General features: G+C 62.0%; 108 protein-coding genes, 4 tRNA genes, 2 pseudogenes and 1 other annotated feature (2 of these 115 cut by a window edge). Of the genes and pseudogenes, 66 read left to right on the top strand and 48 right to left on the bottom strand.

Annotation, left to right across the window (positions count from 1 at the left end):
- The 18 genes from ACPW74_RS02660 to ACPW74_RS02575 all read left to right on the top strand — a co-directional run.
- Positions 1-26, top strand: the 3' portion of a protein-coding gene (locus ACPW74_RS02660) for a hypothetical protein (RefSeq protein WP_113994394.1). The gene continues 274 nt to the left of window position 1, outside the view; 26 of the gene's 300 nt are visible here — the last part of the coding sequence; the start codon falls outside the window, past its left edge; it ends in the stop codon at positions 24-26.
- A gap of 139 nt (positions 27-165) precedes the next feature.
- Positions 166-1,179, top strand: coding sequence for an IS110-like element ISAeca3 family transposase (locus ACPW74_RS02655; RefSeq protein ID WP_052815087.1), 1,014 nt, complete (start codon positions 166-168; stop codon positions 1,177-1,179).
- Positions 1,180-1,456: 277 nt separating this feature from the next.
- A complete protein-coding gene (radC, locus tag ACPW74_RS02650; protein WP_113994393.1) occupies positions 1,457-1,954 on the top strand; it encodes a RadC family protein in 498 nt (165 codons plus the stop codon).
- Complete coding sequence (locus ACPW74_RS02645; RefSeq protein ID WP_113994392.1) at positions 1,951-2,142, top strand: hypothetical protein; 192 nt, start codon at positions 1,951-1,953, stop codon at positions 2,140-2,142. The genes radC and ACPW74_RS02645 overlap by 4 nt, the downstream gene beginning before the upstream one ends.
- Positions 2,143-2,166: 24 nt before the next feature.
- Positions 2,167-2,505 carry a hypothetical protein gene (locus ACPW74_RS02640; RefSeq protein ID WP_425858541.1) on the top strand — a complete coding sequence of 113 codons (339 nt, stop codon included), beginning with the start codon at positions 2,167-2,169 and terminating at the stop codon, positions 2,503-2,505.
- A 175-nt stretch (positions 2,506-2,680) separates the two neighbouring features.
- Entirely contained in the window at positions 2,681-3,190 is a 510-nt protein-coding gene (locus ACPW74_RS02635) for a hypothetical protein (protein WP_113736280.1), read from the top strand.
- The gene (locus ACPW74_RS02630) at positions 3,187-3,402 is read left to right on the top strand and encodes a hypothetical protein (RefSeq protein WP_113736281.1); all 216 of its coding nucleotides are present in this window, start codon (positions 3,187-3,189) and stop codon (positions 3,400-3,402) included. The genes ACPW74_RS02635 and ACPW74_RS02630 overlap by 4 nt, the downstream gene beginning before the upstream one ends.
- Positions 3,399-3,761, top strand: coding sequence for a hypothetical protein (locus ACPW74_RS02625; protein WP_042060655.1), 363 nt, complete (start codon positions 3,399-3,401; stop codon positions 3,759-3,761). The genes ACPW74_RS02630 and ACPW74_RS02625 overlap by 4 nt, the downstream gene beginning before the upstream one ends.
- Positions 3,762-3,846: 85 nt before the next feature.
- On the top strand, positions 3,847-4,389 hold the full coding sequence (locus ACPW74_RS02620) for a hypothetical protein (protein WP_113736282.1): 543 nt from the start codon (positions 3,847-3,849) through the stop codon (positions 4,387-4,389).
- Between the two features lies 1 nt (position 4,390).
- The gene (locus ACPW74_RS02615; RefSeq protein ID WP_113736283.1) at positions 4,391-4,747 is read left to right on the top strand and encodes a hypothetical protein; all 357 of its coding nucleotides are present in this window, start codon (positions 4,391-4,393) and stop codon (positions 4,745-4,747) included.
- 85 nt (positions 4,748-4,832) lie between these two features.
- Positions 4,833-5,147 (top strand): hypothetical protein, encoded by a 315-nt coding sequence (locus ACPW74_RS02610; RefSeq protein ID WP_113994475.1) that lies wholly within the window; start codon positions 4,833-4,835, stop codon positions 5,145-5,147.
- Positions 5,148-5,149: 2 nt separating this feature from the next.
- Positions 5,150-5,554, top strand: a complete 405-nt coding sequence (locus ACPW74_RS02605) for a type IV toxin-antitoxin system YeeU family antitoxin (protein WP_113994391.1) — start codon at positions 5,150-5,152, stop codon at positions 5,552-5,554.
- 369 nt (positions 5,555-5,923) lie between these two features.
- On the top strand, positions 5,924-8,317 hold the full coding sequence (locus tag ACPW74_RS02600; RefSeq protein WP_113994390.1) for a type I restriction-modification system subunit M: 2,394 nt from the start codon (positions 5,924-5,926) through the stop codon (positions 8,315-8,317).
- 16 nt (positions 8,318-8,333) lie between these two features.
- Positions 8,334-9,656 (top strand): restriction endonuclease subunit S, encoded by a 1,323-nt coding sequence (locus tag ACPW74_RS02595; protein ID WP_204511125.1) that lies wholly within the window; start codon positions 8,334-8,336, stop codon positions 9,654-9,656.
- A gap of 141 nt (positions 9,657-9,797) precedes the next feature.
- On the top strand, positions 9,798-12,830 hold the full coding sequence (locus ACPW74_RS02590; protein ID WP_425858540.1) for a type I restriction endonuclease subunit R: 3,033 nt from the start codon (positions 9,798-9,800) through the stop codon (positions 12,828-12,830).
- Positions 12,831-12,937: 107 nt separating this feature from the next.
- A complete protein-coding gene (locus ACPW74_RS02585) occupies positions 12,938-15,556 on the top strand; it encodes a hypothetical protein (RefSeq protein ID WP_133295822.1) in 2,619 nt (872 codons plus the stop codon).
- On the top strand, positions 15,553-18,066 hold the full coding sequence (locus ACPW74_RS02580) for a hypothetical protein (protein WP_113994388.1): 2,514 nt from the start codon (positions 15,553-15,555) through the stop codon (positions 18,064-18,066). Before ACPW74_RS02585 ends, ACPW74_RS02580 begins: the two co-directional genes overlap by 4 nt.
- Before the next feature lie 73 nt (positions 18,067-18,139).
- Positions 18,140-18,220 (top strand): SEC-C metal-binding domain-containing protein, encoded by an 81-nt coding sequence (locus tag ACPW74_RS02575; RefSeq protein WP_272939935.1) that lies wholly within the window; start codon positions 18,140-18,142, stop codon positions 18,218-18,220.
- A 196-nt stretch (positions 18,221-18,416) separates the two neighbouring features.
- Here ACPW74_RS02575 and ACPW74_RS02570 read toward each other — a convergent pair.
- Positions 18,417-18,504, bottom strand: a tRNA-Ser gene (locus ACPW74_RS02570).
- A gap of 198 nt (positions 18,505-18,702) precedes the next feature.
- Here ACPW74_RS02570 and ACPW74_RS02565 point away from each other — a divergent pair.
- Positions 18,703-19,452, top strand: a complete 750-nt coding sequence (locus tag ACPW74_RS02565; protein ID WP_104451745.1) for a DsbA family protein — start codon at positions 18,703-18,705, stop codon at positions 19,450-19,452.
- A 130-nt stretch (positions 19,453-19,582) separates the two neighbouring features.
- On the opposite strand, the gene galE is transcribed toward ACPW74_RS02565, so the two are convergent.
- From galE to ACPW74_RS02465, 20 genes are all read right to left on the bottom strand, one after another.
- Positions 19,583-20,608 carry a UDP-glucose 4-epimerase GalE gene (galE, locus tag ACPW74_RS02560; RefSeq protein ID WP_425858539.1) on the bottom strand — a complete coding sequence of 342 codons (1,026 nt, stop codon included), beginning with the start codon at positions 20,606-20,608 and terminating at the stop codon, positions 19,583-19,585.
- 84 nt (positions 20,609-20,692) lie between these two features.
- Positions 20,693-21,712, bottom strand: coding sequence for a hybrid-cluster NAD(P)-dependent oxidoreductase (locus ACPW74_RS02555; RefSeq protein ID WP_049637026.1), 1,020 nt, complete (start codon positions 21,710-21,712; stop codon positions 20,693-20,695).
- 100 nt (positions 21,713-21,812) lie between these two features.
- On the bottom strand, positions 21,813-23,462 hold the full coding sequence (gene hcp, locus ACPW74_RS02550) for a hydroxylamine reductase (RefSeq protein ID WP_279982296.1): 1,650 nt from the start codon (positions 23,460-23,462) through the stop codon (positions 21,813-21,815).
- Between the two features lie 236 nt (positions 23,463-23,698).
- Positions 23,699-24,166 (bottom strand): Dps family protein, encoded by a 468-nt coding sequence (locus ACPW74_RS02545; RefSeq protein WP_010673329.1) that lies wholly within the window; start codon positions 24,164-24,166, stop codon positions 23,699-23,701.
- A 129-nt stretch (positions 24,167-24,295) separates the two neighbouring features.
- Entirely contained in the window at positions 24,296-24,838 is a 543-nt protein-coding gene (locus ACPW74_RS02540) for a DUF3833 domain-containing protein (RefSeq protein ID WP_279981725.1), read from the bottom strand.
- Between the two features lie 11 nt (positions 24,839-24,849).
- The gene (locus ACPW74_RS02535; protein WP_029313899.1) at positions 24,850-25,392 is read right to left on the bottom strand and encodes a chalcone isomerase family protein; all 543 of its coding nucleotides are present in this window, start codon (positions 25,390-25,392) and stop codon (positions 24,850-24,852) included.
- Entirely contained in the window at positions 25,349-25,567 is a 219-nt protein-coding gene (locus ACPW74_RS02530; protein WP_010673326.1) for a TIGR02450 family Trp-rich protein, read from the bottom strand. The genes ACPW74_RS02535 and ACPW74_RS02530 overlap by 44 nt, the downstream gene beginning before the upstream one ends.
- Positions 25,564-26,043, bottom strand: coding sequence for a DUF2878 domain-containing protein (locus tag ACPW74_RS02525; protein ID WP_167825333.1), 480 nt, complete (start codon positions 26,041-26,043; stop codon positions 25,564-25,566). The genes ACPW74_RS02530 and ACPW74_RS02525 overlap by 4 nt, the downstream gene beginning before the upstream one ends.
- 2 nt (positions 26,044-26,045) lie before the next feature.
- Positions 26,046-27,302, bottom strand: a complete 1,257-nt coding sequence (locus tag ACPW74_RS02520) for an SAM-dependent methyltransferase (protein WP_039041352.1) — start codon at positions 27,300-27,302, stop codon at positions 26,046-26,048.
- Between the two features lie 106 nt (positions 27,303-27,408).
- Positions 27,409-28,188, bottom strand: coding sequence for a DUF1365 domain-containing protein (locus ACPW74_RS02515; protein ID WP_039041353.1), 780 nt, complete (start codon positions 28,186-28,188; stop codon positions 27,409-27,411).
- The gene (locus ACPW74_RS02510; RefSeq protein WP_279981726.1) at positions 28,185-29,444 is read right to left on the bottom strand and encodes an NAD(P)/FAD-dependent oxidoreductase; all 1,260 of its coding nucleotides are present in this window, start codon (positions 29,442-29,444) and stop codon (positions 28,185-28,187) included. Before ACPW74_RS02510 ends, ACPW74_RS02515 begins: the two co-directional genes overlap by 4 nt.
- Positions 29,441-30,175, bottom strand: coding sequence for an SDR family NAD(P)-dependent oxidoreductase (locus ACPW74_RS02505; RefSeq protein ID WP_279981727.1), 735 nt, complete (start codon positions 30,173-30,175; stop codon positions 29,441-29,443). The genes ACPW74_RS02510 and ACPW74_RS02505 overlap by 4 nt, the downstream gene beginning before the upstream one ends.
- A complete protein-coding gene (locus ACPW74_RS02500) occupies positions 30,172-30,600 on the bottom strand; it encodes a nuclear transport factor 2 family protein (protein ID WP_010673320.1) in 429 nt (142 codons plus the stop codon). The genes ACPW74_RS02505 and ACPW74_RS02500 overlap by 4 nt, the downstream gene beginning before the upstream one ends.
- Before the next feature lies 1 nt (position 30,601).
- The gene (gene phrB / locus ACPW74_RS02495; protein WP_201932745.1) at positions 30,602-32,026 is read right to left on the bottom strand and encodes a deoxyribodipyrimidine photo-lyase; all 1,425 of its coding nucleotides are present in this window, start codon (positions 32,024-32,026) and stop codon (positions 30,602-30,604) included.
- Positions 32,023-32,910, bottom strand: coding sequence for a MerR family transcriptional regulator (locus tag ACPW74_RS02490; protein ID WP_425858538.1), 888 nt, complete (start codon positions 32,908-32,910; stop codon positions 32,023-32,025). The genes phrB and ACPW74_RS02490 overlap by 4 nt, the downstream gene beginning before the upstream one ends.
- A 139-nt stretch (positions 32,911-33,049) precedes the next feature.
- On the bottom strand, positions 33,050-33,994 hold the full coding sequence (locus tag ACPW74_RS02485) for a YbgA family protein (protein ID WP_010673317.1): 945 nt from the start codon (positions 33,992-33,994) through the stop codon (positions 33,050-33,052).
- A gap of 173 nt (positions 33,995-34,167) precedes the next feature.
- Positions 34,168-34,797: an outer membrane beta-barrel protein gene (locus ACPW74_RS02480; RefSeq protein WP_279981728.1), complete on the bottom strand. Its 630-nt coding sequence runs from the start codon at positions 34,795-34,797 to the stop codon at positions 34,168-34,170.
- A gap of 178 nt (positions 34,798-34,975) precedes the next feature.
- On the bottom strand, positions 34,976-35,530 hold the full coding sequence (locus ACPW74_RS02475; protein WP_049637018.1) for a DUF3157 family protein: 555 nt from the start codon (positions 35,528-35,530) through the stop codon (positions 34,976-34,978).
- A gap of 88 nt (positions 35,531-35,618) precedes the next feature.
- Positions 35,619-36,449: a hypothetical protein gene (locus ACPW74_RS02470; RefSeq protein ID WP_424930778.1), complete on the bottom strand. Its 831-nt coding sequence runs from the start codon at positions 36,447-36,449 to the stop codon at positions 35,619-35,621.
- 147 nt (positions 36,450-36,596) lie between these two features.
- Positions 36,597-37,196 (bottom strand): HAD family hydrolase, encoded by a 600-nt coding sequence (locus tag ACPW74_RS02465; protein WP_143238388.1) that lies wholly within the window; start codon positions 37,194-37,196, stop codon positions 36,597-36,599.
- A gap of 191 nt (positions 37,197-37,387) precedes the next feature.
- Positions 37,388-37,521 (top strand) — a sequence feature (Phe leader region).
- Positions 37,522-37,559: 38 nt separating this feature from the next.
- Between ACPW74_RS02465 and pheA the strand changes: the two genes are divergently transcribed.
- Positions 37,560-38,732 carry a prephenate dehydratase gene (pheA, locus tag ACPW74_RS02460; protein ID WP_010673312.1) on the top strand — a complete coding sequence of 391 codons (1,173 nt, stop codon included), beginning with the start codon at positions 37,560-37,562 and terminating at the stop codon, positions 38,730-38,732.
- A 537-nt stretch (positions 38,733-39,269) separates the two neighbouring features.
- Here the strand turns inward: pheA and ACPW74_RS02455 are convergent.
- Both ACPW74_RS02455 and ACPW74_RS02450 read right to left on the bottom strand, forming a co-directional pair.
- Positions 39,270-39,695 carry an LPP20 family lipoprotein gene (locus tag ACPW74_RS02455; protein WP_010673311.1) on the bottom strand — a complete coding sequence of 142 codons (426 nt, stop codon included), beginning with the start codon at positions 39,693-39,695 and terminating at the stop codon, positions 39,270-39,272.
- Positions 39,696-39,783: 88 nt separating this feature from the next.
- Complete coding sequence (locus ACPW74_RS02450; RefSeq protein ID WP_010673310.1) at positions 39,784-40,404, bottom strand: FlgO family outer membrane protein; 621 nt, start codon at positions 40,402-40,404, stop codon at positions 39,784-39,786.
- A gap of 265 nt (positions 40,405-40,669) precedes the next feature.
- Between ACPW74_RS02450 and ACPW74_RS02445 the strand changes: the two genes are divergently transcribed.
- The 5 genes from ACPW74_RS02445 (at position 40,670) to ACPW74_RS02425 (ending at position 44,424) form a co-directional block, all read left to right on the top strand.
- Positions 40,670-41,821 (top strand): flagellar assembly protein FlgT, encoded by a 1,152-nt coding sequence (locus tag ACPW74_RS02445; protein WP_039041370.1) that lies wholly within the window; start codon positions 40,670-40,672, stop codon positions 41,819-41,821.
- Positions 41,822-41,871: 50 nt separating this feature from the next.
- A tRNA-Arg gene (locus tag ACPW74_RS02440) sits at positions 41,872-41,948 on the top strand.
- Positions 41,949-42,209: 261 nt separating this feature from the next.
- The gene (gene ppk2 / locus ACPW74_RS02435; RefSeq protein WP_279981775.1) at positions 42,210-43,034 is read left to right on the top strand and encodes a polyphosphate kinase 2; all 825 of its coding nucleotides are present in this window, start codon (positions 42,210-42,212) and stop codon (positions 43,032-43,034) included.
- Between the two features lie 159 nt (positions 43,035-43,193).
- Complete coding sequence (locus ACPW74_RS02430; RefSeq protein ID WP_279981776.1) at positions 43,194-44,252, top strand: PQQ-dependent sugar dehydrogenase; 1,059 nt, start codon at positions 43,194-43,196, stop codon at positions 44,250-44,252.
- A gap of 16 nt (positions 44,253-44,268) precedes the next feature.
- Positions 44,269-44,424, top strand: coding sequence for an entericidin A/B family lipoprotein (locus tag ACPW74_RS02425; protein WP_010673301.1), 156 nt, complete (start codon positions 44,269-44,271; stop codon positions 44,422-44,424).
- Positions 44,425-44,469: 45 nt separating this feature from the next.
- Here ACPW74_RS02425 and ACPW74_RS02420 read toward each other — a convergent pair whose 3' ends face one another.
- Entirely contained in the window at positions 44,470-45,264 is a 795-nt protein-coding gene (locus tag ACPW74_RS02420; protein ID WP_010673300.1) for a DeoR/GlpR family DNA-binding transcription regulator, read from the bottom strand.
- A 256-nt stretch (positions 45,265-45,520) separates the two neighbouring features.
- On the opposite strand from ACPW74_RS02420, the gene ltnD reads away from it, so the two are divergent.
- The 10 genes from ltnD (at position 45,521) to ACPW74_RS02370 (ending at position 57,563) form a co-directional block, all read left to right on the top strand.
- On the top strand, positions 45,521-46,429 hold the full coding sequence (ltnD, locus tag ACPW74_RS02415) for an L-threonate dehydrogenase (RefSeq protein ID WP_151028305.1): 909 nt from the start codon (positions 45,521-45,523) through the stop codon (positions 46,427-46,429).
- Positions 46,426-47,676: a 3-oxo-tetronate kinase gene (gene otnK, locus ACPW74_RS02410; RefSeq protein ID WP_279981777.1), complete on the top strand. Its 1,251-nt coding sequence runs from the start codon at positions 46,426-46,428 to the stop codon at positions 47,674-47,676. Before ltnD ends, otnK begins: the two co-directional genes overlap by 4 nt.
- Positions 47,669-48,301 carry an aldolase gene (locus tag ACPW74_RS02405; protein ID WP_041214644.1) on the top strand — a complete coding sequence of 211 codons (633 nt, stop codon included), beginning with the start codon at positions 47,669-47,671 and terminating at the stop codon, positions 48,299-48,301. The genes otnK and ACPW74_RS02405 overlap by 8 nt, the downstream gene beginning before the upstream one ends.
- Positions 48,298-49,071, top strand: a complete 774-nt coding sequence (gene otnI / locus ACPW74_RS02400) for a 2-oxo-tetronate isomerase (protein ID WP_279981778.1) — start codon at positions 48,298-48,300, stop codon at positions 49,069-49,071. The genes ACPW74_RS02405 and otnI overlap by 4 nt, the downstream gene beginning before the upstream one ends.
- 11 nt (positions 49,072-49,082) lie before the next feature.
- Positions 49,083-50,057 (top strand): D-erythronate dehydrogenase, encoded by a 975-nt coding sequence (denD, locus tag ACPW74_RS02395; protein WP_223942894.1) that lies wholly within the window; start codon positions 49,083-49,085, stop codon positions 50,055-50,057.
- Positions 50,054-51,559: a GntP family permease gene (locus tag ACPW74_RS02390; RefSeq protein ID WP_010673294.1), complete on the top strand. Its 1,506-nt coding sequence runs from the start codon at positions 50,054-50,056 to the stop codon at positions 51,557-51,559. The genes denD and ACPW74_RS02390 overlap by 4 nt, the downstream gene beginning before the upstream one ends.
- A gap of 90 nt (positions 51,560-51,649) precedes the next feature.
- Positions 51,650-52,540 carry a DMT family transporter gene (locus ACPW74_RS02385; protein WP_279981779.1) on the top strand — a complete coding sequence of 297 codons (891 nt, stop codon included), beginning with the start codon at positions 51,650-51,652 and terminating at the stop codon, positions 52,538-52,540.
- 59 nt (positions 52,541-52,599) lie between these two features.
- Positions 52,600-54,537 carry a methyl-accepting chemotaxis protein gene (locus ACPW74_RS02380; protein ID WP_279981780.1) on the top strand — a complete coding sequence of 646 codons (1,938 nt, stop codon included), beginning with the start codon at positions 52,600-52,602 and terminating at the stop codon, positions 54,535-54,537.
- 680 nt (positions 54,538-55,217) lie between these two features.
- Positions 55,218-56,618, top strand: a complete 1,401-nt coding sequence (locus ACPW74_RS02375) for an OprD family outer membrane porin (protein WP_128273569.1) — start codon at positions 55,218-55,220, stop codon at positions 56,616-56,618.
- 114 nt (positions 56,619-56,732) lie between these two features.
- On the top strand, positions 56,733-57,563 hold the full coding sequence (locus tag ACPW74_RS02370; RefSeq protein WP_279981782.1) for an SDR family oxidoreductase: 831 nt from the start codon (positions 56,733-56,735) through the stop codon (positions 57,561-57,563).
- Positions 57,564-57,622: 59 nt separating this feature from the next.
- Here the strand turns inward: ACPW74_RS02370 and ACPW74_RS02365 are convergent, their stop codons facing one another.
- Positions 57,623-57,955 (bottom strand): DUF1904 family protein, encoded by a 333-nt coding sequence (locus tag ACPW74_RS02365; RefSeq protein ID WP_041214640.1) that lies wholly within the window; start codon positions 57,953-57,955, stop codon positions 57,623-57,625.
- A 70-nt stretch (positions 57,956-58,025) separates the two neighbouring features.
- Between ACPW74_RS02365 and ACPW74_RS02360 the strand changes: the two genes are divergently transcribed.
- The 6 genes from ACPW74_RS02360 (at position 58,026) to ACPW74_RS02335 (ending at position 63,744) form a co-directional block, all read left to right on the top strand.
- Complete coding sequence (locus ACPW74_RS02360) at positions 58,026-58,913, top strand: TraB/GumN family protein (RefSeq protein WP_279981783.1); 888 nt, start codon at positions 58,026-58,028, stop codon at positions 58,911-58,913.
- Between the two features lie 155 nt (positions 58,914-59,068).
- A complete protein-coding gene (locus ACPW74_RS02355) occupies positions 59,069-59,218 on the top strand; it encodes a DUF3149 domain-containing protein (RefSeq protein WP_010673287.1) in 150 nt (49 codons plus the stop codon).
- A gap of 116 nt (positions 59,219-59,334) precedes the next feature.
- Positions 59,335-59,916, top strand: coding sequence for a DNA endonuclease SmrA (gene smrA / locus ACPW74_RS02350; RefSeq protein ID WP_279981784.1), 582 nt, complete (start codon positions 59,335-59,337; stop codon positions 59,914-59,916).
- A 106-nt stretch (positions 59,917-60,022) separates the two neighbouring features.
- On the top strand, positions 60,023-61,501 hold the full coding sequence (locus tag ACPW74_RS02345; RefSeq protein ID WP_279981785.1) for a carboxypeptidase M32: 1,479 nt from the start codon (positions 60,023-60,025) through the stop codon (positions 61,499-61,501).
- Positions 61,502-61,762: 261 nt separating this feature from the next.
- Complete coding sequence (locus tag ACPW74_RS02340) at positions 61,763-63,271, top strand: AlkA N-terminal domain-containing protein (protein WP_244073256.1); 1,509 nt, start codon at positions 61,763-61,765, stop codon at positions 63,269-63,271.
- Complete coding sequence (locus ACPW74_RS02335) at positions 63,268-63,744, top strand: methylated-DNA--[protein]-cysteine S-methyltransferase (RefSeq protein ID WP_239054003.1); 477 nt, start codon at positions 63,268-63,270, stop codon at positions 63,742-63,744. Before ACPW74_RS02340 ends, ACPW74_RS02335 begins: the two co-directional genes overlap by 4 nt.
- A 22-nt stretch (positions 63,745-63,766) precedes the next feature.
- On the opposite strand, the gene ACPW74_RS02330 is transcribed toward ACPW74_RS02335, so the two are convergent.
- The 6 genes from ACPW74_RS02330 to ACPW74_RS02305 all read right to left on the bottom strand — a co-directional run bounded on the left by ACPW74_RS02330 (position 63,767) and on the right by ACPW74_RS02305 (position 69,027).
- Positions 63,767-64,432 carry a class I SAM-dependent methyltransferase gene (locus tag ACPW74_RS02330; protein ID WP_134997538.1) on the bottom strand — a complete coding sequence of 222 codons (666 nt, stop codon included), beginning with the start codon at positions 64,430-64,432 and terminating at the stop codon, positions 63,767-63,769.
- Positions 64,433-64,543: 111 nt separating this feature from the next.
- The gene (locus tag ACPW74_RS02325) at positions 64,544-64,801 is read right to left on the bottom strand and encodes a DUF1272 domain-containing protein (RefSeq protein ID WP_010673281.1); all 258 of its coding nucleotides are present in this window, start codon (positions 64,799-64,801) and stop codon (positions 64,544-64,546) included.
- 44 nt (positions 64,802-64,845) lie between these two features.
- The gene (locus tag ACPW74_RS02320) at positions 64,846-65,175 is read right to left on the bottom strand and encodes a DHCW motif cupin fold protein (RefSeq protein ID WP_041214635.1); all 330 of its coding nucleotides are present in this window, start codon (positions 65,173-65,175) and stop codon (positions 64,846-64,848) included.
- A gap of 117 nt (positions 65,176-65,292) precedes the next feature.
- Positions 65,293-67,155 carry a peptidase U32 family protein gene (locus ACPW74_RS02315; protein WP_216987956.1) on the bottom strand — a complete coding sequence of 621 codons (1,863 nt, stop codon included), beginning with the start codon at positions 67,153-67,155 and terminating at the stop codon, positions 65,293-65,295.
- Between the two features lie 178 nt (positions 67,156-67,333).
- Positions 67,334-67,945 (bottom strand): LysE family translocator, encoded by a 612-nt coding sequence (locus tag ACPW74_RS02310; protein WP_042017735.1) that lies wholly within the window; start codon positions 67,943-67,945, stop codon positions 67,334-67,336.
- A gap of 128 nt (positions 67,946-68,073) precedes the next feature.
- On the bottom strand, positions 68,074-69,027 hold the full coding sequence (locus tag ACPW74_RS02305; protein ID WP_041211218.1) for a LysR family transcriptional regulator: 954 nt from the start codon (positions 69,025-69,027) through the stop codon (positions 68,074-68,076).
- Positions 69,028-69,227: 200 nt separating this feature from the next.
- On the opposite strand from ACPW74_RS02305, the gene ACPW74_RS02300 reads away from it, so the two are divergent.
- The 6 genes and pseudogenes from ACPW74_RS02300 (at position 69,228) to ACPW74_RS02275 (ending at position 73,368) form a co-directional block, all read left to right on the top strand.
- Complete coding sequence (locus ACPW74_RS02300) at positions 69,228-70,316, top strand: ketoacyl-ACP synthase III (RefSeq protein WP_201890683.1); 1,089 nt, start codon at positions 69,228-69,230, stop codon at positions 70,314-70,316.
- Positions 70,317-70,537: 221 nt separating this feature from the next.
- Positions 70,538-70,622: transfer RNA gene (locus tag ACPW74_RS02295), tRNA-Tyr, on the top strand.
- A 31-nt stretch (positions 70,623-70,653) separates the two neighbouring features.
- A tRNA-Tyr gene (locus tag ACPW74_RS02290) sits at positions 70,654-70,738 on the top strand.
- 136 nt (positions 70,739-70,874) lie between these two features.
- Positions 70,875-71,147 (top strand): hypothetical protein, encoded by a 273-nt coding sequence (locus ACPW74_RS02285; RefSeq protein ID WP_010673275.1) that lies wholly within the window; start codon positions 70,875-70,877, stop codon positions 71,145-71,147.
- Between the two features lie 101 nt (positions 71,148-71,248).
- Positions 71,249-71,980: pseudogene (locus ACPW74_RS02280) on the top strand (EAL domain-containing protein).
- 82 nt (positions 71,981-72,062) lie between these two features.
- A pseudogene (locus tag ACPW74_RS02275) lies at positions 72,063-73,368 on the top strand (endonuclease/exonuclease/phosphatase family protein).
- Positions 73,369-73,424: 56 nt separating this feature from the next.
- On the opposite strand, the gene ACPW74_RS02270 reads toward ACPW74_RS02275, so the two are convergent.
- The 3 genes from ACPW74_RS02270 to dsrO are packed head-to-tail and all read right to left on the bottom strand — an operon-like array spanning position 73,425 to position 78,416.
- Positions 73,425-76,532, bottom strand: a complete 3,108-nt coding sequence (locus tag ACPW74_RS02270) for a tetrathionate reductase subunit A (RefSeq protein WP_201890680.1) — start codon at positions 76,530-76,532, stop codon at positions 73,425-73,427.
- A complete protein-coding gene (nrfD, locus tag ACPW74_RS02265; RefSeq protein WP_254231710.1) occupies positions 76,532-77,638 on the bottom strand; it encodes an NrfD/PsrC family molybdoenzyme membrane anchor subunit in 1,107 nt (368 codons plus the stop codon). Before nrfD ends, ACPW74_RS02270 begins: the two co-directional genes overlap by 1 nt.
- Complete coding sequence (dsrO, locus tag ACPW74_RS02260) at positions 77,628-78,416, bottom strand: sulfate reduction electron transfer complex DsrMKJOP subunit DsrO (RefSeq protein WP_266140119.1); 789 nt, start codon at positions 78,414-78,416, stop codon at positions 77,628-77,630. Before dsrO ends, nrfD begins: the two co-directional genes overlap by 11 nt.
- Before the next feature lie 259 nt (positions 78,417-78,675).
- Between dsrO and ACPW74_RS02255 the strand changes: the two genes are divergently transcribed.
- From ACPW74_RS02255 to pepE, 3 genes are all read left to right on the top strand, one after another.
- Positions 78,676-80,595: a sensor histidine kinase gene (locus ACPW74_RS02255; protein WP_425859173.1), complete on the top strand. Its 1,920-nt coding sequence runs from the start codon at positions 78,676-78,678 to the stop codon at positions 80,593-80,595.
- Between the two features lie 51 nt (positions 80,596-80,646).
- Positions 80,647-81,207 carry a response regulator transcription factor gene (locus ACPW74_RS02250; protein ID WP_425858537.1) on the top strand — a complete coding sequence of 187 codons (561 nt, stop codon included), beginning with the start codon at positions 80,647-80,649 and terminating at the stop codon, positions 81,205-81,207.
- Positions 81,208-81,327: 120 nt separating this feature from the next.
- Positions 81,328-82,056: a dipeptidase PepE gene (gene pepE / locus ACPW74_RS02245; RefSeq protein ID WP_048208247.1), complete on the top strand. Its 729-nt coding sequence runs from the start codon at positions 81,328-81,330 to the stop codon at positions 82,054-82,056.
- Positions 82,057-82,122: 66 nt separating this feature from the next.
- Here the strand turns inward: pepE and ACPW74_RS02240 are convergent, their stop codons facing one another.
- The 3 genes from ACPW74_RS02240 to ACPW74_RS02230 are packed head-to-tail and all read right to left on the bottom strand — an operon-like array spanning position 82,123 to position 85,195.
- Entirely contained in the window at positions 82,123-83,661 is a 1,539-nt protein-coding gene (locus ACPW74_RS02240) for a DHA2 family efflux MFS transporter permease subunit (protein ID WP_103858720.1), read from the bottom strand.
- 1 nt (position 83,662) lies between these two features.
- Positions 83,663-84,730 carry an efflux RND transporter periplasmic adaptor subunit gene (locus ACPW74_RS02235; protein ID WP_425858536.1) on the bottom strand — a complete coding sequence of 356 codons (1,068 nt, stop codon included), beginning with the start codon at positions 84,728-84,730 and terminating at the stop codon, positions 83,663-83,665.
- 36 nt (positions 84,731-84,766) lie between these two features.
- Positions 84,767-85,195 carry a MarR family winged helix-turn-helix transcriptional regulator gene (locus ACPW74_RS02230; protein WP_039040059.1) on the bottom strand — a complete coding sequence of 143 codons (429 nt, stop codon included), beginning with the start codon at positions 85,193-85,195 and terminating at the stop codon, positions 84,767-84,769.
- A gap of 121 nt (positions 85,196-85,316) precedes the next feature.
- Here ACPW74_RS02230 and fumC point away from each other — a divergent pair, with 121 nt between their 5' ends.
- Positions 85,317-86,708, top strand: a complete 1,392-nt coding sequence (fumC, locus tag ACPW74_RS02225; RefSeq protein WP_425858535.1) for a class II fumarate hydratase — start codon at positions 85,317-85,319, stop codon at positions 86,706-86,708.
- Between the two features lie 132 nt (positions 86,709-86,840).
- Here the strand turns inward: fumC and ACPW74_RS02220 are convergent, their stop codons facing one another.
- Positions 86,841-87,278 (bottom strand): VOC family protein, encoded by a 438-nt coding sequence (locus ACPW74_RS02220; protein ID WP_425858534.1) that lies wholly within the window; start codon positions 87,276-87,278, stop codon positions 86,841-86,843.
- A 398-nt stretch (positions 87,279-87,676) separates the two neighbouring features.
- Between ACPW74_RS02220 and putA the strand changes: the two genes are divergently transcribed.
- Positions 87,677-91,624 (top strand): trifunctional transcriptional regulator/proline dehydrogenase/L-glutamate gamma-semialdehyde dehydrogenase, encoded by a 3,948-nt coding sequence (putA, locus tag ACPW74_RS02215; RefSeq protein ID WP_425858533.1) that lies wholly within the window; start codon positions 87,677-87,679, stop codon positions 91,622-91,624.
- 157 nt (positions 91,625-91,781) lie between these two features.
- Here putA and alr read toward each other — a convergent pair whose 3' ends face one another.
- Both alr and dnaB read right to left on the bottom strand, forming a co-directional pair.
- Positions 91,782-92,855 carry an alanine racemase gene (gene alr, locus ACPW74_RS02210; RefSeq protein ID WP_408827697.1) on the bottom strand — a complete coding sequence of 358 codons (1,074 nt, stop codon included), beginning with the start codon at positions 92,853-92,855 and terminating at the stop codon, positions 91,782-91,784.
- Positions 92,856-92,993: 138 nt separating this feature from the next.
- A complete protein-coding gene (dnaB, locus tag ACPW74_RS02205) occupies positions 92,994-94,388 on the bottom strand; it encodes a replicative DNA helicase (protein WP_039040054.1) in 1,395 nt (464 codons plus the stop codon).
- 421 nt (positions 94,389-94,809) lie between these two features.
- On the opposite strand from dnaB, the gene ACPW74_RS02200 reads away from it, so the two are divergent.
- Positions 94,810-95,664, top strand: coding sequence for a Tim44 domain-containing protein (locus ACPW74_RS02200; RefSeq protein ID WP_113724977.1), 855 nt, complete (start codon positions 94,810-94,812; stop codon positions 95,662-95,664).
- Positions 95,665-95,857: 193 nt separating this feature from the next.
- Here the strand turns inward: ACPW74_RS02200 and ushA are convergent, their stop codons facing one another.
- On the bottom strand, positions 95,858-97,528 hold the full coding sequence (gene ushA, locus ACPW74_RS02195; RefSeq protein ID WP_041211202.1) for a bifunctional UDP-sugar hydrolase/5'-nucleotidase UshA: 1,671 nt from the start codon (positions 97,526-97,528) through the stop codon (positions 95,858-95,860).
- Positions 97,529-97,776: 248 nt separating this feature from the next.
- Here ushA and ACPW74_RS02190 point away from each other — a divergent pair, with 248 nt between their 5' ends.
- From ACPW74_RS02190 to ACPW74_RS02180, 3 genes are all read left to right on the top strand, one after another.
- Positions 97,777-98,115, top strand: a complete 339-nt coding sequence (locus tag ACPW74_RS02190) for a DUF2956 domain-containing protein (RefSeq protein WP_041211201.1) — start codon at positions 97,777-97,779, stop codon at positions 98,113-98,115.
- A 115-nt stretch (positions 98,116-98,230) separates the two neighbouring features.
- A complete protein-coding gene (locus ACPW74_RS02185; RefSeq protein ID WP_103260735.1) occupies positions 98,231-98,566 on the top strand; it encodes a hypothetical protein in 336 nt (111 codons plus the stop codon).
- Positions 98,567-98,664: 98 nt separating this feature from the next.
- Positions 98,665-99,531 (top strand): tetratricopeptide repeat protein, encoded by an 867-nt coding sequence (locus ACPW74_RS02180; RefSeq protein WP_425858532.1) that lies wholly within the window; start codon positions 98,665-98,667, stop codon positions 99,529-99,531.
- 69 nt (positions 99,532-99,600) lie between these two features.
- Here ACPW74_RS02180 and ACPW74_RS02175 read toward each other — a convergent pair whose 3' ends face one another.
- The gene (locus ACPW74_RS02175) at positions 99,601-101,004 is read right to left on the bottom strand and encodes a sigma-54-dependent transcriptional regulator (RefSeq protein WP_039040075.1); all 1,404 of its coding nucleotides are present in this window, start codon (positions 101,002-101,004) and stop codon (positions 99,601-99,603) included.
- Positions 101,005-101,152: 148 nt separating this feature from the next.
- On the bottom strand, positions 101,153-101,962 hold the full coding sequence (gene fkpA / locus ACPW74_RS02170) for an FKBP-type peptidyl-prolyl cis-trans isomerase (RefSeq protein WP_029313875.1): 810 nt from the start codon (positions 101,960-101,962) through the stop codon (positions 101,153-101,155).
- Positions 101,963-102,081: 119 nt separating this feature from the next.
- Here fkpA and ACPW74_RS02165 point away from each other — a divergent pair, with 119 nt between their 5' ends.
- Together ACPW74_RS02165 and ACPW74_RS02160 are read left to right on the top strand one after the other, a co-directional pair.
- Positions 102,082-103,050 (top strand): WD40 repeat domain-containing protein, encoded by a 969-nt coding sequence (locus ACPW74_RS02165; protein ID WP_104454674.1) that lies wholly within the window; start codon positions 102,082-102,084, stop codon positions 103,048-103,050.
- Between the two features lie 14 nt (positions 103,051-103,064).
- Entirely contained in the window at positions 103,065-103,280 is a 216-nt protein-coding gene (locus ACPW74_RS02160; protein WP_010673249.1) for a SlyX family protein, read from the top strand.
- Positions 103,281-103,344: 64 nt separating this feature from the next.
- Here the strand turns inward: ACPW74_RS02160 and slyD are convergent, their stop codons facing one another.
- Both slyD and ACPW74_RS02150 read right to left on the bottom strand, forming a co-directional pair.
- Positions 103,345-103,971, bottom strand: coding sequence for a peptidylprolyl isomerase (gene slyD / locus ACPW74_RS02155; RefSeq protein ID WP_052815183.1), 627 nt, complete (start codon positions 103,969-103,971; stop codon positions 103,345-103,347).
- Between the two features lie 146 nt (positions 103,972-104,117).
- Positions 104,118-104,324 (bottom strand): YheV family putative zinc ribbon protein, encoded by a 207-nt coding sequence (locus tag ACPW74_RS02150; RefSeq protein WP_010673247.1) that lies wholly within the window; start codon positions 104,322-104,324, stop codon positions 104,118-104,120.
- 39 nt (positions 104,325-104,363) lie between these two features.
- Here ACPW74_RS02150 and ACPW74_RS02145 point away from each other — a divergent pair, with 39 nt between their 5' ends.
- The 3 genes from ACPW74_RS02145 (at position 104,364) to ACPW74_RS02135 (ending at position 107,132) form a co-directional block, all read left to right on the top strand.
- Positions 104,364-105,050 carry a hypothetical protein gene (locus ACPW74_RS02145; protein WP_279981793.1) on the top strand — a complete coding sequence of 229 codons (687 nt, stop codon included), beginning with the start codon at positions 104,364-104,366 and terminating at the stop codon, positions 105,048-105,050.
- A 138-nt stretch (positions 105,051-105,188) separates the two neighbouring features.
- The gene (locus tag ACPW74_RS02140; protein ID WP_069651814.1) at positions 105,189-106,088 is read left to right on the top strand and encodes a chemotaxis protein; all 900 of its coding nucleotides are present in this window, start codon (positions 105,189-105,191) and stop codon (positions 106,086-106,088) included.
- 60 nt (positions 106,089-106,148) lie between these two features.
- Complete coding sequence (locus ACPW74_RS02135; protein ID WP_042881268.1) at positions 106,149-107,132, top strand: hydrolase; 984 nt, start codon at positions 106,149-106,151, stop codon at positions 107,130-107,132.
- Here ACPW74_RS02135 and ACPW74_RS02130 read toward each other — a convergent pair.
- Positions 107,114-108,265 (bottom strand): GGDEF domain-containing protein, encoded by a 1,152-nt coding sequence (locus ACPW74_RS02130; protein ID WP_279981795.1) that lies wholly within the window; start codon positions 108,263-108,265, stop codon positions 107,114-107,116. The genes ACPW74_RS02135 and ACPW74_RS02130 overlap by 19 nt on opposite strands.
- 89 nt (positions 108,266-108,354) lie before the next feature.
- Between ACPW74_RS02130 and ACPW74_RS02125 the strand changes: the two genes are divergently transcribed.
- The 3 genes from ACPW74_RS02125 (at position 108,355) to ACPW74_RS02115 (ending at position 110,255) form a co-directional block, all read left to right on the top strand.
- Entirely contained in the window at positions 108,355-108,600 is a 246-nt protein-coding gene (locus ACPW74_RS02125) for a YheU family protein (RefSeq protein WP_010673242.1), read from the top strand.
- 235 nt (positions 108,601-108,835) lie between these two features.
- On the top strand, positions 108,836-109,705 hold the full coding sequence (locus ACPW74_RS02120; RefSeq protein ID WP_010673241.1) for a phosphoribulokinase: 870 nt from the start codon (positions 108,836-108,838) through the stop codon (positions 109,703-109,705).
- A 16-nt stretch (positions 109,706-109,721) separates the two neighbouring features.
- On the top strand, positions 109,722-110,255 hold the full coding sequence (locus tag ACPW74_RS02115; RefSeq protein ID WP_324062762.1) for a hypothetical protein: 534 nt from the start codon (positions 109,722-109,724) through the stop codon (positions 110,253-110,255).
- Between the two features lie 69 nt (positions 110,256-110,324).
- Here ACPW74_RS02115 and ACPW74_RS02110 read toward each other — a convergent pair whose 3' ends face one another.
- On the bottom strand, positions 110,325-110,624 hold the full coding sequence (locus ACPW74_RS02110) for a hypothetical protein (protein WP_010673239.1): 300 nt from the start codon (positions 110,622-110,624) through the stop codon (positions 110,325-110,327).
- A gap of 48 nt (positions 110,625-110,672) precedes the next feature.
- Positions 110,673-111,077: an OsmC family protein gene (locus ACPW74_RS02105; protein WP_010673238.1), complete on the bottom strand. Its 405-nt coding sequence runs from the start codon at positions 111,075-111,077 to the stop codon at positions 110,673-110,675.
- Between the two features lie 374 nt (positions 111,078-111,451).
- Between ACPW74_RS02105 and crp the strand changes: the two genes are divergently transcribed.
- Both crp and ACPW74_RS02095 read left to right on the top strand, forming a co-directional pair.
- Positions 111,452-112,090, top strand: a complete 639-nt coding sequence (gene crp, locus ACPW74_RS02100) for a cAMP-activated global transcriptional regulator CRP (protein ID WP_010673237.1) — start codon at positions 111,452-111,454, stop codon at positions 112,088-112,090.
- A 127-nt stretch (positions 112,091-112,217) separates the two neighbouring features.
- Positions 112,218-112,363 carry the beginning of a putative RNA methyltransferase gene (locus tag ACPW74_RS02095; protein WP_041211190.1) on the top strand. Its footprint extends 655 nt past the window's final position, so 146 of the gene's 801 nt are visible here — the first part of the coding sequence; the start codon lies at positions 112,218-112,220; the stop codon falls past the right edge of the window.

Here is a 112,363-nt window from a genome sequence, read left to right as displayed (position 1 = left end):
CGACAGGCCCCTCCACGGCCAACTGAAAACCCCTTTCGAGCGAACCAACAACCTATCTACCTTTGACCCCGCCATGCTTCATGCGTGCCGGGGTCTAATGAGATGGTCACCCCCACCCTGTGAGCGGTACGCTGACAGGGTGTTTTTCTTTCAGGAGAGGCCATCATGGAAAACGTTGCGCTTATTGGTATTGATCTCGGTAAACACTCTTTTCACATTCACTGTCAAGACCGGTTCGGCAAGGCTCTTCTTCGCAAGAAGTTCAACCGGACAAAGCTCATCGAATCCCTCGCAACTTTTCCTGTATGCACCATCGTCATGGAGGCATGTGCCGGAGCCCATTACATGGCTCGTCGGCTGGCTGAATTTGGGCATGAGAGTAAGCTCATTTCGCCTCAATTCGTGCGCCCATTCGTCAAGAGCAACAAGAACGACTTCATCGATGCTGAAGCTATTTGCGAGGCCGCCTGCCGTCCCTCCATGCGGTTTGTAACGCCCAAGACCGAAAGCCAGCAAACGTTGGGAGCACTGCATCGTGTGCGCGAATCGTTTGTGCGCGATCGGGTTAAGGCATCGAACCAGATACACGGCTTTTTACTCGAATTTGGCATCAGTCTGCCCGTCGGTCATGCCGCCATCAAGCGCCTGCCTTCTGTGATGGCTGAACACGAGTTACCAGCGCGACTGATTACCATGTTGGAGAGGCTGCATGCCCATTTCAAGTATCTGGAGCAGCAAATTGCCGAGATCGACAAGGAACTGGCCAGCCAGCTTGGCGATGACGATCTTGGTCAGCGTCTGATGACAATCCCTGGTGTCGGCCCGATCACTGCCAGCGTGTTGGCCGCCGAGCTCGGTGACGGAAAACACTATCGATGTAGTCGTGATTTCGCGGCGTCAGTCGGATTGGTGCCACGCCAGTACAGTACTGGGGGCCGGGCAAACCTGAAGGGTATCAGCAAGCGTGGCGACAAAAATCTTAGACGATTGTTGGTGCAATGTGCACGAGCCTATATGCAACGGCTAGAGCGGCAAACGGGACGATTGGCTGATTGGGTCAGGTCTATGTTGACTCGGCGACATTCGAATGTTGTGGCTTGTGCACTAGCCAACAAGTTGGCCCGCACGGCTTGGGCGCTGGCGGCACGGCATACCGAATTTCGGGCAATGCCAACCTGACGCGCCCCTATTTACTTTTGTACTGACACACCCACCTGGTTTTGCGACTGTGATATTGGATGACGTGAACGGCATACCGGCCTGACTGATAACCTGGCAAAAGAATAGGCTTTCTAGGCCGAGGGTCTTTTTAGGACAGTCAGGCGCGATTCTCATCGTGGCGCGGAGAACATTCTCCATCAAGACGCCGGATAGATTTAAGCAAGCCAACCACAACACCCGAAATCAAGGTTGCAAAAAAGGGGGTGACCATAGATTTCTTTTTCTGGAGACAATTATGCGTTACCACAAACTCAAAGCCGGGGAATGCCCCGGCACGTATGTCGTCACCGAACCCGTGACAGAGCAAGACCTGCTGCGCATCGCCAACCAGATTGCTCGCAAGCGACTGGCCAAAGGCACTGCCATCACCAGCACCGCCGAGGCCGCCGAGCGATTACAAACCCTGCTGCAAGAGCGGGAGCATGAAGTGTTTGGCGCACTGTTCCTTGACTCACAGCATCGCGTACTGGCTTTTGAGGAGCTGTTTCGCGGCACCCTCGATAGCGCCAACATCTACCCACGGGAAGTGGTTAAGCGGGCCCTGATACTCAACAGTGGCGCCATCATTGCAGTGCACAATCACCCCAGCGGTGACCCGGAACCCAGTCTCTCTGACCGGGTCTTTACCCAGGCCCTCAAAGAGGCCTTGGCACTGGTCGATGTGCGATTACTTGACCATCTGGTGGTCGGTGCTGAGGGCGTAGTCTCGATGGCCGAAAGAGGTCAGCTATGAACCAGCCCCAAGGCAAAACCCACCTCACCGCCCTCGACATCCTCATCGAGTTGCGCTGTTGGCTGGCAGACAACGTCGAGATGCAGGCCGAGCCCGCCATCGTGGCTCACCTGCCTAACGGCTATCAGCTCACCCAGAGCGATTGTGTCGAGGCCATCGATGCACTGCTGCATCAGCTACGCCCTTAGCCGTGCCAAGAAGAGACAAACACCATGCAATTACCCAATCCCTATTCCCTTGAGGAAACGGTCGAGAAGCTGCGCCATAGCCTGACAGCCGTCAGCAACGAAGATGCGCTGACGTTGCTGGAAAAGGCCGTCACCAAGGCTCGTGATGACGAGGCCTATGCCAAGCAGTTTGAAGAGACCTTGCTGCAAGGCTCCACCATCGAGATACGCGAGTGTCTCAGCTGCTTTGGCGACTACTTCGAACGCTCCAGAGACACACCGCCCTATTACCCGCACCACGATGCCGTCAATGGTATTGATTGTGCGCTCTACGCCATCCTGTTTGAGGCTGCTCACCCCGACACACGCCAAGATCACCAATAACGAACCGTCGATCGCCCAATAACATGCATGCCGATCACGTTTCCACCCAATAACCCGGATCATCAAACCAGGATCATCAGGTCCAACATCATGATCCGGATACTCCGATCCCCCGATCCCCCCAACAAGGCCACCTCACTACAGGTGGCCTTTTGCATTTCAAGGAGCTACTCCCATGTCTGCCTTCATGATCGACCGCAAGGACTACCTTGCCTTTGCCGTACAGTTACACCGCTTTTGCAATGCCCCCATGCCACCGCACTACACCCTTGAGCTGCTGCGCTCCCTCTGGTGGAACCCGCCAATGGATGTCACAAGCACCTGGACGTGGCGGGTAGACCGGTTAGCACGGCTGATGATGCTCGCCAACCGGCGGGCAGTCTGGCATCGCTATCAGCTAGGGCGTCCACAGGACCGCAAGGAACCACGTCAGCACTGCTCGACCAAGCTGGGACCGCTTAAACCAGCCCACCGTTACCACCAGGCACCACTCACCGATGCCGAACTGGTAGCCCTCTACAAATTCACCTGCTGCGCCCTGTACCAGTCGAGTGAATGGAGCGGGAGCCCTGAGCAGGCTCCCCGGTTGGTAAAGGTGATACAACAGTTGCAGCAGGCGCTGGCGCAAGACGTGCTGACTCGGTTGTCACTGTGGGAGCAAACCCCTTGGGGAGAGATGCGATGAATATCTCCATCACTCTGACAGTGACAAGCTCACCTCCGAGCTCAACTGCCCATATAGCCCAGCGTATCGCCGATGACATGGCACACCTGCATCATCGTCTGGGTGATGGGGTCAGTGATGAATTGGGCATCAGCATCAGTTACCTGGTCGAGCAGTTTGCGCTGCTGGCAGCGGCTTACCGTTCACCTGCAGAAAGGGAGAAACACCCATGATCGAGTTCAACGATAGCTTCACTCAGGTCGCAGTCGCTCAGGCAATGAGCGCACATGGCGATTTGCATAGGCTCATTACCTATCAGCTCACCTTCCCGAAGTGGGCACACGACTATGACGAGACCGGCAAGCGCACTGGCCCCGACAAGATCAAGCCCGTGCCAACGATGCACAAGACCTCGCTGTTCGTGAGTCCACTGGACATGGTGGACAACCTGCCCCGCGAGATTAACTTTGCGTGGTGGGAGCGTGAGTGCAACGACCTCGGCTATCCCGTTGGGGAGTGGCGACGCACCATTGTGGGTGCCTACGTCAACCACGGCAGTAATGACAAGCCGGATTGGAGTAGTCACACCTGAACCTGAACCACTGCCACCAGCACACACAAGACCTCCAGCAGCCCCTCACCCCGAGGGGCTGTTTGCATTTGAAGGAACCCCAACCATGCATGACCTACGTGATTACAACACCCTGTCTGCTCGGCAGCTCACCGCCGCCATCGGTCAGCTCAACCACAACACCGCGCCGAAGATAATGACCCACCTCGCATTGCGGGCCAGACAGCCGCACCCGCTCGGTCATGGCCGCAGCAGAGCCAAGGCCCTCAAGCTGCTGCGTCGAGTCAAGAAGGTTCACGAGACTGGCCGTATCCCGCTGGAGCTCACCGTAACCGGCTGCCGCATCGACCGTGGCAGCCATCAGGCTGACCGTTACTACTACGACCGGACGCTGCTGGCCAAGGGCTGGCAGCAGTACGACACCGAAGAAGATGCCTGGTATTTCGGCATCTGGATTAACACCGAGAAGCTGGAGACCTTTACCTACGCCGAAGGGGATACCAGCCATGTGATTGCGCCGAACGTTGAGGCGTTTCGTACCGAGCTGACGCGGCTCTATCAGTACCACCCACAAGCCCCGGCGTTTATCAGCATCGACCCAGAGGCTGGCGTTGTGACCCACCACTTTGAAGCCAAACCGGAGGTGTGAAATGGCGAAAAACATCACCATCAAGGTGCCCGGCAAACATCCGCAAACCGGCGAGCTCACTACTTTCGAGCTCAAAGGGCAACGCATGGATATCAACATCGGCGGGCAGGCCGTGCCTTTCCTCATCCACGGGAGGGGGATAGGAACGTCGCTCACCCATATCCCGAGCGGCTATCGCATAGCCCTGCTCGGCGGCTGGCTCACCGCTCGTTACGCAATTCCTGAGAATAAGCCCAGCAGAACGGCCTGCGCCCAGATGGCCATAGACCGACTGGTGGCTCAATACGGCTCGCTGCACCTGCTGGACCGACTCAACTGCAAGCCGGTTATCAATGAGACGGCTGACAGCACTCGTTGACATCCCGCCGTCTCGCTCATCCACAGGCAGCATAAAGAGCCCCCCCCCCACTGGCTGGCCCTTGGCATCATTGGAATCACTGAACATGACCCGTCTTATCACTGGGCTCGAGGTGCATCGCTATGCCCCCGAGCTTAACAAGCTGCATCTGCGCAACCGCCTGACGTTACCCGCTCCCGGCATCACCACCATCAAAGAGGCCAAAGCACGCCTGTTTAGCCGATGGCAGCCAGGGCATCAGGTGACCATCACCGTGAGCCATCCCGACTACGTCAATCTCTCCCGGCTTTATCGGGGGAGGCTAGCCAGCCTAGCCGAACTTCCAGAGCACCTGACCAGATTGCGACAGCGCCACAACGTGCCCGGCACCATCATCCACACCCAATTGAGGTATCGCTAATCATGACCACGACAACCACCAACACCAACGAACAACACCCCGTAGCGCCAGACCAGCCCACTCGGATTTTTGCGCAGTGGGGCTTGCCCCATACAGTTACACCGAGCTTTGGGGCCCGCCTTATTCAAGAACATCATCGCCTACACTTTCTGTCAGATCGGGCCTCACTGGTTGGCAAATGGGAAGAGGAGGCAATAGACCAGCTGGAAGCTGTTTTCCCAACCATCATCAAGGAACTGGAGAGCAAACTGCTGAACGGCGAGCTCGATGCCCGCCGTCAGCAACGTATCACCCTTCAGCACGGCGGCTTTACCTGCGAAGCCGATACCCTTGGTAGCTACGGCTATGTCTACTTAGCCATTTACCCTGCGACCAACATGGACGCCAATCCTGACCGCAAGGCGTGACCACAAATCCGCTTGTGGTAACATTTTGGCTCCTATTCGTCCGTGATAAGTGGTAGGTCTTGGGGAAGGCCAATTCATGGCCTTCCCTTTGTTTTTGTCCCGCATTTCCCTGTTAATTAAAACAGCAGCTTGCCTGCAATCGGTCAGCCATTCTGGTAAACTGGCGGCCATTTTGAGGCTGTGCCAACCCGCTCGAACGATCACGAAAAAACATCCATTTGAACCTCGTGATAAACGGTGGCGCTACTCCTCCACCTGACATCCGCTATCGCTTCCCATCATCCGGCGACACAAGAGCCATGCGTATGCGGTTAATTCCTCAGGCCACACTTTTTGCATTCCGGGGTAACCCGGAGACAGGAAAACAACATGGATCACAGTGTTCATAACAAACTCGTCTCTTTTATCTGGAACATCGCCGACGACTGCCTGCGCGACGTTTACGTCCGTGGCAAATACCGCGATGTGATCTTGCCGATGGTGGTATTGCGCCGCCTGGATACCCTGCTCGAACCCACCAAGGAAGCAGTCCTGGAAGAGGTCCGCTTCCAGAAGCAGGAGATGAACGCAGTCGAGCTGGACGAAGAGCCGCTCAAGGCAGCTTCTGGTTATGTCTTCTACAACATCTCCAAGTGGACGCTCAAATCCCTGTTGAACGCAGCCACCAACAACCAGCAGATCCTGCTGACAAACGTCAATGAATACCTCAATGGCTTCAGCGATAACGTCAAGGAGATCGTCAACTGCTTTAACCTCAAGGCGCAGATCCGCCATATGGCTGACAAGCAGGTGCTGCTCGATGTGATTGAGAAGTTCGTCTCCCCCTATATCAACCTCACCCCTAACGATATTGAAGATCCTGAAGGTAACAAACTGCCTGCCCTCAGCAACCTCGGGATGGGTTATGTGTTTGAAGAGTTGATCCGCAAATTCAACGAAGAGAACAACGAAGAGGCCGGGGAACACTTCACCCCGCGCGAGGTGATCGAGCTGATGACCCACCTGGTGTTTGATCCCATCAAGGATCAACTGCCGCTCACCATGACGATCTATGACCCTGCCTGTGGTAGCGGTGGCATGCTGACCGAATCTCAGGGCTTTATCGAAGAGAAATACCCGGCTACTGGTGTCAGCCGTGATATTCACCTCTATGGCAAGGAGATCAACGACGAGACTTACGCGATTTGTAAGTCCGACATGATGATCCGGGGCAATGACCCGGCCAACATCAAGGTAGGCTCCACCCTGTCGACCGATGAATTCTCCCATATGCGCTTTGACTTTATGCTCTCCAACCCGCCCTACGGCAAAAGCTGGGCGTCAGAGCAAAAGCACATCAAAGATGGCAGTGACGTGATCGACAGCCGCTTCAAGGTAAAACTGGCCGATTACTGGGACGTGGTCGATCCCAAAGGCTGTGATGCCACCCCGCGCTCCAGCGATGGTCAGTTGCTGTTCCTGATGGAGATGGTCAGCAAGATGAAATCCCCATCGGTAAGCCCGCTGGGTAGCCGTATCGCCTCGGTGCACAACGGCTCCAGCCTGTTTACCGGCGATGCGGGCAGTGGCGAGAGCAATATCCGTCGCTACCTTATCGAAAATGACATGCTCGAAGCCATTGTCCAGCTACCGAACAACCTGTTCTACAACACCGGCATCACCACCTATATCTGGCTGCTCAACAACAACAAGCCTGCCCATCGGCAAGGCAAGGTGCAGCTTATTGATGCCAGCCTGCTCTATCGCAAACTGCGCAAGAACCTGGGTGACAAAAATTGCGAATTCTCTCCCGAACATATCGAGGAGATCACCAACACCTATCTCGCCTGTGCCGATGTAGAACACCAGCTGGATAGCAATGACGATCCAATCGGCATCGCCAGCAAGGTGTTTAAAAACGAGGACTTTGGTTACTACAAGGTGACGGTGGAGCGCCCGGACCGTCGCAAGGCCCAGTTCAGCCGCGAGCGTCTCAACGCTCTGCATTTTGACAAATCCTTAAACGAGGTGATGGAGTACTGCTTTGCCGAGTATGGCGAGCAGGTCTATCAGGATGGGTTCCTGACCGAGCACAGCAAGCAGATCCTCGAGTGGTGCGAGAAAAACGAGATAAGTCTGAACAACAAGGCCAAAGAGAAGCTGCTGAGCACCGATTTCTGGTGCGCAGCCCGCTCTCTGTTCGATACGGCTCATACCCTGATGCAGGAGATCGGTGAAGCCGAGTTTAACGACTTCAACCTGTTTAAGGCCCAGGTCGAGGCGACGCTCAAGGCCCATAAGCTCAAACTCTCCGTCACAGAGAAAAATGCCCTGTTCAATGCCGTGAGCTGGTATGACGAGACTGCCGCCAAGGTAGTGAAAAAGGTGGTGAAGCTCAGTGCCGACAAACTGGGTGAACTGCTGGAGATCTACAGCTGTGAAGAGGCCGATCTGCCCGACTTTGGTTACTACCCCACAGGTAAGAAAGGTGAGTTCGTCACCTATGAGAGCAGCAGCGATCTGCGTGATAGCGAGTCAGTGCCACTTACCCAGAGCATCTACCAGTACTTTATCGACGAGGTGCAGCCCCATGTGGCAGAGGCCTGGCTCAATATGGAATCGGTGAAAATCGGCTATGAGATCAGCTTTAACAAATATTTCTACCGCCATAAACCGCTGCGTTCACTCGAAACAGTCGCCCAAGAGATCCTGACGCTGGAACAGCAGGCCGATGGCTTGATTGCCCAGATCCTGGGGCTTACTACCCCCAATACCCAGGCATAAGCAGGAGACGATAGAGATGATGCTAACTGCCATGCCGAAATATGATACCTATAAAGACTCTGGAGTTGAGTGGCTGGGGGATATTCCTCATGACTGGAAGTTAATTTCGCTAAAACGAACAATTGTTGGTTGTGTTAATGGCTTGTGGGGCAAAGACCCTAATAGCACGAATGATATCATCGTTCTTCGGGTTGCTGACTTTGAGCGAAATAAATTAAAAATTAACGACAAGAAATTAACTGTTAGGTCTATTCCCCTGAAGGATAGATGTTGGCGGTTGTTAAAAAAAGGGGACCTACTCATTGAGAAATCTGGTGGCGGTGATAAAACGCTAGTTGGCTGTGTAGTTCTCTTTGATAAAGACTACGATGCAATAACATCAAATTTTGTCGCTAAGATGACACCTAAAGATAAATTTGATGCTCGTTTTCTTTGCTATTTATTCTCAGCGCTTTATTCTTCTGATGTTAATTATCGTTCGATTAAACAAACTACGGGAATACAAAATTTAGACTCTGATGCCTACTTATCAGAGGTCGCTGCATTTCCTCTATGGCGAACTCAAGTGGCCATCGCCAATTTTCTTGATCAGAAAACCACCCAGATTGACGAAGCGATTGCCATTAAAGAACAGCAGATCGCACTGCTTAACGAGCGTAAGCAAATTCTGATCCAGCAGGCTGTCACCCAAGGCCTCGACCCTACTGTACCGATGAAAGATTCCGGTGTTGCATGGATTGGCAAGATCCCAGATCATTGGAAGATAGAGAAAAGCCGATGGTTATTTAAACAAAGAAAGTCTCTGGCAAACAAAAACGATGAACAACTGACCGCATCCCAGAAGTATGGTGTCATATCACAAAAAAAATTCATGGAGCTCGAAGGACGCAGGGTGACCCAGGTGGAACTAAACCATGAAATACTAAAACATGTTGAGGCTAATGACTTTGTGATTAGCATGAGAAGTTTTCAAGGTGGAATAGAATATAGTCCATATAGTGGGTGTGTGAGTTCTGCCTATGTCCCATTAATACCAAGTGATGCAGTCTACGCTCCGTACTTTAAATATTTGTTGAAATCGAACAGATATATAGAAGCGCTTCAGTCCACCTCAAACTTGGTTCGTGATGGACAGGCATTAAGATATGAGAATTTTTGCATGGTGGATTTGCTCGTTGTTCCAATGGAAGAACAAATAGCAATAGCTGAGTTTATTAACAATCAGCTCGATGTATGTGAACAATCCATTATTTTAATGGAAGCCCAAATTGACGGGCTTAAAGAGTATAAAACTACCCTGATTAATAGCGCTGTTACCGGCAAGATTAAGGTGATGTAGTTATGGCCAGCCAGACGCGGCAGTCACAGCGCCTGGCTGGTATAGCTCGATATGAGCAAAGCACAATGGGTGTGGTTTTATCAGTGCCAAGTCAAGATGGCCACGGGCAGGTAAACGAGAACAAGAGAGCAGGGAGTATTGATGGTCAGCAACACCAAAGAACAGGTCCTTGAAGCGGCCATTGAGCAGGCCCTGACCGGCCAGTGTTTGGAAACGCTCGGCAATGGCATTGGCGAGGGTGCCGCCGTTTACGCCAAGCCACACCATGGTTTTGTGTTAGGGCAGGCCTGTGATTTTGACAAGCAGTACGCCATCGATAAGCGGCTGTTCTGGCAATTTCTCGAAACCACTCAGGCCATGGAGCTGGCCAAACTTCAGCAGCATCACCCCCACGACTGGCAGCGCAAGGTGCTCGAGCGCTTCGATCGCATCATTAAAAAGCAGGGGGTGCTGCATCTGCTGAAAAAGGGCCTGAGCGTTGATGATGCTCACCTGACCTTGATGTATCCGGCACCGCTGGCCAGCAGCAGCGCGGTGGTGAGCCAGGATTTTGCTGCCAACCTCTTTAGCTGTACCCGGCAGGTGGCCTACTCAGCGCAAAACCCCAAGCAAGAGATCGACATGGTGCTGTTTATCAACGGCATCCCGCTGATAACCCTTGAGCTGAAAAACCACTGGACCGGCCAGAATGCCTGCTATCACGGCCAGAAGCAGTACCGGGAGGATCGCGATATAAGCCAACCCCTGCTGCACTTTGGTCGTTGTCTGGTGCATATGGCGGTAGATACCGACGAGGTCTATATGACCACCAAGCTGGCGGGCAAGGCGACCTTCTTTCTGCCCTTTAACAAGGGGCATCGCCATGGCAAGGGTAATCCGCCCAACCCCTACGGCCATAAGAGCGCCTACTTGTGGCAAGAGGTCTTTAGCAAGGAGAGTCTGGCCAATATCATCCAGCACTTTGTGCGTCTGGATGGGTCTGCCAAAGAGTTGCTGAGCAAGCGCACCCTGTTCTTCCCCCGTTACCATCAGCTGGATGTGGTGCGCAAGCTGGTGGACCATGCAGCTCATCACGGTGTCGGTCAGACCTATCTTATTCAGCACTCGGCGGGCTCTGGCAAATCCAACTCCATCACCTGGGCGGCATATCAGCTGATCGAGGTTTACCCACAGAGCACTGATGTGCATGGCGCCAAGGCCGTCGATCAGCCGTTGTTTGATTCGATCATTGTGGTTACCGACCGGCGACTGCTGGACAAGCAGCTGCGTGAGAACATCAAGGAGTTTTCCGAGGTCAAGAACATCATTGCGCCAGCCAACAAGTCATCCGAGCTCAAGTCGGCCCTTGAGAACGGCAAGAAGATCATCATCACCACCATCCAGAAGTTCCCGTTTATCGTCGATGGCATCAGCGATCTGAGCGACAAGCGTTTTGCGGTGATTATCGATGAGGCGCACAGTTCACAATCCGGTGATGCCCACGGCAAGATGAACGCGGCGATGGGCAAGCTGCAGGACGAGGAGATGGAGGACACCCAGGATCTAATCCTGCAGGCCATGCGCTCACGCAAGATGCGTGGCAACGCCTCTTATTTCGCCTTTACCGCCACGCCGAAGAACACCACGTTGGAGAAGTTCGGCCAGTTGCAGCCGGATGGCACCTTCCAGCCGTTTCACCTCTATTCGATGAAGCAGGCCATCGAGGAGGGCTTTATCCTCGATGTGGTGGCCAACTACACCACCTATCGCAGCTACTACGAGATCAGCAAGTCTATCGAAGATAACCCGCTGTTTGACAGTAAAAAGGCGCAGAAGAAGTTGCGGGCTTATGTGGAAGGCAGCCAGGAGACGATCGACGTCAAGGCCGAGATCATGCTCGAACACTTCATCCCCCATGTGGTGAATGCCAAGAAGCTCAAGGGTAAAGGCAAGGGGATGGTGGTGACGCAGAACATCGTCTCTGCTATCCGCTATTACAAGGCCATCACCCACCAGCTGGAGGCGATGGGGAACCCGTTCAAGGTGCTGATTGCTTTCTCCGGCAGCAAGGAAGTGGATGGTGTTGAGTACACCGAGGCTAATCTCAACGGCTTTGCCGAGGGCGATACTCGCGACCAGTTTGATACCGACGAATATCGCCTGCTGATCGTGGCCAACAAATACCTGACCGGTTTCGATCAGCCCAAGCTGTGTGCCATGTATGTCGACAAAAAGCTGAACGGTGTGCTGTGTGTGCAAGCGCTATCCCGCCTTAACCGCGCTGCGCCCAAATGGGGCAAGAAGACTGAAGACCTCTTTATTCTCGATTTCTTCAACCCGGTTGAAGAAATCAAGGCATCATTCGATCCCTTCTACACCGCGACCTCACTCTCTGGCGCCACCGACATCAATGTGCTGCACGAGCTCAAGGATGCGCTGGACGATACCGGTGTTTATGAATGGTTCGAGGTCGAGGAGTTTGTTGCACGTTACTTCAATAACGAAGATGCTCAACTGCTCAGCGCCATCATCGATGTGGCCGCAGACCGTTTCAACCATGAGCTGGAGCTGAGTAACAAAGAGAAGGCCGATATCAAGATCAAGGCCAAGCAGTTCGTGAAGATCTACGGCCAGATGGCCGCCATCATGCCTTACGACATGCTGACCTGGGAGAAGCTGTTCTGGTTCCTCAAATTCCTGATCCCCAAACTCAAAGTACAGGACCCGGATGCCGACCTGCTTGATGAGTTGCTCGAGTCAGTGGATCTCTCCTCCTACGGCCTGCAGCGCGTGAAGCTCAACCATGCCATCAGCCTGGATGACGAAGAATCTGAGCTGGAGCCACAAAACCCCAATCCACGCGGTGCCCACGGCACGGAGAAAGAGACCGACCCGCTGGATGAGATCATCAAGAGCTTTAACGAGAAGTGGTTCCAGGGCTGGAGCTCGACACCGGAAGAGCAGCGGGTGAAGTTCGTGAATATCCTCGATAGTGTGAAGAAGCACCCGGACTTTGAATCAAAATATCAAAACAATACTGATCCAATTAACCGCGAGCTGGCCTTCGAGAAGATCATGAGAGAAGTCATGCTGGCACGAAGAAAAGACGAGCTGGAGCTATATAAGCTGTTCGCTAATGATCCTGCCTTCAAGGCATCCTGGATGCAAAGCGCACAGAGAATGGTGGGGATGTGATCTGGGGAGCAGATTTAACCACCAACGAGTACGGTAAACAATAACTAAAATGTGCAGCCGGACGGCACCCAGCTGCGTTGTAGGAAAAGGGATAAAGGAGAGTTAACTTGAGCCAGGCTACACCGACCACAAAAAGCTATGATGTTCTGATCCAATTGGAGCAAGAAGACAGCTCTAAGTCTTTTTCGACCAATGAACTTATCCAGCGTCGCCACTACGATTCAATCCGAAGTGAAATTAATGCACATCTCGGGAAATGGGCGACTCCAAATCCATGCAAACAGGATGACGAACCGTATGGCAACGGGTGGACATATTTCATTGATGGCTCCCGGGGCGCGGGTAAGTCAACCTTTTTGAGTTCAGTAGAGGCTGCGCTCCAAAATGATGCAGACTTGAAAACACAGATGGCCTTCATCGCTGTAATTGACCCTAGCCGTATCGAACAAAGCGAGATAATTCTGCTTGTTATTCTGCAGCAACTTAGTAAACAAGTTAACGACGCACTGAAAGGGCTGCGCCAAACTCACAATGAACCACTACGAGAGGAATGGCGACGGGTATTCAAAGGGGTTGCAGGCGGCCTAAGCCTATTCTCAAAAGAGTACCACCCACTCAACGATCTTGATCCTGAACTATTCCTTGAATGGGGTCTAGAGCGGACAAGCGATAGCACAAGCTTAAGAACAAAACTTCATCATCTATTTGAAACTGCCTGCCGAATACTCGGCGTTAAGGGGATAATGTTCGGATTTGATGATGCAGACACAGGTACTGTTCACGCCATCAAATTACTCGAATGTATCCGAAAATATCTGGATACCCCCCGAGTCATGGTGCTAGTGACTGGAGACATGGAGCTCTATTCACTGCTCGTGCGTCAACATTTTGCAACGACCTTGGCTGGTAAGCCCGACGCAGCTTTAGATCTGCAACGCAGGTCTAGACAAAGGGATAGATCTGACCAGTATCTACGCATGATTGACCACATGGAAGATCAGTATCTGCTCAAACTTTTCCCCATTCACCGACGTATACAATTGAAGTCACTATGGGGCATGAATCCTACTGATAAATACAACGTCAAACATCATTCTTGGGGAAGAAAGAGCTACCCTCTCAAGGACGTTACCAAGGCAATCGTGGGGCAAGGTCTAAGGGTAAAAAGTCATGCGGATGTTGACGTTTATACCGAGTTTCTGCTTAAACAGCCTCTTCGCTCGGTTCTACAAGTCCTAACCAGTTGTGCTCCACATCTTACTATATCCACACCTAAGAATGTTATTTCAGCGGCTTGGTCTCCGGACCTAACCAGAGAGCTCAGCCGCTCCTTACAAGCTCTGGCACTAACCAGCCTATACAAGCTCTCGATCGATACAGATGCTATCGCATCGCAGGAGTTACCTGCGTTAACACAAGCTATTTTTGATCTGTCACTGGAAGATGGGGATATGGATACTGCACCATATCTCCGTCCAATGTCAGCGGAACAAGATATCAAGGCTTGTTTTGCTGCATTAGCTGCGGAAATACCTAATTTTTGCACACAAAACCCAGGTGCGGCACTTCGCTATCTTTTACGAGGACCAGGTAGTGTATCGCTATACAATCTGGCTCAATCACAGCCCTGTAATACCCTTGAATTCAAATCTTATATGGGAATCGGCCGCGGGGAAGACAGCCTTGACTGGGCTCGACGTGCGACTGCCGTGATCGCGCTCCCCTACAGCTCAAACTATAAGCCAAGAGTTGTACTACCTGGAATTATTGGTCTTCGTCGAAATTTAAAAGGAAGAAAAGGTGAGCTAACAGCGCAGACCGTGATCAACAAGGCAATTGAGAATAGTTTAATACAATATTTACCCGTATTTTCACTAAGTTTAGTTACTGTAACGAATGCAACCAGTCCGCGCACATATGGGTCCATCCTTACACTTGTCGGCTTGATTGAAAAACTTCTTTCCGCATATGTAAAAAGCGAGGAGGAAGCTCACACAGCATTTGAACGAGCATACCCATCTTTAACCATTTCTAGTCCTAATTGGTCGCGTCGTGGTGACCCTAACAAGGAAGAAGATAACGACCAACCTGGCGAGGTCCCAAGTGATGTGAAAAATAAAAAGGAAGCACTGTGGGGCACAATAAAAATATGGCTTGAAAGCATAAGTAATTTGTCTAAAAATACTACGCCCTCTGGTATTTTCCTTGGCAAGGTCTGGACTCGACTATTTTTTAGTTTACAAAATGCCTCTGACGAACTGAAAGCCCATGGGAACTTCAGCTCCGTGATGGAAATTTATACACTATGTGTCATAAATTCCTTTTTGGTTGAAGAAGCTGAACATCACCTTATAAATTCGCAACACAAAACAATCGTTAATTCAATAGTTGATCGAACAAACCCCAGAACTAAAGCAGACTGGTTTGTAGATAAACTCAAGTCAACAAAACTGACAAGAGATGATTTTCCATTTACCGCTATAGTAGCAACATGCCCACTACTATTAGGACTGCTAGATTCCGAATTAGATTATATCACCGCTCTGAAACCCCTATTTCCCACTAGCATGAATGATGATGCAATTAAGGCACTACTGTGTCCGAAAGAACTTAAAGAACTAATGCAGCTGATATCAGTGGCTGGTGAATCTCGGGTCAAAATCAGTGCAGCAGCTGCCGAGGTAGTGATTGCGCCTGATGGAAAAGATAAGGCTAGTGACGAATGAGCTCTCAAGCCGCATCCATAAGTTCTCTCCTTTCGACACTACTGCTGTCGGACTATCGGATCCTACAGCTCTCATGGGATACACCCTTCGCACAGCAGCTAAATTGGCATGTGTTAAAAGAGCCAACCTATCTAGCCTATCAACCTTGGGCTGCGCGCTATCCAGACCATGTCTTTGACTCAACATGGCGTTACCTAGCAGCACTGCAGCCTGAACAGGGTGTTCTTATCAATACACTCAAAGCATTAACCCAGGAGTTCTTAACCTTCCGGCACGGCGAGTTGCGCGTGCACCGCGATCTCTTCGGTGCATGGCAGCAGGGCGTGATTAGCCGCCTCTCGGCTCTGCCAGTCCATGCTGCCGCCAACATTCTCCATAGCGATGCGCCATTATCCTTACGTAATAACATGGACTTATTTAGTGAGGATGTTGCGCCATGGAAAATGCAAATGGTGCCGCTACTTCGCCCTGAAGAAGCTCCGGTTGCAGACTACATAGAACGAGAAGGCTTGCATGAAACACATCTTCATCTAAACGGCAGCACACACGCAGAGATCTGTTGGCTACGGGCACTCCAAAACACACGTATTGAAACACGAGATTTCGTGGCCGCATGGAAAAAGGAGAAACAGAGTGGTCGAATTCGCGAGTTAATTGGACAGGTCAACCCTGAACTAACACCAACGCGCTTTCACCAACAACTTGTGACTGCAAATCGACTTCGGTATTGGTTAATTGGCGCGGCTAATGATCAGATCTCTCCAGATGCAAGACTGCCATTCTCTTGCCAAAGCTTGTACGAATCAGACAGCACCAAATGGTCTGAAGGAGTTATTACTCCTGACTTATCGTGGCGAGATGAACCTGATATTAGTGAGGAACTATCTTGGATGTCGGCTCTAATTGCCAAACTTCATCAACATCCGATGAGTATCCAGCTATCGCGGATGTTTCACGCTTACTTGCTGCTTTTAAATCAACATTATCGCTTACTAGTTCAAAGTGAAACCCAGTATGGATTTGACCAGTTCCAGAAATTTACCTTGACGGAATTGCGTGAACCATCTGAAAAAGAATATAAAGCAAGATTTCACGCGATACATGGCTCCAGATTAGCCAATAGTAAAATCGGGTATCTTGAAGGCCGTTTCGCTCCAAAGCAAACACAGGTCAAATCCTATAAACTGTTTAAAGCAATCCTAGGTGGATATCTGAGTTATTTAGGTGATGTTACTACTACAGATAAGCTATCTACCAAAAAAACACATTCGCTATCTGCATTACTGGCTGAGCTAGATGATTTTTTTAAACGATTTCATGCTCCTCACCGTAGTATTCATCGGCTCACACTAGTCACACATTTTATTAAAAAAGACTGGTCGCCACAAAAAAATGGAAGTTCTGGCCCCTACAAGCACTACCCACTGATCAATGAGTTGCGTCGCGCTACCAATGTGTTACTTAACGATCTGACTCGCTGGCCACGACTGACAAGCTGGGTTAGGGGCATAGATGCTGCGGCAAATGAACTTGATGCCCCGCCAGATGTCTTTTCACCAGTATTTCGAGTATGTCATCGAGCTGGTTTGAGCAGACGCACCTTCCACGCAGGCGAAGACTTCAGGCATATATTGTCGGGTATCGCTACCATGAGGGAAGCGCTCGAACTGCTAAATCTTCGAGACGGCGATCGAATAGGTCATGGAACAGCCATGGGCATAAGACCACAACTCTGGCTTGATCGTATGCCCCGGAAAATCATTCTTCCCCAAGGTGAGTGGCTTGTAGGCGTTCTAACCGCATGGTGCTTATTACGGGATATCCCAGATATGCAGGCATATGTTAACCACCTACAACGCGAACTGGAGTCAGTAGCACTTCATATTTTCGGTCGATCCATTACTGTACTAGAAATAGAACAAGCAATGGCCCTTCGTGGTTTGAGTCGTTTTGATTTAATGCGCCAAATAACCGGCCAAGTTGATCAATATCACGAGCCACTAAATGACCTTTGGCGAGAAGAAGCTAAAAGAGTGAAGGCAGCATACCAAGAACAGCGCCAAGCGGTGGAACTACTCTGGGAATGGCTAAGCAATCCCGATGTTCTCCAGCGCGCGAACGAACTAGTAGAGAAACCGGCCAACTTTTTGGATACACCCTGCTACATCCGATTGCAGCAAGCGCTAATGCAAGAAGTTGCTGAGCGTGGAGTGCTCATAGAAACGCTGCCATCTAGTAATGTGCGGATCAGTCAATATCAACATATCGGTGAACACCATGTGCTGCGCTGGATGAGAGTTCCTGGTTACATTGAAGAAGGGGATCCAGAAATTATGGTAAGTCTCGGTTCCGATGATCCTGGAATCTTCGCGAGCAATCTCGAAACAGAGTTTTACCTTTTATATTCAACACTCAGAAAAGCAGGTTTGAGCGATACAGATGCATTACACCGCCTGAGCATACTGAATGAACGAGGAAGAATTTATCGCTTTCATCACCCAATGATATGATTGCTGAACTGCTGGAGACCATGCCCACTTCCTGGCGAAACGTAGTGAACGACCGATACGTTCTCAACCAGTAGTGGCGCCCATCAAGATTGGCCGCAACGAGCCGTGCCCCTGTGGCAGCGGTAAGAAGTACAAGCAATGCTGTTTGCACTGACCAACAAAATAGATAGCAAGAGAGGGCCATTGGCCCTCTCTTGCTTTGGGTAACTTGAGGAAGTCGTGGCAATGACCTGTCCAAGGGAGTGCTATCAAGGGGTAGGACAGCCAACACCTAATGGCATACTCACTGGCATACCAAAAACCACATATACAAAAAAGCCCAACCGAATCAATCAGTTGGGCTATATATATGGCGGAGGAGGTGGGATTTGAACCCACGGATGGTCGCCCATCGCCGGTTTTCAAGACCGGTGCATTCAGCCGCTCTGCCACCCCTCCGCAGCAGTGCGACGCATATTACCCATGCCCCCAGCCCTTGTAAATCCCCACTCCGTTTGTTTGCCCATTTATTGGGCTATCTGGCGCACAAAACCGGCAAAACCGCTGCAAACCGTGCTTTTTCAAGCGGATGGCTTGACTTGAAAACAGACTCACCCACTATAGGGGCCACTACCACATCCCCAGCAAGATGGACTTATGAGAATCAAACATGCCCTGTTCGCCGCCCTGACCGGCGCGACCCTGCTTGCGGCGCCCGTGCAGGCGAGCGAGCTGACCAAGAGCGATGTCGAGCAGATCGTGCGCGACTATCTGGTCAAGAATCCGGAGATCCTGGTCGAGATGTCCAACGCCCTGCGTGCCAAGCAGGAGAGCCAGCAGGCCGAGAACGACAAGACGCTGATAGAAGCCCATGCCAAGCAGCTCTTCGCCAACCAGGATCCCGAGAGCGGCAATCCCAAGGGCAGCCTGACGGTGGTGGAGTTCTTCGACTACAACTGCGGCTACTGCAAGCGCGCTCATCCCCTCATTCAGCAACTGCTCTCTGAGGACAAGGAAATCCGCTACATCTACAAGCAGTTCCCCATCCTGAGCGAAACCTCCTACTACGCCGCCCGCGCGGCGCTGGCGGTGAAGCTCGGCCAGCCCGACAAATACCAGACCTTCCACGACAAGCTGTACGCCCATCAGGGACCCCTCTCCGACGAAGCCCAGGTGAAAGACGTCGCCAGAGCCGCCGGCGTGGACTGGAGCAAGGTCGAGGCGAAGATCAAGGACGGCAGCATCGATCAGAATCTGGGTACCAACCGGGCGCTGGCAGAAGCCATGGCCATTTCCGGCACCCCGGCCTTCATCATCGGCGATCAGATCCTGCGCGGCGCACCGCGGGATCTGGCCAGCCTCAAGGCCATCATCAAGGATGTCCGCGCCGGCAAGAGCATTCAGTAACCCGCGCGTTGTGCATGAAAAAACGCCCCGGCATGCCGGGGCGTTTTGCTATTCAGGCTGCAAACCATCAGGCCTGATGGGTCGTCGCGAGAAGCTGTCAGCAAGGCGAAGAGCAGCCCATGACCCGTGATCACGGCTTCGCAGCAGGGCCATAACCGTTCGGATTCTGGCTTTGCCAGCGCCAGGTATCGATCATCATCTGCTCCAGACCCCGCTCAGCCTGCCAGCCCAGCTCGTCACGGGCCAGAGCCGGTTCAGCCCAGCACTCGGCAATATCGCCGGGGCGACGGGGCTTGATCTGGTAGGGAATGGCACGGCCACTGGCTGCCTCGAACGCCTTGACCATCTCCAGCACGGAATAGCCCTGACCGGTGCCGAGGTTATAGGTGAAGACGCCGGTATCACTCTTGATGCGGGCCAACGCTTTGAGGTGACCGATGGCGAGATCCACCACGTGGATATAGTCGCGCACCCCGGTGCCGTCCGGGGTCGGATAGTCGTTGCCAAAGACCCCCAGCTCCTTGAGCTTGCCCACGCCGACCTGACTGATGTAAGGCAGCAGGTTGTTGGGGATGCCGTTGGGATCTTCACCGATGAGGCCGCTCTCGTGAGCCCCCACCGGGTTGAAGTAGCGCAGCAGCACGATGGCCCAGCGAGGATCGGATTTGGAGAGGTCACGCAGGATCTCTTCGACCATCAGCTTGGAGCGGCCATAGGGGTTGGTGGCGCTGGTGGGGAAATCTTCCCGCAGGGGTACCGAGGCCGGATCCCCATAGACGGTGGCCGAGGAGCTGAACACCAGCCGGAACACGCCGGCCCTGGCCATCTCTTCGCACAGCACCAGGGTGCCGGTCACGTTGTTCTGATAGTAGGTGAGCGGGATCTGGCCGGATTCCCCCACCGCCTTGAGGCCGGCGAAGTGGATCACCGACTCAATCTTGTGGGTGGCAAACAGCCGTTGCAGGCAGGCTCTGTCCAGAATGTCCCCTTCCACGAAGGTGACCGGCTTGCCGGTGATCCGCTCGACCCGCTTGAGAGACTCGGGGGAAGCGTTGGAGAGGTTGTCCAGTACTACGACCTGCTGCCCGACGTTCAAGAGTTCAACCAGGGTATGGGAGCCGATATAGCCGGCGCCCCCTGTGACCAGAATTGTCATTTTGTATCCCGTGTTCGACTGAAACTGGAGCTGAGTCTACCCGCCCGGCCCCGTTGCGAAAAGAGCGGGATGCTCATGGCCCCCTCAATAGTCGACGCTGACATCCCCGCTGGCGGTGCAGGAACAGGCCAGCGCCACCCCGTTCTCGAGATCTTGCGCGCTCAAGGTCATCACGCTCTGGCGCTCGATTTCGCCTTCCGTGGTGCAGCGACAGGCGCCGCACACCCCGGCGCGGCAAGCGGCCATCATGGTTTCCCCCGCCCCCTCCAGTGCCGCCAGCAGGGTCTGGCCAGGCAGTATCTTCACCTTCTTGCCGCTCTTTTTGAGGGTCAGCCAGAAGTGGTCGCTATCGGCCGCAACTGGCGCCGCACCCGATGTAACAGCAGGCAGGCCGAACGACTCCTGATGCAACTGCGCTGCCGGCAATCCCAGCTCCGCCAGCATGGTGCAGACTGCGGTCATGTAGGGGGCAGGCCCGCACAGATAGACATGGCGGCTCAAGAGATCCGGCGCCAATTCCTTGAGCATCCCCGGTGTGAGCCGGCCAACCCAGGGATGAGCCGTTGGCGCCTCTTCCCCTACTTTCTCCAGCACTAAAGCATGGCGCACACCGGCATGAGCCTCAGCCAGCGAAGCCAGTTCCCTTGCGAAGATCACATCCCCGGGGGTTCTGGCGCTGTGAATAAAGCGGATGTCTGCATCCGGCCGTTCGGCCAGCTCGTCCCGCAGCATGGCCCACATGGGGGTGATGCCGGAGCCGGCGCTGAGCAGCAGCGGCCGCTCGCAGGGGAGCGCGGTCAGGTGAAAATCGCCGAAGGGGCCGTCTACCCGGATCTCGTCCCCCACTTGCAGGCTCTGGTGCAGATGGTGAGAGACCAGCCCCACATCCTTGATGGTGACCTGCCAGAAAGGATCCTGCGGGCTGGAGGAGAGGGTGTAGGCGCGGCAGTGGGGCTGGCCGTCAATCATCGTGTGCAGGGTGACGCACTGGCCAGCCAGCACGGAGGGCAGGTCGCCAGCCAGGGGTTCAAATTGCCAGCTCGCCACGTCGTGGGTCTCTGCCCGGCGGGCTATACAGCGCAGGCTCAAAGAGGTGGAGGTCATCGCAAGGCTCCTCTTGCTCGGAAATAGCGTTGAAAAAAGGCGAGCCATCAGGCTCGCCAAAGGCTTACAACATGCTGAGCGTGTAAGGCTGTATCTTTGCTCAGGCCGCCAGGATCTCGGCGAGATCCGCGTCTGCCGTGGTGGTTCCTTTCAGGCCGAACTGCTCCTCCAGCACCTTGAGCAGGGCCGGGGTGAGGAAGGCCGGGGCGGTCGGGCCGGTGCGGATGTCCTTCACACCGAGCGCCAGCAGGGTGAGCAAAATGACGATGGCTTTTTGCTCGAACCAGGAGAGCACCAGGGTCAGGGGCAGATCGTTGACGCCGCACTCGAACGCGTCGGCGAGCGCCAGCGCCAGCTGGATGGCGGAGTAGGCATCGTTGCACTGACCCACGTCCAGCAGACGGGGAATGCCGCCGATGTCGCCGAAGTCGAGCTTGTTGAACTTGTACTTGCCGCAGCCCAGGGTCAGCAGCAGGCTGTCCTGCGGGATCGCCTTGGCAAACTCGGTGTAGTAGGCGCGCTCGGCACGGTCACCGTCACATCCCCCCACCAAGAAGAAGTGGCTGATTTCGCCAGCCTTGACCTTGTCGATCACCGCAGGAGCGGCCTGCATCAGGGCGTTGCGGGCAAAACCGATGGTGATGAAGTGCTCGAGCTCAACGTGCTTGAAGCCTTCCAGCGCTTGCGCCTTGGCGATCACGGCGGAGAAATCGTCCCCTTCCAGGTGGGTCACGCCCGGCCAGCCGACGATGGAGCGGGTGAAGATGCGATCGCTGTAGTTGCCCACGTTCGGGTCGATGATGCAGTTGGAGGTCATCACCACGGCGCCCGGGAAGTTGGCAAACTCCTTCTGCTGGTTCTGCCAGGCAGAGCCGTAGTTGCCCACCAGGTGCGGGTACTGCTTGAAGAAGGGGTAGGCCAGCGCCGGCAGCATCTCGCCATGGGTGTAGACATTGATGCCGGTGCCCCTGGTCTGCTCCAGGATGAGCTTGAGATCCACCATGTCGTGACCGGAGACCAGAATGCACTTGCCCGGTACCGGAGTGACGCGAACCTGGGTCGGCTCGGGGTGGCCGAAGGCGGTGGTTTCACCGAGATCCAGCATCTCCATGATCTTGAAGTTGAGCAGGCCAATGTCCATGGCGCACTTGAACAGCGGATCCAGATCGCTCGGATCCGTACCGAGCCAGCTCATGATGCGATGGAATTCGGCGGCGACCCCGGCATCCTGCTGATCCAGCACCCGGGCGTGTTCCATGTAGGCGGCAGCGCCCTTGAGGCCGTAGAGGCAGAGCAGGCGCAGCCCCATGATGTCTTCGTTGACCTCGTTTTTGCCCCGGTTGACCGCGGTCTGCGGCGCCTGGGCAAGCTGGGCCAGCAGATCGGCACCCGGCTCGAAGCGGGCGGCAGCGGGCAGTGTGTCGGCCTGCACCGCCAGCGGTGCCAGCTTGGCGGCCAGCTGCTGACGATAGCTCAGCGCCTGGTTGACGTAGGCGACGATGCGAGCGGAGTCGAAGTTGACGTTGGTGAGGGTGGCAAAGAACGCCTTGGGCACGAAAGCGTCTATTTCGCTGTCGACGATGCCGTGCTCGCGGGCCGCCAGGGCCCAGGCGCTGAGCCCTTGCAGGGTATAGATCAGCACATCCTGCAGATCAGAAGTTTCAGCCGTCTTGCCGCACATGCCTTGTGCATAGGCGCAGCCGTTGCCTGCCGGGGTACGAATTGTCTGTTCACATTGCACACAAAACATCATGCCTCTCCTAATTGGACATTTCAGTTGTCTGTTTTGTGGCGATTCTATTCCCCTCCTGGAAAACTTAATAGGCATTCAATTTACCAATTAACATTTCATTGATGCAGATCAAATAGAAAAAAGCCGCCCAAATCGGGCGGCAAGCGGGTGGGAAATCAAGGAGAGACAACTCGGGTTTGCAACAACAGGGGCAATGATACGGGCCGGGGCATGGGCAGCCGGCCCCAGGTTTATCAGGCCAGATAGGCGCGCAGCATCCAGACCAGTTTCTCCTGCTGCTGCACATAGTCGGAGAGGATGGACGCAGTCCCTTCATCACCGGCATCGGCGGCCTGACCCAAGATGCGGCGCTGGGCAACCAGCAGTTCGCGGAAGCTCGCCAGCAGGGATTCCACGCAGGCACGACCGTCATGCAACCCCTTCTGCTCGGGGATGGCGGACACCTGGATGTAGTCGCTGAAGCTGTGCAGGGGCACCCCATCCAGGGTCAGAATGCGTTCGGCCAGGGCATCGACTTTCAGCAGCAGGTCGTTGTAGATCTCTTCGAATTTCAGGTGCAGCTCGAAGAACTGGTTGCCGCGGATGTTCCAGTGGAAGCCACGGACGTTCATGTAGAGGATCTGGTAGCTGGCCAGCAGCTTGTTGAGCTCGGCGGCCAGGGCTTGTGATTGAACGGTATCAAGACCAATGGGGCTCTTCATGATTCACCTCCAGGTGGTAAGCATTATCGGGAACGGAGTCAGCTTATCCAGAAGCAGACTCAAAGGACAATCGTCTGTGCCTTGCCGATCCATAGCCAATAGCTATTGTCGGCAAAAATGCACCGGCTTTCATTGCTCAAGCCGTTCGATATAGAGGATCACCTCGCCGAGGTGAATGCCGAACTTGCTGATCTTCGCGCGGTTGATCAGGCGATCGTCGTCCAGCAGATACATCCAGTCATCAAAGCTCACCCTCACCACGCTCTCATCCGGCAGTGCCAGATCGAGTTGATAACGCCAATTGAGGGCAAAGCCCTCTGTCTTGCCTACCGCCTCCCCCACCACGTCTGAAGCCGTGCCGCGCCAGTAGCCATCCGCCCCCTTGCTCAAAAACCAGGTGCGGGTCTGCCGACGGCCATCATCGAAGTAAAACTGCTCGAACAGCTCCCCCTTGCCCTCTCGCCAGTGCCCCTGCATCTCGACCCGAAAGCGACTGGTCACTTCGCCGCTGCGGTCCGTCACCAGGCCGTGGGCCACCAGCTTGCCATTGAAGAAACGGGCGAGATCCCAGCCCGGCCGGGAGCCGCGATAATCGTCAAGACCCGCGCCGCAACCAGAGAGCCACAGCAGGGGCAGCAACCAGGCAAGACGCCACCAGGAAGAGAACTTCATGGAATACTCCATCAGGATTGGCCGCGCAGGCGGCGTGTCAGGGCGGGATCCCGGCTGTCGTCAGTCAGCCAGATAGCAAGAAACGCGGGGGCGAAGGCGGGATCATCAAGAGAGCCAAGGAGGCGATCTCGCAACCAGAAGTGGCCCGTGCCTTGCTCGTCCACATAAAAAACCAGCTTGTCGCCGGGGGCGACATCCGGCCAGAGCGTGGCCAGTCGAGCCAGCCAGCGTTGGCGCTCACTCTCGCTACCAAGGCCGAGCCGCTGCCACTCGGCGGCGGTCGCCTCCAGCAGATCCTGGCGCTCGATGGCCCTCGCGTAGGTAATGCTGAGGGCCTGCGGGTAGCGCCCCGGCTGATAGCGACCGCTCTCGCTGTAGAGGGTGGCGTCATAGAGCTTGAACCAGAGCCAGCGCATCTCCCCCTGTCCCACGGTACGCAGCCCCTGCCAGGGGGCGGCAACGCTCTGGGCGGTCGCAAACAGTGGCAGGCTCAAGGCCGCCAGCAGCAGACTAGTTCCACCCCATGTGCCAACGGGCGGGATCCTCCAGTTCATGCCAGTCCATCTCCTGTTCCTGCAGGGTGTTGATATCCTGCATCACCACGCTCGCCAGATGCCCCTGGGCATCGCGCTGGCAGGCCACCACCAGATAGAAACGCTCGGCCAGCTCGCACTGGCCATCCCTGGTCCACTTGGAAAACAACAAGGTGTCGGTCGAAAAGGTGTTCATCTCGTCTCACCCTCCAGCTTGACCGTTACCCACAGGAGTACGGGTAACCACCACATCCAGATCACCGCCAGCAGCACTGCGCTTGTCCAGATGCCCCAGGGTAAGTTTACTGCCCCCATGGCGGCCCCCGCCATATAGGAGGAGGCCCCCCCCACCATGCCGAACAGCCCCTGTTGCCAGCGCGGCAAGGGGCGAAGCCAGGGAAGGCCGTGGGAGAGGGTCAGGGCGAAACCGCACCAGAGCAGCAACAGCCAGAGCGGAAAACCGAACGGAAAGTGAAACAGGCCGAGGCGCCAGAGCAGGATGTCGAGCAGGCAGCCTGCCAGGGCGACCGGGATGAGGCGCCAGTCATGCCCACGGCGTGGGGAGAAGATGAAATGGAGCAGCAGCATCCCGAGCAGCGGGCCCGGTTGCTGCCATGTCACCGCCAGCAACCAGTAGAGGTTGAATCCCAGCAGGTGGGCCCACTGCCACATGATCAGCGACCGTGTGCCGGCAAGTCCCCGGACCAGCCATGGGGCCCCGGCTTGGCGGCCTCCAGTTGCACCAGGCTGATGGCCCGCTCCCAGAATCCCCCTTCACAGTAGGCGAAATAGAAGTGCCAGAGCCGGATGAAATCCTGGCTGTAACCGAGCTTGGGCAGCTCCGGGGCCAGCGCCAGGAAGCGTTCGCACCAGTGGGCCAGGGTACGGGCATAGTGGTGGCCGTGATCGTGCAGCCGTACCAGCTGCATGTCGGTCTCCCGCGCCAGCAGACCCGCCATCTGGGAGACGCAGGGCAGGCAGCCTCCCGGGAAGATGTAGCGCTGGATGAAGTCCACCCCGCGCAGATACTGGGCGTGGCGCTGATCGGCGATGGTGATGGCCTGGATCAGCAGGCGTCCGCCGGGCTTGAGCAGGCGCGACAACTGGCGGAAATAGTCGGGCAGGAAGGCGTGCCCCACCGCCTCGATCATCTCGATGGAGACCAGCTTGTCATAGCGTCCCTCCAGCTTGCGGTAATCCTCCAGCAGCAAGGTGATGCGATCCCCCAGCCCCTCCCGCTCGATCCACGCCTTGGCATAGTCGTGCTGGGCCCGGGAGATGGTAGTGGTGGTGACCCGGCAGCCGTAGTGACGGGCCGCATAGACGGCGAGACCGCCCCAGCCGGTGCCTATCTCCAGCAGGTGGTCGTCCGGCCCAAGCTCAAGCCGCTCGCAGATGGTGCGCAGCTTGGCCTGCTGCCCCTCCTCCAGGGTGGCGTCCGGGTGGGGATAGATGGCGCTCGAATACTGCATGTGATCGTCGAGAAAGCCCTGATAGAGGGTGTTGCCAAGGTCATAGTGGGCGGCGATGTTGGCGCGCGAACCGGTCAGGGTATTGCGATTGAACCAGTGGCGCACCTTGTTGAACGGGAAGCTGAGCCAGCCGAGGCGCCGTTCCAGGGCGTCGAGCAACGGCAGATTGCGGGCCAGCAGGCGCACCAGTGCCACCGGCTCCGGGCTGGTCCAGAGACCCTCCACCCAGGTCTCTCCTGCGGCGATGCTGCCCCCCAGCAGCAGGCGGCGATAAAACGCCGGATCCTGCACCACCAGCTCGGCATGCAGGTCGCTGCCCGCCTTGCCGAAACGGTGGCACTCGCTGCCGTCGTGGAGTACCAGCTGGCCCTGCTCAAGGCGCGCCAGCAATTTGAGCAGCAGTTGCTTGGCCCCCTTGTCGATGAAAGAGGCAGAGAGGGTTGATTGAGCAAGTTCCATTAGCGGCTCTCCGAATGGGTCAAGAGTGAGGTCGTTCGGTTGGGATGAACCCGCACCATGGGCTGCTGACAACACCAGGAAGCGGAATTAAACGGGTGTGTCAGCGTCACGGGCGGCTCTCCGGATGGGTGAAGACGGGGGTGCGTTTGATAAAAAGGCGCAGGGCCTGCCAGTAGATCCCGAGCAGCACCTTCAGGGTCATCCAGGGCCAGCGAACCAGCAGCGCCGCCAGCCCCTTGCGCGACAGCGGCGCGCGGCGCAGGGCCAGGGTGGCGTCAAACAGCTTGCTCTCACCGGATACGGGGTGGCTCTCGATATGGATCAGCGCCTCCTCTTTCGGCGCCCGGATGCGCCAGTGGTAGCGCATCCCCAGTCCCATGAAGGGGGAGACATGAAAATCCTTGTCATGGGGGGAGAGCGCCGCCAGATCCAGCAGGTAGTAGTGGCGCTCGTTCCAGGGGGTATTGGAGACCTCCGCCAGCAGGTAGCGGGTCTCCCCCGCCCGATCGCAGAAGTAGAAATTGACCGGGCTGAAATAAAACCCGAGGCAGCGCACGTTGCCAAGGAGCAGCACCCGCCCGCCGGGCTCCGCATCCCCCCCAAGGGCCGCCACCTTGTCCCAGACCGCCTGCTTGAGGGGCCCTTCGCTGCCCCGCAGATAGTCCTCGCGGCGAAACGAGAGCAGTCCGGCCCGCTCCACGGCAAACCAGCGCCCCTGCTCAAGCCCGGGCAGTTCGTCCAGATCCAGCCCCAGCATGAAGAGGCTGTATGAAAAAGCGTGGGCCCTGGGGGCGAAGCGGCGATGGCGCACCGAGCCTTGCCAGATGGCGCTGATCCCCTCCCCCATTCCCTCGTCCCCCTGCGTCAAGGCCGCGGCGCCGCTCATAGCTCGGCCCCGAAGCGTCTGGCCACGTCCAGGGCGCTGCGCACCCCGTCCTCGTGAAAACCGTTGTACCAGTAAGCCCCGCAGAAGTGGGTATGCTGATGGCCACAGATCTCGCCACGTCGCTGCTGGGCGGCGATGGAGCCCTGATTGAATACCGGATGATGATAGACGAAACGGCGCAACACCTTGCTCTCGTCCACCCGTCCACGGGGATTGAGGCTGACGCAGAAGGGCGCTGGGGAGCTCACCCCCTGCAGGATGTTCATGTTGTAGCTCACCAGGGGGCGCGCCCCGTCATCCTCACCGAGCTGGTAGTTCCAGCTCGCCCACGCCTTGCGGCGCATCGGCAGGCAGGAAGCGTCGGTGTGCAGCCAGACGTCGTTGGCCTGATAGGGCATGTTCCCGAGGATGGCCCTCTCTCCCTCGCTCGCATCCGCCAGCAGGGCCAGGGCCTGATCGCTGTGGCAGGCGAAGATCACCTCGTCAAAATGGGCCTCCTGCCCCTGGCTGGTGACCACGACGCCATCCGCCACCCGGCGCACCGCCTCCACCGGGGTAGCGAGGCGGATGTGCGACTGCCAGCCCGCCGTGAGCGGCCCTATGTACTCTCGCGAGCCACCCGGGATCACATACCACTGGGGCCGGTTCGCCACCTCCAGCAGCCCGTGGTTGGCGAAAAACCGCAGGAAGAAGCTCAAGGGGAAGGCACGCATGTCCGCCAGGGTGGAGGACCAGATGGCCGCTCCCATGGGCAGGATGTAGTGGCGGGCGAAATAGTCGCTGAATTTCCCCGCCTGCAGGAAGTCCCCCAGGGTCAGCTCGGGGGTCAGCTCCCGCTGGCGATGCGCGTCCAGCCAGGCCCGCGCCTCCCGGTTGAAGCGCAGTATCTCGGCGACGAAGCGATAGAAGCGCGGGCTCAGCAGATTGCGGCGCCGGGCGAACAGGGTATCGAGGTTGTGACCGTTGTACTCCATCCCCTCGGGACTCTTGACCGAGAAGCTCATCTCGGCGGGTTGGCGCCCCACCCCGATGCGCTCCAGCAATTTGAGGAAGTTGGGATAGGTGCGGTCATTGAAGACGATGAAGCCGGTGTCGATGGCATAGTGGCACCCAGCCTGTTCCACCTCCACGGTGGCGGTGTGGCCTCCCAGGGTCGGCGCCGCCTCGAACAGGGTGATGTCATGCAGCTTGTGGAGCAGAAAACCGGCGGTGAGACCGGAGATACCGGAGCCGACGATGGCGATCTTTTTCTTCATGAAGGGCGTCCTTTCGAAACGAGTGTGCGGCCAAGGCGCAGCCAGAGCCCCGTCGGCAGGGCGCCGAGCAGGCGCAGCAGCCAGATGAAGCGACGGGGAAAATGGATCTGGTGGCGACCGGCGGCAAGCCCCGTCATGATGGCGCGGGAAGCCTCTTCCACCGTCACCAGGCAGGGCATGGGAAAATCATTCTTGTCGGTGAGCGGCGTCTGCACGAAGCCCGGGCGGATCAGGGTCACCCCGATGCCCTTGCTGGCCAGATCCAGGCGCAGCGTATTCGCCAGATAATCGAGGGCCGCCTTGGAGGCGCCATAGGCCTCCGCCCGTGGCAGGGGCAGCCAGCTCACCGAGGAGCTGACGATGGCAAGCCGTCCACCCGCCCCCAGCCGCGGCAGCAAGGCGGCCAGGGCGTTGCCGGTGGCGATGAGGTTGGTCTCGATGACCCGGGCAAACAAGGCGCCGTCAAAGCCTTCTGCCGGATCCATGTATTCACAGTTGCCCGCATTGAGGATGAGCAGGTCGAGGACGGGCAGGCTCGCGGCCACCCCGGCCATGGCGGCGCTGTCGCGCGCATCGAATCGCAAAGGAATGATCCCCAGGTCGGCCAGTGCCTGCAAGCGCACCTCGTCCCGGCCACAACCCCACACCTGCCAGCCGGCGCGCCGATAATCCAGCGCCAGCTGGCGGCCGATGCCCGAGGTGGCCCCGGTGATCAGCACCCGACCGCTCATGTCCCCAGCCTCCCCTTGATGGCACGTACCACGGGCCCCAGCAGCGGCAACTGCTCGTAGAGCATGGCCCCGAGATCGAAGTAGTCCCGGTGCAGGCACACCTTGCCCCAGGAGTCGAACGTCAGCCGGGTGGCACCCTCGACCCTGACAGCCCGGCCACCGGCAATCCTGGGGTGGGAGAAGGTCATGACCCAGGCGAGCCAGGCTTCGTTGCCCGACTGCTGCTGACTCGTTATCTCGAAACTGCACTGGGCAAGGCGCTCATAAAGGGAGGAAAAGTAGCGGGTGAGCGCGGCCAGCCCCTCTATCCGGTGCGCAGGATCGATGAAGAGCACCTCATCGGCATAGACCTCCGGCAAGCGGTGCAACTGATGCTTGTCCAATTGCAGGTAGAGGATGACAAAGCGGGCCAGCGCGTCATTCATGCTAGTTTTTCTCCAGTTCGCGGAACATCTCGATGGCCCTCACCCGTGCAACGGCATGATCCACCATGGGGGCCGGATAATCCTGCCGCCCCTTGAGCCGCAACCAGTCGTGGGGCTCGTGGAGATAGGCAGCAGGCACATCCGCCAGCTCAGTGACCCAGGTACGAATGAACTCCCCTTGTGGATCAAATCGTTGCCCCTGGGTGGTGGGGTTGAAGACCCGGAAATAGGGCGCCGCATCGGCCCCGGTCCCCGCCGCCCACTGCCAGCCGCCATTGTTGGCCGCCAGATCCCCGTCGATGAGCCGACTCATGAAGTAGTCCTCCCCGAGCCGCCAGTGGATGTGGAGATCCTTGGTGAGGAAGCTCGCCACTATCATCCGCAGCCGGTTGTGCATCCAGCCAGTGGCGTTGAGGCAGCGCATGGCCGCATCGACCACGGGGTAGCCGGTGCGCCCTTCGCACCAGGCGGCGAAGGCATCCGGATCCCAGCTCCACGGCAGGGCCGCCGTCTCCGGCTTGAAGGGGCGGTTCATGGAGAGGCTCGGGATCAGCACCAGCAAGTGGCGGTAGAACTCGCGCCAGATGAGCTCGTTGAGCCAGACGAAACCGGGTTGGGCCTTCGACTGGGGCCGGTAGCCGAGACGCTGCTGCAGCGCCCCCACGCACTGGCGGGCACTGATGATGCCCGCCGCCAGATAGGGGGAGAGCACGGAGGTGCCCGCCAGCGCCGGAAAGTCCCGGGTCTCGCCGTAATCGAGCACAGCCTGATCCAGAAAAGCGTGCAACCGGCGGCTCGCCTCGGCCTCCCCCACCGGCCAGCGGGTGTCCGGCGTCAGATCCCCCAGCCCGTCGTCCACCCACTCCCGCTCGGCCAATGGCAGCCACGGCAACGGCTCGCCGCGTGGTGCGGGGGCACGGTGAATGACGAAGCCATCCTCCTCGAGAGCCTTGAGCCAGGCGCGGCTGAAGGGGGTGAAGACCTTGAACATCTCCCCCGACCCGGTCAGCACCCGACCGGGCGGCAGCACGCAGCAGCCGTTGAACCAGTGGCTGGTCATGCCCTGCTCCCCCAGCGCGGCGCTGACGGCGTGGTCGCGGCGCAGCTCGTCAATCTCGGTGGCCTGGTTGGCGTAGAGCTGGCTCACCCCGAGCTCCCGGCAGAGCGCCGTCAGCGCCGTCGGCACCTCGGCAAAGGTCTCGACCCGCAGCAGATGAAGCGGAATGCCGAGGGCCGCCAGCTCGCGGCCCATGGCATCCGCCTGTGCCAGCATGAAGCGCTGGCGGACCGGGGCCAGCTTGTGCGCCTGCCACTGGGTCGGCGAGACGATGAAGAGTGCGGCGACCGGTTCATCTCCGGCGCAGGCGTGGCGCAGGGCCGGGTTGTCGGCCAGACGCAGATCGTTGCGAAACCAGACCAGCCTCATGACGGTGTTCTCCCGCCCTTGCCCTTCGCCTTGGCAGTGCGGGTCGTCGCACTGACCTCTGCCAGGGTGGCGTGCCAGTTGCGGGCACGCCGCCACGGCTCATCGTAGAGGCGTCCCAGCTCGCCAAAGAAGCGGGTGCCCGCTGGCCATTCGGCGGCCTGGTCCTGCTTGCCGAGCCCGGCCCCCAGCAGGATCAGCCAGGGGGGAGTGGCGCGCCCCTCCAGCAGGGTGGCATGGCGGGGCTCCACCGCCCCCAGCAGTTGCACCTCATAACCCTGACCGATGAGCTCATACGCAGCCCAGACCAGATCCAGCGGCCCCACCTGCCCCCAGCTTGCCAGGGTGACGGGGATGCCCTTCTCCTGCTCGATGAGGTGGCGGGCGAAGCGGGTATGCAGCCAGCCGAGCCACACCTGTTGCAGCAGCTCGCCACCGGGACGCTCGCGCCACAGCCCCAGCAGCCGCTCCACCAGGGGCTGCAGTACCCGGCTGCGCACCAGCTCGAAGGGGTAGCTCGCCAGCAGATCGCCAAGCTCGGCCTCCGCCTTGCGCTGGTTGAAGGCGAGCAGCGCCTGGCTGAACTGCTCCAGGGTCTGCTGCCAGTGATCGCTCACCGGCGCACTCTGGGGCTCGCTCAGCAGCCCCTTCACCTGACCTATGCTCACCCCCCGCTCCAGCCAGCTCAGGATCTCGCCTATCTGGCGGATATCCTGCTCGCTGTAGAGGCGATGGCCCTTCTCGGTTCGGGCCGGTTGCACCAGCCCGTAGCGGCGCTGCCAGGCGCGCAGGGTGACGGCGTTGACGCCGGTGAGGCGGGAGACCTCGCGAATGGGGTAGACGCCCTCGTCGGGGAGAGGTGCGGCTGCTTGTGATTCATCAGACATGAGAGAGTCCATCAGACGTTGGGAAGAGGCCCCGGTCATCCACCAGGGCCTGCACAGAGGGTTCAGAGCCCGTAGCGCAGCTTGAGCGTGTCGGGATGAAGGTCGAGGTAGGCCTGATCGGCCAAATCCAGCCACACCTTCACAGCCCGTAACGCAATTTCAGCGTGTCGGGATGGGGATTGAGGTACACCTGCTCGGCGAGATAGGGGTTCGGGTACTCGCGCAGGTAGTGGCGGATCAGGGTAAGGGGCACCAGCAACGGGAAGACCCCGGTGCGGTACTTGTCGATGGTGTCGCACAGCTCCTGCTTCTGGGCCGGGGTCAGCACCCGCTTGAAGTAGCCCTGCAGGTGCATCAGCACATTGGTGTGGCTGCGGCGGTTGGCCCGCAGGGTCAGCGCCGCCATCAACCCCTGGATGTAGCTGTCGGCCACCTCCTGCAGGTTGGCCTTGCCAAGGTTGGCGAGCAGGCGCCCCAGCGCCCGGTAGTGGGTGGTGGCGTGGGAGAGCACCAGGTACTTGTAGCGTGAATGGAAGCGGATCAGGGCTGAGGCGGTGATCCCCCGGGCGCAGAGCTGCTGCCAGTCGTGGTAGGCGAAGACCCGCAGCACGAAGTTCTCCCGCAGGATGGGGTCGCACAGGCGGCCATCTTCCTCCACCGGCAGCAGGGGGTTGGCCTCCATCAGCGCCTTGGCGAAGAGGCCGACCCCCTCCTTGGCGCTCCCCTCGTTGTTGGCGCCATAGATACGCACCCGCTCCATGCCGCAGCTGGGGGACTTGGCGCAGAGGATGTAGCCGGAGAGGAAGTCGAGCTGTCGTGCCTTCTGCTCGCTGAAGGCAATCAGCTTGTCGGTGACGTCGAAGCTGCCGTTGCTTGCCTCGGCCCGCACCTCGCCCTGGCGCTTCACCAGCCGGATGGCGGCGCGGGGTGCGCCCAGGCCAATGGCCATCTCGGGGCAGACGGGGTGATAGTCGAAATGGGCGCCCAGATCCCGTTCGCAGAAACTGGATCGTTTGTGGCCCCCGTCGAAGCGCACTTCCTGGCCGAGCAGACAGGCACTGATACCGACCTTGATCTTGTACATGATGAAGCCCCTTGTATAAGCCTTGAGTAAGTTATAGCAGTTATACAAAAAATTGGAAGCTGTATAACTATTGCGAACTGATACGGCCAGGGGGCGGCGGGCGGATCAGCCCCCATAAAAAAAACCCATGACCGAAGTCATGGGTAAAGGTGAAGACCCTGCAGGAAGGATGATCAGAAGCTGTATTTCACACCCAGGCTGGAGATGGAGCCTTTTTGCAGATCCCAGTTGCGATAGGTGTAGTCGGCGGTGAGGGCCAGGTTCTGGGTCAGCTTGTAGGCCGCCCCCGCCTTGAAGTCGTGCATGTCGTCGGTCATGTTGGCGTAGCGATAGCCGGTGGAGAGCTCGACGGCGCCGATGTCGTAGCGCAGGCCCACTTCTCCGTAGAGGCTGCCGCTCTTCTTGCGGGCCAGGGTATCCCAACCGGAGTGGTTCACGTCGGAGGCCAGCTCCCGTTCCAGGCTGTAGCCCATCAGGCCGGTTTCACCGTAGAGGTTCAGGCCGGTGCTGAGGGTGGTGTAGACACCCATCCCCAGGCTGGAGATGGCCATGCTGTCGTTGCCGCTGCTGCGGGAGGTGTATTCGCTGCCGATCCGGCCATAGACATTGCTGGTGAAGCTCTTGGAGAGATCCAGGCTCAGGCCGCCGAAGTCGCGGTTCTCCCCATCCTTGCCACCGATGTAGTCAGACTTGGTGTGGGCCCAGGTGGCAGATCCCTTGGCATAGCTGAAGGCATCTTGCGCCAGGACGGAGGTGGAAGAGAGACCGGCCAGAACCAGAACAGACAGTGCGATCTTTTGCATTTTGTTGACTCCATGGGTTGAGTTAGGCGCACCTAACTGGAATGGAGCCATTGTGACGGGCAAAGGGGGCAACGCCGAGGAGCAAGCTGTTGCCAAACCATGTCAGATGTAAGCGGATATTGCTGGTGGTTACCGGTGCAACACTCTGCGGGGGAGCGAGGGCTCCCCCGCCGTCATCCTAGCGGAACTCCACCTCGTCGATCTGCACCCGCACCAGCGGCTTGCCGGTGAGGCCAGCGGGTCGTGCCAGCTCGATGGCCCGGGAAGCGCGAGCCTCCCCCTTGCGCAGGTAGGAGTCAGGCAGGCGGTTCTCCCCGACCCAGAAGCGCACGGGCTCGCTCGAGAGCTGCACCCCGTCGGCGCTGAACAGGGTCAGGCTGCCGTTGACGCGCACCACGTTGCGACTGCCGGTGTTGCTCACCACGAACTGCAGGCTGAGGGGATCGTCCCCCGCCACCTGGTCCAGCTTCACCGTGATGCCGTCCCGGGTCGCCTGGGAGAGCAAGTCGGGATGGGCCATGGCCTGCTCGGTCAGCACCGGGGCCACGACACTCGCCGTCACTGCCTGACCGGCTACCGTGGCTGCCGGCTTGACCAGCAGGTATTCCCAGGTGAAATCGTCATTGAGTTGCACCTGGCGACCATCCGGCAAGGTGATCTGGTGCAGGGGAGCCGCCTCGGCCAGCAGAGGGCACAGACAGAGGGCGACCAGCAGTCGGGAGAGGGGTTTCATGGGCAGGCACTCGATAAAGGATGCGAAGGGGGCAGTATAAAGAGTCGCGCCCTCCTTGCCTATGACCCCCCTCACGTTACGCCCCGGCTCAGATGACCAGGGGGTGGGGATCCTCCAGCGTGGCCAGATCCAGGGTCACCAGATCGAACTGGGCACTCCTGAGGGCCTTCTGGATGGTGGGCTGCATGTCGAACACCAGGGCCCGCAGCCGTTCGGGCACCCGGATCCTCGCAAGGGTGGTGACCCTGTCACCCAGGGTATGGAAGAAGACCTGGGCTCCCCCCAGCCCCATGTCCACCAGCATCTGCTCGGCCATGTCGACCATCCGCAGGTGCCGCCTGTCCAGGGAGGCCATATCGACAAACCGCCGGCTCAGGCAGGCCTCCCCCACGTCTCCCCAGAGCGCCAGTTGCCGCTGGTGAAAGCCGTAGCGAAAATCCCGGTTGGTCATCCCCTGCTCGGCAAAGATCCAGAGGGTGTTGGCGGGCAGGCTGTGGAATCGGCGCAGGTATTCCCGTTTCTCCTCCACCGAGGCCGACATCAGCAGCGGCGGGCCCTCTTCATGTTCGAGCTGCTGGCAGAGGTAGCGCACCGGGTCGGTCACCTCGGCGAGGTGGCCCAGATGGGCGCTGAAGATCATCTCGTCGGTCTTGAGCACCTGATGGGGGATGCCGTAGTGCCGGCAGTAGCGCTCTGCCCTGGCCACCGACTGGCGGCTGAGGGTGGGGTTGTCCAGGGTGATGGCGCGAAATCGCACCCCGCTGGCCCGGCACAGATCCATGCTGTAGCAAGATTCCAGTCGGCCGGAGAAGGAGACAAGCAGTTCGCTGTAACCGGCCAGGGTGTTGATGAGCCTCTGTTCCCTGGCTTGAAAGGTCTGATCGTATCCCCGATGCAGCGCAACGACATTGGCATCCATAACAACAACTCCGGATGATGAACTGGATACCATTTTGCCCACACCAAGCTGAATATACACTTAAAGAGCATGGATAAAGCTGTACGTTATTTGCCCTCAATCAAGGTTTTGCCCACTTTTTTCGCTGCGAAGCGAAACTGGCTCTCCTCAGGCAGGCAGCAGCCCCTGAGCGATCAGATGCGCCCGGCACCGGGCCGGATCGGTGAAGATCAGCCCCCGCAGACCGAGCGCCTCGGCCGCCGCCACGTTGGCCGGGCTGTCGTCGATAAAGAGGCACTCCCCAGCCTTGAGGTCGAACGACACTAGCAGATAGCGGTAGATGTCGGGCTCAGGTTTGAGCATCCGCACCCGGGCCGACACCACCTTGCCGCTGAAGAAGCGCCAGAAGGACTGATGCTGCTCCAGCCAGTCGATGCTGGCGTGCCCCATGTTGGAGAGGGCATAGAGGGTGTGGCCTGCACCGTGCAATTCTTCGATGAGCGCCACCATGGCAGGATCCGGCACAAGGGAGGACGGCACCGCCTGCAAGATGGCCAGATTCTCCGCCATCGACAGGCCGGTGCGCCCCTGCGCCTGACGGGCCATGGTGTGCAGGGAGAGGGTCCCCCTGTCCACCTCCAGCCAGTCCGGGTGGTTGAACAGCTGCTCCGCGATCCCAGTCGCCCCCTCGGGTCCGCGCACCCCACTCACTATGGCCACCGGATCCCAGCGCACCACCACCCTGCCCAGATCGAAGATCACCGCCATCGTCTCGTCCCCTCTATGTGTTGTTGCCACGGATGTGGTCACGGCGGTTGCCACAAACAGGGACCAGAACGACGCTCACTCCCCCTCGGCAACCCGAGCCACCACCCTGCCCCGTTCAACGCCCCCGGGCAAGTTTTACTTGCATCGCACCGCCAAATCCCTTAATGGTTATGGCGTTACATTCAGGACACGCCCATGAACACACCATTCTTCTTTGTTTTCTCGTTTACCCGGCCCACATGAGGGAAGGCCCGTCGTCACGTGAACCATTCGCGTAAACAGAAACCAAAGACGAATCGAGCCTCCCCAGCGGAGGCTTTTTTTTGCACCACACACCACAGAATCACTGGATAGGGAACCACCATGGCAACGCTCGACGAGATCAGACACGACATCACCCAGTTGGATCAGGAGCTGCTCGCCCTGCTGGCCAAACGCAAGACCCTCAGCATCGAGGTCGCCCGCGCCAAGCAGGCCAATCCCCGTCCCATCCGTGACCACCAGCGCGAGCAGGACTTGCTGGTCGCCCTGATCCAGAAAGGGCGCGCCCTCGGACTGGATGCCCAGTACATCACCCGCATCTACCACACCATCATCGAAGACTCCGTGCTCTCCCAGCAGGCCTACCTGCAGAGCCTGCTCAACCCCCAGCAGCAGGAGCCCATGACCAGCGTTGCCTACCTGGGACCGCGCGGCTCCTACTCGAGCCTGGCCGCCCGCAAGTACCTGGCCCGCTACAAGGATCAGGTGATCGAGGTGAACTGCCAGAACTTCCGCGAGGTGCTGGACACCGTGGAGTCGGGCCGCGCCGCCTTCGGGGTGCTGCCCATCGAGAACACCAGCTCGGGCTCCATCAACGAGGTGTATGACGTGATGCAGCACACCACCCTCTCCATCGTGGGTGAGCTCACCTATCCCATCGAGCACTGCATCCTCACCGCCGTGCCCACTGAGATCGAACGCATCAAGACCTTCTACGCCCATCCCCAGGTGTTCCAGCAGTGCTCCCATTACCTCAGCAAGCTGGAAGGGGCGCGCCACGAGATCTGCGACTCCTCCTCCAGCGCCATGATGAAGGTCAAGGAGCTGGCAAGCCCGGAAGCGGCGGCCATCGGCAGCGCCGCCGGCGGCGAGCTCTATGGCCTGGACGTGCTGGCCGAGCAGCTCGCCAACCAGAAGGAGAACTACAGCCGCTTCATCGTGGTGGCGCGCAAGCCCATCGACGTTGCGCCCCAGATCCCGGCCAAGACCACCCTCATCATGTCCACCTCCCAGAAGCCGGGCTCCCTGGTGGAGGCGCTGCTGGTGCTGCGCAGCCACGAGATCAACATGACCAAGCTGGAATCCCGTCCGGTGCAGGGCAACCCCTGGGAGGAGATGTTCTACCTGGATGTCTCCGCCAACCTGCAGACCCCGGCCATGCAGGCCGCCCTGCTGGAGCTGACCAAGATCACCCGCTACATCAAGGTGCTGGGCTGCTACCCGAGCGAAGACGTCAAGCCGACCGCCGTGCCGCCCGTCTTGATGGGCAGCTGATGGGGAGCGGATCCCGCCCCTGCCGCACAAAGGCGAGCCCCGGCTCGCCTTTGTGCTCTGTGCTCCCTCCCCGTGAGACGCGGCCCAGTCCCGCCCTTCCCTTCCGGCGTTAAACCGCCCTCCACCCCCTTCCTCGTGGACCCGGGATCCTGGCGCGGCTGTCTTTCCACTCACCATCAGGCCATCTTCCTCCCGTTGCGGCCCCCTTTTGCCGCCTGCCGGGCCTCTCTATCGTTTGGCTTTATTTAACGACATGACTATATCGTTAGATTTCCCTAAACAAAAAAGGCCGCCATTCCGGCGCCCGGGCGCCTCTTGTACTACCTCAGCCCCCTTTTTCCTCGCCACAGGCCGGATCCCGACCGGCCATCAACTCCGTTTCTCCTGCCGAAGACCAGCTACCCCCCAAGACGCTAACCCCGGTTATTCCCCGCAGATCCGAGCCCCTTCCCGACCAAACAAAAAGGCGAGCCTGCGCTCGCCTTTGTCTGTGCCGTGATGATCGCCGGGCTCATGCCGGCGCCCCCCGGACCCGCCCTAGAACTGGCCCGCCATCAGCTGGTTCAGGTGATAGAGGTTGCGGGTATCGAGCTCCAGCTCGGTGGCATAGGTGTTGCCACGGGGATAGGTCGCCACCACCCGGGCACCGCGCACCATGCCCGCCACCGACACATCCAGGGAGTTGGAGGTCTGGGTCAGGTCCTTGTAGCTGCTCTGGCCGCGCACCTGCTGGCCGTTGAGCTGCTCCGCCAGCTCCCGGTAGGCGTCCATCTTGGAGGCGCGGATCGCCTGCAACATCTTCTCGGACTGGGAGGGACCGGGCTGGATGTCGATCACCGCATACCCCACCGCCTTGAGCACCGGGAAGTCATCGGGCTTCTCGCCCACGTCATAGTTCACCACCCGGTTGCCACTGCACGCCGTCAGCAACATGGCCATCAGGCAACCCAACAAGATTTTCATCGCTGTTTCCCCGTTTTCCTGTTCACCACACCCGATGTTTCACGGCTCAATGTCAGCCAGCCCGCTTCACGCTTCATGACGCGCCACCTCAAGGGGTCAGGTTGACCAGATGGCCGGACGGGCTCTGGCCCCCCCGCATCAGGTAACCGCGATTGATGGAGGCCCGGCCAAAGGAGTTGCTGGCACCGGACAAATATTGTTTCGGGATCAGGCTCTGGGCCGTGGTCTCGACCATCTTGGTGCGCAGATCGATGATGCGGGCGTTGACCAGGATCCCCTGCTGATTGCGGCTGAAGGTGCCGGTCAGAATGCGGGAGATGGGCAGCCGGGACGAGAGATCCTTGTAGTTGCGGCTCATCACGAAGTCCCCCTGCGGGGTCACCTGGATGTTGCCCGTGGTCTTGAAGTCCACCACCACCTCACCGCGCCGGTTCAGCTCGTAGATGAAGCTCTCCTCGATCTGCTGTCCCATCCAGTTGGTGTCCTTCAGGGTGTCGAGATCGACAAAGGAGGCGACCGCAATGGGCTCGGTCAGGGTCGTGAGAGACTTGCGCTCCATCAGCTGATCCGTCATGCGGGCCACCAGCCAGTTGAGCTCCATCCCCTTCGCCGCCTGGCGGGGGTCTCCCAGCTCCCGATTGATGGGGTCGGCCGACCCGCAACCGACCAATGCCAGCGCCACCGCCAGCACCGTGATAACTCTCTTCATGGATACCTTTCCTGTATCTGCACCTGACCTGTTATCGGTCGCAACCGCCAACACTTGAGGCGGGAATGCGCGCAGGATCCTCGATGATCCCCAAGCAAAGGCGTGTACTGTGCCACCGGAGCCCGCCGTACGGGCTCCGGCCAGGGAAGAAGGCATGGTTCTTGCTTTTATTTGGTCACCCGCTCCGGTGCAGACCGGATCTGTGTCCAGGATCCCTGACCCGCCCCACCGGCGGCAGCGGGGTCGCCCACTCAAGGTGTTTGTTATGAAAGTTTCGCTGCTGTTCACCCTGCTGCTGGCCAGCCTGTCGGCCAGGGCCGAACTTATCGAGGCCCAGGGCAGTGCCGCCATTCTGGGGGGCGACGAGGTCTACGCCCGCGAGCAGGCGACCCGGGATGCCCTGCGCCAGGCGCTGCTGGCCAGCGGTGCCTCCGTCTCCAGCATCCAGCGCCTGGAAAACGGCAGCCTGCGCTCCGAGCAGATCCAGATCCGCTCCGGCGGCGACATCCGCCAGTACCGCCTCAAGCGCGAAGAGGTGCGCAACGGCCGCATGTACATCACCCTCGTGGCCGACATCCAGGCGGAGCGGCAGATCTGCCAGACCCAGCACTACGCCAAGGATTTGACGCTGGTGCGCCTGCGCATGCGCTACCCGGACCAGGCAAGCACCGGTGCCCTGGACGACATGCCCGCCGATCTCTCCCGCCGGCTGTTTGAAACCCTGGCGACGACACCCCAGGTGGTCGCTCGCCAGTGGCTGGACGAGAACCTGCGCATCGACCCTCTCCATCTGCAACAGGGGGATCGCAGCGCCCTCGAGGAGATCAAGGCCCTGAGCCTGCGCACCGACAGCCAGTATCTGGTGCTCGGCAGCATCGACGATCTCTCCCTCGAGCCCCAGGGCAACGCCCTCACCAGCTGGTATGAGGATCCTGTGCGCAACTTCTCCATGCAGCTCTACCTGTTCGACGGCATCAACGGCAGCCTGCTCGGTCGCAAGGAGTACAAAGGCCGCGCCAACTGGACCTTCTCCAAGCGGGAGCAGGTGGGCAGCAGCGGCGGCCAGTTCTGGCAGTCGAGCTTTGGCCAGGAGGTGGGCTACCAGTTGAAGGAGGCGGCCCAGGACATCGCCGCCGAACTCGCCTGTGCCCCCGTCACCGCCCGGATCGTGGCCCAGCACGAGCGCGGCCCCCACATCAACCTGGGCCGTCGCAACGGGGTCAAGCTCGGGGACCAGTTCCGGGTCCAGCACAGCGCCGACTTCGTCGACCCCTATGGCAAGTCCCGCGTGATGCGCAACCCCGCTGACGGTCTGTTCGAGGTGGTGCAGGTGTTTGAGGATGGCGCCATCATCAGCAGTCAGAACAAATATTCGCCGTTCAATGTCCAAATCGGTGACCTGGCCGTATTGGAATAGGAATCAAGGGTTTAAAAGCACAATGCTTCTTGTATAATGCCCGCCACAAGGTTCCCGTAGCTCAGCAGGATAGAGCGGTCCCCTCCTAAGGGACAGGCCACTGGTTCGACTCCAGTCGGGAACACCATACACAGCAAGGGGCTGGCATCGTCATGATGCCAGCCCCTTGTGCGTTTCTGCGCCATTTCCCCTGCATCCATGGCGGCCAGGTCCCGCCCCCCCTCTTCAATGTCTCACTGCCACCAACAACCCCGCGAGCCCCACCAAAGATGATCCCAGCCATCCCCCTGTAGTTGCCACTCCCGGTGGCGGCACACCGTCATCTACCCTTGAAGGGCGCCGTCCGGCAGGACGGCCCTCCATTCGCCGAGACACAGAGAAGGACATCATGGGCAGCAAACGAAAATCCAGAACGGAAGAACCGGTCGTGGCCGAGGCGCAAAAGCCCCTTGGCAACAAGGCATACGAAAAGGCGCTGCGCCTCTTGCACGTGGAGCTGGTCAGGCTGCAGCAGTGGGTGGTGCACAAGGGGCTCAAGGTCTGCATCGTCTTCGAGGGGCGTGACGGGGCCGGCAAGGGGGGCACCATCAAGGCGATCACCGAGCGGGTCAGCCCCCGGGTCTTTCGGGTCGTCGCACTGCCCGCCCCCACGGAGCGGGAGAAGAGCCAGCTCTACTTCCAGCGCTACATCCCCCATCTGCCGGCGGCGGGGGAGATCGTCATCTTCGATCGCAGCTGGTACAACCGGGCCGGGGTGGAGCGCATCATGGGTTTTTGCAGCGAGGAGGCGAGCGACAAATTCCTGGCTGGCACCCCCATGGTGGAAAAAACCCTGGTGGACTCTGGCATCATTCTGCTGAAGTACTGGCTGGAGGTGACCCCACAAGAGCAGGAGCGGCGGCTGCGGGATCGCATCGACGATGGCCGCAAGATCTGGAAGCTCTCCCCCATGGACATCAAGTCCTTCGATCGCTGGGATGATTACACCCGGGCGCGGGATGCCATGTTCATCGCCACCGACACCGCCTGGGCCCCCTGGTTCGTGGCCCACTCCGAGGACAAGAAACGGGTGCGCCTCAACATCATCTCCCACCTGCTGGCGCACATCCCCTACGAGGCGCTGCCGACGGAGCCGGTGAAGCTGCCCAAGCGCAAGATAGGCAAAGTCAAACCATCGGAGCACCCGCTTCGCATCGTGCCAGCCCTCTTCTAGCCAGAGGGGGTGAGCCCTGGCTCACCCCCTTTCCCTTCCTGCCCCAAGGGACAACCGGCGCTGCCGGTATCATCCAATGGCTTGTTGTTGCTCACGTTTTCCCGTTTGCCTCCCCTATACTTCAGCGACATTCAGGTCTGGCCGAGCGAGGAGGCCCCCATGTTGCGACTGTTTGCCCTGCTGCTTGTCTGCCTGGTGCTCCCGGTGCGGGCGCTGACCCTGACCCCGGTGGCGGGGGAGCTACGCCACCCCTGGGGACTGGCCTTGCTGCCGGATGGCGGCTACCTCGTCAGCGAGCGCCCTGGGCGCCTGCTGCGCATCGACGCGGGTGGCAACCGCCATGTGGTCTCCGGCCTGCCGCCCCTCGCCGCCACGGGCCAGGGGGGTCTGCTCGATCTCGCCCTGGACAGCGATGGCTGGCTCTATCTCAGCTACAGCGAGCCGGGGGACGGGGGCGCCGGCACCGCCGTGGCCCGGGCCCGGCTGCAAAAAGACGCCCTCGTCGACTGGCAACTGCTGTTTCGCCAAGAGCCCAAGGTGGCTGGCGGCGCCCATTTCGGCTCTCGCCTGGTGCTGACGGATGACCACCTCTTCATCACCCTGGGGGATCGCTACACCGAGCGGGAGCGGGCCCAGACGCTGGACAACCACCTCGGCAAGACAGTACGCCTGCACAAGGATGGCCGGGTCCCCGCCGACAACCCCTTCGTCAAGACGCCGGGGGCCCTGCCGGAGATCTGGAGCCTGGGCCATCGCAACATGCAGGGGGCGGCCCTGCGTCCGGGCAGCCAGCAGTTCTGGGCTCACGAGCACGGTCCCCAGGGCGGGGACGAGGTCAACCTCATCCTGCCAGGCCACAACTACGGCTGGCCCAGAGTGACCTTTGGCGAGGAGTACGGGGGCGGCAAGATTGGCGTGGGCCAGAGCGCGCCGGGTATGACGGCACCGCGCTGGATCTGGGTGCCCTCCATCGCCCCCTCGGGCATGGCCTTTTATCAGGGGGACCTGTTCAGGGAGTGGCAGGGGGATCTGTTCGTCGGCGCCCTGCGCGGTCAGGCCTTGTTGCGCCTGCACCTCGACGGAGACAAGATAGTGTCGGCGGAGCGGCTGCTGACCGATCTGGGGGAGCGGATCCGTACCGTCAAGGAGGGCCCCGACGGCGCCCTCTACCTGTTGACGGATTCAGGCCAGGGGCGCCTGCTCAAACTGACCCCATAGCATGAAAGGAGCAAGGATGAAGACGAATCGCATGCTGCTGGTGCTGTGCACCAGCCTCTGGTTGCTGGGCTGCAACACCATCCACGGGATGGGGCGGGATATCGAGAAGGCGGGGGAGGTGATCCAGGGCTCCGCCAAGCTGACGGACGCACCGGCCGCAGAGGGTCGCTGATCCCGGCCGGGTGGCGCAGTGGTTCGCCCCCTGTCGCCCCTTTCCTTACCCCTGTTCGGCGCTGGCCACCAGACTGGCCAGCGGCGCCATGGTCACCCTGACCCCGTGCTGTGCCAATGCCTCGCGGGCGCTCTGGGGCAGTTGCTCGTCGGTGATCACCTGATCGATCGCATCCCAGCTCACCACGTTGAAGGTCCCCACCTTGCCATATTTGGACGAATCGCAGATGAGGATGCGGGTCGCCGCCGACTCCACCACGGCCCGCTTCACCGGCACCTTCTGTTCGCTCGGGGTGGAGATCCCCTGACTGTCCCAGGAGGAGGCTGACAGGAAGGCGATGTCCAGATGGAGGTTGCGCAGGAAGTGGGCGGTGGCCTCCCCGGCACAGGACTGGTTCTCGCGAATGACCTGACCCCCGGTGTGATAGAGGCGGCAGCGGCCGTGCTCGATGAGGTAGGCGCAGACCATGAAGTCGTTGGTCACTATCATCAGGTCTTCCCGAAGCGCCAGCTCCCGGGCCAGCTCCAGGGAGGTGGTACCGGCATCCAGATAGACGGTGCTCCCCTCGCTCACCTGGGCGGCGGCGAGCCGGGCAATGGCCAGCTTGGCCCCCTGCATCAGGCTGCGCTTGGCGGCGTGAGAGGGCTCGCTCTTGATCCGCTGGGAGAGGCTGACCCCGCCGGAGACGGAGAGTACCCTCCCCTGCTCCTCCAACTTCTGGATGTCGCGCCTGATGGTCATGTGGGAGACCTGCAGCCAGTCGGTCAGCTCCACTATGCTGACCACGCCGCGCTCTGCCAGCAGTTGCAGGATACGTTGCTGTCGCTCTACGGGAATCATCTTGCCTCGCGCCTCGGGAAAAGGAAGGTGCCATTCTACCCCAGCGACCTGGGAAAAAATGATAAATAACCTGAAACGGGCTCACGGATCACATTTATTCACACAAAAAACGCCAAAATTTGACTCTAAAGAATCTCAACCCTCATAAATAACAAAAATTAACACCAATTAAGTTATTTTTTGTGACGACTGCCTGATATTTCATCGCCGCAAGCCTCTACTATCTGCTCATCAGTCGTAATCGAGGAATCACGAGATGAGCACTCCCTATCATGTTGCGGTCATCGGCCTGGGCGCCATGGGCATGGGCGCCGCCCGTTCCTGCCTGCGGGCCGGGCTCACCACCTATGGCATCGACCTCAGCGAACAGGCCCGCGGCCAGTTGCAGCAGGCCGGTGCCGCCGCCGTCATGGCCGATGCCAGGCCTCTGGCCGAGACGCTCGATGCCGTGCTGTTGCTGGTGGTCAACGCCACCCAGGTGCGCCGCATCCTGCTCGGCGAAGCGGGGCTGGCTCGCCACCTCAAACCGGGCACCGCCATCATGGTCTCTTCCACCATCGCTGCCGAAGAGGCGAGCGCCCTGGCCGCCGAGCTGGCGCAGATGGGACTGCCGATGCTGGATGCGCCGGTTTCCGGTGGTGCCATCAAGGCCGATGCCGGCGAAATGACGGTGATGGCCGCAGGCTCCGACGCCGCCTTCGACAAGCTGGCCCCGGTGCTGGATGCGGTGGCCGGCAAGGTCTACCGGGTCGGCAGCGAGCCGGGCCAGGGCAGCACGGTCAAGATCATCCACCAGCTGCTGGCCGGGGTGCACATCGCGGTGGCCGCCGAGGCGATGGCGCTGGCCAGCCGGGCAGGGGTGTCCCTGGATCTCATGTATGACGTGGTGACCCATGCCGCCGGCAACTCCTGGATGTTTGAAAACCGCATGCCCCGGGTGCTGGCCGGTGACTACCAGGCCCGCTCCGCAGTGGACATCTTCGTCAAGGATCTCACTCTGGTAGCGGACACCGCCAAGGCGCTGCGCTTCCCGCTGCCGCTCGCGAGCACGGCGCTGAACATGTTCCTCGGTGCCAGCAACGCGGGCCACGGCCAGGAAGATGACAGCGCCGTCATCAAGATCTTCTCAGGCATCACCCTGCCGGGTCAGGAGGAGCAAGCATGAAACTCGGAGTCATCGCAGACGACTTCACCGGCGCCACCGACATCGCCGGTTTCCTGGTGGAGAACGGCCTCTCCACCATCCAGTTTGCCGGCATCCCGGCTGAGGCGGATCTGACCGGGGTCGACGCCGTGGTGATCAGCCTCAAGAGCCGCTCCTGCCCGGCCGATGAGGCAGTACGCGACTCCCTGGCGGCCCTAGACTGGCTCAAGGCCCGCGGCTGCCCGCGCATCTACCAGAAATACTGCTCCACCTTCGACAGCACGGCGGCGGGCAACATCGGTCCCGTCACCGACGCCCTGCTGGCGGCGCTTGAGAGCACGTTCACCCTGATCTGCCCGGCCCTGCCGGTGAACGGTCGCACCGTCTATCAGGGCAACCTCTTCGTCGGCGCCCAGCCGCTCGCCGAGTCCGGCATGCGCCATCACCCCATCACCCCCATGACCGACAGCAACCTGCTGCGGCTGATGGAGGGGCAGGCCCAGGGCCGTGCCGGTCTGGTGCCGTTCAATACCATCGCACAGGGTCCCGGCGCCATTGCCGACGCCTTTGAGCAGCTAACGCAAGCTGGTGTGCGCTACGCCGTGGTCGACACCCTGACCGAGCAGCACCTGCTGGACATCGCCACCGCAGCCCTCGACATGCCTCTGGTGACCGGCGGATCCGGCCTCGCCATCGGCCTCGCCCGCCAGCTTGGCCGCGGCGATCTGCAGGGTGCCCGCGAGGCGGGCTGGCCCAGAGGCACCCGCGCCGCGGTGCTGTCGGGCTCCTGCTCCGAGATGACCAACCGTCAGGTGGCCCGCTATCGCCAGCACGCTCCTGCCCTGGCACTGGATGTGGTGCGCTGCCTCGAGGATGCCGACTACCCGGCCGAACTGGCGCGCTGGGTACTGGACCAGCCCCGGACCCCGGCCCCGCTGGTCTACGCCACCACCAGCCCGGTTGAGCTGGCCCGCATTCAGGAAACCCACGGCCAGCAGGCGGCCAGCGACGCGGTGGAACACTGCTTTGCCCGCCTCGCCCAACTGCTGCAAGGCGCCGGTGTGGACCGCTTCATCATCGCCGGTGGCGAGACCTCGAGCCGGGTCACCCAGGCCCTCGGCGTCAAGGCGTTCCACATAGGCCCGCAGATCGCCCCCGGTGTGCCCTGGGTGCGGGCCATCGACGCCCCCCTGTCGCTGGCCCTCAAATCCGGCAATTTCGGGAGCGACGACTTCTTCGACAAGGCTCAGGAGTACTTCCATGACTGAACAGGCACTGCGCGACACCATGGTGATGCTGGGGGCTTCCCTCTTCCAGCGCGGTTATGCCACCGGGGGCGCCGGCAACCTCTCCGCCCTGCTGCCGGACGGTACCCTGATCGCCACCCCGACCGGCTCCTGTCTGGGACGTCTGAGCGCCGACAGGCTCTCCCACGTCAACCTGCAGGGGGAACACCTGGGAGGTGATCGCCCCTCCAAGGAGGTGGCCTTCCACCTCGCCATCTACCACAACAATCCGGACTGCCGGGCCGTGGTGCACCTGCACTGCACCCACCTGACCGCCCTCTCCTGTCTGGAGGGGCTGGATCCGGCCAACGTCATCCGCCCCTTCACCCCCTACTACGTGATGCGGGTCGGCCAGTTGCCGCTCATCCCCTACTACAAACCGGGGGATGCCCGCATCGCCGAGGAGCTGGGGCGCCGCGCTCCCGAAGGCAACGCCTTCCTGCTTGCCAACCACGGCCCCGTGGTGACGGGCAAGGATCTGGTGGATGCGGTCAACAACATGGAAGAGCTGGAGGAGACGGCGCGCCTGGCACTGATGCTCCATGGCCACTCCATCCGCTACCTGAGCGAACCCGAAATTGATGAATTGAGGAGGATGAAACCATGAGCAAGTTTGCAGCCAATCTCACCATGCTGTTTACCGAGGTGCCGTTCCTGGAGCGCTTCGCCGCCGCCCGCGACGCAGGCTTCGAGGCGGTGGAGTTCCTCTTCCCCTACGAGTGGCCGGCCGCCGAGCTGGGCCGCCGCTTGCGCGAGCAGGGGCTCTCCCAGGCCCTGTTCAACATGCCGCCGGGCAACTGGGCGGCAGGGGAGCGCGGCATGGCTGCCATCCCGGGACGGGAAGCGGAGTTTCGCGGCCACCTGTCAAGCGTGCGTGACTATGCCCTGGCGCTCGGCTGCACCAAGGTACACGCCATGAGCGGCATCGTGGACCCTGCTCATAGCCTCTCGGCCCACAGCCAGACCCTGATCGACAACATCCGCTTCGCCGCCGACTTCCTGGCCGAAGACGGCATCAAGGTGCTGCTGGAGCCGCTCAACGATAGAGATGTGCCCGGCTACTTCCTGGCCCACCAGCTCGACGCCCTGGCCCTGGTGCAGGAGATAGACAGGCCTAACGTGGGGGTGCAGCTTGACCTCTACCACGCCCAGATCATGGACGGGGATCTCACCCGTCTCATCGGCAAGCTGGGCCCGGCCATCGGCCATGTCCAGATCGCCTCGGTGCCGGATCGCCACGAGCCGGACGAGGGGGAGATCGCCTACCCCCACCTGTTCAAGGCGCTGGCGCAGGCGGGCTACCACGACTGGATAGGCTGCGAGTACAACCCCAGAGCCGGCACCCGGGAAGGGCTGGGCTGGCTGACACAACAATAACGACCCTGAACATGAACGAGTCTGAGGATAACAAGATGCAGATCATCATCACCGGCGGCGGTGGCTTCCTGGGCCAGAAATTGGCCCGGGCTCTGCTGCAAGGCCCCCACCCTTTCACCGAGCTGCTGCTGGTGGACATCCAGCAGCCGCAATCCCCCCTGCCGGACCCCAGGGTTCGCTGCCTGCGGGCCGACCTCACCGAACCCGGTGTCGCCGAGTCCCTCATCAGCGAGCGGACCGCCGTGGTCTACCACCTGGCCGCCATCGTCAGCAGCCACGCGGAGCAGGACTTCGATCTGGGCTGGCAGGTCAACCTGGACACCACCCGCACCCTGCTGGAGGCGTGCCGCCATGCCCGGCCCGGCATCCGCTTCGTCTTCACCAGCTCGCTCGCCGTCTATGGCGGCCCGCTGCCGGAGCTGGTGAATGACGGCACGGCGCTCACCCCCACCTCCTCCTACGGCGCCCAGAAGGCCATGGGAGAGCTGCTGGTCAACGACTACAGCCGCAAGGGCTTCGTCGACGGTCTGGTATTGCGCCTGCCCACCATCTGCGTGCGGCCGGGCAAACCGAACCGCGCCGCCTCCTCCTTTGTCAGCAGCATCATCCGCGAGCCGCTGCAAGGGGAGAGCGCCATCTGCCCGGTGAGCCCGGATCTGCGCCTCTGGCTCTCCAGCCCCGCCACCGTGGTCGCGAACTTCCTGCTGGCGGCCAGGCTTCCCGCCACCGGTGACGCCCGCAGCATCAACCTGCCCGGCATCAGCGTGACCGTCGGCGAAATGCTGGAGGCCCTCGCACGGGCCGGTGGCCAGGCGGCCCGGGATCGGGTGCAGTTTGCCGCCGATCCGGCCATCGAGCGCATCGTCGCGAGCTGGCCGGGACGCATCGACAACCAGCGGGCCAGCACCCTCGGCTTCGCGGCAGACAGGACGTTTGCCGACATCATCGACAGTTTCATCACCCATGACATGCAGGAGGCATCATGAGCGACATCCCAACCCCCATCATCGGTCTCATCATCGCGGTCTTCGTGCTGGTGTTCCTGGTCATCCGTACCCGGGTGCACGCCCTGATCGCCATGCTGGCGGCGGCCTGCATCGCCGGGATCACCGGCGGCATGAGCATCGACAAGACCCTCACCGTGATCACCCAGGGCTTTGGCTCCACCCTCGGCAGCATCGGCATCGTCATCGGCCTCGGGGTCATGATGGGTCGCCTGCTTGAGGTCTCCGGCGCCGCCGAACAGATCGCCTACAGCTTCATCAAGTGGCTCGGCAAGCGCCGCGAGGAGTGGGCCCTGGCCATCACGGGCTACATCGTCAGCATCCCCATCTTCGTGGATTCCGCCTTCGTCATCCTCTATCCGGTGGCCAAGGCGCTGGCGAAAAGCGGCAAGCGCTCCCTGCTCACCCTGGGGGTGGCGCTCGCGGGCGGCCTGGTGGTGACCCACCATACCGTGCCGCCGACCCCGGGCCCGCTGGGGGTTGCAGGCCTGTTTGGCGTGGACATCGGCGCCATGCTGCTGACCGGCATGGCCCTGGCCATCCCCTGCGTGCTCGGCATCGTCTTCTACGCCCAGTGGCTCGACAAGAAGTACCCCGAGTTCGGTGCCCAGGCCGCCCAGACCCCGGACGAGCTGCAAGCCACCTATGAGCAGTACCTCAAGGAGAAGGAGGGCAAGACCCTGCCGAGCCTGACCCTGTCGCTGCTGCCGATCCTGGTGCCCATCGTGCTCATCTTCGTCAAGGCCATCTTCACCACTCTGGCCACCCTGGAGGGCATGGATGGCCTGATGGCGAACCCTCTGGTGCAGGGCATCAACTTCATCGGCACCCCCATCATCGCGCTGGCCATCAGCGTGCTGCTGGCGGTCTATACCCTGGTCCCGCACATGGACAGGCACGCCACCGCCGCCCGCCTGGAAGAGGGGTTGCAATCCGCCGGCATCATCCTGCTGGTGACCGGTGCCGGTGGGGCGCTGGGGGCCGTGCTGCGCGACAGTGGCGCGGGTCAGCAACTGGCCGAGCAGATCGCCCAATTGCCCATCTCCCCCATCCTGATCCCCTTCATCGTGGCGACTCTGGTGCGCCTCATCCAGGGGTCCGGCACCGTGGCCATGGTGACGGCGGCCTCCATCTCCGCCCCCATCCTGGCGCAGATCCCCGGGGTCAACATGCTGCTGGCCGCCCAGGCCGCCACCATGGGGTCGCTCTTCTTCGGCTACTTCAACGACAGCCTGTTCTGGGTGGTCAACCGCATGATGGGGATCTCCGACGTCAAGCAGCAGATGATCGTCTGGTCCATCCCGACCACCATCGCCTGGGCCATCGGCGGCACCGGCGTCGCCCTGCTGAACCTGCTGTTCGGCTCCGGCGGCACCTGGTTCGACCCCGTGCTGCCGCTGCTGGTGCTGGCCCTCATCGTCTGGTACGTCAAGGGGCAGTCCCTGGCCCCGGCGGCAGGGGCCGTCCCGAGCCGGGAGTCATAACCCGCACCGTCACGGCAACGCTGTGTGACGAGGGCCAGTCTGCTAGACTGGCCCTCTTTTTCGTTCATTCATCTTGCAAAGGAGTGTTGGATGCCTGCGTCTTCCTGGTGGGACAAGTCCACCGGTTTTGCCCTGCTCACCATCTTGTTGTGGGCCTCCCTCGCCGCACTCACTTCCCGGATCACCAGCGTCTCGCCGCTGGTGCTGGTGGGGCTGGTGCTGCTGTTCTGCGGGGCGGGCACCCTGCCATTCTGGCGCCAGTGGCGCGCCAGCCCCCTCACCTGGCTGGTGACCATCACCACCCTGCTGCTCTATCACCTGCTGCTGTTCACAAGCTTTCGCCACGCCCCCGTGCTGGAGGCAAACCTCATCAACTACCTCTGGCCGCTGTGCATCATCCTGTTCACCCCCTTGCTGCTGCCGGGTCATCCCCTGAGCCTGCACCATCTGCTGGCCGGGGCCTTGGGTCTCGCGGGATCGGTACTGGTGATGGTCGATGGTCACCTGCAACTGCAACAGGCCCATCTGCCCGGCTACCTGCTGGCCCTCGGCGCCGCCATCGTCTGGGGCGCCTACTCCGTGCTCTCCCGCCGCCTGCCTCCCGCTCCTGCCGTGGTCACGGCCGCCGCCTGCCTGCCCGCGGGCCTCCTGGCCCTGCTGCTGGCATGGATGCTGGAAGGCCCCTTGCCATTCGCCCGGATCCCCCTGGGGGACTGGCTGCTCATCGCCGGGCTCGCCCTCGGCCCCATGGGGGCGGCCTTCGTCACCTGGTATCTGGCGCTGCGGGACGGGGATCCGCGCCGCATCGGCGCGCTCGCCTACCTCACTCCCTTGCTGAGCACCCTGCTGCTGGTCTGGCTCAACGGCGAGGCGCTCACCCCGCGCCATCTGCTGGCGGGGGGGCTCATCATGGGCGGCGCCCTGCTCGGCCTGCTGGTGAAGAGCCCAAGTCAACGGGAGCTGGCACGGCCACTGTCATAAAAACGCCATCAGACCTGATTAAGCTCGCGCCCATTGCGTGATTCAAGCAGGAATCTGATGTGAAAATTGCCCATTTTGCCTCCCTCTCTTCCCTCGTCTTGCTGCTGGTGGCCGGTGTCCAGGCCACCGCGCTCTATCATGGCTGGCAACAATTCAACCACTCGGCCCAGGCCCAGCGTCTGCAGGAGCGCCTGCAACAGCAACTGAGCGGTCCGTTGCAGGGGGCGCTTCGCGACTATCTCGGCAGCGGGGATCCCCTGCTGCTGGCCCAGGCACAGGGAGTGCGCCAGCAGGCGCTGGCGCTGTTGTCCCGCCTGGAGGATCCCCAGACCCAGCAGCTAAACGCCCGGCTTGAGCAGATGAAAACCCGCATTGACGGCGACTATCTGGCGGCGGGCAAGCTCTCCGGCAACAGCCAGTGGTTGCTGCAAAATGCCGAGAACGAGTTGACCACCCAGGCCAAAGCCTTGCTCCGTTACGGCCAGCAGGGAGCAGCCGCCGGGCGGGATCCGGCCCTTGCCGAGCAGTATCGCCAGGGGGCGGCCGACATCCTGACCGCCCTCCCCTCCCTCGCCCACCAGCGCCAGAACTACATGGAGCAGGCGAGTGCCAAGCGTCTCGAAGGGCTGCAATTCGAGCTGGCTGCCCTGCAAAAGCAGGCGGACGCCCTGGCCGCCCTGCCGAGCATGGAGCTTTTCGAGGAGGCACCGGCCGACGAATTCACCCTGGGAGAGCCGATACGCAAGGAGCTCGGGGATCAGCCCAAAGCCGAGCTGACCTCCCTGCTCAAGCGCTATCCCCAGGAGCTGGAAAACAGCCGCAAGACGCTGCAACAGCAGCAGGCCGCTCGTCAGATGGTGCAGCAGGACATCACCCAGCTGCTGCAAGCGGGGGAGCAATTGGGTGAACAACTCGCCGCCGCCCGTCAGACCATGAACCGGGAGCTGGCCACCGTGCTCGGCGTGCTGGCGCTCTGCCTGGTCGTGGTGGCCCTGCTGTTCGCCCTGGTGCAGCGTCGCTGGCTGGTCAGGCCCCTGCTGCAACTGCGGGCAGCCTTCCTGCAGCTCGACGCCACGGGTCAGGCCCAGCTGCTGACCCCGGGGCGCGAGCGCAACGAGCTGGCGGACATCGTCGCGAGCTACAACCGCCTGATACAGCGCCTGCAACAGGATCAGCAGCAGAAAGAGGGCCAGCTATCGGCGGTGTCGCAAAGTCTGCAAGGGATGGTCAACCAGGTGCAGGAGATCCATCACAGCACCCGCACCACGGAGCAGGCGGTGGACGAGAGTGACACCATGATGCAGGAGCTCAACCAGCTCGCCAGCGAGGTGCACCAGGTCGCCGCCGAAATCGCCCAGCACGCCCAGCACAATGAACACTCCATGAGCCAGAGCGAGCGGCTGGTCGGGGGCATGCTGACGGCTACCGCCCAGACCGGGCTCGCCATCGACGAGAGCAGCGGCGCCCTGGCCCAGCTGACCCGCTCGGTGGAGGACGTGACCGCCATCGTCGACGTCATCGGCCATATCTCCCAGCAGACCAACCTGCTGGCCCTCAACGCCGCCATCGAGGCGGCCAGGGCCGGGGAGCAGGGACGCGGCTTCGCGGTGGTAGCCGACGAGGTGCGCCACCTCTCCGCCGACACCCAGCGCTCCCTCGGCCAGATCACCGAGATCCTGGCGAGCCTCACCCAGGCGGGGGATCAGCTCGCCACCGTGCTGGCCCGCATCACCGCAGAGGCCGCCGAGCAGCGCCAGCAGGCGGAGCAGCTGCGCCAGACCACCCTGACGGTGCGGGAGATGGCGCGCAGCACCGCCGTCATCGCCCTACAGGGCGCCGACAATGCCAAGAGCCAGGAACACAGGCTGGCGAGCTTCGCCGCCCTCATCGGTCGCATCAGCCAGCACGCCCGCCAGGGCAGTCGTCTCTCGGTACAGGTCTCGGAGCACATACACCACCAGGCCCAGCAGATCCCCCGGATCCTGAGCCAGGCCTGATAACCCCCGGGTCTGGAACGCACCAGACCCGGGGCGCGTTCCCTGTCTACTTGCCCGCGGCCCGGCCTTGCCGCAACCCTTCCCCTGATACTCCCGTCACATCCTCACGGGCGATGACGGGTTGCCTCATCCATTCAGTCACAGGCCCTCTCACCCCTTTCACATCTCTGGTCCCCCTGTCTGTCGGGGCGACGGCTCACGCTCACGACAGTGGGCATCCGGCCGGGCCCATCTTTTTTTGTGATACAAAATTATATGTTGCCACCGGGTTAACAAAGAAAGTTCTGCCTTGACAGCAAGATCTGCGCAGGAGAACGGTGAAATCACCATGAAAGCGCTGTCATTGCCGACATGAGTGGCCTGGGAGTGCCCACACCAAGAATCATGATTATTTGCACTCGGTCATATTTTTGAAACTTGGCGGGAACTTTACATTGATATTTCGCACCGCGAACGTACTCTTGGTGATGTCAGATCGCCAAGGATCGACAGCCAAAAATAACGACTGTAACGATGCAGATAGCCCCGACCGATGCGCCAAGGCATCAGGCACAAGGGCACGACAGAGAACCATTTTTTTGCCCTTCGGGGTGTTGATTGCAATGCCAATACCGAGCGGCGGGTGCCTACCCGGCTGCCGGATAAAAAAGCTAAGTCCATAAAATCAGGAGCAATAACAAATGGAAAAAGTGATCTTCAAGCGCGCCGCGTTGAGTGCTGCCGTGGTCGTGGCACTGGTCGCACCCGGCATGGCGTTCGCCGCTCAAGACATGATGAGCCCGGAATACGGCAAGTCCTACAGCGCCTTCATCGACGAAGGCAAGCTCACCGGTGGCCTGTTCTACTTCCAGCGTGAGCGTGATCGCGTCCAGGCCGGTCCGGGTCAGGATGGCAAATACCACTCCAACCTGAGCCATGCCACCACCCAGGCAGCCCTGAACTTCAACTCCGGCTATGCATGGGGTGTGGTCGGCGTCGACGTGGGCGGCTTCGGTGCCTACGACCTGGCCGTTGACGAGAGCAATGGCGTCAACGAAGAGAACGAGTTCTCCTTCTGGGGCGACAAGTGGGGTTCAGGTGGTGACGGTGTTCCCGAGAACGGCTTCAGCCTCTCCAACGCCGCCCTGAAATTCAAGTTCGGTGACGCCGTCACCGCCAAGGGTGGTTACACCCAGCTCTATGTCCCCGGCATCCTCGGCGTCAACTGGTCCTATCAACCCGGTACCTACCGTGGTGGCCAGATCGAAGGCACCTTCGGCGGCCTCTACCTGACCTACGCCATCGCCGACGAGTACAAGGCTCCCTGGTTCAAGAACACCACCGGCTTCTCCAAGAGCAGCCCCTATGCCAGCGATCCCTTCACCGATGCGAACAAGATCGACTACATCCACGGTCTGGCCGCTCGCTACACCTTCGAGAACGGCACTGCCGTCACAGCCGGCTTCGGTCAGTCCGAAGGCTACATGGACAGCTACCACTTCAAGCTGGCCCACAAGTTCGACGTACTGGGTGGCCTGAACACCAGCTACCAGTTCTACGGTTCCGACACCGAGAACAGCGACTATGACGGCCTGGCCTGGCAACAAGCCCTGACCGCCAGCTGGGCAGCCGGTCCCTATGGCTTCCGTCTGGAAGGCCTGTGGACCAAGGCTGAAGGGGATCTGGGCAACTACCTGCCCCGTCTGACCCGCGGCTACGGCAACTCCCAGGGCGCGAACGAAATCTGGTGGGATTCCCGCTCCGACTGGAACCACAACGACGAGAAGGCCCTGTTCTTCGGCGTGACTCGTTCCCTGGATGATCTGGTGGGTGCACCGGGCTGGGGCGTGGGTGTCTCCGGTGCCTACGGCTGGGATGCCAACAACGGCGACAAGTCCCTGGAAGGTGGCAAAGAGTGGGCAGCCAACTTCGACGTCATGTACACAGTGCAGGACGGCAAGCTGAAGGGCACCCTGTTCAAGCTGCACTACACCGACTACAACAACGAACAGGACGACAAGGGCAGCTGGTACTACCCGAACATGTTCAGCTCCGAGCATGACGTCAAGTTCCACATCATCATGCCGTTCACCATCATGTAATCAGGCATCTGACGTGACCGAAAACCGGGCCTCTGGCCCGGTTTTGTTTTTGGTGGCACCACGCTACCATGCCAACTTCGGGCCACCTGCCGGCCGTCAATCAGGACCATGCTCATGCCCCATCCCTTCGTGCTCGTCACCGGCTGCTCCAGCGGCATCGGCCTCGCCGCCGCAAGAAAGCTCGGCGCCCGGGGCTTCACCGTCATCGCTTCCGCCCGCAAGGGCGAGGATGTGGCCCTGCTGCAGCAACAGGGTCTGTTGGCGGTGCAACTGGATCTGGCGGACAGCGCCAGCATAGAGCGAGGGGCGGCAGAGGCGCTGGCCCTGGCCGAGGGGCGCCTCTACGGGCTGTTCAACAACGGCGCCTACGGCCAGCCCGGTGCGCTGGAAGATCTGCCCACCGAGGCGCTGCGCGAGCAGTTCGAGACCAACCTCTTTGGCTGGCATCACCTCATTCGCCAGGTATTGCCCCCCATGCTGGCGGCAGGCGAGGGGCGCATCGTGCAGAACAGCTCGGTGCTTGGCCTGGTGGCCATGAAGTATCGTGGCGCCTACAACGCCAGCAAGTTCGCGCTGGAAGGCTATACCGACACCCTGCGCCTGGAACTCGCGGGCAGCGGCGTGCACATCAGCCTGATCGAACCCGGCCCCATCGACACCCGGTTTCGCGCCAATGCCCGGGAGGCCTTCCTGCGCCACATAGACCCGAGCGCGAGCCGCCATCAGGACGCCTATGCCCAGACGCTGGCCAGGCTGGAGCGTGAAGGGGGTGCCCGGGGCTACCCCCTGCCAAGCGAGGCCTGCATCCCGCCGTTAGTGCATGCGCTCACGAGCAAGCGTCCCAGGCACCGCTACCCGGTCACCTTCCCGACCAAATTGTTTACCGTGCTGCGCCGCCTGCTGCCAAGCCGCTGGCTTGACAAGCTGCTGATCAAATCCGCCTGATAAAGGTGCCCTCGGCGGGCCTCCTCTTGACATGCACCTGTCTTAGCAACGATGCCCGCTCAATAGTGCTGGCCGTTGCTGTAGTAGTGACTCTTGACGATGGGCAGCACCTGCACCACCACATAGGTCTGCTCCCCCAGCACCCCTTTCAGGTGGCGGGTGATGAGGGCGGCGGCGGCATCCTGCATCTCCTGCGGTCGCTCGAACCAGACCAGCTCCACGAAGGGAAAACCGGCTTCGGGCTGGCCATCTCGTACCCACTGGCTCGGCACGCACTCCAGGGTGACGAACTCCGGCTTGCCACCGGTCAGGGCGCAGAGGTCCGCCATCAGGGGGGCGCTTATCCGCTGCAGGGTGTCGACAGAAACTGCCCGAAAACGAAGGTGGGGCATGGGAAACCTCTTGGCTGTGACAAATGAGGACTTATCATAGAGCACTCATCCCGCTCACATAAGGTGCCTCATGAGATTCCATCCCACGCTGCTCTCCTTCCTGCTCTGCCTGCTGCTGCCGCTCCATGCCATGGCCGATCCGGCCTTCTACCGCATCAACAAGGACAACGAACAGCACTGGCTGCTGGGGTCCATCCACGCGGGCAAACCCTCTCTCTATCCCCTGCCGGATCCGGTGGAACGCGCCTGGCAGCAGAGCCGCGCCCTGGTGATGGAGGTGGACATGACCCACATCAGCCAGGAGCAGTGGCAGGAGATGGGCGCCATCACCCGGCTCGTCGACGGCAAGACCCTCAAGGATCACCTGCCCATCGACCTCTACCGTCGCACCCTCATCGCCGCGGGCCAGAACGGTCTGAACGAGAGCATGCTGGCCCCGCTGCGTCCCTGGTTTGCGGCCATTACCCTGACCCAGGCTGCCCTGGAGCGCACCGGCTATCGCGGTGAATACGGTGTCGACCAGCACTTCGCCAAGCGGGCGAACGACGGCGGCAAGCCCATCGTCGGGCTGGAGACCCTGCTGGAGCAGCTCGGCTATCTCGCGAGCGTCGGCGACAACCAGACCTTGATGCTGGAGAGCACCCTGGACGAGCTGCCCGACATCCAGCAGGGGTTCGACGCCGTGATGACCGCCTGGCAGAACGGGGACGAGGCCACCCTCATCAATCTGCTCAGGGAGGAGATGGCGCCGCCCAAGCTGCAAGCCTGGCTGGAACAGACCCTGCTGGCAGAGCGCAACCGCAACTGGGTCAAGAAGTGGCCCAGCCTGCCGAACGAGAGCTTTATCGTGGTAGGGGCCCTGCATCTTTACGGCGAGCACGGGCTGCTCGCCCTGCTGGAGCAGCAGGGCTGGCGCATCACGCCCCTCACCGAACCGACCCTGGAGAAAGCAAAATAGCGTCCAGTCCGGCGACCTGACGCACCGGATGCGCGTCGGCTCACAGAATTTGCTGCCGATTAAATAACCAGAGAGGGAGTTGATCGAGATCATCCCCTCCCTCCTGAAGAGGTATCTATCATGCCTGTCACCGCCCAGTGACAGGAGTGAACGAGATGGAATTCTGGATGAACCTGATGTTCGGCAACAGCGTGGGGCTGATGTCCATGCTGGTGATTTTCGGCACCTTCCTGCTCATCAGCGCCTATGCGGTCTATTTCATCTACAAGGTGATGCACGCAGAGCCGCCCAAAGAGGGGCAATAACCAGGCTCGCTCAGACCGCCCTCCCCGGCAGGGCCGGGGCCCGCGAGCGTAGCCATTCTAAGGCCCACCAAGGCCCGCTATACTGGCTCCCTCATTTTTCATGCGGGGAGCCTGCCGTGTCTCATAACGACGAACTCTCACTGTTCCTGCAGGAAGTGGCCGACGTGCGGCCCCTTCGCAGCGACCATATCGCCCCCGTTGCGGGCAACAGCCAGCCCACCGAGGCGCAACTCGCGCGCCGGGAAGCCGCCACCGCCGAACAACTCACCCTGGATCACCTTGGCACGGAAGCAGTCGAGATGCTGGACCCCCACGCCATCGTCGGCTTCAAGCGTGACGGCGTGCAGGAGGGGGTCTACAAGAAGCTGCGCCTTGGCAAGTACGAGCTGCAAGGCTCCCTCGACCTGCACCACAAGACGCTCAACGAGGCCCGTATCGCCCTGGTGCAGTTCATTGCCGAATGCGAAGTGCGGGATATCCGCTGCCTGCTGATCCTGCACGGCAAGGGGGAGCTCAGCACCCCGCGTGCCCTGCTCAAGAGCCATGTCAGCGCCTGGCTGCCACAGTTGCCTTCGGTGATGGCCATGCACAGCGCCGAGCGCCGCCACGGCGGCAGCGGTGCGCTCTACGTATTGCTGCGCAAGAGCGAGCGCAAGAAGGCGGAAAACCGCGAACGACACCAGAAGCGCCTCGGCTGACTGCCTGAGGGTGGCACCAGGGTGGATGGCAGTGCTAGCATCGGGCGGCCCCGATCATGCCAGGTACGGGGTGCATACCATCAGGGACGATAACAAGGACAATCCCATGTCATACCAGAAACTCGAACAACATCAGCAACAACTGCACCGCCTCTCCCACCTCTCCGCCATCTGCGGCTGGGATCAGGCCGCCATGATGCCGGAGGGGGGCAACGAGGCCCGCGCCGAGGCGATGGCGGAGCTTGGCGTGCTGATCCACGGCAAGCGCACCGCCCCCGAGCTTGGGGAGTGGATAGCCAAGGCAGAGAGCGAGCCGCTGGACGAGCACCAACGTGCGAACCTGCGGGAGATCAAGCGCCAGTGGCAGGATGCAAGCCTGCTGCCGGGGGCGCTGGTGGAGGCGCTTTCCCTGGCCGGCAGCAAATGCGAGCACGCCTGGCGTCGCCAGCGCAAGGAGAACGACTGGGCAGGTTTTGCCCCGAACCTCGAGGAGGTGGTGCGCCTGTCGCGGGAGGTGGCTCGCCTGCGCGCCGACGCGCTCGGGGTGCGCCCCTATGACGCCATGCTGGCGCTGTACGAGCCCGGCATGACGAGCGCGAGGCTGGATCAGATCTTCGGCGATCTGACGAGCTGGCTGCCCGGCCTCATCCAGACCGTGAGCGAGCGGCAGAAAATCGAGACCCTCCTCACCCCGCAAGGCCCGTTCCCGGTTGCGACGCAGCAGGCGCTCGGCCAGGAGGTGATGGGGCTGCTCGGCTTTGATTTCGCCCACGGCAGGCTCGATGTGAGCAGCCACCCGTTCTGCGGCGGCGTGCCGACGGACGTGCGCATCACCACGCGCTACAACGAGCAGGAGTTCGTCTCCAGCCTGATGGGCATCGTCCACGAGACGGGCCACGCACGCTACGAGCAGGGGCTACCGCGCGCACTGCTCGGCCAGCCGGTGGCCGAGGCGCGTTCCATGGGCATTCACGAGAGCCAGAGCCTGTTCTGCGAGATGCAGCTCGGCCATCACCCCGCGTTCCTCACGCTGATTGCGCCGCGCATTCGCGCGCACTTCGGGGCAGAGGATGCGCTCGCACCCGCGAACCTCGAGAAGCTGTACAACAGGGTCGAGCCCGGCTTTATCCGCGTCGATGCGGACGAGGTCACCTACCCGGCCCACGTCATCCTGCGCTACGAGCTGGAGCGGGACCTGATGGAAGGGCGCATCGAGGTCGCGGACATCCCCGAGCTGTGGGATGCCAAGATGCAGCAGTGGCTCGGCTTGTCCACGAAGGGCAATTTCCAGAATGGCTGCATGCAGGACATCCACTGGACGGACGGCTCGTTTGGCTACTTCCCGAGCTACACGCTCGGCGCCATGTACGCGGCGCAGCTGCGCTTTGCACTCGAGCGTGAGCTCGGCGACATGGGCACGCTCGTAGAGTCCGGCCGCCTGCCGGAGATCTTTGGCTGGCTCGGTCGCCATATCTGGTCCCAGGGCAGCCTGCACGGCACGGACGAGCTCATTCGCCGCGCGACCGGTGAGGCACTGAACCCGCAGTGGCTGCGCAAACACCTCGAACAGCGCTATCTGAAATAAGCGAGGTTGAACCCCCTCCCAGCCTCCCCCTTCACAAGGGGGAGGAGCTAACCCCGCCCCCGTTCACAGAGGGGAGCTGTTTGTCCCCTCCCCTTACGAAGGGGAGGGTTAGGGTGGGGTCCTGCCCCCCTTACCTTACAAAGGGAGGACTGGGATTCCTCGGATCGCACTATTTTTGCTATTCCTGTCCGTTTTTGGCTAGTCACCCCTCTCGCCCCCGCTTAGTCTCTGGGACATGCCCACAGCAACCCGAGCCATGCCATGACCACAGCGCCCCCGCATTCATCCCAACGGGACGAGATTATCCCGGGTCTCACCCGGGAGCAGTGCCACGCCGCACGCCTCGCGCGAGACGCGCGTTTCGATGGTCGCTTCTTCACCGGGGTGCTCTCCACCGGCATCTATTGCCGCCCCGTGTGTCCGGCGCGAGCACCGCACGAGCACAATGTGCGCTATTTTCGCTTCGCGGCGGCGGCGGAGCAGCACGGGCTGCGCCCCTGTCTGCGCTGTCGCCCCGAGCTCGCACCGGCTCAGAGCGGCGATCTGCCACCGCTCGTCGCCCAGGTGCTGGCGCGCATCGAGCGCGGCGAGCTGGCGGAGCACAGCCTGGGTTCCCTTGCAACGCAGGCCGGGATCACGGAGCGCACCCTGAGGCGCCAGTTCGAGCAACATCTCGGCGCCTCGCCGAAACAGGTGGAGCAGACGCGCCGCCTGCTGCTTGCGAAACGGCTGCTGACGGAGACGCGCCTGCCCATCACGGACGTGGCGTTTGCCGCAGGCTTTGCGAGCATTCGTCGCTTCAACGACGCCTGGCTGCAGGCGTATGGCATGACGCCGGGCGCCTTGCGCAAGCAGGAGCGCGGTGCGCCAGCCGAGACGCCGCAAACGAGCCTGCAACTGCACCTGCAATATCGCCCGCCATTCGATGCGCAGGCCATGCTCGCGTTCTACCGGTTGCGCGCCATTCCGGGGCTGGAGCGGGTGGATGAGCACGGTTACGAACGCCGTCACCGGGTCGGCGAGCAGGAGGGGCTCATCCGCATCGAGCCCGTCGAGGGGGAGAGGCTCAGGCTGACGGTGCAGGATCTGCCGCCGGGCGCGCTGCCGGACATCCTGTACCGCGTGCGCCGCATGTGGGATCTCGACGCCGACATGGGCCGCATCGGCGAACACCTGGGGCAGGATCCGCTGCTCGCCGGCATCCAGGGGCGCTGGCCCGGGGTGCGGCTGCCGGGGGGGTGGGATGAATACGAGGTGATGCTGCGCGCCATCGTCGGCCAGCAGGTGTCGGTCAAGGGTGCCATCACCATCATGGGGCGCCTGGTGGCGCGCACCCAGGCTCAGTTCGGCACCGCGCAGCTGCCCACCCCGACCCAGCTGTGCGAGCTGGATCTCGACGGCATCGGCATGCCGGGCAGCCGCATCCGCACCCTGCAAGGGCTGGCCTCGGCGCTCGCAAGCGGCGCACTCACCCTCGCCACGGCAAGCGACGAGCAACTGCTCGCGCTGCCGGGCATAGGCCCCTGGACGGTCGCTTACTGGCGGCTGCGCTGCGGGCTCGACACGAATGCCTTCCCCGCCTCGGATCTCGTGCTGCAAAAGGCGCTGGGAGGCGGTGACAAGCTGCCGGTGAAAGAGGTGACAGCGCGCAGCGCCCCCTGGCAGCCGTGGCGCGCCTATGCCGCGAGCTGGCTGTGGCACGCCATGAGTGAACAACCAGAGCTGCTCACCCGGCCAACACAGACACAAGACGAGGAGAAGAGCCCATGATCCGCTATGACATGATGCCCACCAACCAGGGCGAACTGCTGGTCGCCATCGACGAGCGCGGTCTGGTCCATGTGGACTTCGTGGCCGGCCTGCGGCCACTGCCCGACATGCGGGACTGGCTACAGGACGGCGAGGCGCTAGCCCCCTTCCTCGCCGAGTTTCGGGACTACTTCGCGGGCCGGTTGCAGCGCTTCACCCTGCCGCTCGCCCCCAGGGGCACGGCGTTTCAGCAAGCGGTGTGGCAGGCGCTGTGCGACATCCCCTACGGGGAGACCCGCAGCTACGGCGACATCGCCCGCGCCATCGGCAAGCCAAACGCGGTGCGGGCGGTGGGTGCCGCGAACGGCCGCAATCCGCTCTCCATCATCATCCCCTGCCACCGGGTGATCGGCCAGAATGGCAGCCTCACCGGCTATGCGGGAGGCCTGCCCATCAAGCAGGCACTGCTGACGCTGGAGAGGGCCTCTCGTTGATCCGGCGCCACCCGGCCAGGGCTCACTGCCGCTGCGCCAGCCAGCCGTGAAACCCCAACGCCTGAAAGAAGCGGTGCGCCGCCGCGAAACCGGCCCCTTGCAAGAGGCGCCGGGTCTGTCCCTCGTCCAGGGAGGTGAAGTCCTCTCCGAGGCGGCGCACCATCTGCTCGCAGGCAGGAAGCGGCAAACCGGCGAGGGCGGCTTGCAACCCCATGGCCTTGCGCTCGAGCGGGTCCGTTGGCGCCATCAGATCCGCCAGCAGCAGGGGAGCGCCAGGATTGAGCTGGCGATAAATATCACCCAATAGCGCGGCTTTGGCATCTTGCGCCAGAAAATGCAGCACCAGCAGACAGAGTGCACCATCGCAAGGCTTATTCACCACAGGCAATGCGCCCAGGTGCCAGCACACCCTCTCCCCCATGCCCGCCTGCTCGGCCCGCATCCTGGCCTGGGCCAGCATGTCCGCCGAGATATCCTGGGCCACAAAGGTCCAGCGGGGGCAGAGACGGCCAAGCAGCAGCAACTCGCTGCCCGTGCCCACCCCCACCAGCAGCACCCGGGCCTGCTGGCCCAGCGCGGCCATCAGCCGGGAGGCACAAAGCTGGTGCAGCAGCTCGTAGCCTGGCACCAGCAGGGGGATGCGGCTGTCATAGGCCTTCGCCCCTTCTCCTTCGAATCGCTCCGTCATCTTTTGCTCCTTTGGTGTGAGCCCCCTTGATAGGGGCTTCCGCCGGGAGAAGGTCAAGAGCCACAGGGGCGAGCCAGTTGCCAGCCCAGCCCTTCCCATGAAGGGAGGGCCCTAGCCCCCCTTGCCCAGCGCCGCTTTCAGAGCCGGATTGAAGACACGCTGGAGGGAGGCGGGGTTGTTCACCAGCTTGGCCGCCGGGCGGCGCGGGCGCCTGACCAGCTCGCCGCCACAGTTGGGGCAGGTCAGGTGCAGATACTGATCGTTGCACTCGGCGCAGAAGGTGCACTCGAAGGAGCAGATGTAGGCCGTCGCCGTGTCGGCGGGCAGATCCCGGTCACAGCACTCGCAGTTGGGTCTGAGTTCAAGCATGGCAAGTTCCTGAAGCGCAAAGGGAAAGCGGGAAAGAGGGCAGCTCAGTCGACGATAAAGAGGCGAGCGCCCAGTTCGGTATAGGAGCGATGGGGTTCGGCGTTGTCCGCCACCTGGTAGCTCATGCCCGGCGTCAGGGTGAAGACGCGGCCATCCTGCAACTCGGTGTGCAGCTCCCCTTCGAGGCAGAGCAGCACATGGCCCTTGCTGCACCAGTGATCCGCCAGATACCCGGGGGAGTACTCCACCATTCGCACCCGCAGCTCCCCGAACTGCCGGGTGTGCCAGCGGGCGACGCCGCGCTCTCCCTTGTGTTCGGTCGGCGGGACCTCGGCCCAGTTCGTGGTGCAAAACGGCAGTGCATGGATGTTCATGACGGATCCTTTGTCAGAAGAAGGCTGGGGGAAGGTGCCTCACCACGGGATATCCGTGACAAGGCCGCACCCCATACTGCCATCAAATCCGCTCCAGCCCCATGCCCACTCGGGCAATCATCCTCTCTTCAGGCTGCCCATCACCTGCATCTCGCAGCGATGGCAGTCAAAGCGCAGGCGGAAACTCTCCTTGCCCATCTTGAGCTCCAGGGGCTCGGCCTTGAGACCGGGCACCTCCTTGGGGCAGAGCTGCTGGCTGTAGCGGATGCAGTGCTTCGTTGTCATCAGCACCACTTCCCGCTCCTCCTTGTTCGCCTCATACGCGGGGGCGATGCTCCCCACCCCGTGTTCGCGAAAGAACTGCTCCGCCGCGCTGTTCAGCACGTTGCCGAGGTAGGAGAGCCGATGCTGGGGATAAACGGCGCCTCGCAGGGGAATGCGCCGCTCGGGTCGCCGGTAGGCTGCCAGACGGGCCGCCTCCAAGGCGGCAATGCCGTCCCGGCGCAAGCCGTTAAGCTGTGAAGCCGCAATAAATAGCGGGCGAGTGAATGCCAACTCAATCTGGCGCGCCACAAACAGGGTGTTGCCGAGTTTGCCGAGCTGATCCCTGGCCTGTTGCAGCGCCCGTTCCGGGTTGTCGGCCGGCTGCTGGTCGCAGGGGAGCGTGACGGCGGCGCCAATGCCCTGCTCGTCCACAAGTTCAAGCCGCAGTCCCTCGTCGCACTCCGATAGCCGCATATCGACCCGGATGCGGCGATCCGCGCTCCCCTTTTCGAGCTGCTTGCTGAAGGCCTGATCGTGGTTGCGAAAGATCTCGGTGCCCACCTTGAGACCGGGCATGGGTTCCGACAGGAGTAACCGCTTGCTCTGTGCCTTCTCCTCCACTTTATTGAGGCGCATCCCCACCAGCTCGCCCCCCGGCTTGAAGAAGCCGAGGCCATCGCCGTTGTTGAGGGCAACGGCCTGGCCGTCGATCTCGATGCCATCGCGGGTCACGCTGGTGACGCGCCCGAGCGGCTCCCCTACGTATTTCGGGCTGCGCGGCGAATCGATGCCTGGCTGTCGGCCATGGAGGAAGTAGTCGGTGCTGCCCCGGTTGAAACTCTTCTTGGGATCCGGCGTAAAGGTGTAGCTGCAACGACCGGCGGAAGCGGCCACCAGATCGGGGCGGCTCGCCAGGATGGTGTCCAGCTTCTGGCGATACCAGGCGGTGACGTTCTTGACGTAGTCGAGCCCCTTGAGGCGCCCTTCAATCTTGAAGGAGCGGATCCCTGCGGCGATCAGCGCCTCCAGGTTGTCGGTCTGATCCATGTCTTTCAAGGAAAGCAGGTGGCTGTTTTCCACCAGCACCTCCCCCCCTGGCGTTTGCAGGGAACAGGGCAGCCGACAGAGCTGGGCGCACTCGCCGCGATTCGCGCTGCGCCCGGTGCGGGCGTGGCTGATGTTGCACTGGCCGCTGTAGGAGACACACAGGGCGCCGTGGATGAAGAACTCCAGCTGCACGCTCGTGGCGGCGCTTATCTCGCGGATCTGCGCAAGGGAGAGCTCGCGGGCCAGCACCACCTGGGAGAAGCCCACGTCCTGCAGAAACGTCACCTTTTCCGGGGTGCGGTTGTCGGTCTGGGTGCTGGCGTGCAGCGCGATGGGGGGCAAATCGAGCGCTAGCAGCCCCATGTCCTGCACGATCAGCGCATCGGCGCCCGCCTGGTAGATCTGGTGGGTCAGGCGCCGGGCCTGCTCCAGCTCGTGGTCGTGCAGCAGGGTATTGAAGGCGACGAAGACCTGGGCGCCGAAGCGGTGAGCATGGCGGGCAAGAGCCTCGATATCCTCAAGGCTGTTGCCCGCTGCGCTGCGGGCACCGAAGGCGGGCCCCCCCATGTAGACGGCATCGGCGCCGTGGTTGATGGCCTCGATGCCATAGGCGAGGTTCTTGGCCGGGGCCAGCAACTCCAGGCGGTTGTGATGGTTCTGATCGCGCATAACGTCCGGTTCAAAGGGCTGCAAATGGCCGCCACTCTAGCCAGACTCCCCGCCCCCCGCCTTGATCCCGCTTAAGATCACCGCAGAATGCAGGATTGACCAGGTACAAGGACATCTGGCGGCCCCCTTATTCCCCGGCCCTGACAGAATGCCGACTACGCAGGCACCCGACGCGGAGCTAGATCACGACCTTGAGGGCCAGCCCCAGCAGCACCAGGCCGCTCACCTTGTCGATCACGGTGGATTTGGCCTTGAGCCAGGCGAGTACGGGCCCGCGAGAGAGCACCAGGGCCACCAGCACATACCAGAGCGCATCGATGCCGCCTGCGGTCAGCATCATGATGCCCCCCTCACGCCAGCCGGTGTCGGCGTGCACGAACTGGCTGAACAGGGCGATAAAGAAGATGGCGAGCTGGGGGTTCAAGAAGGCCACCATAAAGCCCTCGAACGCCCCCTGACGTCCCCGTGGCGGGTGCCCATCCTCCTTGCCTGCCTCACCCCCTGCGGGCCTGGCCAGCAACGCCTTGATCCCGAGCCAGGCGAGGAACGCCGCGCCGCCGTAGCGGATGAGATCGAACAGCAGCGGGGTCTGGGTGATCAGGATGGCGAGGCCGAGGGCCGTGATCAGCGCATAGATGCCGACTCCCAGGCCATGTCCCAGCGCCGTGGCAACCCCGTGGCCCTGCCCTCCCTGCACCGTATTGCGGATGATCAGTGCCAGGCTCGGCCCCGGGCTGATGGCCCCCATCACGCAAATGGCGGCCAGCGCCAGCCAACTCGTCAGCTCCATACCTTCTCTTCCTTCGTGTCGATTGTTGTCACCCGGGATCAGGGTAGGGGGTGGCTCGCTATGCCAGAAGTGAAAGTTATGAATAGAGTCCATAGCCAGTGGCTATAGAGTGGCACAACCCGCTGCCATCAGCGGCTCGCCTGCGACCCTCCTGCCAACTGCTTGCGACTCTCCCCCAAGGTGAATTGCAGGTGATCCCGCAGGAAGGGATAGGCCAGCTCGCGAAACCAGCGGTGAGCCGGATCCAGGTGGTGGCGCTGGTGCCACAGCAGATGATACTGCTGGACCCGGGTGGCGAAGGGGAGATCGCAAAAACTCAGGGCATGTTCCCGGGAGAGCTGCCAGGCGATATGGGCCGGGGTGGTCATCAGACAGTCTGTGCGCAGCAGCACCTCCACCGCTGCCTGGAAGAAGGGCACCCGGGCAAACCAGCGGCGGGAGAGCCCGCGGGGGGCCAGCACCTGCTCCACCGGGCTGTCCTTGTCCCCGCCCCCGCTCACCTGCAGGTGGGGCCAGGCGAGGTAATCCTCCAGGCTGAGCGCCATGCCAGAGAGCGGGTGATGGCGCCCCATCAGCACCACCAGCCTGTCCTCCCCCTGATGCAGGCCACGGATCTGGTCCGGCACCAGCTCCGTGATGGTGGAGACCATGTCCAGCTCCGATTGCCAGAGCTGGGGCAACTGGCGCTTGTCCCACAGGCTGTACTCCAGCGCCGCCCGGGGGGCGGCCCTCGCCAGGGCCGCACAGATGTCCGGCAGGATGTGCTGGGCCACGTAGTCGGAGGAGGCGAGCCGAAACACCCGCTCGCAGCGCTCGGGGGCAAATTCAGGCGCCTCGTAGAGCCGCTCCAGGGCACCGAGGGAATCGGCAAGCTGGGCCGCCAGGGCCTCGGCTCGCGGGGTCAGCAGCCAGCGCTGCCCTTCCCGCACCAGCAGCTCGTCGCCAAACTCGCTGCGAAGCTGGCCGAGCTGCTTGCTGATGGAGGGCTGGCTAAGGTTCAGCAGCTCCGCCGCCCGGCTGATATTGCGGGTCTCCAGCAGCACCTTGAGGGTGGGCAAGAGATTGAGATTCGCTTTGTGCACAGGAGTCACCTCGGGAAGGGGTCGCCGGGATCGGGCCTTCATCTTACGGCAAGGAGAAGCGGAAATTTAAGCAAAATCACGGTCTTGCTCCCGCCACTCCCCTTACACTGGGAGGACCGCAGGATGACAGTGAACGCCCCGTGCGGCATAATTTCGCCACTTTCCGCCCCAGGGCGGCCATCACGACAAGCGACGACAAGATGACATACGCCACTATCACCGGGTGGGGAAAATGCCTGCCCCCCGCCTCGCTGACCAACGATGACCTCGGCACCATCATGGATACCTCGGACGAGTGGATCTACCCGCGCACCGGCATCAAGGCCCGCCGGGTCTCCCATGTCAGCACCCAGGCGCTCGCCACCCTGGCCGCCCGTCGCGCCCTGGCGTGCGCAGGTCTGGACGCCGCCGCCCTCGATGGCATTATCCTCGCGACCGCCACACCGGGCACGCTGGTCCCCAATGGCGCCTCCGCCGTGCAGCAGGCCCTCGGCGCCCACAAGGCGGCGGTGTTCGACCTCAACGCCGCCTGCACCGGCTTCGTCTATGCCCTCTCCGTCGCCACCTCCCTGGTGCAGACCGGCATGATGCAAAGGGTGCTGGTGATCGGCGCCGAGCGGCTGACCCAGTTGCTGGACTGGGCCAAGCGCGACACCGCCGTGCTGTTTGGCGACGGCGCCGGTGCCGTCATCATAGAGGCGAGCGAGCAGGAGAGCGGCCTGATTGCCAGCAAGCTCGGTTGTGACAGCGAGGCGCGGGAGATACTGCACGTGCCGAACTTCGGCACCGATCGGGTGCGCTTTGCCGACATCGACGGCCTCTTCACCTTCAACTTCGAGGGGCAGGAGATCTTCAAGCGTGCCGTGCGCGGCATGGGCGAGGCCACCGGCGCCGTGCTGGCCCAGGCCGGCATCGCCCCCGAGCAGGTCGATCTCATCGTGCCGCACCAGGCGAACGTGCGCATCATCGAGACCCTGGCCAAGCGGATGAACGCCCCCATGGAGAAGGTGATGGTCAACATAGAGCAGTACGGCAACACCTCCGCCGCCACTGTGCCCATCGCCCTGTGCGAGGCGCTGGAGCAGGGTCGGGTCAAGCCGAACAGCTACCTGCTGACCGCCGCCTTCGGGGCCGGGCTAACCTGGGGCGCCGCCCTCATCAAATGGGGAGATCGCGTCACCCCGATCGCGAGTTGCGACGAGGTGCTGCCCCCCTGCGAGCAGAGCGCCCTCGAACTCATCGCCCATGCGGTGCAGGGTTGCCAGCAGGCCCGCCCCGCCGACGCCTGAGCGAGCGCCCGCTCCCCATGATCCGCCAGGAGCCCGAGGCTCCTGGCTGCCAGCCCCCTACGCCCCCTCGCCGTTTCGGCAGCGACATAAAAGTCATTGAAAAGTGTGAATTTTGAGCGAAACATATCAAAAAATGACCACTTGACACTTTTTTGTCGTCAGAATGCGGCCAAGGGGTTCACAACCTTGCCGGATCTGGTAGTATGCGGCCTCGCACTTGGGGAGGGGTTCCCGAGCGGCCAAAGGGATCAGACTGTAAATCTGACGGCTCTGCCTTCGAAGGTTCGAATCCTTCTCCCTCCACCATCTTCCTGAACACAATATGCAATGCCCCTGTGGAGGGGTTCCCGAGCGGCCAAAGGGATCAGACTGTAAATCTGACGGCTCTGCCTTCGAAGGTTCGAATCCTTCTCCCTCCACCATCCTTCAGACAACCCGGCCTCGCGCCGGGTTTTCGCTTTTCTGGATAGAATCCACATGGCGCTGTCAGATCTGACAATTGCCCTTCCCGCACTTTTTAGAAACAGTAGAGCCTCATGTCGCAAGGAGTGCACACAGATGTTTGAAATCTGGGATGAAACGGGTCGCGAGCACGGGCTAACACTGCCCGAGCTGCAACTGCGGCTGCGGGATTACCAGGGAGACGTGATGGTGCGCTACCTCAACCGCCTCGGCCTGCCGAGCACCCTCTTCCTGACCATCCGTCAGGGATGCGCCTATCAGCGCTTCAAGGCGGGCTCCCCCATGCTCGACTGGTCCTGGCTTGCCCAGGCCATGCACGCAGCCCCCCTGGCTGGCGCCGCACCTGCACAGGGCCATGCCCTTCCCTGACCCCCTCCTTCCTGCCCACGCCCATTATCAGACTCTTCCTACAGCCTCCCTTTAGACCCTCCCTGTATGATGCGCAGCCATGTTCCCGTCAGGTGAGAGCCATGTTTGCGTTCAAAGAAGAGTATCCCGTGAGTGCCATGGTCAGCATGGCGGATATCGTCGTCCCCTTTTACCAGCCCATCATCGGCCAGGATCGTCAGGTCAAGGGGTATGAGGTGCTGGCCAGACGCAGGGATGCCGGCAGCTAGGGTTATCAGAGCATCGATTTTGCCGCCCTCGGCGAGGATGATGCCCTGCACCTGGATATCGTCATGCTCAGGGCCATCATGCGCGATCTGCCCGTGCTCGCCCAAAAAGGCCCCTATGCACTCTCCATCAACCTCAATCCGGCGCTCTCCAGCCCCACCTACCGCAATCTGCTGTTGCTGGTGCTGCTCCAGGCCCGCAAGCTGGGGATAGACATCTGGTTCGAGGTGCTGGAACACGTCAGGATCAAACACCAGCACAGGGAGATGATCGAGGTGTTGCGGGCCCATGGCGCCCACATCGCCTGTGATGACTTCGGCTCCCTGGCGTGCAATTTCCAGCGCCTGATGATGCTTCCCTACGAGATCGTCAAGCTGGATCGCTCCCTGCTGCTTCAGGCTGCGCGCAGCACCCACGCCCTCAACATGCTGACGGGTCTGGTGAAATACCTGCAACGACTCGGCATGTCCGTGGTGTGCGAGGGGGTGGAGACCCAGGCCCATATCGAGGTGGCGAACCGGCTGGGCTGCGACTATCAGCAGGGCTACGCCTACGCCATTCCCTCCCCTCTCTCCCGCTGGGCCTGAGCCGAGCGCTTGCGTGTCACGGGGGAAACCCGGGCACCTTTCCCATGAAATCCGGCAAGGTGCTGCCATTTTCCTGCCAAAGATGGCAGGCTGTCCCGGCCACACTGACGCCGAGGTCCGCCATGGTTCGCTTTGCCACCTTCAATCTCGCCTTCGACCGTACCGCCGCCGGCATGCTCGCCGGTGAACTGGCCCTCAGTCGTACCGAGCAGGATGCCCTGCTGGCCCGCCTCGCCGACGGCACCTTGAGCGGCGCCGAGAAGACCAGGGCCCTCGACGTGCAGCAGATCCGCAACATCGCCGAAATCATCCAGCGCACCCGGCCGGACGTGTTGCTGCTGAGCGAATTCGACAATGACGGCAAGGGCCGCGACACCACGGACCTCAAAGCCTTCAACGACAACTACCTGGCCCACGCCCAGCACGACGAGGTGGCCGCCATCAGCTACCCGGTGCTGCAGAACTTCGCCACCAACACCGGTCTGATGAGCGGCCATGACCTCAACCTGGACGGCAAGGTCAACAACGGGCCGGACGACGCCTGGGGCTTTGGCAGCTATCACGGTCAGTACGCCTTCGCCGTGATGTCCCAGTACCCCATCGATACCAAGCAGATCCGCACCTTCCAGAGATTCAAGTGGAAGGAGATGCCGGGCGAAGTGAATCCCGTCATCGACGACTGCAACAATGCCAAGGCGCCGATCCCGGCCGGCCGCCAATGCGGCGATGCCTGGTATGACGACGCCGCCTGGCAGGCCTTCCCGCTCTCGTCCAAGAACCACGCCGACGTGCCGGTGCGCATCAAGCGTGGCAACAAGGAGGAGGTGATCCACTTCCTCATCTCCCACCCGACTCCGCCCATCTTCGGCAACGCGGCGCGCCACAACGTCAAGCACAACCGGGCCGAAGTCGCCTTCTGGCAGGACTATGTAGAGACCGCCAGCTACATGGTGGATGACGCCGGCAAGGCCGGTGGCCTGCCCGCGGGCGCCAGGTTCGTCATCGCCGGCGATCTCAACGCCGACCCCCAGATTGGCGATGGGGATCTCACCGCCATTCAGGATCTGCACAACCATGTGCTGGTCAACCAGACCGTCACCAACGGCGCCCTGATCCCGATCAGCCAGGGCGGCCCCGAGTGCCTCGCCAGCCAGCCGGATCAGTGCAAGCGCAACAACAACCGCCCCACCCCGGAGCGCATTACCAGCAGCAGCGGCCTGCAGCTCGACCACGTGCTCCCCTCCGCCAACCTGAACGCGGTCGCCTCCGGCGTGTTCTGGCCGGCCAGCTTCGAACCTGGCTACCACCTGGTGTATGACCCCAAGCTGGGCATCGCCAAGGGAGTCAGCTCGGATCACCGCCTGGTGTGGGTCGACGTCACACTGTGACAGTGACGCAGAGCAGACAAGCAACGGGGCCCGCAGGCCCCGTTTTCATTGGTTTGTCATACCAGCTTCTCCACCCGGGCCGGCAACCCCTGGCGGGCCGACGAGCCGATGGCCCAGTCCACCAGGGGATAGCGGCCATGGCGGCTGGGATCCAGCACCGCCAGATCGTTGAGGTTGACCCCGGCTCCGCGCAGCGGATTGGCGACCACTTTCTGGCCGTCTATCCAGTGTTCCCGCGCCCCCAGCTCCTTGTGGCCGAAACCGTGCTCGATGGCGATGGCATCGGCCTGCACCCCGGCCACGCACTCGGCCACCCCGATCACGCTGCCATCCGGGGTGCTGACCCGTACCCTGTCCCCGCTCTCGATGCCCAGCTGCGCCGCCGTCTGCACATTGAGCCGCACCCGGTTGCTGGGGTTCACCTGGCGCAGGCGATCCGAGCCGATGCTCATGGAGCTCATGGTGTGGGACTTGTAGCTGGTGAGCAGCAGCGGCCACTGGGCCGGCTTGAACGCCTCATTGAGCGGCGTGCCGTCCGCCAGCTGGGGGCGGAAGAAGCGCGGGGTACCACTCAGGAACTGCCCGCTCTGGCTGTGGCGGCGGCTGCCCACCTCGGGGTTCCACACCATCAGCGGCTTGGGCCAGCGCTTGCTCGGTTGACCCGCTTCGTCGCGCCCCTTGGCCGCCGGCTCGAAGCGCCCGCCACGGGCGAAGAGATAGGCGGCGCGGCCCGCCTCCTCCGCACTCAGGGTGGCATTCAGCACCGGCAGGATCCGTTCCACCCCGGACCAGGCGAGATCCTCAGGCCCGATAGGAGGCACCGGCTCGCCGAGATAGGCGACGTTGGCCGCCCCGTAGAGGGAGAAGTCCGCCGCCTTATGCAGGGCATGCAGCTTGCCATCCGCCCCTTTGAGCGCCCCCTCGCCAAAACCCGGCAGCCCCAGCCGTTTGGCCACCGCGATAAAGAAAGACTCCATGCAGACCGGATCTCCCTCGGCGGTCTTGGCGACACGGGGCTCCACGATAGGCCAGCGGCCTGTGGAGACCTTGGTCATCACCCCGTGCCAGGCGGTGGCCCAACCCCAGGACTCGTAGGTGAGGGTGTCCGGCACCAGGTAGTCCGACAGCGCCGACGACTCGTTGATGAAGCTGTCGATGCTGACCACAAGGGGCAGCACGGCAGGGTCCTTGAGCTCTTCGCCTATGGCCTTGCTGAGCCCGGCTTGGCCGTAGAGGGGGTTGCCCATGTGATTGATCCAGGCCTTGAGCCGGTAGGGGTAACCGTTCACCGCCGCGGTCAGGTGTTCGCCGAGCAGAGGGCCGGAGATGGGGAACCAGGGCTCCCGCGCCGGATAGGGGTTCTGGCCCGCCTCGCGCTTGCGCCGATATTCGGAAGTTTTCTCGTAGGGGAACTTGGATCGCGACAGGAAGACCCCGGCGGGCTTGACCATGCCGGGGAAGCTCGCCAGATCGTAGCGCGGCCCCGCCCCGAAGGGATCGAACTTGCCGCCGCTCGCCACGGCGCCGCCCCGGGCGTTCAAGTTCCCAATCATGACGTTGAGCATCATGATGGCCCAGGCCGAGTAGAAGCCGTTGGCGCTCATGGTGCCGCCGTGGGAGACCACTGCCGCCCGGGTGCCGTGGCTGGTGAACTCCCGCGCCAGCGCCTCGATATCGCTCACCGGCACGGCGCACTCTGCGCTGTATTGCGCGAGAGTGTGCTCCCGGCACGCCTCGGCCAGCAGCTGGAAGCTGCTCTTGACCATGAACTTCCCCTTGGGGCCCTGAATGGTGCGATCCACCCAGAGGTTGGCCCGCTCACACTGGCCGGCGGGTCTCGGCTCGCCGCTGCTCGCCTCCTCTACCAGCATGGCGTCCCCCTCCCCGTAGGCTTCCCCCTCAAAGGGCAAACCGAGATCGCTGGCCCGCAGCATCTGACCGAAGCGCGGGTGGGACTCGTCGCAGAGCACCAGGTGGCTGGCGTTGCAAAAACCGCGATAGCCGACCCGCTCGGCGGCAGCGGCATGGGGGGCTGCCAGAAAGGACTCGGCGAAACGCTGGTTGTCGATGATCCAGCGCAGCATGGCCATGGCCAGCGCCGAGTCGGTGGCGGGGCGGATGGGCAGCCAGCGGTTGGCCGGGGCGGAGGGCATGTTCACCGTGTTCGGCAGGCTGGGGGCCACCACCACGTAGGAGAACGGCTTGCCCGGTCGCGCCCGGTTTGCCGCCAGCTGACGGGACTGGCGCTTGAAGGGGTTGCCCGATTGCTGGGGCGAGGTGCCCATGAACAGCAGGAAGTCGCTCTCGTCCCAGTCCGGTTTGAGGTGGGCGTTCTTCTCCAGATCGTCCAGCAGGGCGCCGGCCCCGACCCGGAACGACAGGCCGCAATAAGCGCCGTGATTGGCAAAGTTGCGGGTGCCGAAGCTGTTGAAGGTGAAGCGCTTGATGAAGTGATCCCGCCCCTCGTCCGAGGCGTTGCTCACCAGTAGCTGGTTGGCCCTGGGGCCGTACTCCGGGTTGGCCGGGTCGAGCGGCTCGACGAGGTTGCGAATGGCCCGCAGCCCCTCAACCTGGCCCTCGCCGAACAGATCACCCCCCTCCACCACCTCGGCCACCAGCTGCTCGAAGGGGATGCTCTGCCAGCGACCGCTGCCACGGGGCCCCACCCGCTTGAGACAACGGGTGACCCGCTGCGGGCTGTCGAGCTGCTCCAGCATGGCGTTGCCCCGGGCGCAGGCGGTGGAGCGCCCGTCCAGCCCCCCTTCCTGGTAGCCACTGGTTGCGAGCAGCGCCTGCTTGACCGGGGTCTTGAAGTCGATGTGGTGGCGGGCGGAGAGGGGGTGATAGGGGTTGCCCAGGATCCGCACTATCTGGTCGCGCTCGTTGTCGATGCGGGCCCGCACTCCGCACAGGGTCCAGCAGCCGAGGCACATGGTGTTGGCAACCCGCTGGGCCGGGTTGGGGTGCAGCTCCCCCCGCTCGTCAACCCGGTACTCCACGGCCAGCGAGTTGCCATGGATGGGATCCCGGGTCGGGTGGCCCGAGCTGCCGGTGGCAATGCCACTCGCCACCTGCTTGAGGGTGTCGCTGTAACCGGCGACAAACAATCCGGTGCCACCGGCGATGGCGGCGCCCTTGAGAAACGTGCGTTTGCTGTGATCCATCAGAGTGCCTCGCGTGCAAAAAGAGTGGGTGCCTTGATGGCAGAGGAAACAGAGGGGCGCACCAGCTCCGAGAGGGCCACCAGCAGGGCCAGCAGCAGACTGAAGGTGCCGAGAATGCCGAGCACACCGGCCGGGCCCCAGGCGATTTCATAGAGGTAGACGCCGGCACCGTATTTGGGTGCGAGCTGCCCCTGGATCAGCACCAGCCAACGCAGGCCCCACACCAGGTGCAGCCCCAGCAGCGCCAGCCCCCAGAGTGCCAGGCGGGCAGAGATCCTTCGCCGCAACAGCATCAGCAGGCCGGCCAGCCCCAGGGTCAGCAACAACCAGTGGGCCGCCAGCCGCCAGCTCGGGTCGAGCCGATAGAGGGCTGCAGCCTCTGCCGCCGAGGCACCGCCCAACAGGGCCCAGCCCAGCAGGGAGAGCGCCAGCAGGCCTAACGTCCAGCCACTCTGGCGCAGCAGGGTCGACTCGGTCTGGGCATGCCAACCCGCCAGCAAGCGGTTGAGCAGCAGCAGGGCACTCTGGGCCCCCAGCACCGCGCTCAGGGTCAGCAGCCAGGGCAACCAGGGGGTATGCCAGAGCGGGCGCGCCGCCACCGCCATGGTCTCGAGCCCGGTGTAGAGGGCGATGCTGAGCCCGCTCAGGGCCGCCAGCAGGGAGAGGGGCCTCTGCCAGGATTTCCCTGACCAGTCTCCCAGGCAGAGCAGCCGGGCAAGGCGAGCTATCTTGCCCCCTTCTGCGCCGCGCCGGGCCAGGGCAGGCCTTAGCAGCAGCCAGCCGAGCAGCATGGAGAACAGGCTGAACAGCGGCAGCAGATAGGCGCCATACCACATGACGGAGCCAAAGCGCGTCTGGGCGTAGAAGTGCCAGGCCCGGGCCGGCTGGTGCAGATCCGCGGTCAGGGCAATGGGGGCCACCAGGCCGGCCGCCACCATCAGCACCGCCGCCAGGGTCTGCAGCCGCGGGTCCGGCGCTTTGCGCCACAGCTCAAACGCGCCGAGCCAGAGGGCTCCGTAGGCGAGGCCGATGAGGAAGAAATATTGCACCGCCCAGGGCAGCCAGGTGATGGGCTGAGCCGGGGCCAGCAGTTCGTTAATGACCATGGGCTATCTCCTTGCCATCGTCGGTGAGCAGGGTGCGCAGGGCCGGATTGCCGTCGACCTTGCTGACGAAGGCCTCATCCATGCCGAGATAAAAGACCCGCGGCTGGGTATTGGCCTCGGGCTTGAGCACCTTGAGCGCCGGCTCGTGTTGGCGCAGCAAGCGGCTTATCCGGCTCTTGGGGTCGTTCAAATCCCCTATGATGCGCGCCTCGCCGACACAGCTCTCCACGCAGGCGGGCAAGAGCCCCGCCTCCAGCCGATGGGCGCAGAAGATGCACTTGTCGGCGGTGTTGGTCTCGTGGTTGATGAAGCGGGCATCATAGGGGCAGGCCTGCACGCAGTAGCCGCAGCCGACGCACCAGTCGTTGTTGACCACGACGATGCCGTCATCGCGCTGGAAGGTGGCGCCGGTGGGGCAGACATCGAGGCAGGCGGGCTCGGCGCAGTGGTTGCACAGCCTCGGCAGCATCAAGAGGGAGGCGGGAGCCTCGAGGGCGGCCACGTCGCTCACCTCGTACTGGCTCACCGTGGTGCGAAACTGGCCGAGTGGAGGCTGGTTTTCGATGGTGCAGGCCACGGTGCAGGCCTGACAGCCGACGCAGCGGCGCAGGTCGATCAGCATGCCGTAACGCTTGCGGCCATCCCCCCGGCTGATGGCCGCCCGCCCGTTGCGGGGAGCGGGAACGGACTGTGCCTGAACCTGGGTGACGGGGATCAGGGCCGCCCCTGCGGTGAGGGCGGCGATCCCGGATAACAATCGGCGCTTGCTGGGCTCCATGGCGTCTTTCCTTCTGCTGAGCTGGCTTGAAAGGGGTTGGGCCGATTGTCCTCAACGCGGGAAGTCGCCTCTATTGTGGTTTTCCACATACCGGGAGCCGGGTTGATCCAGCGCAATAAAAAATGCCCCAGCCCTGCTGAACTGTGACCGGGGCGGCGTTTGCCGCCCCTCCCGGCCCCCGTTCGCATGCAAGCGCACGTCCCGGTGATAGACTGCCCCTTTGCATAGAGAGGAGATCCCCCTGCACGCCCCAGTCCCCTTGCCCCTGCTCAGCCTGCTGCTCTGGCTCGCCCTGTCAGCCCTGCCGCTGCGGGTGCAGGCCGCCCCAACCCCCTCTGTGCCAGCGCTGGCCCAACAGCAGCCCACACCATCCCAGGCCACGCCGGTGCAGACCATGGCAGAGCCGATACGCATCGGCGTGCTGGCCACCCGCGGCCCGGCACTGGCCAGAGCCCAGTGGCAACCGCTGCTGCACTGGCTGGCACAGCGCGTGCCCGGCCATCGCTTCTTGCTGCATCCGCTGGGGCTCGATGAACTGGCCGAGGCCGTCGCCCGCGAGCACCTCGATTTCGTCATCACCAACCCGGGCCAGTCGGTGAGCCTGGCGCGCCAGTACCCACTGGCCTGGCTCGCCACCCTCAAGAGTCCGGCCGGGGGGGACAACCTAGCCATCGGCGCCGCCCTGGTGGTGCCTGCCCAGACCCCCTACCGACACTGGCGTGACCTCGAGGGACAAGCGGTCGCCGCCGTCTCGGAGAACGCCTTCGGCGGCTACCTCGCCTATCGCTTCGAGGCGGGCGAACAGGGAGTTCGGCTGGAGCGCTTCTTCTCCACCGTGCAGTTCACCGGCTTTCCGCTGGACCGGCTCATCGAGCGGCTGGCGGCTGGCGAGGTGGCCGCCGCCATCGTGCCGGTGTGTCAGCTGGAGCGCATGGAGCGGGAAGGCAAGGTCGCCAGGGGAGCGTTTCGGGTGCTGGACGATCAGGCGCCGGCCGGCTTTGGTTGCCAGAGCTCTACCCGGCTCTACCCCAACTGGTCCTTCGCCAAGACAGAGCGGGCCTCCCCCGCGCTGGCGCTGGCGGTGACCCGTGCACTGTTTGACCTGCCCGCTGATAGCGAGGCGGCCATCGCCGCCGATTCGGCGGGCTGGACAGTGCCCACCAGCGAGCTCGCCATCGACCGCCTGCTCAAGGCGCTGGATCGCCACCCGCTGCAGGGCCCCTGGTGGCAAGCGGCCTGGCACTGGCTGCGCCAGCATCAACAGTGGGGCTGGGGCGCCCTGGCGCTGGTACTGCTGCTGGGGGGCCACCACCTGCTGCTGCAACGTCTGTTCAACCGCAGCCAGCGCCGGCTGCTCAAAGCCCGCCACCAGCTCGAGCAGAAGGGACGCCAGCTGGCACAGGCCAGACGGCTCGCCGAACTGGGCGAGCTGGGCGCCAACGTGGCCCACGAGATCAATCAGCCCCTCAGCGCCATCGCCAACTACAGCCAGGGGGCCTTGTTGCGACTGGACAAATTGGCACAGGATCCGGCCCAGGCTGCCGCCCAGGCCTCCCTGCGTCAGGCCCTGGAGCAGATAGGACTCCAGGTCCAGCGCATCACCCAGACCGTCAACCGGCTCAGAGCCAGGCTGCAAAAGCGCCCTCCCCGCGTCGAGCCTTGCGACCTGCCCACCCTGGTGGCGGAGTTGCACCCCCTGCTGGAGCAGATGCTGGCGCCCCTCGACGTTGCCTTCACCCTGCACTGGCGGGGCCAGCCACGCCCGTTACCTCTGGACGGCACCGGGATGGAGCAGTTGCTGGTCAACCTCATCAAGAATGGCGCCGAGAGTGCGGCGCAGAGGGCTCGCCTTCCTACGCCAGCAGCGGCACAGGAGCCTGCCCGGGTTGAGCTGCTGATCGCCTTCGAGGCGCAGAGATTGTTGCTGGAGATCTGTGACAACGGTGCCGGCCTGAAGGTCCCCACGACCGAACTTCAGCAGGCGTTTTACAGCGACAAGCCCGATGGCATGGGGCTGGGGCTGGCCATCTGCCGGGAGGTGGTCGAGAGCCATCGCGGCCAGTTCAGCCTGGAGAACCTGAGCCCCCACGGCTGCCTGGCCCGGGTCATCCTGCCCGTGCCGCCACCCGAGGATCACACCTCAGCCACCCCCACCCACCAGCCAACACCGAGGAACTGAGATGCCGCCCCCTGCCCGCCCCCGCTCTATCTGGTCGACGACGACGAGGCCGTGCTCGACTCCCTGCGCTTCATGCTGGAGAGTTGCGACGAGCGGCAGCTGTTCAGCTTTGCCGATGGCGAGCGCTTTCTGGCCGAGGTCGACCTGCACCAGCCCGCCTGCCTCATTCTCGACTGCCGCATGCCAGGGCTCTCTGGCCCCGAGGTGCAGCAGCGGCTGAAGGCGGCCCAGAGCCCCATCGCCATCCTGTTTCTCACCGGCCACGGCGAGGTGCCGCTGGCGGTGGAGTCCCTCAAGCTGGGGGCGGTGGATTTCTTGCAAAAGCCGGTGCAGCTGGCCCCCCTGCTCGCCGCCATCGAGCGGGCCGAGCAGGCGACGCAGGCGGCGGCCACCCGCCTCGCCCAACTGGCCGCCTTTGAGCGCCTCACCCCGCGCGAACGCCAGTTGTTGCAGCTCATCGCCCGGGGCCACAAGAACCAGCAGATAGCGCAGGATCTCTGCATTTCGGTGCGCACCGTCGAGGTGTGCCGCGCCAGCCTGATGAAACGCCTGGCGGTGAACTCCCTCGCCGAGATGCTGCTGCGCTACGCGCAGGTGAGCGAACACCCCTGAGTGGCCTGCAACCGTACAAAACGGGCAGGGATCACACATTTGGCGCTTCGATGGCGGTAGAGTGCCCTCTTCTCTTCACCAGGATCGCCCGGGTCCTGCGCCTTGTTTCGAGGACACATCATGGAACTGCTTCTGCTCAGCAACGGTAAAACCACAGAACACCCCGGCCTGCTCGGCTGGGCCCGCGACCGGGTGCAAACCCTGCTCGCTCGCAACCAGGTCAAGCGCATCCTGCTCATCCCCTACGCGGTGATCCGCAGCGACTGGGATGCCCGCGCCCGGGAGCTCACCGAGAGTCTGGGGGTGGACGCCATCAGCATCCATCACTTCGACGATCCGGTGGATGCCATCAACCGGGCCGACGCCATCTTCATCAGCGGCGGCAATACCTGGCTCCTGAACCAGCGGCTGCACGAGTATGGTCTGGTGGTCCCCATCCAGCGTGCGGTGCGCGAGCGGGGCGTGCCCTATGTGGGCTGGAGCGCCGGCTGCAACGTGGCCACCCCCAGCATCCGCACCACCAACGACATGCCTGTGTGCAGCGCCGTCGTGCTGCCTGCGCTGGGGCTCTTCCCCGTGCAGATCAATCCACACTATCTGGACGCCAGCATCAGCGGCCACATGGGGGAGACCCGGGACGAGCGTCTGGCCGAGTTCTGCGCCATCAACCCGAGCGAATCCGTGGTGGCCCTGCGCGAGGCGAGCCTGTTGCAGATCGGCGGCGATCACATCGAGTACTGGAGCGCCCGGGGCGAGACCTTCAAGATCTTCAAGCACGGCGAACCCATCCGGGAATACGGGGACGCTGCGCCTCTGGCAGCGCTCACCCCCTTCACGCCGGCACGCTGATCCTGCCAAACGACAGAGGGATGGCCTGCGCCATCCCTCTTTCTTTGTTGCTCGCCCCTTCGTGATTCACTCCAGAATGGCCATCTCCTCCCGAGAGCCGCTGCGCCCGGGAGCCCTCAGCAACACCACCAGCGGCACGGCGCACAGGCTGACCCACATCATCAGGCGAAAATCCTGCAGGTAGGCGAGCAGGCTGGCCTGCCGGGTCACCTCGCCGTTGATCATGGCCAGCCCCTTCGGCGTCATCAGCTCCGCCATGCCCCCGCCCTGATGCAGGTTGACATTGAACGGGGTGATGTAGGCGGCGAACGCCTCGTGGTTCATCTGGGATCGCTGGGCCAGATAGGTGATCACTACCGAGATGCCGATGCTGCTGCCGATGTTGCGCACCAGGCTGAACAGCGCTGTCCCCTCGTTGCGATAGCGCGGCGCCAGGGTCGCAAAGGTGATGGTGGAGAGGGGCACGAAGATGAAGCCGAGTCCCAGCCCCTGGATGATGCCGGTGCGCACTATGTCCCAGCTGCCGATGTCCGTGTTGAACAGGGTCATCTCCCACATGGAGAAGCTGGTGAGCAGCAGCCCTGACAGGATGAGGTAACGGGCATCCACCCGGCCCGACAGCCTGCCCACCAGCATCATGGCAACCATGGTGCCCACCCCGCGCGGGGCGAGCAGGTAACCCACGTCGATCACCGGGTAACCCATCAGCCCCTGCATGAAGGGAGGCAGCAGCGTCATGGTCGCCAGCAAGATGATGCCGACGATGAAGATGAAGAGCAGACCGACGCTGAAGTTGCGATCCCGGAACAGGGCCGGTTCTATGTAGGGGTGCGGGTGGGTGAAGATATGCACCACGAAGAGGTAGAACGCCATCACCATCAGGGCGGTCTCGATGACGATCTCCCGGCTGGCGAACCAGTTCTGGGACTCTCCCCTGTCCAGCGCCATCTGCAACGCCCCGATGCCGAGACTCAGCAGGGCGAACCCCAGCAGATCGAAGCGGCGGCTGGCATCGATCTTCGTCTCCTCGATGAAGGCGGCAAGCCCGAACCAGGCCAGCAGGCCGAACGGCAGATTGATGTAGAAGACCCAGCGCCAGTTGTAGTACTCGGTGAGCCAGCCCCCCAGCGACGGCCCCAGAATGGGACCCACCATGACCCCTATCCCCCAGAGCGCCATGGCGGAGCCGTGCTTCTCCGGCGGGTAGGTGTCCAGCAGCACCGCCTGTGAGAGGGGCACCAGGCTGGCACCGAAGATCCCCTGAAGCAGGCGGAACAGCACTATCTGATCCAGGCTCTGGGCCGCGCCGCACAGCATGGAGGCAACGGTAAAGCCCGCCACCGACCACATGAACAGCCTTTTTCGGCCAATTCTTGCCGAGATGAAACCGGTCAGCGGCATGAAGATGGCGGCCGCCACTATGTAGGAGGTGAGCACCCAGGAGATCTGATCCTGGGTCGCCCCCATGGCTCCCTGCATGTGGGGGAGGGCGACGTTGGCGATGGTGGTGTCCAGCGCCTGCATGATGGTTGCCACCATCACCGACAGGGTGATGAAGGTGCGACGGGAAGCCTGGTCGGCCTGCCCTGTGGCTGCGCTCGTCATATCAACCTCGACCTGACAGGCCAGGCAGGGTGCGCTGATGGCCGGTGTCTATCTCGGCAGTGGCACTCAGACCCGCCCTCAGGGTGGGCTGATCCGCTCCCGAATCCAGCTTGATCCGCACCGCCACCCGCTGGGCGATCTTGACCCAGTTGCCGGTGGCGTTCTGGGCCGGGATCACCGAAAACTCGGAGCCTGTGGCCGGGCTAAGGCTCTCCACCACCCCGGTCCAGTGCGCATCGGGGTAGGTATCCACACTGATGTCCACCTTTTGACCGGGCTGCACATGGGTCAGCTCCGTCTCGGTGAAGTTCGCCTCCACCCAGGGGGTGTCGGTCTCCACCAGCATCATGGCGGTCATGCCCACCAGACTGTACTGGCCGGGCTTGGGCAGCTGGCTGGCGATGCCGTTGGCGGGGGCATAGATGGTGGTACGAGCCAGATCCAGCCTGGCCTTGGCCAACTCGGCCGCGGCCTCCTGATAGGCGGGCTGCTGCTCCACCGGCAGGTTCACGTCCCCGCTGAGGGAGGCTTCAATCTTCTTGAGCCCCTCCTCCAGCGCCACCTGCTGCTGGGCGGTCTGTATGGTGAGCTGGCGGGCATCGTCGTAATTGGCGGTGGAGGTGAAGTGCCTGGTCACCAGATCCGCCTGGCGACGCTCCTCCTTCAGGGCATAGGCATGGCGGGTGCGTGCCACGGCGATCTCCGCCTGCTGGCCGCGATAACTGGTCTGCAGCGCCACCAGATCGGTGCGCACCTTCGCGAGCTCCGCCTCGGCCTTGGCCACGGCGACCCGGAAGGACTCCTGATCCAGCTCGAACAGCGGCTGGCCGGCCCGGACCTGCTGGTTTTCCTCGACGAACACCTTGGCCACCCGGCCCAGCACCTCGGTGCTGATGGGGACCTTGTCTGCCTTCACATAGGCGTTGTCGGTCTCGACATAACGGCCACCCAGCATGTAGATGGCACCTATGCCGAGCAGGGCCAGTGCCGGTACCACCACCAGCAGAAGCAGACGGGTCCGGCGGCGGTTCGTCACCGGCGTTTGGGGAGGGGAAGATTCGGCATTCATAGAAACACTCCACATTCAATGCTGATAAAGATGAGATCAATACTTCGATAGATTGTCGCGCAGGGTCTTGAGGGCGTCGCAGAGGGCGCGGGTGCCCGCCTCCCCCAGCTCACCGATGGCGTGCTGATGCACCACAGCGGAGGCCTGCTTGATCTTCTCGAGATAGGGTTCCGCCCCCTCGGTCAGGAACAGCTGATGGGCACGCCTGTCGTTGGGGTCGTTGCGCCGCTCCACCAGACCGTTGTCGGCCATCTGATCGAGCTGGCGCGCCAGCGTGATGGGCTGGATGTCCAGCCGCTCGGCGAGATCCACCTGGCGTATGCCCTCGCTGCGTGCAATGTGCACCAGGGCTCTTGCCTGGGCCAGGGTGAGGCAGCTTCCCTCCAGCTGCTGCTGGAACTGGCGGCGCATCAGGCGCTGGACGTCGCCGATAAGAAAGCCAAGGGTGTCCGGTTGTTTGTTCATGATATGCAACCCATATAGTAAGCTTTACTTATTATATGCAAAGCGTATCCATGTGCAACTGGCTCCGGCAGCCGTTTGGGTTCATGCTGGGTGCCACCACCTCAACGGCAGGAGACACGTCATGGATATCAGGATGGAGCGGGACAGCCTGGGGGAGATAGCCGTCCCGGCGGACAGGCTCTGGGGAGCCCAGACCCAGCGCTCCCTGCATCACTTCAACATCTCGGGGGAGCGCCAACCCATGGAGATCATCCATGCCCTGGCCCGCATCAAGTCCGCCTGCGCCCGGGTCAACCACGCCCTGGGGCTGCTCCCCGCCCGCAAGGCCCAGGCCATCATGGCCGCTGCCGACGAGATCCTGCGCGGCCTGCACGACGCCGAGTTTCCCCTGATGGTGTGGCAGACCGGCTCCGGCACCCAGACCAACATGAACCTCAACGAGGTGCTGGCAAACCGGGCCAGCGAACTGCTCGGCGGCCCCCGGGGGGAAGCGCGGCTGGTGCATCCCAACGACGAGGTAAACAAGAGCCAGTCCAGCAACGATGTCTTCCCGAGCGCCATGAACCTGGCGGCGGTCACCGCCATCACGCAGCGGTTGCTGCCGGCCCTCGCGGCCCTGAAGCAGACCCTGGCAGGCAAGGCCGCCGCCTTCGACCACATCGTCAAGATTGGCCGCACCCATTTGCAGGATGCCACTCCCCTCACCCTGGGCCAGGAGATCTCTGGCTGGGTCGCCCAGCTCGAACAGGGGGAGCGTCATCTACGGGCCGCCCTGCCCCATCTGTGCGAGCTGGCGCTCGGCGGCACCGCCGTGGGCACCGGCCTCAACTGCCCTCCCGGCTTTGCCGAGGCGGTGGCCAGGACCCTGGCCGAGCAGACCAGCCTGCCGCTGGTGAGCGCCCCCAACAAGTTCGAGGCCCTGGCGGCGAGTGACGCCCAGGTTCACGCCCACGGTGCCCTCAAGACGCTGGCAGCCTCCCTCATGAAGATCGCCAACGACGTGCGCTGGCTGGCGAGCGGCCCCCGCAGCGGGCTGGGGGAGCTGCTCATCCCCGAGAATGAGCCCGGATCCTCCATCATGCCCGGCAAGGTCAACCCGACCCAGAGCGAGGCCCTCACCATGCTCTGCGCCCAGGTGATGGGCAACGATGTGGCCATCAACATCGGCGGTGCCAGCGGCAACTTCGAGCTCAACGTGTTCAGGCCGATGATCGCCTACAACGTCCTGCAGAGCGTGCGGCTGCTGGCGGACGGCATGCAGAGCTTCCACGACCACTGCGCCGTCGGCATCACCCCGAACCAGGCCAGGATCGACGATCTGCTCTCCCGCTCCCTGATGCTGGTGACGGCCCTCAACCCCCATATCGGCTATGACAAGGCGGCCGAGATCGCCAAACGGGCCTACCATCAGGGGCTCAGCCTGCGGGAGGCGGCCATTGCCTCTGGCCACCTCAGCGCGGAGCAATTCGATGCCTGGGTGATCCCCGCTGACATGGTGGGTCACACGCCATAAAGCAGCGCACTGCACTGCAATCCCATGCCCGGGGCATACCAGCGCAGGTGGCGGGCCACAGCAAATCGGGACAGTGATGGGCAACAAAGATGAAAAGGGCGCCATGGCGCCCTTTTCATTGCGGATCTGCCGTCAGGTCTTGCTCTGGCAGTTGAACATCCAGTGGGTGCCGAATTTGTCCACCAGGGATCCGAAATAGTCACCCCAGAACATCTCCGCCAGCGGCATCTCCACCTGGCCTCCCTCAGCCAGGGCTGCGAACAGGCGATCGGTCTCGTCCCGGCTGTCCGGCTCCAGGTTGAGGTAGCTGTTGTTGCCCTGCACCAGGGTGAACCCCATGCTGGCCGGAGCATCCGTGCCCATCAGCACGTGACCCCCAAGGATGGGCAGGGCCACATGCATCACCAGCTCCCCGTCTTCCTCCGACAAAGGGGGCTGGCCCGGGCAACCCGGGGACTCCTTGAACCTGTGGATGGGGCCGCTGAAGTCACCGCCGAACACTTCGCGATAGAAGAGGAAGGCAGCCTCCGTCTCCCGGGCAAAATTGAGATAGGTACTGACACGCGCCATGGGTTTCTCCTTGTCACCGATAGCTGGCCCCTGTGGCCAGCTAACAGCATAGAAGAGCACGGGGCTCTGTCAGGTGGCGCTCCGCCCCCTTCTGCGCACGGGGGAGCCGCGCTCACAGCCCAGGCTCGGTCGAACACGCAAAAGCGCAACCCGATTCACAGTGGGTTGCACCTCATATAGGCATTCATAAGATGCATTGCCAACCCATTAATAATGCTGTGAAAAGCGGACAAGCGGCGGGCTTGAAAGGAGCCTGATGGAGACCGGATTCATGGAAGAATTCAACAATGTAACCAATACATTAAAATTTCTTGCTTGAAGGTTGCACCTGGTTGCACCATCATCGGCGAAATTTAACCGCCCGGTAATATTGTTACCTTCTAGACACAGGAAGTCCCATGGCCACTACCACCCTCGGCGTCAAACTCGATGAAGCGACCCGCGACCGCCTCAAACAGGCTGCGCAGACCCTGGATCGCACTCCCCACTGGCTGATCAAGCAAGCCATCTTCACCTATCTGGAGCAACTGGATCGCGGTCTGACCCCGCCCGAGCACTCCGGGCTGGCTGCCGCCGCCGGGGAAGAGGCCGTCGAGACCCTGACCGAGCAGGGCATCCAGGTCTTCCTCGAGTTTGCCGAGAGCATTCTGCCCCAGTCCGTGCTGCGGGCCGCCATCACGGGGGCTTATCGCCGTCCCGAGACCGAAGCCGTCCCCATGCTGCTGGAGCAGGCTCGTCTGCCCAAGGAGAAGGCTGACGCGACCCAGAAGCTCGCCATGGGCATCGCCGAGAAGCTGCGCAACCAGAAGAGCGCCAGCGGCCGTCAGGGCCTGGTCCAGGGGCTGCTTCAGGAGTTCTCCCTCTCCTCCCAGGAAGGGGTGGCCCTGATGTGCCTGGCGGAGGCGCTGCTGCGCATCCCCGACAAGGCGACCCGGGATGCCCTCATCCGCGACAAGATAAGCGGCGGCAACTGGAGCCAGCACCTGGGCCAGAGCACCTCATTGTTCGTCAACGCGGCCTCCTGGGGTCTGCTCATCACCGGCAAGCTGGTTGCCACCCACAACGAGGCGGGCATGAACAGCTCCCTCAAGGGACTCATCGGCAAGGGGGGTGAGCCGCTCATCCGCAAGGGCGTCGACATGGCGATGCGCCTGATGGGTGAACAGTTCGTCACCGGCGAGACCATCGCCGAGGCGCTGGTGAACGCAGGCGCCATGGAGACCAAGGGCTTCCGCTACTCCTACGACATGCTGGGGGAAGCGGCCCTGACCGAAGAGGATGCCAAGCGCTATCTGGCCTCCTACGAGCAGGCCATCCACGCCATCGGCAAGGCCTCCCACGGCCGCGGCATCTACGAGGGGCCGGGCATCTCCATCAAGCTCTCTGCCCTGCACCCGCGCTACAGCCGCGCCCAGTACGATCGCGTCATGGAGGAGCTCTACCCCACCTTGCTGGGCCTGACCCAGCTCGCCAGGCAGTATGACATCGGCATCAACATCGACGCCGAGGAGGCCGATCGCCTGGAGATCTCCCTCGATCTGCTGGAGAAGCTCTGCTTCGATCCGTCCCTCGCCGACTGGAACGGCATCGGTTTCGTCATCCAGGCCTACCAGAAGCGCTGCCCCTATGTGATCGACTACGTCATCGATCTCGCCAAGCGCAGCCGTCACCGCCTGATGATCCGTCTGGTGAAGGGCGCCTACTGGGACAGCGAGATCAAGCGCGCCCAGCAGGAAGGGCTGGAAGGCTACCCGGTCTATACCCGCAAGCCCTACACGGACGTCTCCTACCTCGCCTGCGCCCGCAAGCTGCTGGCGGTGCCCGAGGCCATCTATCCCCAGTTCGCCACCCACAACGCCCATTCGTTGTCGGCGATTTACCAGCTCGCCGGTCAGAACTACTACCCGGGCCAGTACGAGTTCCAGTGCCTGCACGGCATGGGTGAACCCCTGTACGAACAGGTGGTCGGCAAGGTGGCCGACGGCAAGCTGGGTCGCCCCTGCCGCATCTATGCACCGGTAGGCAGCCACGAGACCCTGCTCGCCTACCTGGTGCGCCGCCTGCTGGAGAACGGGGCCAACACCTCCTTCGTCAACCGCATCGCGGACAACAGCATCTCCCTCCCGGATCTGGTGCAGGATCCGGTGCAGCAGATCGAGCAGATGGCCGCCCGTGAAGGGGCCCTGGGCCTGCCGCACCCGCGCATCCCCCTGCCCCGGGATCTCTACGGCGAAGCCCGCCCGAACTCCGCCGGCCTGGATCTCGCCAACGAACACCGACTGGGTTCGCTCTCCGCCGCCCTGCTCGCCAGCACCAACACCGCCTATCAGGCCGTGCCCATGCTGGGTTGCGACACCGAGGCGCCGACCCAGTTCCAGCACGTGGTCAACCCGGCGGATCACCGCGACATCGTCGGTCAGGTGAGCGAAGCCACCACCGATCTGGTCGATCAGGCCCTCGCCTGCGCCCTCGCGAGCGGCCAGATCTGGCAATCGACCCCGCCCGCCGAGCGCGCCGCCGTGCTGGAGCGCGCCGCCGACCTGATGGAGTCAGAACTGCAACCCCTGATGGGACTGCTGGTACGTGAATCCGGCAAGACCTTCAGCAATGCCATCGCCGAGGTGCGCGAGGCGGTGGACTTCCTGCGCTACTACGCCGCCCAGGCGCGCAACCACTTCGCCAACGACAGCCACAGGCCGCTCGGCCCCGTGGTCTGCATCAGCCCCTGGAACTTCCCGCTCGCCATCTTCAGCGGCCAGGTGTGCGCGGCGCTGGCCGCCGGCAATACCGTGCTGGCCAAGCCTGCCGAGCAGACCCCCCTCATCGCGGCACAAGCGGTGCGCATCCTGCTGGAGGCGGGCGTGCCCGCCGGTGCGGTGCAACTGCTGCCGGGACGCGGCGAGACAGTGGGGGCGGCGCTGATCGCGGACGAACGTATCCGCGGGGTCATGTTCACCGGCTCCACCGAGGTGGCGGGCATCATCTCCCGCAACCTGGCCGGTCGCCTCGACGCCCAGGGGCGCACCATCCCGCTGATCGCCGAGACCGGCGGCCAGAACGCCATGATCGTCGACTCCTCCGCCCTCACCGAGCAGGTGGTGATGGACGTCATCTCCTCGGCGTTCGACAGCGCCGGCCAGCGCTGTTCCGCCCTGCGGGTGCTGTGCGTGCAGGACGACGTGGCGGAGCGGGTCACCACCATGCTCAAGGGCGCCATGGCCGAGTACAAGGTCGGCAGCCCCGAGCATCTCTCCACCGATATCGGCCCGGTCATCGACGCCGAGGCCAAGGCCAACATCGAGCGGCACATCAAGGCCATGGGCGACAAGGGGCGCAAGGTGCACCAGATCGCCCGCGTCCAGGGGGAGGCCTGCAGCCGCGGCACCTTCGTGCTGCCGACCCTGATCGAGCTCGACAGCCTGGACGAACTGGGCCGCGAGGTGTTCGGCCCCGTGCTGCACCTGGTGCGCTACCCCCGCGCCCGACTCGGCGAGCTGCTCGCCCAGATCAACGACAGCGGCTACGGCCTGACGCTCGGGGTCCATACCCGGATCGACGAGACCATCGCCCAGGTGGTCAACACCGCCAAGGTGGGCAACCTCTACGTGAACCGCAACATCGTGGGCGCCGTGGTCGGGGTGCAGCCGTTCGGCGGCGAAGGGCTCTCCGGCACCGGCCCCAAGGCGGGCGGCCCGCTCTACATGTACCGCCTGCTCGGCGCCCGTCCCCAGGAGGCGGTGGCCAACCAGCTGAACCAGGAGTCCGGCGCCCTGCAGGCCGAGGCGAAGGCCCCCCTGCTGGCCCTGCGCAACTGGGCGAGCAAGCAGGATCCGGCTCTCGCCGCCCTGTGCGATCGCTACGCCACGCTCTCCCAGAGCGGCCGTACCCAGCTGCTGGCCGGCCCCACCGGCGAGCGCAACAGCTACAGCCTGCTGCCCCGGGAGACGGTGCTCTGCCTCGCCGAAGAGAAAGCGGATCTGCTGGCCCAGCTGGCCGCCTGTCTGGCGGTCGGCAGCCAGGTGCTGCTGCCGGACGATGCCCAGACACGCGCCCTGCTCTCTTCCCTGCCGACCGAGGCGCGGGATCCCATCGCGCTGGTGGCTGACTGGGCCACGGGGGAGACGGACTTCGATGCCCTGCTGCACCACGGCGACTCGGATCAGTTGCGGGAGGTGAGCAAGCTCGCCGCCGCGCGCCAGGCAGCCCGTAACGGCGCCATCATCGGTGTGCACGGCCTGCATCGCGGCGAGACCGACATCCCGCTGGAGCGCCTGCTCATCGAGCACGCCCTCTCGGTCAACACCGCCGCCGCCGGTGGCAACGCCAGCCTGATGACCATAGGCTAAGCGCCGCATAGTGACGGAGACTCAAGCCCCGCCAATGCGGGGCTTGTTCTTTCGTCTCTGGGACACGCCCATGAAAAAGGCCGCCCTTGTCGGGGCGGCCTTTTTGTTCTCCCCTCTCCCCTCGCGGGAGAAGGGTTGGGGATGAGGGGCGACTCGCCTACACATACTCCATAAAGACGCGGGAGGTGAGCTTGGTGATGAGCTCATAGGGAATGGTGCCGATCTGGTCGGCCACCCGCTCCACCGGCAGCCCTTCCCCCCAGAGCACCGCCTCGTCACCGGACTTGTCGGTGGCGCCGGGACCGAGATCCACCGTGGTCATGTCCATGGAGACGCGCCCCACCAGGGGCACGATGCGGCCATTGACCAGCACTGGCGTACCGTTGGGGGCCATGCGCGGATAACCGTCGCCATAGCCGATGGCAATCACCCCGAGCCGGGTATCGCGATCCGACACCCAGTTGGCGCCATAGCCTACCGGCTCGCCCGCCTTGTGATCGCGCACCGCGATGAGCTGGGTCTTGAGGGTCATCACCGGCTGCAGGTCATAATCCGCCGCCACCGTATTGGGGAACGGCGACACGCCGTAGAGGATGACGCCGGGGCGCACCCAGTCGCAGTGGGAATCCGGCCACGCCAGGATGCCTGCCGAGTTGGCCATGGCGCGCTCGCCCGACAGCGGCGCAGTCAGCTGGCTGAACAAGTCGATCTGCTCGCGGGTGGTGGGTTGCTCCAGCTCATCGGAGCGGCTGAAGTGGGTCATGACGTTGAACGGCTGCACCACGTTCTTGCACTTGCCGAGGCGCTCGATAAAGACGGGCATCTCCTCGGCCCGTACCCCGAGGCGGTGCATGCCGGTGTCGAGCTTGAGCCAGGCCACCACGGGGGCAGGCAGCTCCGCCTGCTCCAGCGCTTCGAGCTGCTCCCAGGTGTGCACCGCGGTCTGCAGGTTGTTGGCCGCCAGCACCGGCAGGTCGGCGGCGCTGAAGAAGCCCTCCAGCAGCACGATGGGCTTGACCACGGCGCAGGAGCGCAGCATCAGCGCCTCTTCGATGCGGGCCACCGCGTAGGCGTCCGCATCCACCAGGGTGCGGGCGACCGGCAGCAGGCCGTGGCCATAGGCGTTGGCCTTGACCACGGCAATGATCTTGCATTGGGGGGCGTGGCGTTTGACCACAGCGAGGTTGTGGCGCAGGGCCGCTGTATTGATCTGGGCGATAGCCGCTTTCATCTGTTTTCCCTTACGAGGGCATGATAATCAGGCACCGGGTGGTGTCAGCCCTCAAATCTCATCGTCTAAGGCCGGACCGGCAGAATTGTCGAACCGGGAAAACTGTTTATGGATGCCGGGAGCAGGCTCCCGGCTTACTTAGTAGTCATCATCAAACGCCGGGCCCGCGTAGTTGTCAAAGCGCGAGAACTGACCCTGGAAGGTGAGCCGCACTCGTCCTATGGGGCCGTTACGCTGCTTGCCGATGATGATCTCGGCGATCCCCTTGTCGGGGCTGTCGTCGTGATACACCTCGTCGCGGTAGATGAACATGATCAAGTCCGCATCCTGCTCGATGGAGCCGGATTCCCGCAGATCCGAGTTGACCGGGCGCTTGTCGGCACGCTGTTCCAGGCTTCGGTTCAGCTGGGAGAGCGCCACCACGGGGCACTGCAGCTCTTTCGCCAGCGCCTTGAGGGAGCGGGAGATTTCACCGATTTCCAGAGTACGGTTGTCAGACAGCGCCGGCACCCGCATCAGCTGCAGGTAGTCCACCATGATCATGCTGATGCCGCCGTTGTCCCGCGCCACCCGACGGGCGCGCGAGCGCACTTCGGTCGGGGTCAGGCCGGAGGAGTCATCGATATACATCTTGCCCTTCTCGAGCAGCAACCCCATGGTGGAAGAGAGACGGGCCCAATCCTCGTCGTCGAGCTGACCGGTACGCACCTTGGTCTGGTCGATACGCCCCACCGAGGCGAGCATACGCATGATGATCTGCTCGGAGGGCATCTCCAGCGAGAAGATAAGCACCGGCTTGTCGGCGGTGAGGGCCGCATGCTCACAGAGGTTCATGGCAAAGGTGGTCTTGCCCATGGAGGGACGGGCGGCGACGATGACCAGATCCGAGCGCTGCAAACCGGCGGTCATCTTGTCCAGATCGTTGTAGCCACTGGAAACGCCGGTCACCCCGTTGTGCGGGGTCTTGAACAGCTCTTCAATCTTGTCGACAGTCTGCTCGAGGATCAGCTTGAGCGGCTGGGGGCCTTCGTTGGCGCTGGTGCGCTGCTCGGCGATCTGGAATACCTTGCTCTCGGCAAGATCCAGCAGGTCGTTGGAGGTACGGCCCTGGGGCTCGTAGCCTGCTTCGACTATCTCGTTGGCGACCGAGATCATCTCCCGCACCACCGCCCGCTCACGCACGATCTCGGCGTAGGCACTGATGTTGGCGGCACTCGGGGTGTTCTTGGCGATCTCCACCAGATAGGCGAAGCCACCGGCCTCTTCCAGTTGCTCGGAGCGCTCGAGCTCCTCCTGAAGGGTAATGAGGTCGATGGGGTTGCCCGCGTTGGAGAGGCGGGTCATGGCCTGGAAGATCAGGCGGTGCGGACGGCTGTAGAAATCCTTGTCGATCACCCGTTCGGCGACCCGATCCCAGGCCTCGTTGTCCAGCATCAGGCCGCCCAGTACGGACTGTTCGGCCTCAAAAGAGTGGGGAGGTACTTTCAGCTGTTGTGTCTTGGCGTCTTTTTTCGCCGTCACTTGCTCTGCCATACACATAAAAACCGCAGCGGGAAGGGGACGGGAATTTTACAAAAGAAACCCCGCCATCGCGAGTGCTAATACGTCCCGTCATCGCATCCGGCGACAAGACGGGACCCTGGCCTCGTCAGCGCCATCCACTTCTGCGCCGCAGACCTGCCTCACAGTACGAGAAAGGGCCAGACCAGGGTCTGATCCTTCGTTCTTGCTCTTTGTTTGTTGCGCAGCCTGCGCACCGAGCGACTCGGCCGTCTGTGTTTCATGGGCGCCTCCCCTGTCGGACGACTCAATCTGTTCATGAATAATTCATGCCATCCGTGATAATCATACCCGCAAGCTGCAACACAAAAAGGGACTGGCAGCCTGCCATGCGCCTCGCTGAGCTTGCACAAGCAGAGCATGCCCCCACCTACATGAGAGTGAAAGAGTCAAAATGAAAAAGATGCTGACCCTGTTTGCCCTGATCCTGGCCATTGGCCTTGGGGCACCCATCGCCGAGGCCAAGAAACTTGGTGGCGGCAAATCCTTTGGCAAGAGCTACAAGACGGCTCCGGCCCAGCCTGCGGCCAAGCCGGTCGACACCAAGAACCCGACCGTGGGCGCCCAGGCACCCAAGAAAGGCGGCATGATGGGCGGCCTGCTGGGTGGTCTGCTGGCCGGCGGCCTGTTTGCCTACCTGCTGGGCAGCGGTGCCTTCGAAGGTCTGCAAGGGATGGACTTCCTGCTGATCGCCCTGCTGGCACTGGGTGGTGTCTTCCTGTTCCGAGCCCTGCGCAGGAACAAGGCGGCAGCGGCCCAGCCACAGACGGCCTATGCGGGTTATCAACCGCCCCAGAGCGCGGCCCCCCAGCAGTTCGAGCAGAGCCACAACGCCCCGCAGGCCACCGGTTTTGCCGACAGCGACGTGCCCTTCCGTCTGCCCCCGGGCTTTGACATGAACGGCTTCCTGGCCGGTGCCCGCGATCACTACCGCACCCTGCAAGAGGCCTGGAACAAGAACGACCTGGAGAAGATCCGCGAGTACGTGAGCCCCGAGCTGTTCGAGCACCTCAAGGCTGAACGCGCCGAGCTCTCCGGTGAGCAGCACACCGAGGTGATGTACGTGGACACCCAGCTGGTCCGTGCCGACTACGGCAGCGACTGGGCCCAGGTGAGCGTGCGCTTCAGCGGCCGCTACATGGACCGTCAGGAGCAGGTCGAGGAGGACATCAAGGAGGTGTGGCACCTCGAGCGTGATCTCGCCAAGGACAATGCCCCCTGGCATATCGTCGGCATCGAGCAGCTCTAAGGCTCAACCGACCCATTTCATCAAGGCGACCTCAGGGTCGCCCTTTTATTGTCATCAGATCGTGTCATGCCCTATTTCGGGGCAGCTTCCCGTAGCAGGATATATTTCCCGAGAGACACAGCTGATGATATTGAAAATAAAAAGAGAGGCAGCCATGGCTGCCTCTCTTTTTTATTGGCTCGGGGTGCAGGGATTATTTGCAACCCTCTACCGAGGTGGAGTTGATATAGCTGACCTCGCCGGCCGGCTGATAATCGGCGACCTGAATGGTCTTCTTCGCTGCGATATAATCCTTCAGCACACCGGCATCCACCAGACCGGCATTGATGGTGTCGATCTTCGGATAACCGTCACCACCGGCCGCGCTGAAGCTCGGGATGGAGAAGCTGTAGGTTGCCGCCGGATCGAAGGCCTTCCCGCCGATGGTGGCGATGTCCACACTCTTGGCTTGGCAATCCACCGTCATCTTGATGCCGCCGAACTGGGCATAGCCACCGGTATTGGCGGTCTTGGTCGCGACCTGACCCAGGTAGGTCAGCAGCTCGTTGCCGCTCATGGTCGCCTTGTTGACGGTGTTGCCGAACGGATGCACGGTCAGCACGTCACGGTAGCTGATGTCCCCTGCCGCGATGGAGGCACGCACCCCACCGGAGTTGACGATGCCAAAGTCAGTGCTCAGCTTCTCGGCGGTCGCGGTGGTGATGAGACGACCCAGGTTAGTCTGCTTGTTGCGCACGTTGGCGCGTTCACCGTCCAGTACGCCATCGGTGGCACCGATGACCACACCCAGCTCCTGCTGTCCCTTCTCCTGATAGGTGAGCAGGGTGTTGTAGAGCTCGGGATCCTTGACGATCTCTTCTTGGATGAAATCACCGTCCGCGTTCTTCAGGTTGACCGGGATCAGATCGTACTGGGTCAGGGTCAGCTTGCCATTCTGATAGTCAAACTGGGCACGACCCACATACTTGCCCCACTCGTGAGCCTGCATGATCCAGGTGCCGTTCTGCTGATCCGGCTGGCAGTCGTCGCCCGGCTTGAAGTCGGCGTACTTGTCCGGGGTGCCCGGCTCCATGCAGACCGGGTTCTGGGAGTGACCACCGATGATGGCGTCCAGAGTACCTGCCGGCAGCGCACGGGCCATTTCCACGTCACCCGGTGCGTTGCTGCCGTGCTGACCATTCTCGTAATGGCCCATGTGGGTGATGGCAAGAACCAGGTTCGCCTCTTTGTTGTCGCGGATCTGCTTGCCGAGATTGGCGGCTTCCGTGGTCGGATCGCGGAACTCCAGGGTCTGGACGTTGTTGGGATCCACCAGTTGGGCGGTGTCCTCTGTGGTCAGACCCAGCACGGCGACCTTGAGGCCGCTCTCCAGCTTGAACACCTTGTAGGGATCGAAGTAGCGCTTGCCGCTCGTCTTGTCATAGATGTTGGCGGAGATCATCGGGAACTGGGCCCACTGGCGCTGTTTCTCGAGGATGGTCAGGGGGTTGTCGAACTCGTGGTTACCCACCGCCATGGCATCGTAACGGATGCTGTTCATGGCCATGAAGTCCGGCTCTGCATCCTGCAGATCCGACTCTGGCACTCCGGTGTTGACGTCACCGCCGGAGAGCACCAGCACTTCGCTGCCCGCCGCTTTCGCCTCGGCACGCAGCCGCTCGACCAGGGTCTTCTGGGCCGCCATGCCATATTCGCCCTTGTCGTTGTGCCAGAAACGACCGTGGGTATCATTGGTATGCAAAATGGTCAGCTTGCAGACATTTTCGGTGCAGGGGGCGACGCTGTCGTTGCTTGAGGTATTGCAGCCGCTCAATGCGGCAAGCACTGCCAGTGCGATACTTCCTTTGACAAATTTATAATTCATTTCCATATCACCTTGTTATTTTGTTATTGGACGACCCTATCCAGGATCGGGCGGTAATATAACAAACAACATGTGACGGTTTTTCATCGGCGACTCACAAATTCCGCCAAATGTGATCATCCACGCAACCTGTTTCCCCTATTTGGAACAGAGGCACCCCACTCGCAGAGCAATTTCCCCCATGATGGCAGCCCGCCGGTAACGGTTATGGCATACTGCCCGCCAATCAATGCCAAGGAGTGCCTGGAATGGCCAAGTACGACAAAATTTCCCCCGAAACCCAGCAGGAGGCGATGAAGATCGCCCGTGCCAACCAGAAGCCGGGGCAGACCAAGGAGCAAACCCAGCTCATCGCCCAGGGGATCCAGAAGGGCATAGACGAATACAAGAAACAGATGAAGGCGAAGGCCCGCGAGGCCAGCCGCCAGAAGAAACTGCAAGCCAAAGCCAGGCACTCTTCCCAAGAGACACGGGAAGAGGAGAGCGAAGCCGAGGTCATCGAGCTCACCCGCCAGCACCCGCTGCCCTGGATCCTGCTGGTGCTGAGCTGGCTGGTATTTGCCGTGCTCTGGTTCTGGTTCCGCTGATCCTGCCCAGGCAAACCTTTGCCCTGCGATCCGCTTCACAGCCCGGGCGCGGGGGACTGGTCATTCCCCACCCGGACTGCCTACACTCTGCCCCCCTTGTCAGGAGACACTCATCATGAACCCGGCCCCGCTCTATCTGCTGGCTCCCCTCGCCCTCTTCCTCGTGACCCTGGTGCTCTATCGCATCTCGCCACTGCGGGCGGTCGCCGCCGGCCATGCCCGCTGGTTTATCCTGCCCGCCTTCACCCTCTTTATCCTGCTCATCGTCATCAATGGCAATGCGGATCCCGCCCTGCGAAGCCCTGCTTTCCACTGGCTGATGCCGGGGCTGGGCTTTGCCCTGAGCCTGTTCCCTGCCCTGCCCAAGGCACTGGTACCGCGCCTGGCTATCAAGGAGGGAGCCTTTGCTGCCCTGGGTCTGATGCTGATGAGCCTTGCCATGGTCTACTGATCGGCAAACGCTGGCGTCACGATGGCGCCAGCCCCCCTTCTTGTACAAAGAATGGCCTTCAGGCATCTTGGTGGGCGGATAACCGGCATGGAGACCAGATGAACAATCCGCCCGATTTCATGGCGCTGTGGGATTATCAGGATCCCGTTGCCAGCGCCCAGCGTTTTCAAGCACTGCTGCCCGAGGCGCGTGCCACCAACCTGCAATGGGAGCTGGAGCTCCTCACCCAGATAGCCCGCACCCATTCACTGCAACGCCAGTTTGCACAGGCGCACCAGCTGCTCGACGAGATAGAACCCCGCCTCACCGAGGCGACTCCACGGGCCCGCCTGCGCGCCTTGCTGGAGCGTGGCCGCACCTTCAACTCCGCCGGTGACAAGGTCAGCGCCAAAGCCCTGTTTGAACAGGCCTGGCAACTGGGAGAGCAGCACGAAGAGCACTATCTGGCCATCGATGCGGCCCACATGGTGGCCATCGCCGCCCCCTTGGAGGAGCAGAGCCACTGGCACCAGCTGGCGATGACCCTGGCCGAGCGCAGTCACGACAAGCGGACGCGAGGCTGGCTCGCCACCCTCTATAACAATCAGGGCTGGACCCTGTTCGAGCTGGGTCGCCTCGACGAGGCCATCGCCTGTCAGCAAAAGTGCCTGGCCTGGCACGAGCAGCACAACAACCAGGGCAAAGCCTTTATCGCCCGCTGGAGTCTGGCACGCCTGAGCCGGGCCCAGGAGCGCCATGAACAGGCCATGGCCGAACTGGCGCAGTTGCGCGACGACATGACCGCCGCAGGCGCCCCCGAGGATGGCTATGTGTTCGAGGAGCTGGGGGAGAATGCACTCGTGCTCAATGATCCCGCAGCGACCGAGTACTTTGCCCGCGCCTGGTTTCTGCTGTCACAGGATGGCTGGTTCACCGCCAACGAGGCAGAACGGCTGGCCAGGCTCAAGCTGCTCGCCAAACTCTGATAAGCGTGCGGGGCGACCAATTGGCCGCCCCGCACATCAGCATGTCTGCCCGGGAGCAGAGGTGACGGCTCAGGCCGGACTCGCCTCTTCCCAGCCCTGCTTCTTGCGATAAATCGTGGAAGGGCTTATTTCCAGCAGGGCCGCCGCCTTGGGGATATTGCCGTCACAACTGGCGATGGCCTGTTCGATGGCCTCCTTTTCCACCTGCCAGAGCGGACGGACCTGCCTGCGAACGACCACGGATTCTGACTGGGGATCCGCGATCCCGACCGCAGGCTCCGGGGCCAGGGTACGCCCCCCGTTGAGGGGAGGTGGCAGGATATCCGGGCTCACCAGCTCGCCATCGTTGAGCACCACTATGTTGCGCACCACGTTTTGCAGCTCGCGCACGTTGCCGGGCCAGGGGTAGTCGAGCAGCACCTGCACTGCGTCCGCATCAAAGTCCCTGAACCGCTTGTTCTCCTCACCGGCATAACGCAGCAGCAACTCCCGGGCCAGCAGCAGGATGTCCTCTCCCCTCTCCCTCAGGGGGGGCAGCGCCAGCGGGATCACGTGCAGCCGGTAGTAAAGGTCTTCACGAAACCGTCCGGCCTTGACCTCCACCAGGGGATCCCGGTTGGTGGCGCAGACAAAGCGCACATCCACCGTCTCCAGCTTGCCGCTGCCGACCCGCTGCAAGGTGCCGGTCTGGATGAAACGCAGCAGCTTGCTCTGCAGGTCGAGATCCATCTCGCAGATCTCGTCGAGGAAGAGGGTACCGCCGTCCGCCAGACTGGCCGCCCCCTTGCGATCCCCTTGGGCACCGGTAAACGACCCCTTCACGTGGCCGAAGATCTCGCTCTCCATCAGGTCATGGGGAATGGCGGCGCAGTTGAGGGCGATGAAGGGCTGATCCCGACGCGGGCTGCACTGGTGGATGGCCTCTGCGCACACCTCCTTGCCGGTGCCGCTCTCGCCAGTGATGAAGACGGTGGCCTTGCTCGGCGCCGCGCTCTCGATGATGCGATAGACCGCCTGCATCGCCATGGAGGCGCCGATGAAACCGGCAAAGGAGCTGCGCTCGAAGTTTTCCCGATACTGGGCCACCAGCGAGCTGAGCTGCTGGTGCTTCAGGGCATTGCGCGCCGTGGCGCACAGGCGCTTGCCATCGAACGGCTTGGTGAGAAAATCGAAGGCCCCGAACCGCATCGCCTCCACCGCCACATCCACCGAGCCGTGCGCGGTGATCACCACCACGGAGCAGGGCAGTTGCCGCTCAGTGATCTGCTGCAAGATGTCCATGCCGGACATGTCGGGCAACTCCAGGTCGAGCAGCACCACAGGGGGCGGGCTTGCCAGCAATTGTGCCAAAGCCTGCTGGCCACAATCTGCCAGCTGCACCTCGTAGCCATCCTGGGCCAGATACTGCTCATAGACGACCGCCAGACTGCGGGTATCTTCCACCAACAGGACACGGGGTTTGCTTTCAGCCACGAGATCCATCCTTGCGCTTGATTTTGTTGTCTATTCTGGGGGCTAGCCGCCACACACTCAAGACGGCCTCATCGCTTTATCCGGGGGATTGCGACAATACACAAGCAAAAACGGCTCCCTGGGGAGCCGTTTTTATGGTGCTTTGAGCTTATTTCTTGGCGTTGTCGCCATCGGCAGCCGGTTTTTCGATGGCCAACAGCTCTACGTCAAATACCAGCACGGCGTTGGCCGGGATGGAACCTGCACCGTGCTCGCCATAGGCCAGCTTGGACGGCAGGAAGAACTTGAACTTGGAGCCGACCGGCATCAGTTGCACCCCTTCGGTCCAGCCCGGGATCACCTGGTTGAGCGGGAAGGTAGCCGGCTCGCCGCGATCGACGGAGCTGTCAAACTTGGTGCCATCGGTCAGGGTACCGGTGTAGTGTACCTTGACGATGTCGGTGGCCTTCGGCTTGGCGCCGTCACCCATCTTCTCGACCTGATATTGCAGGCCGGACTCAGTGCTCTTCACGCCCTCTTTCTTGGCGTTGGCAGCCAGGAACTCTTCACCCTTCTTCAGGTTTTCCACGGCATCCTTGTCGGCCTTCGCCTTGGTCAGCTCGTTGATCTTGGCGTCGTATTCCTGCAGAACCTTCTGGATCTCCTCGTCGGTCATCTTGGCTTCTTTGCCCAGACCGTCGGTGACACCCTTCAGGATCACGGTGTTGTCCAGCTTGATGCCGAGCTCCTGCTGGCGCTCCAGGGTATTGGCGATATAACGACCCATGGAGAGGCCGATCGCATAGCCGGATTGCTCTTCAAAGCTCTTGGCCTCAGCCTTGGGGGCCTCTGCCGGCTTGCTGGCTTCTGCCTTGACCTCTGCGGTGTTGGTCGCAGCAGGTTTCTCATCTTTTTGGCAAGCAGTCAGACCGACGGCAACCGCCGCAGCCAACAGGGACACCTTCAGAAAATTGTTCATCAGTTTCTCCAAAACTCTAAATACCGCTCTCGGTTCCTTCGTGAAATGAGAGGTTTATCGTGATAAGCGCCTTATACTAACGCCGTGATCGCAGGTAACGAAAGCATGAGACAGGAAAAATGATCAAAAGTGCCATTTATCTCATCGGTATTTGCCTGATGCTGACGGGGTGCGAACAACGCTCACTTCCCAGCCAGCAGATCCGCCTCGCCAACCAGGGTCTGCTGAGTGCGGATCTCGCCAGTTCCGGCAAGCTCGCGCTCGTCTCCAGCCTGGGTCAGGGCACTGTGGTGTGGGATCTGGAACAGGGCAAGGAGCGCTGGCGCTGGCGCCAGAGCGATGACCAGGAGGAGTTCGTCACCCTGACCCGCTTTTCCCCCGATGACAGCCATGCCATCACCGCCACCCAGCACACCTTCGCCATCTGGCGCTTGCAGGATGGCCGCTCCCAGGGTTACTACTCCCTGCCAGAATCCCCCCTGCGCGATGCGGCGATCTCGGCGGATGGCCGCCAGGTGCTCATCGGCCGTGAAGACGGCAAGGCGGAAGTGGTCGACACCCAGACCGGACGCCGGCTGCAATTCCTCGGCCACACCGAACAGGTCAACACGGTGGATCTCTCCCCCAACGGTCGCTATGCCCTCACCGGCGGCAACGATTACAGCGCCTATCTGTGGGATACCCGCACGGGCCAGGTGGTGTGGCGCTTCAACCACGCCGGGCGAGTAGTGATGGCGAGACTGGATCCGTCCGGACGCTTCGCCTTCACCGCAGACAGTCGCCAGGCCAGCATCTGGGATCTCAAAACCGGCAAGGAGCACAGCCGGTTGCAATACGATCACCGCTTCGAGGTCTACACCAGCGCCCGCTTTGCCAACGGCGGCAACTGGCTCATCACCGGCGCCCCCTCCCGCCAGCTCACTCTGTGGCAGGTGAGTGACGGCCAGCCATTGCAGAGCTGGCGCGTCTCGCCCCATCCCAAGGTGAAACCGCCGAGCGCTGTGGTCTATGGCGTGGCTTTGCGCGACAATGACCACCTCGTCAGTGCCAGCTCCAGTGGCCTGGCTGAAATCTGGACTATCAAGTAAGGACCAAAAGGCCCATGAGTCAGCAACTAAACGAACGCCTCGAAACCCTGGAAAGCCGCCTCGCTTTTGCCGAATACACGGTGGAGCAGCTCAACGACGAGGTCACCACCCAGGGTCGCGAGCTGGACCGGCTCAAACACCAGATCCATCTACTGGTGGATAAATTGCAGAGCGTACAGCCGAGCCAGATCGCCAGCATGGCCGAAGAGACGCCGCCACCGCACTACTGATGAGTGCCAGCCATAAAAAAACCCGCGCCATGCGCGGGTTTTTTTATCATCGGCCAGGCCGTGATCAGTGCTGATGGCCCTTGCCACCACAACCGCCACCACCGCAGCAACCACCGTGACCGTGATCGTCGCCGTGATCGTGTGCATGGTTGTGACCATGGCCACCACAGCAGCCACCGTGGTCATGATCGTGATCATGGCCGTGATCATGGTCATGACCGCAGCCACCAGCGCCGTGCACATGGCCATGGGCCAGCTCTTCGGCGGTCGCGGCACGCACGTCCTTGATCTCGACCTTGAAGCCCAGGGTCACGCCAGCCAGGGGATGATTGCCGTCCACCTTGATGAACTCCTCGGACACCTCGATGACGGTCACCGGGCGGTGGCCGTCGTCGGTCTCGGCCACAAAAGTATCCCCTTCAGACACTTCCATACCGTCGAACAGCTCGCCGGGCACTTCCTGCACCAGATTCTCGTCGTACTCGCCATAGGCCTGGTTCGGCGTCAGGGTGACGTCGAACGCCTCGCCCACGCTGCGACCTTCCAGCTCGGCTTCGAGGCCGGAGACCAGGTAACGGGTACCGTGCAGATACACCAGCGGCTCTTTACCGACAGTGGTGTCGATGACTTCACCGTGTTCGTCGGTGACCGTGTATTCCAGCGTAACCACGCTCAGGGGAGCTACTTTCATGTCAGGGATCCTGCGGATAGAAAAAAACGGGCTCAGAATACCTCAAAAAGGCAGACAAGCATATGGTCGGCCCGGCTTCAGTGTGATGAAAAAGTCATCAACAGCGACCAGCCTGACCGGCGTACCATCACCTTGAGGCATGGCACTCACTCGGGACGAAACACCCCTATCACCTGCTCCGCTTCACGCGTCGCCTTGTCCACCTGCTCCTGGGTCTGCACCTGGGTATCCCCGCACTCGACACAGGTCACCTTCTCGACTCCATGCTCCATATACAGCATCATGGTGTCCATCTTGCCGCACGCCGGGCAAACTGCCCCGGCAATGAAGCGTTTTTTACGTCTGGTTTCCATTTTTGTTACCTCCAGGCAGCATCATATCAGGGTTTTTACATGCATCACGCCATCGAATATCAGCATTTTTCCACTTCCACCCTTCAGGTCGGCCCCCGCAAGCGCTCCCCCATGGGCCAATTGCTGCGCGTCACCCAGGGGGTGGCGCTGCTGAAATTGGGTGCCCATGAGCTGCTGCTGACACCTGGCAGCCACTTCTGGCTCTGTGCCGATGCCCTCGCCGCCTTCACCCCTCTGGCTGGCTGCCAGCATGATCTGCTGGCCTGCTCCGTGCGGGTGCCCCAGCCCGCCCAGGCTGGCTGGTTGCAGGCAAGCCCGTTGATGGACGCACTGCTGGACAGCCTGGCGGCCTGGTCACGCCCACGCGACTGGCAAGGCCCCTATGGGCAGCGGCTGCAAGTGGTGGGAGATGAGTTGCACGGCTGCACCATCTCGTCACTGGGGGATCAGGCACTGCAAGATGCCTGGCAAGCCCTGGCCAGAGCGCAGCCGGATAGCGTGGCTGCCTGGCAGACCCTGCTGGGCACTCGCGGTCTCGAGGGCCCGGACGCCCAGGCACTGCAGGATCAGTGGCAACTGTTGCAGGGGATTCGCCTGCTGCGAAGCGGCAGCACACCGTCACAGGTGGTGAGCAGGCTGGGTTATCGGGATGAAAGCGCGCTGGCCGAGGCTCATCTGCAATGGCTCGGGGCGCCCCTCTCCCCTCAGCCATCCGCGACCCGATAAGAGAGGCATAAAAGGATGGCAAAAGAAATCCAGTTTTGCGGCTCACCGCCGCTAACAACAAAGGAGTCATTCATGTCACCATCCTTTATGCTGAACACCCGATTGACCGTCACCGACTAGATCAACAGGACATCCGCCATGACGAGCAAGGCCAACCAATCCCAGGGCATGTTGCTGTTCCACCTCTCTGCCAGACAATCCTTCGCCATCGGTACCCTCAAGGTGAAGGAGATCGTGCCCTACACCCAGCTCACCGCCCTGCCACAATCCCATCCCACCGTGCTCGGGGCCGCCAGCATGCGCGGCACCACCATCCCGGTGATCGACATGGCAATGGCCGTGGGCTACCGCCCCATCACCCGGGAGGAGATGCCCCACTGCTTCATCATCATCACCGATTGCCGCCGCACCCTGGTGGGCTTTCTGGTGCGGGGCATCGACAAGATCACCGAGTGCAACTGGCGTGACATCGAACCGCCCCCTCCCTCCTTGGGACAGAACGTCTTCGTCACCGGTGTGACCCGGGTGGGAGATCAGTTGATCCAGTTGCTGGATGTGGAACTCATCCTGTCGCGGGTCTATCCGGACGATCCCAGCCATCTCTACCCCGTGCTGACCGACGTGCAGCGCGAGCGGCTCAAGCCGATGCGGATCCTGCTGGTGGACGACTCCTCTGTCGCCCGTCGCCAGCTCATGGCGGCGCTCGATTACATCAACATCCCCTACGAGGTCTGCACCAACGGACGCGACGCCCTCACCCTGATGCAGACCCGGGTCTCCCAGGGCACGCGGATCGACATCCTGGTGAGCGATATCGAGATGCCGGGGCTGGATGGTTACGAGCTGGCCTTCGAGGTCCAGAGCGATGCCAAGCTGGCGGGAGCCTACATCATCCTGCACACCTCCCTCTCCAGCGAGATCAGCGTGGAGCGGGCCCATCAGGTCGGCGCCCACGAGGCGCTCACCAAGTTTGAAGCCAACGAACTGATCCAGGCCATGCTGCGCGGCGCCGAGCACCACGATCGTCTGATGGCCTGATGTCGCGGCGAGCCAAGGGCTCGCCGCCCCCTTTTCCTCCCTGCTCTTCCGAGTCGTTGCATGTTGACAGAAAGCCACTTTCACGCCCCCTGGTGGGCCCGCAACCCCCATCTGCAAACCATTTTGCCCAAGTGGCTGCGCCGCTCGCCTGCCCGCTTCATCCAGGAGCGCTTCGAACTCCCGGACGGCGATTTCGTTGATCTGGCCTGGAGCGGCGAACCCGGCCAGGATGAACAACCCCTGGTGGTGGTGTTCCACGGACTGGAGGGGAGCATTCACTCCCACTATGCCAAGGGGCTCTTTGCCCACCTGCAGCGGCAAGGGAACGAGGCGGTGCTGATGCACTTTCGGGGGTGCAGTGGCGAGCCGAACCGGCTGCTGCAGGCCTATCACTCAGGCGCCATCGAGGATGCCCAGGCGGTGATTGCCGAGCTGGGGCGACGTTTTCCTGGCCGCCCCCTGGTCGCCATCGGCTATTCCCTGGGGGGCAACATGCTGGTCAATCTGCTGGCGCGGGCCTGCCCGGCACCATTGAAGGCGGCGGTGGTAGTGTCGGCCCCGCTGCAACTGGCAAGCTGTGCCGATCGGGTCAATCAGGGCTTCTCACGGGTCTATCAGAACTACCTGCTGCGGACCATGCGAACCAACCTGCAAAGCAAGATCCGGCGCCAGAGCGCGGCACGGGCGCGCTGGCAGCCGGCCCAGATCACCCGCATCGCCACACTGAGGGAGTTCGACGAGCTGGTGACGGCACCGCTCCATGGTTTCGAAAGCGCCGATCACTACTACCAGACCTGCTCCGGCCTGGGCCTGCTGGCCCGCATTCCCATCCCGACCCTCGTCATTCACGCCGCCGACGATCCCTTCATGACCGATGCCGTCATTCCGGCGGCGGAGCAGCTCTCCCCTCTGGTGCGCTACGAGCTGAGCAGACAGGGCGGCCACGTGGGCTTCCTGCACGGCTCTCCCTGGCGCCCCCGCTTCTGGCTGGATGAGCGCATCAGCCAGTGGTTGCGGGAGCAGACTCAGGGTGCGAGCCGATAACCGTTGCGCCCCTCTTCCTTGGCCTGATAGAGGGCGCCATCGACTCGCTCGAGCAGCATGACGAGGCTCTCCCCGGCTCGCCACTGGGCTATCCCCAGGCTCAGGGTGAGGTGGGGGGCTACGTCGGAATCCTCATGGGGCAGAGCCCTGGCCGCCAGAGTGGCGCGAATGCGCTCCGCCACCTCCTGGCCACCGGCCAGCGTCGTCTCCTGCAGCAACACCACGAACTCCTCTCCCCCGTAGCGCGCCACCAGATCGCCGGGCTCCCGCACACTCTCCTCCAGGCACTCGGCCACCAGGATCAGGCACTCATCCCCCGCCTGATGACCATAGCGATCGTTGTAGCGCTTGAAGAAATCCACATCGAGCAGGATCACGGTGAGCGGTACATCCTGGGTGGTGCCTTGCGCAATGGCACGCTTGCACGCCTGATCGAAGTGGCGACGGTTGGCTATGCCGGTCAGGGGATCCCGGTTGGCCATGGCATTCATCTTGTTTGCCAGCATCAGGTTGTCGTGTTCCCTTGACACCGCAAGCTCGAACCAGCCGTTGAGCATGCGCCGCCCCGTCTCCAGCACCACCAGCAAGACCCCGACCACGATGGTGTTGACCAAAACAAAGGGCTCAGGACTCCAGGAGGCTCTCATCAACAAGAACAGCAGGGGGACAGAAACCAGTGCGTAAAACAGCCGCACATCGCAATACGCGGCGACGAGACCGGTCAGCAGCAACAGACTGACCATGTTGAAAATGAAACTGAAGCCCCCCTTCAAGTCGACGATCGAGATGGTGTAACCCACCATGGCCCAGGCTAGCCCCCAGGCCAGGGCACAGACGCACAGGGACACCAGCCAGATGGCATGGGATTGACGGGAGAGCCAGCCCCACCCGAGCGGCAGCAGCAGGCCAACACCTATCATGGCAAAGAGCTGCCATTTGTAGGACCAGGGCAGGTTGCCGACCAGTACCAGGTGTGCATCCCGATAGATGTAGAAGCGGGTCAGCAGAAATACGAGGGCGATGAGATTGATGACCCAGTACCAGCGCAAACCGGCGCTCAGGGCGCGGCGGCGGGCATCGAACAGGTGCTGTTCGAATTGACTGGAGGGTCGGCGTTCGTCAATGGATGGCATGGCACCCCTCGTCCAAAACGAGACAAATCCCTTGCGCTTGCCGACCAGACACCGACAATATCCGCAATCCAATGAGTGAAGATGAAATCATGATTATCCCCTGGCAAGAACTGGAGCCGGACACCCTCACCAACCTGCTCGAACACTTTGTGCTGCAAGAAGGCACCGAATACGGTGAACAGGATGTCAGCCTGACCGACAAGGTCGAAGCAGTCAGGCAACAATTGCTACAAGGTAGCGCCGTGCTTGTCTACAGCGAGCTGCACGAAAGTGTCAATGTCGTCCCAAAGACTCATTTAAGCAAGTCACCCACTGACGACTTCCCCCAGGCGTAACGCGGTCACGGCTTATCGGGCGGCTCACCCCGCCCTCCCCCTATCCAGCACACATCATCAGGCCGCATGACCAGTTCGCCACCCAGCAGCACCTATTCCAACGTACCCAGAGCACAAGGCAGCCCTTGTTCACAGCTATTGCCGGGAAGCGTGGGGGCAGCGGGAGGATGACGGCGCACTTGACCGCACTTTGGGCCACCCCTTATAACGGAACTCCCAAGGAAGAGAGAATTCTATGTCCGCCAAGCATCCCATCATCGCGGTCACCGGTTCGTCCGGTGCCGGTACTTCCACCTCCACCAACGCCTTCCGCTCCATGTTCCACCAGCTTGGATACAAGGCGGCCGTGGTCGAGGGGGACAGTTTTCACCGCTACACCAGGCCCGAGATGGACGTGGCTATCCGCAAGGCCCGGGAGCAGGGGCGGCATATCAGCTACTTCGGCCCGGAGGCCAACGACTTCGGTCTGCTGGAGTCCTTTTTCCAGGAGTATGGCCAGAGCGGCACCGGCCAGTACCGGCGCTATCTGCACAGCTTCGACGAGGCAGTGCCTTTCAACCAGATGCCTGGCACCTTCACCCCCTGGCAGGATCTGCCCGGCGAGACGGATCTGCTGTTCTACGAAGGACTGCATGGCGGCGTGGTCACGGGGGAGCACAACGTGGCGCGGCACGTGGACTTTCTCATCGGCGTGGTGCCCATCGTCAACCTGGAGTGGATCCAGAAGCTCATTCGCGACACCTCGGAACGCGGCCACTCCCGCGAGGCGGTGACCGACTCCATCGTGCGTTCCATGGATGACTACATCAACTTCATCACGCCGCAGTTCTCCCGCACCCACATCAACTTCCAGCGGGTGCCGACCGTCGATACTTCCAACCCTTTCAGCGCCAAGGTGATACCCAGCCTGGACGAGAGTATGCTGGTGATCAGGTTTCGGGGCATCAAGCAGGTGGACTTCCCCTACCTGCTGTCGATGATAGACGGCGCCTTCATGTCCAGGATGAACACCATCGTCGTGCCGGGTGGCAAGATGGGCTTCGCAATGGAACTGATCCTGCGCCCCCTGATCCAGCAACTGATCGAAACGGGCAAGATCACCTGAGCCAAGGAGCTTAACGATGCGCGCTGCACTTCTCTCATTCACGCTGGCAACCCTGCTGGGCGGTTGCAGCTCCGGCCCCGCCGCACCGACGGTCGAAACGGGCACCATGGTGGTTCGCCCGGCGGAGCATTGGACCTACGGGGCGACACCACGCTATGCGCTGGCCGAACAATTCCAGTATGCGGGCAACAGCGCCGCGCCCTGGCTCGAGCCGGTACAGCAGGCCGTCATCCGGCAGCTGGACGGCAAAGGCTGGCGCAGCGTTCCCCTGGATGAGGCCGACGTCTGGGTCGCCATCGGGGTAGCTGGCAGCCAGGACATGAGCGATGGCGAGATCTTCTCCCGCCTCGGCATGACACCGGGCCTGAACGCCGCCACCAATGCCCGCAAGGGGACCCTGGCCATCGTGCTGCTCGACGGGCATAGCCAGAAAGCTGTATGGAGCAGCGCCATCCAGCTCGCCAGCGACGTGCCTGTCGCAGAGGAAGCCCGTGGCCAGCTTAGCCAGCAACTGGCCGCCCAGTTGCTGGGCTCGCTACCGTCAGACTGATGTCTCTTTCAACAAAAACGGCCTGCTTCACGCAGGCCGTTTTCCATGCACGCCGTGACGGCATCAGGGTCACTTCAACTCGCAGGTCAGCTGGGTCACACCGCTCTTGACCAGGGTGGCCTGCTTGTCCTGACGGGAGAAGGTAGTCACCCCGTCGGAATAGCTGGCAGTCTCTTTGGGCGACTCGATGCGCCCCAGCTTGTGATAGACACCGGCATAAGGGAACTGCACCATGTCGGCCTGGGCATCATAGGTGATGGCCAGCAACTCTTCCCCGCACTGATACTGGCTGTATTGATACTGGGTCGGCTGCGGCATGCTGCAGGCGGCCAGACCGAACAGGGGAAGCAACATCATCATTTTTTTCATCGCACTTTCCTTATGTCATGGCGTTATCGACGGGACAAACTATAGCGGTCAACCCTCAAGGATTTGATAACTATGGGTAATTTCTACCGCTTTTTCCAACATCAGGGAAACTGAACAATATTTTTCCATGGACAGATCCACCGCACGGGCGACCTGCTTCTCCGCCAGCCCCTTGCCGGTCACCACGAACTTGAGGTGGATCTGCTCAAATACCCGGGGAACGGTATCGGCGCGGGTCCCTTCCAGTTCGACATGGCAGGCGGTCACTGACTGACGGGCCTTCTCCAGGATGGAGACCACATCGATGGAGCTGCAACCGCCGACAGCCAGCAGGATCATCTCCATCGGGCTGGCACCTTCACCCGGGTTGGCGCCATCCAGGGTCACCTGATGACCGGACTCGCTCTCTCCCACAAACTTCATGCCTTCCACCCAGCTGACCTTGGCTTTCATCTCTCACTTTCCTCTCAATGACGACGGTTCTAACGCCCATAGCATACCTCAAGCCGGGGTCGAGTGGCACATGCGCCAGGATCTTGCCCGTTCCCGGCGATAAAGCCCCGTTTGTGGCGACAGCAGTCTCTCCTGCGAAACGGACGACGACCCAAAGGGAAATAGATCGAAATCAACATCCGACCTCCTCTTCTTGCCTAGAATGCCCCGGACGACGCAGCAGATGGCGGCTCACCGGTGGACGGCAAAACCCCAAAGCCTTGTCAGCACAGGCAAAGGCTCTTATTCTACTGCGACCAAAGAGTAAGGAATGGCAAGCTTGGCAACTTGCCTGGACGCACAGTCCATAAAAATGACACTACAGAGGAAGTCTCATGATCATTGGCAAACCGCAAAGCGATCCCACCCTTGAGTGGTTCTTGTCGCATTGCCACATTCATAAGTATCCCGCCAAGAGCACCCTGATCCACGCCGGTGAAAAAGCGGAAACCCTCTACTACATCGTCAAGGGCACCGTCGCCGTCCTGATCAAGGATGACGAAGGCAAGGAGATGATCCTCTCCTACCTGAATCAGGGGGATTTCCTGGGCGAGATGGGGATGTTCGAAGAGAACGAGAATCCGGAGCGTTCCGCCTGGGTACGTGCCAAAGGCGCCTGCGAAGTCGCCGAGATCTCCTACAAGAAGTTCCGCCAGCTGATCCAGGTCAACCCGGACATCCTGATGCGTCTATCCGGTCAAATGGCCAAACGCCTGCAGCACACCAGCCAGAAGGTCGGCAACCTCGCCTTCCTGGACGTGACCGGCCGCATTGCCCAGACCCTGCTCAACCTGGCCAAACAGCCGGATGCCATGACCCATCCGGATGGCATGCAGATCAAGATCACCCGCCAGGAGATCGGCCAGATCGTCGGCTGCTCCCGTGAAACCGTCGGCCGCATCCTCAAGATGCTGGAAGAGCAGGAGCTCATCTCCGCCCACGGCAAGACCATAGTGGTGTTTGGTACCCGCTGACCGGGTTCCGCCGACGGCGCCCGCACAGCGCCGTTGGATAAAAAGGCTGCCCATGGCAGCCTTTTCCGATCCTCTCCCCTATAATCCCGAGCGCCCCGCCGTCATGGCCTTCGCCAAGAGAACTCCTATGCACCTTCAATGCCCCCTTTGCCGCAGCCCCCTGCACCTTCATGCCGCCTCCCGCGGGGTCTATTGCGACAACAAGCACCACTTCGATCCCGCACCGGAAGGCTATCTGGACCTCATCCCCGGCAAGAAGAACCCCAAGGACAG

It is taken from the genome of Aeromonas sp. INTO2 (genome assembly GCF_049860605.1).
GTDB classification, from domain to species: Bacteria; Pseudomonadota; Gammaproteobacteria; order Enterobacterales; family Aeromonadaceae; genus Aeromonas; species Aeromonas caviae.
The sequence above is the reverse complement of the archived record's forward strand: the minus strand, read 5'-3'. Positions and strand labels throughout refer to the sequence as shown.

Bases quoted from the DNA above. Each gene is read 5' to 3' on its own strand.
- ACPW74_RS02420 (WP_010673300.1), bottom strand. From the start codon at position 45,264: ATGATTCCCGTAGAGCGACAGCAACGTATCCTGCAACTGCTGGCAGAG.
- dsrO (WP_266140119.1), bottom strand. From the start codon at position 78,416: ATGGAGCCCAGCAAGCGCCGATTGTTATCCGGGATCGCCGCCCTCACC.
- ACPW74_RS02375 (WP_128273569.1), top strand. From the start codon at position 55,218: ATGGAAAAAGTGATCTTCAAGCGCGCCGCGTTGAGTGCTGCCGTGGTC.
- ACPW74_RS02310 (WP_042017735.1), bottom strand. From the start codon at position 67,945: ATGGAGCTGACGAGTTGGCTGGCGCTGGCCGCCATTTGCGTGATGGGG.
- ACPW74_RS02190 (WP_041211201.1), top strand. From the start codon at position 97,777: ATGGCCAAGTACGACAAAATTTCCCCCGAAACCCAGCAGGAGGCGATG.
- ACPW74_RS02110 (WP_010673239.1), bottom strand. From the start codon at position 110,624: ATGAAAAAAATGATGATGTTGCTTCCCCTGTTCGGTCTGGCCGCCTGC.
- ACPW74_RS02525 (WP_167825333.1), bottom strand. From the start codon at position 26,043: ATGTGGCAGTGGGCCCACCTGCTGGGATTCAACCTCTACTGGTTGCTG.
- ACPW74_RS02465 (WP_143238388.1), bottom strand. From the start codon at position 37,196: ATGGCGGTGATCTTCGATCTGGGCAGGGTGGTGGTGCGCTGGGATCCG.
- ACPW74_RS02135 (WP_042881268.1), top strand. From the start codon at position 106,149: ATGTTGACAGAAAGCCACTTTCACGCCCCCTGGTGGGCCCGCAACCCC.
- ACPW74_RS02445 (WP_039041370.1), top strand. From the start codon at position 40,670: ATGAAAGTTTCGCTGCTGTTCACCCTGCTGCTGGCCAGCCTGTCGGCC.
- ACPW74_RS02235 (WP_425858536.1), bottom strand. From the start codon at position 84,730: ATGAATGCCGAATCTTCCCCTCCCCAAACGCCGGTGACGAACCGCCGC.
- ACPW74_RS02180 (WP_425858532.1), top strand. From the start codon at position 98,665: ATGAACAATCCGCCCGATTTCATGGCGCTGTGGGATTATCAGGATCCC.
- nrfD (WP_254231710.1), bottom strand. From the start codon at position 77,638: ATGGTCATTAACGAACTGCTGGCCCCGGCTCAGCCCATCACCTGGCTG.
- ACPW74_RS02610 (WP_113994475.1), top strand. From the start codon at position 4,833: ATGACCCGTCTTATCACTGGGCTCGAGGTGCATCGCTATGCCCCCGAG.
- ACPW74_RS02590 (WP_425858540.1), top strand. From the start codon at position 9,798: ATGGTCAGCAACACCAAAGAACAGGTCCTTGAAGCGGCCATTGAGCAG.
- fkpA (WP_029313875.1), bottom strand. From the start codon at position 101,962: ATGAACAATTTTCTGAAGGTGTCCCTGTTGGCTGCGGCGGTTGCCGTC.
- ACPW74_RS02230 (WP_039040059.1), bottom strand. From the start codon at position 85,195: ATGAACAAACAACCGGACACCCTTGGCTTTCTTATCGGCGACGTCCAG.
- ACPW74_RS02555 (WP_049637026.1), bottom strand. From the start codon at position 21,712: ATGACCTCCACCTCTTTGAGCCTGCGCTGTATAGCCCGCCGGGCAGAG.
- ACPW74_RS02405 (WP_041214644.1), top strand. From the start codon at position 47,669: ATGACTGAACAGGCACTGCGCGACACCATGGTGATGCTGGGGGCTTCC.
- ACPW74_RS02545 (WP_010673329.1), bottom strand. From the start codon at position 24,166: ATGAAGAGCCCCATTGGTCTTGATACCGTTCAATCACAAGCCCTGGCC.
- ACPW74_RS02630 (WP_113736281.1), top strand. From the start codon at position 3,187: ATGAATATCTCCATCACTCTGACAGTGACAAGCTCACCTCCGAGCTCA.
- ACPW74_RS02320 (WP_041214635.1), bottom strand. From the start codon at position 65,175: ATGAACATCCATGCACTGCCGTTTTGCACCACGAACTGGGCCGAGGTC.
- ppk2 (WP_279981775.1), top strand. From the start codon at position 42,210: ATGGGCAGCAAACGAAAATCCAGAACGGAAGAACCGGTCGTGGCCGAG.
- ACPW74_RS02340 (WP_244073256.1), top strand. From the start codon at position 61,763: ATGACCACAGCGCCCCCGCATTCATCCCAACGGGACGAGATTATCCCG.
- ACPW74_RS02540 (WP_279981725.1), bottom strand. From the start codon at position 24,838: ATGAAGTTCTCTTCCTGGTGGCGTCTTGCCTGGTTGCTGCCCCTGCTG.
- ACPW74_RS02470 (WP_424930778.1), bottom strand. From the start codon at position 36,449: ATGGATGCCAATGTCGTTGCGCTGCATCGGGGATACGATCAGACCTTT.
- denD (WP_223942894.1), top strand. From the start codon at position 49,083: ATGAACGAGTCTGAGGATAACAAGATGCAGATCATCATCACCGGCGGC.
- ACPW74_RS02360 (WP_279981783.1), top strand. From the start codon at position 58,026: ATGAGATTCCATCCCACGCTGCTCTCCTTCCTGCTCTGCCTGCTGCTG.
- otnK (WP_279981777.1), top strand. From the start codon at position 46,426: ATGAAACTCGGAGTCATCGCAGACGACTTCACCGGCGCCACCGACATC.
- ACPW74_RS02515 (WP_039041353.1), bottom strand. From the start codon at position 28,188: ATGAGCGGCGCCGCGGCCTTGACGCAGGGGGACGAGGGAATGGGGGAG.
- putA (WP_425858533.1), top strand. From the start codon at position 87,677: ATGGCCACTACCACCCTCGGCGTCAAACTCGATGAAGCGACCCGCGAC.
- ACPW74_RS02200 (WP_113724977.1), top strand. From the start codon at position 94,810: ATGAAAAAGATGCTGACCCTGTTTGCCCTGATCCTGGCCATTGGCCTT.
- ACPW74_RS02140 (WP_069651814.1), top strand. From the start codon at position 105,189: ATGACGAGCAAGGCCAACCAATCCCAGGGCATGTTGCTGTTCCACCTC.
- ACPW74_RS02485 (WP_010673317.1), bottom strand. From the start codon at position 33,994: ATGTACAAGATCAAGGTCGGTATCAGTGCCTGTCTGCTCGGCCAGGAA.
- ACPW74_RS02480 (WP_279981728.1), bottom strand. From the start codon at position 34,797: ATGCAAAAGATCGCACTGTCTGTTCTGGTTCTGGCCGGTCTCTCTTCC.
- ACPW74_RS02160 (WP_010673249.1), top strand. From the start codon at position 103,065: ATGAGTCAGCAACTAAACGAACGCCTCGAAACCCTGGAAAGCCGCCTC.
- ACPW74_RS02430 (WP_279981776.1), top strand. From the start codon at position 43,194: ATGTTGCGACTGTTTGCCCTGCTGCTTGTCTGCCTGGTGCTCCCGGTG.
- crp (WP_010673237.1), top strand. From the start codon at position 111,452: ATGATCATTGGCAAACCGCAAAGCGATCCCACCCTTGAGTGGTTCTTG.
- ACPW74_RS02605 (WP_113994391.1), top strand. From the start codon at position 5,150: ATGACCACGACAACCACCAACACCAACGAACAACACCCCGTAGCGCCA.
- ACPW74_RS02220 (WP_425858534.1), bottom strand. From the start codon at position 87,278: ATGGCGCGTGTCAGTACCTATCTCAATTTTGCCCGGGAGACGGAGGCT.
- ACPW74_RS02325 (WP_010673281.1), bottom strand. From the start codon at position 64,801: ATGCTTGAACTCAGACCCAACTGCGAGTGCTGTGACCGGGATCTGCCC.
- ACPW74_RS02595 (WP_204511125.1), top strand. From the start codon at position 8,334: ATGATGCTAACTGCCATGCCGAAATATGATACCTATAAAGACTCTGGA.
- ACPW74_RS02625 (WP_042060655.1), top strand. From the start codon at position 3,399: ATGATCGAGTTCAACGATAGCTTCACTCAGGTCGCAGTCGCTCAGGCA.
- ACPW74_RS02150 (WP_010673247.1), bottom strand. From the start codon at position 104,324: ATGGAAACCAGACGTAAAAAACGCTTCATTGCCGGGGCAGTTTGCCCG.
- dnaB (WP_039040054.1), bottom strand. From the start codon at position 94,388: ATGGCAGAGCAAGTGACGGCGAAAAAAGACGCCAAGACACAACAGCTG.
- ACPW74_RS02240 (WP_103858720.1), bottom strand. From the start codon at position 83,661: ATGACGAGCGCAGCCACAGGGCAGGCCGACCAGGCTTCCCGTCGCACC.
- galE (WP_425858539.1), bottom strand. From the start codon at position 20,608: ATGACAATTCTGGTCACAGGGGGCGCCGGCTATATCGGCTCCCATACC.
- ACPW74_RS02635 (WP_113736280.1), top strand. From the start codon at position 2,681: ATGTCTGCCTTCATGATCGACCGCAAGGACTACCTTGCCTTTGCCGTA.
- alr (WP_408827697.1), bottom strand. From the start codon at position 92,855: ATGAAAGCGGCTATCGCCCAGATCAATACAGCGGCCCTGCGCCACAAC.
- ushA (WP_041211202.1), bottom strand. From the start codon at position 97,528: ATGAATTATAAATTTGTCAAAGGAAGTATCGCACTGGCAGTGCTTGCC.
- ACPW74_RS02105 (WP_010673238.1), bottom strand. From the start codon at position 111,077: ATGAAAGCCAAGGTCAGCTGGGTGGAAGGCATGAAGTTTGTGGGAGAG.
- ACPW74_RS02315 (WP_216987956.1), bottom strand. From the start codon at position 67,155: ATGCGCGATCAGAACCATCACAACCGCCTGGAGTTGCTGGCCCCGGCC.
- ACPW74_RS02370 (WP_279981782.1), top strand. From the start codon at position 56,733: ATGCCCCATCCCTTCGTGCTCGTCACCGGCTGCTCCAGCGGCATCGGC.
- ACPW74_RS02285 (WP_010673275.1), top strand. From the start codon at position 70,875: ATGTTTGAAATCTGGGATGAAACGGGTCGCGAGCACGGGCTAACACTG.
- ACPW74_RS02565 (WP_104451745.1), top strand. From the start codon at position 18,703: ATGAGAATCAAACATGCCCTGTTCGCCGCCCTGACCGGCGCGACCCTG.
- ACPW74_RS02520 (WP_039041352.1), bottom strand. From the start codon at position 27,302: ATGGAACTTGCTCAATCAACCCTCTCTGCCTCTTTCATCGACAAGGGG.
- ACPW74_RS02615 (WP_113736283.1), top strand. From the start codon at position 4,391: ATGGCGAAAAACATCACCATCAAGGTGCCCGGCAAACATCCGCAAACC.
- ACPW74_RS02390 (WP_010673294.1), top strand. From the start codon at position 50,054: ATGAGCGACATCCCAACCCCCATCATCGGTCTCATCATCGCGGTCTTC.
- fumC (WP_425858535.1), top strand. From the start codon at position 85,317: ATGGATATCAGGATGGAGCGGGACAGCCTGGGGGAGATAGCCGTCCCG.
- ACPW74_RS02505 (WP_279981727.1), bottom strand. From the start codon at position 30,175: ATGAGCGGTCGGGTGCTGATCACCGGGGCCACCTCGGGCATCGGCCGC.
- ACPW74_RS02510 (WP_279981726.1), bottom strand. From the start codon at position 29,444: ATGAAGAAAAAGATCGCCATCGTCGGCTCCGGTATCTCCGGTCTCACC.
- ACPW74_RS02600 (WP_113994390.1), top strand. From the start codon at position 5,924: ATGGATCACAGTGTTCATAACAAACTCGTCTCTTTTATCTGGAACATC.
- phrB (WP_201932745.1), bottom strand. From the start codon at position 32,026: ATGAGGCTGGTCTGGTTTCGCAACGATCTGCGTCTGGCCGACAACCCG.
- ACPW74_RS02120 (WP_010673241.1), top strand. From the start codon at position 108,836: ATGTCCGCCAAGCATCCCATCATCGCGGTCACCGGTTCGTCCGGTGCC.
- ACPW74_RS02270 (WP_201890680.1), bottom strand. From the start codon at position 76,532: ATGGATCACAGCAAACGCACGTTTCTCAAGGGCGCCGCCATCGCCGGT.
- ACPW74_RS02130 (WP_279981795.1), bottom strand. From the start codon at position 108,265: ATGCCATCCATTGACGAACGCCGACCCTCCAGTCAATTCGAACAGCAC.
- ACPW74_RS02490 (WP_425858538.1), bottom strand. From the start codon at position 32,910: ATGTCTGATGAATCACAAGCAGCCGCACCTCTCCCCGACGAGGGCGTC.
- ACPW74_RS02165 (WP_104454674.1), top strand. From the start codon at position 102,082: ATGATCAAAAGTGCCATTTATCTCATCGGTATTTGCCTGATGCTGACG.
- ACPW74_RS02185 (WP_103260735.1), top strand. From the start codon at position 98,231: ATGAACCCGGCCCCGCTCTATCTGCTGGCTCCCCTCGCCCTCTTCCTC.
- ACPW74_RS02535 (WP_029313899.1), bottom strand. From the start codon at position 25,392: ATGAACTGGAGGATCCCGCCCGTTGGCACATGGGGTGGAACTAGTCTG.
- ACPW74_RS02330 (WP_134997538.1), bottom strand. From the start codon at position 64,432: ATGACGGAGCGATTCGAAGGAGAAGGGGCGAAGGCCTATGACAGCCGC.
- ACPW74_RS02450 (WP_010673310.1), bottom strand. From the start codon at position 40,404: ATGAAGAGAGTTATCACGGTGCTGGCGGTGGCGCTGGCATTGGTCGGT.
- ACPW74_RS02355 (WP_010673287.1), top strand. From the start codon at position 59,069: ATGGAATTCTGGATGAACCTGATGTTCGGCAACAGCGTGGGGCTGATG.
- otnI (WP_279981778.1), top strand. From the start codon at position 48,298: ATGAGCAAGTTTGCAGCCAATCTCACCATGCTGTTTACCGAGGTGCCG.
- ACPW74_RS02345 (WP_279981785.1), top strand. From the start codon at position 60,023: ATGTCATACCAGAAACTCGAACAACATCAGCAACAACTGCACCGCCTC.
- ACPW74_RS02115 (WP_324062762.1), top strand. From the start codon at position 109,722: ATGCGCGCTGCACTTCTCTCATTCACGCTGGCAACCCTGCTGGGCGGT.
- slyD (WP_052815183.1), bottom strand. From the start codon at position 103,971: ATGAAAGTAGCTCCCCTGAGCGTGGTTACGCTGGAATACACGGTCACC.
- ACPW74_RS02335 (WP_239054003.1), top strand. From the start codon at position 63,268: ATGATCCGCTATGACATGATGCCCACCAACCAGGGCGAACTGCTGGTC.
- ACPW74_RS02300 (WP_201890683.1), top strand. From the start codon at position 69,228: ATGACATACGCCACTATCACCGGGTGGGGAAAATGCCTGCCCCCCGCC.
- ACPW74_RS02455 (WP_010673311.1), bottom strand. From the start codon at position 39,695: ATGAAAATCTTGTTGGGTTGCCTGATGGCCATGTTGCTGACGGCGTGC.
- ACPW74_RS02620 (WP_113736282.1), top strand. From the start codon at position 3,847: ATGCATGACCTACGTGATTACAACACCCTGTCTGCTCGGCAGCTCACC.
- ACPW74_RS02645 (WP_113994392.1), top strand. From the start codon at position 1,951: ATGAACCAGCCCCAAGGCAAAACCCACCTCACCGCCCTCGACATCCTC.
- radC (WP_113994393.1), top strand. From the start codon at position 1,457: ATGCGTTACCACAAACTCAAAGCCGGGGAATGCCCCGGCACGTATGTC.
- ACPW74_RS02125 (WP_010673242.1), top strand. From the start codon at position 108,355: ATGATTATCCCCTGGCAAGAACTGGAGCCGGACACCCTCACCAACCTG.
- ACPW74_RS02385 (WP_279981779.1), top strand. From the start codon at position 51,650: ATGCCTGCGTCTTCCTGGTGGGACAAGTCCACCGGTTTTGCCCTGCTC.
- ACPW74_RS02475 (WP_049637018.1), bottom strand. From the start codon at position 35,530: ATGAAACCCCTCTCCCGACTGCTGGTCGCCCTCTGTCTGTGCCCTCTG.
- ACPW74_RS02580 (WP_113994388.1), top strand. From the start codon at position 15,553: ATGAGCTCTCAAGCCGCATCCATAAGTTCTCTCCTTTCGACACTACTG.
- hcp (WP_279982296.1), bottom strand. From the start codon at position 23,462: ATGTTTTGTGTGCAATGTGAACAGACAATTCGTACCCCGGCAGGCAAC.
- ltnD (WP_151028305.1), top strand. From the start codon at position 45,521: ATGAGCACTCCCTATCATGTTGCGGTCATCGGCCTGGGCGCCATGGGC.
- pheA (WP_010673312.1), top strand. From the start codon at position 37,560: ATGGCAACGCTCGACGAGATCAGACACGACATCACCCAGTTGGATCAG.
- ACPW74_RS02145 (WP_279981793.1), top strand. From the start codon at position 104,364: ATGCATCACGCCATCGAATATCAGCATTTTTCCACTTCCACCCTTCAG.
- ACPW74_RS02655 (WP_052815087.1), top strand. From the start codon at position 166: ATGGAAAACGTTGCGCTTATTGGTATTGATCTCGGTAAACACTCTTTT.
- ACPW74_RS02640 (WP_425858541.1), top strand. From the start codon at position 2,167: ATGCAATTACCCAATCCCTATTCCCTTGAGGAAACGGTCGAGAAGCTG.
- ACPW74_RS02425 (WP_010673301.1), top strand. From the start codon at position 44,269: ATGAAGACGAATCGCATGCTGCTGGTGCTGTGCACCAGCCTCTGGTTG.
- ACPW74_RS02500 (WP_010673320.1), bottom strand. From the start codon at position 30,600: ATGAATGACGCGCTGGCCCGCTTTGTCATCCTCTACCTGCAATTGGAC.
- ACPW74_RS02365 (WP_041214640.1), bottom strand. From the start codon at position 57,955: ATGCCCCACCTTCGTTTTCGGGCAGTTTCTGTCGACACCCTGCAGCGG.
- pepE (WP_048208247.1), top strand. From the start codon at position 81,328: ATGGAACTGCTTCTGCTCAGCAACGGTAAAACCACAGAACACCCCGGC.
- ACPW74_RS02530 (WP_010673326.1), bottom strand. From the start codon at position 25,567: ATGAACACCTTTTCGACCGACACCTTGTTGTTTTCCAAGTGGACCAGG.